General features: G+C 47.6%; 108 protein-coding genes and 1 pseudogene. 69 read left to right on the top strand and 40 right to left on the bottom strand.

Annotated features, from left to right (window positions below; translation table 11 throughout):
• Nucleotides 1–93: 93 nt before the first annotated feature.
• Both ACAN56_RS27590 and ACAN56_RS27585 read left to right on the top strand, forming a co-directional pair.
• Nucleotides 94–2,196, top strand: a complete 2,103-nt coding sequence (locus tag ACAN56_RS27590; protein WP_379146836.1) for a GLUG motif-containing protein — start codon at nt 94–96, stop codon at nt 2,194–2,196.
• Complete coding sequence (locus tag ACAN56_RS27585; protein WP_379146833.1) at nt 2,193–6,653, top strand: S-layer homology domain-containing protein; 4,461 nt, start codon at nt 2,193–2,195, stop codon at nt 6,651–6,653. The genes ACAN56_RS27590 and ACAN56_RS27585 overlap by 4 nt, the downstream gene beginning before the upstream one ends.
• 166 nt (nt 6,654–6,819) lie before the next feature.
• Here the strand turns inward: ACAN56_RS27585 and ACAN56_RS27580 are convergent, their stop codons facing one another.
• The 3 genes from ACAN56_RS27580 to ACAN56_RS27570 form a co-directional block, all read right to left on the bottom strand.
• Nucleotides 6,820–7,578 (bottom strand): MBL fold metallo-hydrolase, encoded by a 759-nt coding sequence (locus ACAN56_RS27580; RefSeq protein ID WP_379146832.1) that lies wholly within the window; start codon nt 7,576–7,578, stop codon nt 6,820–6,822.
• Between the two features lie 54 nt (nt 7,579–7,632).
• Complete coding sequence (locus tag ACAN56_RS27575; RefSeq protein ID WP_038598038.1) at nt 7,633–9,474, bottom strand: alpha/beta fold hydrolase; 1,842 nt, start codon at nt 9,472–9,474, stop codon at nt 7,633–7,635.
• Nucleotides 9,475–9,535: 61 nt separating this feature from the next.
• The gene (locus ACAN56_RS27570; RefSeq protein ID WP_038598037.1) at nt 9,536–10,102 is read right to left on the bottom strand and encodes a TetR/AcrR family transcriptional regulator; all 567 of its coding nucleotides are present in this window, start codon (nt 10,100–10,102) and stop codon (nt 9,536–9,538) included.
• A gap of 88 nt (nt 10,103–10,190) precedes the next feature.
• On the opposite strand from ACAN56_RS27570, the gene ACAN56_RS27565 reads away from it, so the two are divergent.
• The 8 genes from ACAN56_RS27565 (at nt 10,191) to ACAN56_RS27530 (ending at nt 20,914) form a co-directional block, all read left to right on the top strand.
• The gene (locus tag ACAN56_RS27565; protein WP_038598035.1) at nt 10,191–11,138 is read left to right on the top strand and encodes a helix-turn-helix transcriptional regulator; all 948 of its coding nucleotides are present in this window, start codon (nt 10,191–10,193) and stop codon (nt 11,136–11,138) included.
• Nucleotides 11,139–11,203: 65 nt separating this feature from the next.
• Nucleotides 11,204–11,749, top strand: a complete 546-nt coding sequence (locus tag ACAN56_RS27560; protein WP_379146909.1) for a DinB family protein — start codon at nt 11,204–11,206, stop codon at nt 11,747–11,749.
• 280 nt (nt 11,750–12,029) lie between these two features.
• Entirely contained in the window at nt 12,030–13,763 is a 1,734-nt protein-coding gene (locus ACAN56_RS27555) for a cache domain-containing sensor histidine kinase (protein ID WP_379146828.1), read from the top strand.
• A gap of 12 nt (nt 13,764–13,775) precedes the next feature.
• On the top strand, nt 13,776–15,350 hold the full coding sequence (locus ACAN56_RS27550; RefSeq protein WP_379146825.1) for a response regulator: 1,575 nt from the start codon (nt 13,776–13,778) through the stop codon (nt 15,348–15,350).
• 149 nt (nt 15,351–15,499) lie between these two features.
• Nucleotides 15,500–16,420, top strand: a complete 921-nt coding sequence (locus tag ACAN56_RS27545) for an ABC transporter permease (protein ID WP_038598029.1) — start codon at nt 15,500–15,502, stop codon at nt 16,418–16,420.
• 40 nt (nt 16,421–16,460) lie between these two features.
• Nucleotides 16,461–17,342 carry a carbohydrate ABC transporter permease gene (locus ACAN56_RS27540; RefSeq protein WP_342437708.1) on the top strand — a complete coding sequence of 294 codons (882 nt, stop codon included), beginning with the start codon at nt 16,461–16,463 and terminating at the stop codon, nt 17,340–17,342.
• Between the two features lie 48 nt (nt 17,343–17,390).
• Entirely contained in the window at nt 17,391–18,980 is a 1,590-nt protein-coding gene (locus ACAN56_RS27535; protein WP_379146821.1) for an ABC transporter substrate-binding protein, read from the top strand.
• A gap of 419 nt (nt 18,981–19,399) precedes the next feature.
• Nucleotides 19,400–20,914 (top strand): hypothetical protein, encoded by a 1,515-nt coding sequence (locus ACAN56_RS27530; protein WP_379146819.1) that lies wholly within the window; start codon nt 19,400–19,402, stop codon nt 20,912–20,914.
• A gap of 178 nt (nt 20,915–21,092) precedes the next feature.
• Here the strand turns inward: ACAN56_RS27530 and ACAN56_RS27525 are convergent, their stop codons facing one another.
• Together ACAN56_RS27525 and ACAN56_RS27520 are read right to left on the bottom strand one after the other, a co-directional pair.
• Complete coding sequence (locus ACAN56_RS27525; protein WP_081966061.1) at nt 21,093–23,336, bottom strand: M56 family metallopeptidase; 2,244 nt, start codon at nt 23,334–23,336, stop codon at nt 21,093–21,095.
• Nucleotides 23,333–23,710 (bottom strand): BlaI/MecI/CopY family transcriptional regulator, encoded by a 378-nt coding sequence (locus tag ACAN56_RS27520; RefSeq protein ID WP_038598023.1) that lies wholly within the window; start codon nt 23,708–23,710, stop codon nt 23,333–23,335. The genes ACAN56_RS27525 and ACAN56_RS27520 overlap by 4 nt, the downstream gene beginning before the upstream one ends.
• A 308-nt stretch (nt 23,711–24,018) precedes the next feature.
• Between ACAN56_RS27520 and ACAN56_RS27515 the strand changes: the two genes are divergently transcribed.
• Nucleotides 24,019–25,521 (top strand): malate:quinone oxidoreductase, encoded by a 1,503-nt coding sequence (locus ACAN56_RS27515; protein WP_038598021.1) that lies wholly within the window; start codon nt 24,019–24,021, stop codon nt 25,519–25,521.
• Nucleotides 25,522–25,602: 81 nt separating this feature from the next.
• Here the strand turns inward: ACAN56_RS27515 and ACAN56_RS27510 are convergent, their stop codons facing one another.
• Complete coding sequence (locus ACAN56_RS27510) at nt 25,603–27,261, bottom strand: histidine kinase N-terminal 7TM domain-containing diguanylate cyclase (protein WP_379146814.1); 1,659 nt, start codon at nt 27,259–27,261, stop codon at nt 25,603–25,605.
• 212 nt (nt 27,262–27,473) lie between these two features.
• On the opposite strand from ACAN56_RS27510, the gene hprK reads away from it, so the two are divergent.
• Nucleotides 27,474–28,391 carry an HPr(Ser) kinase/phosphatase gene (gene hprK, locus ACAN56_RS27505; protein ID WP_038598019.1) on the top strand — a complete coding sequence of 306 codons (918 nt, stop codon included), beginning with the start codon at nt 27,474–27,476 and terminating at the stop codon, nt 28,389–28,391.
• 79 nt (nt 28,392–28,470) lie between these two features.
• Here hprK and ACAN56_RS27500 read toward each other — a convergent pair whose 3' ends face one another.
• Complete coding sequence (locus tag ACAN56_RS27500; RefSeq protein WP_379146813.1) at nt 28,471–29,091, bottom strand: flavin reductase family protein; 621 nt, start codon at nt 29,089–29,091, stop codon at nt 28,471–28,473.
• Nucleotides 29,092–29,189: 98 nt separating this feature from the next.
• Between ACAN56_RS27500 and ACAN56_RS27495 the strand changes: the two genes are divergently transcribed.
• Together ACAN56_RS27495 and ACAN56_RS27490 are read left to right on the top strand one after the other, a co-directional pair.
• Nucleotides 29,190–29,891, top strand: a complete 702-nt coding sequence (locus ACAN56_RS27495; protein WP_038598016.1) for an ArsR/SmtB family transcription factor — start codon at nt 29,190–29,192, stop codon at nt 29,889–29,891.
• A gap of 53 nt (nt 29,892–29,944) precedes the next feature.
• A complete protein-coding gene (locus ACAN56_RS27490; RefSeq protein ID WP_038598014.1) occupies nt 29,945–30,229 on the top strand; it encodes an alpha/beta-type small acid-soluble spore protein in 285 nt (94 codons plus the stop codon).
• A gap of 170 nt (nt 30,230–30,399) precedes the next feature.
• Here the strand turns inward: ACAN56_RS27490 and ACAN56_RS27485 are convergent, their stop codons facing one another.
• The gene (locus tag ACAN56_RS27485; protein WP_038598012.1) at nt 30,400–30,933 is read right to left on the bottom strand and encodes a MerR family transcriptional regulator; all 534 of its coding nucleotides are present in this window, start codon (nt 30,931–30,933) and stop codon (nt 30,400–30,402) included.
• 305 nt (nt 30,934–31,238) lie between these two features.
• Here ACAN56_RS27485 and ACAN56_RS27480 point away from each other — a divergent pair, with 305 nt between their 5' ends.
• The 3 genes from ACAN56_RS27480 to ACAN56_RS27470 all read left to right on the top strand — a co-directional run bounded on the left by ACAN56_RS27480 (nt 31,239) and on the right by ACAN56_RS27470 (nt 34,121).
• Nucleotides 31,239–32,282 (top strand): sugar phosphate nucleotidyltransferase, encoded by a 1,044-nt coding sequence (locus ACAN56_RS27480; RefSeq protein WP_038598011.1) that lies wholly within the window; start codon nt 31,239–31,241, stop codon nt 32,280–32,282.
• Between the two features lie 120 nt (nt 32,283–32,402).
• Nucleotides 32,403–33,641: a glycosyltransferase family 8 protein gene (locus ACAN56_RS27475; RefSeq protein ID WP_379146808.1), complete on the top strand. Its 1,239-nt coding sequence runs from the start codon at nt 32,403–32,405 to the stop codon at nt 33,639–33,641.
• A 138-nt stretch (nt 33,642–33,779) separates the two neighbouring features.
• Nucleotides 33,780–34,121, top strand: a complete 342-nt coding sequence (locus tag ACAN56_RS27470; RefSeq protein WP_038601154.1) for a zinc ribbon domain-containing protein YjdM — start codon at nt 33,780–33,782, stop codon at nt 34,119–34,121.
• Nucleotides 34,122–34,180: 59 nt separating this feature from the next.
• On the opposite strand, the gene ACAN56_RS27465 is transcribed toward ACAN56_RS27470, so the two are convergent.
• Nucleotides 34,181–34,849, bottom strand: coding sequence for an HAD family hydrolase (locus ACAN56_RS27465; protein WP_379146804.1), 669 nt, complete (start codon nt 34,847–34,849; stop codon nt 34,181–34,183).
• Nucleotides 34,850–34,901: 52 nt separating this feature from the next.
• Entirely contained in the window at nt 34,902–35,117 is a 216-nt protein-coding gene (locus ACAN56_RS27460) for a hypothetical protein (protein ID WP_341380185.1), read from the bottom strand.
• A 193-nt stretch (nt 35,118–35,310) separates the two neighbouring features.
• Here ACAN56_RS27460 and ACAN56_RS27455 point away from each other — a divergent pair, with 193 nt between their 5' ends.
• The 3 genes from ACAN56_RS27455 to ACAN56_RS27445 all read left to right on the top strand — a co-directional run bounded on the left by ACAN56_RS27455 (nt 35,311) and on the right by ACAN56_RS27445 (nt 37,725).
• Nucleotides 35,311–36,141, top strand: a complete 831-nt coding sequence (locus ACAN56_RS27455) for a sugar phosphate isomerase/epimerase family protein (protein WP_379146802.1) — start codon at nt 35,311–35,313, stop codon at nt 36,139–36,141.
• A 206-nt stretch (nt 36,142–36,347) separates the two neighbouring features.
• Nucleotides 36,348–36,926 carry an RNA polymerase sigma factor gene (locus ACAN56_RS27450; protein WP_038598003.1) on the top strand — a complete coding sequence of 193 codons (579 nt, stop codon included), beginning with the start codon at nt 36,348–36,350 and terminating at the stop codon, nt 36,924–36,926.
• Nucleotides 36,919–37,725, top strand: coding sequence for an anti-sigma factor (locus ACAN56_RS27445; RefSeq protein WP_038598001.1), 807 nt, complete (start codon nt 36,919–36,921; stop codon nt 37,723–37,725). Before ACAN56_RS27450 ends, ACAN56_RS27445 begins: the two co-directional genes overlap by 8 nt.
• 91 nt (nt 37,726–37,816) lie before the next feature.
• Here the strand turns inward: ACAN56_RS27445 and ACAN56_RS27440 are convergent, their stop codons facing one another.
• On the bottom strand, nt 37,817–38,614 hold the full coding sequence (locus tag ACAN56_RS27440; protein ID WP_038597999.1) for an AIM24 family protein: 798 nt from the start codon (nt 38,612–38,614) through the stop codon (nt 37,817–37,819).
• 419 nt (nt 38,615–39,033) lie between these two features.
• Here ACAN56_RS27440 and ACAN56_RS27435 point away from each other — a divergent pair, with 419 nt between their 5' ends.
• A complete protein-coding gene (locus tag ACAN56_RS27435; RefSeq protein WP_379146798.1) occupies nt 39,034–40,740 on the top strand; it encodes an ABC transporter ATP-binding protein in 1,707 nt (568 codons plus the stop codon).
• A 95-nt stretch (nt 40,741–40,835) separates the two neighbouring features.
• On the opposite strand, the gene ACAN56_RS27430 is transcribed toward ACAN56_RS27435, so the two are convergent.
• Nucleotides 40,836–41,192: a DUF5823 family protein gene (locus ACAN56_RS27430; protein WP_379146796.1), complete on the bottom strand. Its 357-nt coding sequence runs from the start codon at nt 41,190–41,192 to the stop codon at nt 40,836–40,838.
• Nucleotides 41,182–42,069, bottom strand: coding sequence for a helix-turn-helix transcriptional regulator (locus ACAN56_RS27425; protein WP_231578355.1), 888 nt, complete (start codon nt 42,067–42,069; stop codon nt 41,182–41,184). Before ACAN56_RS27425 ends, ACAN56_RS27430 begins: the two co-directional genes overlap by 11 nt.
• Before the next feature lie 190 nt (nt 42,070–42,259).
• Between ACAN56_RS27425 and ACAN56_RS27420 the strand changes: the two genes are divergently transcribed.
• Together ACAN56_RS27420 and ACAN56_RS27415 are read left to right on the top strand one after the other, a co-directional pair.
• Nucleotides 42,260–43,129 (top strand): SMI1/KNR4 family protein, encoded by an 870-nt coding sequence (locus ACAN56_RS27420; protein WP_038597994.1) that lies wholly within the window; start codon nt 42,260–42,262, stop codon nt 43,127–43,129.
• 474 nt (nt 43,130–43,603) lie between these two features.
• Entirely contained in the window at nt 43,604–44,731 is a 1,128-nt protein-coding gene (locus ACAN56_RS27415; protein ID WP_379146791.1) for a kanamycin nucleotidyltransferase C-terminal domain-containing protein, read from the top strand.
• A 62-nt stretch (nt 44,732–44,793) separates the two neighbouring features.
• Here ACAN56_RS27415 and ACAN56_RS27410 read toward each other — a convergent pair whose 3' ends face one another.
• A complete protein-coding gene (locus tag ACAN56_RS27410; protein WP_379146907.1) occupies nt 44,794–45,984 on the bottom strand; it encodes an MFS transporter in 1,191 nt (396 codons plus the stop codon).
• A gap of 274 nt (nt 45,985–46,258) precedes the next feature.
• Between ACAN56_RS27410 and ACAN56_RS27405 the strand changes: the two genes are divergently transcribed.
• Together ACAN56_RS27405 and ACAN56_RS27400 are read left to right on the top strand one after the other, a co-directional pair.
• Complete coding sequence (locus ACAN56_RS27405; RefSeq protein ID WP_038597991.1) at nt 46,259–46,840, top strand: TetR/AcrR family transcriptional regulator; 582 nt, start codon at nt 46,259–46,261, stop codon at nt 46,838–46,840.
• Nucleotides 46,841–46,940: 100 nt separating this feature from the next.
• Nucleotides 46,941–47,651: a DUF421 domain-containing protein gene (locus ACAN56_RS27400; protein WP_038597989.1), complete on the top strand. Its 711-nt coding sequence runs from the start codon at nt 46,941–46,943 to the stop codon at nt 47,649–47,651.
• Between the two features lie 156 nt (nt 47,652–47,807).
• Here the strand turns inward: ACAN56_RS27400 and ACAN56_RS27395 are convergent, their stop codons facing one another.
• Complete coding sequence (locus ACAN56_RS27395; protein WP_379146787.1) at nt 47,808–48,155, bottom strand: helix-turn-helix domain-containing protein; 348 nt, start codon at nt 48,153–48,155, stop codon at nt 47,808–47,810.
• A gap of 153 nt (nt 48,156–48,308) precedes the next feature.
• Between ACAN56_RS27395 and ACAN56_RS27390 the strand changes: the two genes are divergently transcribed.
• Complete coding sequence (locus ACAN56_RS27390; protein WP_052092387.1) at nt 48,309–48,650, top strand: hypothetical protein; 342 nt, start codon at nt 48,309–48,311, stop codon at nt 48,648–48,650.
• Nucleotides 48,651–48,826: 176 nt separating this feature from the next.
• Nucleotides 48,827–49,582 (top strand): sugar phosphate nucleotidyltransferase, encoded by a 756-nt coding sequence (locus tag ACAN56_RS27385; protein ID WP_379146783.1) that lies wholly within the window; start codon nt 48,827–48,829, stop codon nt 49,580–49,582.
• 105 nt (nt 49,583–49,687) lie between these two features.
• On the opposite strand, the gene infC is transcribed toward ACAN56_RS27385, so the two are convergent.
• Entirely contained in the window at nt 49,688–50,203 is a 516-nt protein-coding gene (infC, locus tag ACAN56_RS27380) for a translation initiation factor IF-3 (RefSeq protein ID WP_379146781.1), read from the bottom strand.
• A gap of 139 nt (nt 50,204–50,342) precedes the next feature.
• Between infC and ACAN56_RS27375 the strand changes: the two genes are divergently transcribed.
• The 12 genes from ACAN56_RS27375 to ACAN56_RS27320 all read left to right on the top strand — a co-directional run bounded on the left by ACAN56_RS27375 (nt 50,343) and on the right by ACAN56_RS27320 (nt 64,152).
• Nucleotides 50,343–50,801, top strand: coding sequence for a RidA family protein (locus ACAN56_RS27375; RefSeq protein ID WP_038597981.1), 459 nt, complete (start codon nt 50,343–50,345; stop codon nt 50,799–50,801).
• A 16-nt stretch (nt 50,802–50,817) separates the two neighbouring features.
• The gene (locus ACAN56_RS27370; RefSeq protein ID WP_379146778.1) at nt 50,818–52,146 is read left to right on the top strand and encodes an Imm51 family immunity protein; all 1,329 of its coding nucleotides are present in this window, start codon (nt 50,818–50,820) and stop codon (nt 52,144–52,146) included.
• An 835-nt stretch (nt 52,147–52,981) separates the two neighbouring features.
• Nucleotides 52,982–55,438 carry a hypothetical protein gene (locus ACAN56_RS27365; RefSeq protein ID WP_379146775.1) on the top strand — a complete coding sequence of 819 codons (2,457 nt, stop codon included), beginning with the start codon at nt 52,982–52,984 and terminating at the stop codon, nt 55,436–55,438.
• Between the two features lie 137 nt (nt 55,439–55,575).
• Nucleotides 55,576–56,472, top strand: coding sequence for an ABC transporter ATP-binding protein (locus tag ACAN56_RS27360; protein ID WP_379146773.1), 897 nt, complete (start codon nt 55,576–55,578; stop codon nt 56,470–56,472).
• Nucleotides 56,469–57,704: an ABC transporter permease gene (locus ACAN56_RS27355; protein WP_052092386.1), complete on the top strand. Its 1,236-nt coding sequence runs from the start codon at nt 56,469–56,471 to the stop codon at nt 57,702–57,704. The genes ACAN56_RS27360 and ACAN56_RS27355 overlap by 4 nt, the downstream gene beginning before the upstream one ends.
• Nucleotides 57,705–57,717: 13 nt before the next feature.
• Nucleotides 57,718–58,560 carry an SDR family NAD(P)-dependent oxidoreductase gene (locus tag ACAN56_RS27350; protein WP_052092385.1) on the top strand — a complete coding sequence of 281 codons (843 nt, stop codon included), beginning with the start codon at nt 57,718–57,720 and terminating at the stop codon, nt 58,558–58,560.
• A 95-nt stretch (nt 58,561–58,655) separates the two neighbouring features.
• Entirely contained in the window at nt 58,656–59,393 is a 738-nt protein-coding gene (locus ACAN56_RS27345) for a nitroreductase family protein (protein WP_379146770.1), read from the top strand.
• Nucleotides 59,394–59,594 (top strand): DUF4177 domain-containing protein, encoded by a 201-nt coding sequence (locus ACAN56_RS27340; RefSeq protein ID WP_379146767.1) that lies wholly within the window; start codon nt 59,394–59,396, stop codon nt 59,592–59,594.
• A gap of 249 nt (nt 59,595–59,843) precedes the next feature.
• Entirely contained in the window at nt 59,844–60,761 is a 918-nt protein-coding gene (locus tag ACAN56_RS27335; RefSeq protein WP_340896000.1) for a polyprenyl synthetase family protein, read from the top strand.
• Nucleotides 60,762–60,939: 178 nt separating this feature from the next.
• Nucleotides 60,940–61,113, top strand: a complete 174-nt coding sequence (comX, locus tag ACAN56_RS27330; protein WP_379146764.1) for a competence pheromone ComX — start codon at nt 60,940–60,942, stop codon at nt 61,111–61,113.
• Between the two features lie 26 nt (nt 61,114–61,139).
• Nucleotides 61,140–63,515, top strand: a complete 2,376-nt coding sequence (locus ACAN56_RS27325; protein ID WP_379146761.1) for a sensor histidine kinase — start codon at nt 61,140–61,142, stop codon at nt 63,513–63,515.
• On the top strand, nt 63,493–64,152 hold the full coding sequence (locus tag ACAN56_RS27320) for a response regulator transcription factor (RefSeq protein WP_076113545.1): 660 nt from the start codon (nt 63,493–63,495) through the stop codon (nt 64,150–64,152). Before ACAN56_RS27325 ends, ACAN56_RS27320 begins: the two co-directional genes overlap by 23 nt.
• A gap of 5 nt (nt 64,153–64,157) precedes the next feature.
• Here ACAN56_RS27320 and ACAN56_RS27315 read toward each other — a convergent pair whose 3' ends face one another.
• Entirely contained in the window at nt 64,158–64,613 is a 456-nt protein-coding gene (locus ACAN56_RS27315; RefSeq protein ID WP_379146758.1) for a VOC family protein, read from the bottom strand.
• 158 nt (nt 64,614–64,771) lie between these two features.
• On the opposite strand from ACAN56_RS27315, the gene ACAN56_RS27310 reads away from it, so the two are divergent.
• Both ACAN56_RS27310 and ACAN56_RS27305 read left to right on the top strand, forming a co-directional pair.
• Entirely contained in the window at nt 64,772–65,206 is a 435-nt protein-coding gene (locus ACAN56_RS27310; RefSeq protein WP_342437676.1) for an Lrp/AsnC family transcriptional regulator, read from the top strand.
• Between the two features lie 721 nt (nt 65,207–65,927).
• Entirely contained in the window at nt 65,928–66,299 is a 372-nt protein-coding gene (locus ACAN56_RS27305) for a RidA family protein (RefSeq protein WP_340896005.1), read from the top strand.
• A 67-nt stretch (nt 66,300–66,366) separates the two neighbouring features.
• On the opposite strand, the gene tlp is transcribed toward ACAN56_RS27305, so the two are convergent.
• A complete protein-coding gene (gene tlp / locus ACAN56_RS27300; RefSeq protein ID WP_379146753.1) occupies nt 66,367–66,591 on the bottom strand; it encodes a small acid-soluble spore protein Tlp in 225 nt (74 codons plus the stop codon).
• A 265-nt stretch (nt 66,592–66,856) separates the two neighbouring features.
• Here tlp and ACAN56_RS27295 point away from each other — a divergent pair, with 265 nt between their 5' ends.
• From ACAN56_RS27295 to ACAN56_RS27280, 4 genes are all read left to right on the top strand, one after another.
• Nucleotides 66,857–67,603, top strand: coding sequence for an ABC transporter ATP-binding protein (locus tag ACAN56_RS27295; protein ID WP_038597957.1), 747 nt, complete (start codon nt 66,857–66,859; stop codon nt 67,601–67,603).
• A complete protein-coding gene (locus tag ACAN56_RS27290) occupies nt 67,600–69,564 on the top strand; it encodes an ABC transporter permease (RefSeq protein ID WP_038597955.1) in 1,965 nt (654 codons plus the stop codon). The genes ACAN56_RS27295 and ACAN56_RS27290 overlap by 4 nt, the downstream gene beginning before the upstream one ends.
• Nucleotides 69,565–69,703: 139 nt before the next feature.
• The gene (locus ACAN56_RS27285; RefSeq protein WP_379146749.1) at nt 69,704–71,155 is read left to right on the top strand and encodes a serine hydrolase domain-containing protein; all 1,452 of its coding nucleotides are present in this window, start codon (nt 69,704–69,706) and stop codon (nt 71,153–71,155) included.
• A 44-nt stretch (nt 71,156–71,199) separates the two neighbouring features.
• Nucleotides 71,200–71,562 carry a hypothetical protein gene (locus ACAN56_RS27280; protein ID WP_081966053.1) on the top strand — a complete coding sequence of 121 codons (363 nt, stop codon included), beginning with the start codon at nt 71,200–71,202 and terminating at the stop codon, nt 71,560–71,562.
• A 142-nt stretch (nt 71,563–71,704) separates the two neighbouring features.
• On the opposite strand, the gene ACAN56_RS27275 is transcribed toward ACAN56_RS27280, so the two are convergent.
• The 4 genes from ACAN56_RS27275 to ACAN56_RS27260 all read right to left on the bottom strand — a co-directional run bounded on the left by ACAN56_RS27275 (nt 71,705) and on the right by ACAN56_RS27260 (nt 75,392).
• On the bottom strand, nt 71,705–72,688 hold the full coding sequence (locus tag ACAN56_RS27275) for a sensor histidine kinase (protein WP_038597949.1): 984 nt from the start codon (nt 72,686–72,688) through the stop codon (nt 71,705–71,707).
• Nucleotides 72,685–73,356, bottom strand: coding sequence for a response regulator transcription factor (locus tag ACAN56_RS27270; protein WP_038597947.1), 672 nt, complete (start codon nt 73,354–73,356; stop codon nt 72,685–72,687). The genes ACAN56_RS27275 and ACAN56_RS27270 overlap by 4 nt, the downstream gene beginning before the upstream one ends.
• A gap of 69 nt (nt 73,357–73,425) precedes the next feature.
• Nucleotides 73,426–74,715 (bottom strand): sensor histidine kinase, encoded by a 1,290-nt coding sequence (locus ACAN56_RS27265; RefSeq protein WP_379146746.1) that lies wholly within the window; start codon nt 74,713–74,715, stop codon nt 73,426–73,428.
• Complete coding sequence (locus ACAN56_RS27260; RefSeq protein ID WP_379146743.1) at nt 74,715–75,392, bottom strand: response regulator transcription factor; 678 nt, start codon at nt 75,390–75,392, stop codon at nt 74,715–74,717. Before ACAN56_RS27260 ends, ACAN56_RS27265 begins: the two co-directional genes overlap by 1 nt.
• 245 nt (nt 75,393–75,637) lie before the next feature.
• Here ACAN56_RS27260 and ACAN56_RS27255 point away from each other — a divergent pair, with 245 nt between their 5' ends.
• Genes ACAN56_RS27255 through ACAN56_RS27245 form a run of 3 tightly spaced genes read left to right on the top strand, consistent with a single transcriptional unit; the run spans nt 75,638 to nt 79,236 of the window.
• Nucleotides 75,638–76,381 carry a polyphosphate polymerase domain-containing protein gene (locus ACAN56_RS27255; protein WP_379146740.1) on the top strand — a complete coding sequence of 248 codons (744 nt, stop codon included), beginning with the start codon at nt 75,638–75,640 and terminating at the stop codon, nt 76,379–76,381.
• Entirely contained in the window at nt 76,374–77,057 is a 684-nt protein-coding gene (locus tag ACAN56_RS27250; RefSeq protein ID WP_038597940.1) for a DUF4956 domain-containing protein, read from the top strand. The genes ACAN56_RS27255 and ACAN56_RS27250 overlap by 8 nt, the downstream gene beginning before the upstream one ends.
• Before the next feature lie 22 nt (nt 77,058–77,079).
• Complete coding sequence (locus tag ACAN56_RS27245) at nt 77,080–79,236, top strand: carbohydrate-binding domain-containing protein (protein ID WP_379146737.1); 2,157 nt, start codon at nt 77,080–77,082, stop codon at nt 79,234–79,236.
• Between the two features lie 68 nt (nt 79,237–79,304).
• Here the strand turns inward: ACAN56_RS27245 and ACAN56_RS27240 are convergent, their stop codons facing one another.
• A complete protein-coding gene (locus ACAN56_RS27240) occupies nt 79,305–80,219 on the bottom strand; it encodes a phosphatidate cytidylyltransferase (RefSeq protein ID WP_379146903.1) in 915 nt (304 codons plus the stop codon).
• 96 nt (nt 80,220–80,315) lie between these two features.
• On the opposite strand from ACAN56_RS27240, the gene ACAN56_RS27235 reads away from it, so the two are divergent.
• Nucleotides 80,316–80,858, top strand: a complete 543-nt coding sequence (locus tag ACAN56_RS27235) for a hypothetical protein (protein WP_379146734.1) — start codon at nt 80,316–80,318, stop codon at nt 80,856–80,858.
• A 33-nt stretch (nt 80,859–80,891) separates the two neighbouring features.
• On the opposite strand, the gene ACAN56_RS27230 is transcribed toward ACAN56_RS27235, so the two are convergent.
• Together ACAN56_RS27230 and ACAN56_RS27225 are read right to left on the bottom strand one after the other, a co-directional pair.
• Entirely contained in the window at nt 80,892–81,788 is an 897-nt protein-coding gene (locus ACAN56_RS27230; protein WP_038597938.1) for a diacylglycerol/lipid kinase family protein, read from the bottom strand.
• A gap of 101 nt (nt 81,789–81,889) precedes the next feature.
• On the bottom strand, nt 81,890–82,747 hold the full coding sequence (locus ACAN56_RS27225; protein WP_379146731.1) for an alpha/beta fold hydrolase: 858 nt from the start codon (nt 82,745–82,747) through the stop codon (nt 81,890–81,892).
• Nucleotides 82,748–82,972: 225 nt separating this feature from the next.
• Between ACAN56_RS27225 and ACAN56_RS27220 the strand changes: the two genes are divergently transcribed.
• Nucleotides 82,973–83,731, top strand: a complete 759-nt coding sequence (locus ACAN56_RS27220; protein WP_038597935.1) for a MerR family transcriptional regulator — start codon at nt 82,973–82,975, stop codon at nt 83,729–83,731.
• Between the two features lie 78 nt (nt 83,732–83,809).
• Here the strand turns inward: ACAN56_RS27220 and ACAN56_RS27215 are convergent, their stop codons facing one another.
• Nucleotides 83,810–83,974: a hypothetical protein gene (locus tag ACAN56_RS27215; protein ID WP_379146728.1), complete on the bottom strand. Its 165-nt coding sequence runs from the start codon at nt 83,972–83,974 to the stop codon at nt 83,810–83,812.
• 254 nt (nt 83,975–84,228) lie between these two features.
• On the opposite strand from ACAN56_RS27215, the gene ACAN56_RS27210 reads away from it, so the two are divergent.
• Complete coding sequence (locus ACAN56_RS27210; protein ID WP_379146725.1) at nt 84,229–85,047, top strand: methyl-accepting chemotaxis protein; 819 nt, start codon at nt 84,229–84,231, stop codon at nt 85,045–85,047.
• A gap of 19 nt (nt 85,048–85,066) precedes the next feature.
• Here the strand turns inward: ACAN56_RS27210 and nudK are convergent, their stop codons facing one another.
• Both nudK and ACAN56_RS27200 read right to left on the bottom strand, forming a co-directional pair.
• Nucleotides 85,067–86,029 carry a GDP-mannose pyrophosphatase NudK gene (gene nudK, locus ACAN56_RS27205; protein ID WP_038597931.1) on the bottom strand — a complete coding sequence of 321 codons (963 nt, stop codon included), beginning with the start codon at nt 86,027–86,029 and terminating at the stop codon, nt 85,067–85,069.
• A gap of 39 nt (nt 86,030–86,068) precedes the next feature.
• Complete coding sequence (locus ACAN56_RS27200; protein WP_379146722.1) at nt 86,069–87,277, bottom strand: MerR family transcriptional regulator; 1,209 nt, start codon at nt 87,275–87,277, stop codon at nt 86,069–86,071.
• A 446-nt stretch (nt 87,278–87,723) separates the two neighbouring features.
• Here ACAN56_RS27200 and ACAN56_RS27195 point away from each other — a divergent pair, with 446 nt between their 5' ends.
• Nucleotides 87,724–87,873, top strand: coding sequence for a hypothetical protein (locus ACAN56_RS27195; RefSeq protein WP_342437660.1), 150 nt, complete (start codon nt 87,724–87,726; stop codon nt 87,871–87,873).
• A 149-nt stretch (nt 87,874–88,022) separates the two neighbouring features.
• Here the strand turns inward: ACAN56_RS27195 and ACAN56_RS27190 are convergent, their stop codons facing one another.
• Nucleotides 88,023–89,069 carry a stalk domain-containing protein gene (locus ACAN56_RS27190; protein ID WP_379146720.1) on the bottom strand — a complete coding sequence of 349 codons (1,047 nt, stop codon included), beginning with the start codon at nt 89,067–89,069 and terminating at the stop codon, nt 88,023–88,025.
• Nucleotides 89,070–89,164: 95 nt separating this feature from the next.
• Nucleotides 89,165–89,593 carry a MarR family winged helix-turn-helix transcriptional regulator gene (locus ACAN56_RS27185; protein WP_038597925.1) on the bottom strand — a complete coding sequence of 143 codons (429 nt, stop codon included), beginning with the start codon at nt 89,591–89,593 and terminating at the stop codon, nt 89,165–89,167.
• Between the two features lie 120 nt (nt 89,594–89,713).
• Here ACAN56_RS27185 and ACAN56_RS27180 point away from each other — a divergent pair, with 120 nt between their 5' ends.
• Nucleotides 89,714–90,301: an NAD(P)H-dependent oxidoreductase gene (locus ACAN56_RS27180; RefSeq protein WP_038597923.1), complete on the top strand. Its 588-nt coding sequence runs from the start codon at nt 89,714–89,716 to the stop codon at nt 90,299–90,301.
• Nucleotides 90,302–90,370: 69 nt separating this feature from the next.
• Here the strand turns inward: ACAN56_RS27180 and ACAN56_RS27175 are convergent, their stop codons facing one another.
• Nucleotides 90,371–90,919, bottom strand: a complete 549-nt coding sequence (locus ACAN56_RS27175) for a hypothetical protein (protein ID WP_379146717.1) — start codon at nt 90,917–90,919, stop codon at nt 90,371–90,373.
• 270 nt (nt 90,920–91,189) lie between these two features.
• Between ACAN56_RS27175 and ACAN56_RS27170 the strand changes: the two genes are divergently transcribed.
• Entirely contained in the window at nt 91,190–92,056 is an 867-nt protein-coding gene (locus ACAN56_RS27170; RefSeq protein ID WP_038597919.1) for an SDR family oxidoreductase, read from the top strand.
• A 102-nt stretch (nt 92,057–92,158) separates the two neighbouring features.
• Here the strand turns inward: ACAN56_RS27170 and ACAN56_RS27165 are convergent, their stop codons facing one another.
• Both ACAN56_RS27165 and ACAN56_RS27160 read right to left on the bottom strand, forming a co-directional pair.
• Nucleotides 92,159–92,986: a sensor histidine kinase gene (locus ACAN56_RS27165; protein ID WP_197073637.1), complete on the bottom strand. Its 828-nt coding sequence runs from the start codon at nt 92,984–92,986 to the stop codon at nt 92,159–92,161.
• Between the two features lie 445 nt (nt 92,987–93,431).
• Nucleotides 93,432–94,184 (bottom strand): LytR/AlgR family response regulator transcription factor, encoded by a 753-nt coding sequence (locus ACAN56_RS27160; protein ID WP_038597916.1) that lies wholly within the window; start codon nt 94,182–94,184, stop codon nt 93,432–93,434.
• A gap of 274 nt (nt 94,185–94,458) precedes the next feature.
• Here ACAN56_RS27160 and ACAN56_RS27155 point away from each other — a divergent pair, with 274 nt between their 5' ends.
• The 7 genes from ACAN56_RS27155 to ACAN56_RS27125 all read left to right on the top strand — a co-directional run bounded on the left by ACAN56_RS27155 (nt 94,459) and on the right by ACAN56_RS27125 (nt 100,320).
• The gene (locus tag ACAN56_RS27155) at nt 94,459–94,656 is read left to right on the top strand and encodes a hypothetical protein (RefSeq protein WP_038597914.1); all 198 of its coding nucleotides are present in this window, start codon (nt 94,459–94,461) and stop codon (nt 94,654–94,656) included.
• A gap of 131 nt (nt 94,657–94,787) precedes the next feature.
• Nucleotides 94,788–96,209: a radical SAM protein gene (locus ACAN56_RS27150; protein ID WP_379146713.1), complete on the top strand. Its 1,422-nt coding sequence runs from the start codon at nt 94,788–94,790 to the stop codon at nt 96,207–96,209.
• Nucleotides 96,199–97,293, top strand: a complete 1,095-nt coding sequence (locus ACAN56_RS27145) for a radical SAM protein (protein WP_379146711.1) — start codon at nt 96,199–96,201, stop codon at nt 97,291–97,293. Before ACAN56_RS27150 ends, ACAN56_RS27145 begins: the two co-directional genes overlap by 11 nt.
• On the top strand, nt 97,278–98,192 hold the full coding sequence (locus ACAN56_RS27140; protein ID WP_379146709.1) for an ABC transporter ATP-binding protein: 915 nt from the start codon (nt 97,278–97,280) through the stop codon (nt 98,190–98,192). The genes ACAN56_RS27145 and ACAN56_RS27140 overlap by 16 nt, the downstream gene beginning before the upstream one ends.
• Nucleotides 98,193–98,207: 15 nt before the next feature.
• On the top strand, nt 98,208–98,813 hold the full coding sequence (locus ACAN56_RS27135; protein WP_038597907.1) for a hypothetical protein: 606 nt from the start codon (nt 98,208–98,210) through the stop codon (nt 98,811–98,813).
• A gap of 1 nt (nt 98,814) precedes the next feature.
• Nucleotides 98,815–99,504: a hypothetical protein gene (locus ACAN56_RS27130; protein WP_379146707.1), complete on the top strand. Its 690-nt coding sequence runs from the start codon at nt 98,815–98,817 to the stop codon at nt 99,502–99,504.
• Between the two features lie 3 nt (nt 99,505–99,507).
• Nucleotides 99,508–100,320 carry a S41 family peptidase gene (locus tag ACAN56_RS27125; RefSeq protein WP_379146705.1) on the top strand — a complete coding sequence of 271 codons (813 nt, stop codon included), beginning with the start codon at nt 99,508–99,510 and terminating at the stop codon, nt 100,318–100,320.
• A gap of 188 nt (nt 100,321–100,508) precedes the next feature.
• Here ACAN56_RS27125 and ACAN56_RS27120 read toward each other — a convergent pair whose 3' ends face one another.
• The 4 genes from ACAN56_RS27120 to ACAN56_RS27105 form a co-directional block, all read right to left on the bottom strand.
• Nucleotides 100,509–100,913, bottom strand: a complete 405-nt coding sequence (locus ACAN56_RS27120; RefSeq protein ID WP_379146703.1) for a hypothetical protein — start codon at nt 100,911–100,913, stop codon at nt 100,509–100,511.
• A gap of 34 nt (nt 100,914–100,947) precedes the next feature.
• Nucleotides 100,948–101,619, bottom strand: a complete 672-nt coding sequence (locus tag ACAN56_RS27115; protein ID WP_038597900.1) for a hypothetical protein — start codon at nt 101,617–101,619, stop codon at nt 100,948–100,950.
• A gap of 91 nt (nt 101,620–101,710) precedes the next feature.
• The gene (locus ACAN56_RS27110) at nt 101,711–102,301 is read right to left on the bottom strand and encodes a hypothetical protein (RefSeq protein WP_379146701.1); all 591 of its coding nucleotides are present in this window, start codon (nt 102,299–102,301) and stop codon (nt 101,711–101,713) included.
• A gap of 94 nt (nt 102,302–102,395) precedes the next feature.
• Nucleotides 102,396–103,484 carry a UvrB/UvrC motif-containing protein gene (locus ACAN56_RS27105; RefSeq protein WP_038597896.1) on the bottom strand — a complete coding sequence of 363 codons (1,089 nt, stop codon included), beginning with the start codon at nt 103,482–103,484 and terminating at the stop codon, nt 102,396–102,398.
• 204 nt (nt 103,485–103,688) lie between these two features.
• Between ACAN56_RS27105 and ACAN56_RS27100 the strand changes: the two genes are divergently transcribed.
• From ACAN56_RS27100 to ACAN56_RS27075, 6 genes are all read left to right on the top strand, one after another.
• Nucleotides 103,689–104,495: a MerR family transcriptional regulator gene (locus ACAN56_RS27100; protein ID WP_379146698.1), complete on the top strand. Its 807-nt coding sequence runs from the start codon at nt 103,689–103,691 to the stop codon at nt 104,493–104,495.
• Nucleotides 104,496–104,696: 201 nt separating this feature from the next.
• Entirely contained in the window at nt 104,697–106,685 is a 1,989-nt protein-coding gene (locus ACAN56_RS27095) for an FAD-binding protein (protein WP_379146695.1), read from the top strand.
• A 198-nt stretch (nt 106,686–106,883) separates the two neighbouring features.
• On the top strand, nt 106,884–107,579 hold the full coding sequence (locus ACAN56_RS27090; RefSeq protein WP_379146694.1) for a DUF6033 family protein: 696 nt from the start codon (nt 106,884–106,886) through the stop codon (nt 107,577–107,579).
• Nucleotides 107,580–107,650: 71 nt separating this feature from the next.
• Nucleotides 107,651–109,063, top strand: coding sequence for a hypothetical protein (locus ACAN56_RS27085; RefSeq protein WP_038601125.1), 1,413 nt, complete (start codon nt 107,651–107,653; stop codon nt 109,061–109,063).
• A gap of 79 nt (nt 109,064–109,142) precedes the next feature.
• Nucleotides 109,143–109,424, top strand: a complete 282-nt coding sequence (locus ACAN56_RS27080; RefSeq protein WP_379146693.1) for a hypothetical protein — start codon at nt 109,143–109,145, stop codon at nt 109,422–109,424.
• A gap of 374 nt (nt 109,425–109,798) precedes the next feature.
• Entirely contained in the window at nt 109,799–110,635 is an 837-nt protein-coding gene (locus ACAN56_RS27075; protein ID WP_379146691.1) for an EcsC family protein, read from the top strand.
• Between the two features lie 123 nt (nt 110,636–110,758).
• On the opposite strand, the gene ACAN56_RS27070 is transcribed toward ACAN56_RS27075, so the two are convergent.
• Together ACAN56_RS27070 and ACAN56_RS27065 are read right to left on the bottom strand one after the other, a co-directional pair.
• Nucleotides 110,759–111,070, bottom strand: a complete 312-nt coding sequence (locus tag ACAN56_RS27070; RefSeq protein ID WP_038597884.1) for a putative quinol monooxygenase — start codon at nt 111,068–111,070, stop codon at nt 110,759–110,761.
• Between the two features lie 62 nt (nt 111,071–111,132).
• On the bottom strand, nt 111,133–111,375 hold the full coding sequence (locus tag ACAN56_RS27065; protein ID WP_379146689.1) for a SunI/YnzG family protein: 243 nt from the start codon (nt 111,373–111,375) through the stop codon (nt 111,133–111,135).
• Between the two features lie 301 nt (nt 111,376–111,676).
• Between ACAN56_RS27065 and ACAN56_RS27060 the strand changes: the two are divergent.
• Nucleotides 111,677–112,789 (top strand): annotated as a pseudogene (locus tag ACAN56_RS27060) (nitric oxide synthase oxygenase); the annotation flags it as partial.
• 966 nt (nt 112,790–113,755) lie between these two features.
• Nucleotides 113,756–114,304, top strand: coding sequence for a TetR/AcrR family transcriptional regulator (locus tag ACAN56_RS27055; protein ID WP_038601120.1), 549 nt, complete (start codon nt 113,756–113,758; stop codon nt 114,302–114,304).
• Between the two features lie 155 nt (nt 114,305–114,459).
• Here ACAN56_RS27055 and ACAN56_RS27050 read toward each other — a convergent pair whose 3' ends face one another.
• Nucleotides 114,460–114,675: a hypothetical protein gene (locus tag ACAN56_RS27050; RefSeq protein ID WP_156130974.1), complete on the bottom strand. Its 216-nt coding sequence runs from the start codon at nt 114,673–114,675 to the stop codon at nt 114,460–114,462.
• Nucleotides 114,676–115,343 lie beyond the last annotated feature (668 nt).

Genomic DNA, 115,343 nt, shown 5'->3' with positions numbered 1-115,343 from the left:
AATCCTTTTTTTGTTGTCGAATAATGTCTGTTAGTGTTTTGTGAGAATGGATTGTTACAATTTTTTTTACAACAAGGAGGGGATCATTGGAAGATGAATGAAAAAATAATGAAAAAACTATCCGTTGTTATCGCTGTTATATTTGTTACGGTGACAATACTGTCTTCTCTGGCATGGTTGCCAAGCGCAGTCAAAGCAGCGGGTGCAGGTACGGGGACAGCGGCTGATCCGTATATCATTACGACGGCGACACAGCTTAACAATGTACGTAACGGCTTGAGTTCTTATTATAAGCTTGGTAGTGATATCAATCTAAGCAGTTATGGAAACTGGATACCGATCGGGAATAACAACAGCAACTTCAGAGGCGGCTTTGACGGGAACGGCTATACGATTACAGGTTTAACTATTATTAGGCCTGCTGAATCCTACATCGGATTATTCGGTTATGTAAGTACAGTCGGGCAGATTCGCAATGTTCATTTGTCAGGCGTAAATATAATCGGGTATGACTATACCGGAAGTTTAGTGGGATATATCAATTATGGCAAGGTGGAGAATAGCAGCGCTAGCGGTACGATGACGGGCTATCGTCATGTCGGCGGTCTGGTAGGGAAATCTGAAAATTCAGCTGTCGTGAACGGAAGCTCTGCAAATGTAACGGTCCAAGGATATGCCAACCTGGGCGGTCTGATTGGACAGTACGCCAGTTGGGCGCCTATGACTGACAACGCTGCCAGTGGTAACGTGACAGGAACCGGAGCTAATATTGGCGGTTTGATCGGGTACCTTGACTGGGGAGGCAACGTCACGAACAGCCACGCCAGCGGCGATGTAAGGGGAACAAACAACAATAGTTTTTATCTTGGCGGCCTAATTGGCAGCAGTAACTCAAACCTTATTGAATACAGTTATGCAACAGGCGATGTATTCTCTAAGGACGGTACTCACGTTGGCGGCCTGCTAGGGGCTGGGGGAGGAATTATTGAGAAGAGTTATGCCAGCGGCCATATCACCGTTGAAGGAGGCAGTTTTCCGTATGCCGGCGGTTTGGTAGGCAGATTTGACTCTGGAAAAATTATCAATAGTTATGCAAATGTTCAGATCACAGGGAACGCTACCAGCACGCTTTTTGGCGGCCTGGTAGGGAGTAATTCAGGCGAAATTAAAAACAGCTACGCGGCCGGACAAGTATCAGGGAACGGAAACGGCAGCAATGGCCCTCTGGTGGGTATGGACGGCTGGAAAAAGGTCACCGGCAGTTACTATAACTCGGACATCGCCGGACAAATCGACAATGGAATGGGTGAGCCGAAGACAACGGCTGAACTGATGAGTGCTGCTACTTTTAGCGGATGGGATTTTAATTCTGTCTGGTTAATCAATGAGGGTATGGAATACCCGAAACTCCGTCCGTATGTACGGTCCTATACCGTCACGTATGAGGGTAATGGAAGTACGACAGGGGGAGTACCTACAGACAGCAGCCGTTATCTGGACAACAGTATAGTTACGGTATTGGGCAATGATGGAGGTCTTGTGAGGGATGGGTATACCTTTGCGGGGTGGAGTATGGACGCTGCTGGGAATGGGGCGGTTTATAAAGCCAGTGATACCTTCAATATAGGGACGGCTAATGCCAAGCTCTATGCAAAGTGGACCGCACTGACGTATACAATCGGCACACTGGGGAATCAGACGTTGGCGGGGTTAACGGCAGGCTATGCACCGGGAACCCAGGAAACAGGGGCCATAACCGTTACCAGAACAGGTACAGGGGATTTGACGAATTTGGCTGCGAGCTTGAGCGGAGCCGATGCAGGCAACTTTGAGATTGCCGGACCGGCGGCAACTACATTGAACGACGGAACGCCTGCAACTACGTTTACCGTTAAGGCGATTGATGGTTTGCCTTTGGGAACCTACAACGCAACAGTTACCGTAACGGCGGATCATATGGCGGGTAAGACCTTCACTGTTAAGCAGGTGGTTGCTAAAGTGATCATCAAGGGCGATGCCAATGGGGATGGACTGATTACTCCCGCAGATGCCCTGATGATTACGCAATATCTGACAGGCAAGATCACGCTGACACCCGAGCAATTTAATGCCCTGGATATGAATAACGATGGGGTTCTCAACAACACTGATGTACAAAAGATTATGGCGATTTACCTGGGAGGAGCGAAATCATGATAAACCGCATCAATGGCACGGCAAGCTATATCAGACAAACCTTTTCACTATTCCTGGTCTTATGCTTGCTGCTGGTTCCCTTCGGTTCCATCGTTCAAGCGACTCCTGCTACTCCGGTCTCGGCCAAGGTTTCCAGTGTCTCCGGGGCTCCGGGGGATACGGTGGATGTGGCGGTTACAGTGGATCCGGGAGACTATTCAGTATTGCAGTATATGATGCAATTATCTTATGATCCGAATGTCCTTGAACCGGTATTTGCAAATCCGGTGACAGATAAAGCAGCCTCTATGTTTTTTAATGCTGACGCAAATATTAGCGGGACGATTAATGTATATGCCGGATATTTCGGGGGATCGTTTTTTCTTTCGGTAAAGCAAGAGGTCTTCGTCATGCATTTCAAAATCAAAGAGACGGCAGGCACTATAAACTCAGATGTAAAAATTGTCTCCGGCACTTATACGGAAGATGATGATTTGTGGAGCAATATTACGAGCGTGACACCTGGTACAGTGAGTGTGGCTCCTATTTCGGAAACCATAAAAGTTGGAATTGGAACTGCATCCGGAATTCCAGGAGAAACGGTAGATGTACCGGTGACCGTTCTGGAATCCTCGGGGTCTGCTGGAGCTTACGGGTTACAGCTTGATTATGATTCGGCTGCGCTTGAAGTAGAGAACATTGTTGGAACATCCGGCGATTTTTTCATGTATACCCAAAATGACGAAGAAGGCTGGCTAAAAGCAGCATGGGCAGATATCAGCGGCGGCGATAATGCGGTTAAAGCTGGTGATAGTTTGTTTATTGTTTCTTTCAAAATTAAGGAGAATGCGTCAATAGGCGACAAGACTGTCACCGTGAGCAATCCAAATGATCTGCAGCATTTCACCTTTGTAGATACACGTATAGTTGAAATGGAGAAAACCTTTGTTCCCGGCAAGGTAACCGTCAATGAGCCAACGAATGCAGAAGCCCCGGCGATCTCCGGGCAGCCGGGAGACCGGACGGTGGACTTAGGCGGCATAGCCGACCTAAGCGTTACGGCAACAGCTGGTGGCACGCTGAGCTACCAGTGGTACAGCAATACGGAGAACAGCACGGCAGACGGCACGCCACTGGCGGGCGAAACGCACGCGTCGTTCTCTGCGCCGACGCACATGGTCGGCACAGCCTATTACTATGTTGTGGTGAAGAACACGGATAATAGCAAGACAGGTGTGAAGACGGCGTCGACTACAAGTTCCGTAGCCAAGGTGACCGTTAACTCCCTGACGAATGCAGAAGCCCCGGCGATCTCCGGGCAGCCGGGAGACCGGACGGTGGACTTAGGCGGCATAGCCGACCTAAGCGTTACGGCAACAGCTGGTGGCACGCTGAGCTACCAGTGGTACAGCAATACGGAGAACAGCACGGCAGACGGCACGCCACTGGCGGGCGAAACGCACGCGTCGTTCTCTGCGCCGACGCACATGGTCGGCACAGCCTATTACTATGTTGTGGTGAAGAACACGGATAATAGCAAGACAGGTGTGAAGACGGCGTCGACTACAAGTTCCGTAGCCAAGGTGACCGTTAACTCCCTGACGAATGCAGAAGCCCCGGCGATCTCCGGGCAGCCGGGAGACCGGACGGTGGACTTAGGCGGCATAGCCGACCTAAGCGTTACGGCAACAGCTGGTGGCACGCTGAGCTACCAGTGGTACAGCAATACTGAGAACAGCACGGCAGACGGCACGCCGCTGGCGGGCGAAACGCATGCGTCGTTCTCTGCGCCGACGAACATGGTCGGCAATTTGTACTACTACGTTGTAGTGACCAACACAGACAACAGCAAGACAGGTGTGAAGACGGCTTTGACTACGAGTTCCGTAGCCAAGGTGACCGTTAACTCCCTGACGAACGCGGAAGCACCGTCAATCTCTGGACAGCCGGAAGACCGGACGGTGAGCGTGGGCGGCACAGCCGATTTAAGCGTTACGGCAACGGCAAACGGTACTTTGAGTTACCAATGGTACAGCAATACCGAGAACAGCACGGCAGACGGCACGCCGCTGGCGGGTGAAACGCACGCGTCGTTCTCTGCGCCGACGAACATGGTCGGCAATTTGTACTACTACGTTGTAGTGACCAACACAGACAACAGCAAGACAGGTGTGAAGACGGCATCGACTACGAGTTCCGTAGCGAAGGTGACTATCAACTCCCTGACAAACGCAGAAGCCCCGGCGATCTCCGGACAGCCGGAAGACCGGATGGTGAGCGTGGGCGGCACAGCCGATCTAAGCGTTACGGCAACAGCTGGTGGCACGCTGAGCTACCAATGGTACAGCAATACGGAGAACAGCATGACAGGCGGCACGCCGCTGGCGGGCGAAACGCACGCGTCGTTCTCTGCACCGACGAACATGGTAGGCACAACCTATTACTATGTCGTGGTAAAGAACACGGATAACAGTAAGACAGGTGTGAAGACGGCTTTGACTACGAGTTCCGTAGCGAAGGTGACCGTCAACTCCCTGACGAACGCCGAAACCCCGGTGATTTCGGCCCAACTGGATGACCGGACGGTAAGTGTGGGTGAGGCCGTTTATCTGAATGTTACGGCAACAGCCAGCGGCACGCTGAGCTATCAATGGTACAGCAATACGGAGAACAGCACGACAGGCGGCACGTCGCTTACTGACGAGACGCACGCGACATTCTCCGCGCCAACGAATGTTGAAGGCACAACCTATTACTACGTCGTAGTGACTAATACAGACAACAGCAAGACTGGCGAGAGAACGGCGTCGGCAACGAGCAACGTGGCTAAAGTGGCTGTCAACTCTCTGACGAACGCCGAAGCTCCGGCGATTTCGGCCCAACTAGAAGACCGGACAGTGAGCGTAGGCGGCATAGCCGATCTAAGCGTTACGGCGATAGCGGACGGCACGCTGAGCTATCAATGGTACAGCAATACGGAGAACAGCACGACAGGCGGCACGCCGCTGACGGGCGAAACGAGCGCGGCGTTCACCGCGCCAACGAGTGCTGTAGGCACAACCTACTACTACGTTGTGGTGACCAACACAGATAACAGCAAGTCAGGCGAGAAAACGGCATCGGTAACGAGCTCCACCGCTAAAGTGACCGTTGTAGAGCCAGCTCCATCAACGTCTGCACCAACTGAAACAGCACCGTCTGTACCTACTGCCACTTCTGCCCCAAATACGGGTGTTGACGTGTTGGTTAACGGTGTTGCTGAGCGGGCGGGCATCGCAGTGACAAGTCAGATCGGCGATTTGAAAGTGATTACCGTGACGATCGACCAGAAAAAACTGGAGGATAAACTGGCGGCGGAAGGCAGGGGCGCGACCGTAATCGTTCCGGTCAATGCGGAAGCCAACATTGTGATCGGTGAGCTGAATGGCCAAATGATCAAAAACATGGAGAACCAGCAGGCGAAGCTCGTCATCCAGACGAAAAACGCTTCTTACACTCTACCGGCCATTCAAATCAACATCGATGCTGTATCTCAACTGATTGGCAGCGAGGTTTCTCTGCAGGATATTAAGGTGCAGGTCAAAATTGCTACACCTGCCGCAGAGATGGCTAAGCTTGTGCAGTCAGAGTCGGAGAAAGGGGCATTTGAACTGGTTGCTCCTCCAATTGATTTTACCGTCACGGCCACATATGGCGGAGAGACGGTGGATGTCGCCAAGTTCAATGCTTATGTGGAACGGACCATAGCCATTCCTGAAGGGGTGGATCCTAACCGAGTGACTACAGCCATTGTCATTGACCCGGATGGAACGGTTCGCCATGTGCCTACACAAGTCATTCTCAATGGCGGGACGTATTACGCGAAGATCAACAGCTTAACGAACAGTACGTATTCTGTTATCTGGCACCCTATTTCCTATAAGGACGTTGAGCACCACTGGGCGAAAGAGGCCGTCAATGATATGGGATCCCGGATGATCATTAACGGGATTGGGAATGGAGATTTTGATCCCGACCAAGACATTACTCGCGCAGAATTTGCAGCGATTATCGTTCGCGGACTGGGATTGAAGACGGATAATAGTATGATTCCATTCTCGGATGTGAAGTCGGCCGATTGGTATAGCAGCTTTATTAGTACAGCGCATTCGTATAATCTGATTAACGGCTTTGAGGACGGAACCTTCCGTCCGTTGGAGAAGATAACGCGGGAGCAAGCGATGGTTATTTTGGCCAAAGCGATAAAAATTACAGGACTGAAGTCAAATCTTCAGACTAATAACGGGGAAGAACTGCTGAGTTCTTTCGTGGATTCAAGTCATGTATCAGCCTGGGCAGCGACAAGCATTACCGACATTTTGCAGGCGGGAATTGTGTTGGGACGAAGCGATCACCGGCTCGAACCTGAAGCGCCTATATCAAGGGCAGAGGTTGCAGTCACGGTGAAGCGGCTGCTGCAAAAATCCGGTCTGATATAAGAGGCGGGATTCTTATCAGAGGTATCCATGGGGCTATGTTACATAGCCCCATGGATACCTTTTTAATTGGTATTATTACATCTACATGATCCTTATACATATCGCTGACCTTCTCGCCCTCGCGGCGTATACACTCATTCTTAATTTTGCCAAAGGGAAAGGAGAGTCAAAAAGAAACGACCTCTCCATCTTCAGGAACCCAAACGGAATCCTCCAGATGTTGTTCCTTCAGGAACTTGGTAAGCTGATTTCGGCTCAATTTACAGTGATTGATGGTATTCAGATGTACGGCAAGGAGCTTGGTCCTCGGTGACAATCGGGCTATGCGAGCGATATCTTCACGTGTCATGGTGATCACGGTTCCCCATATCATCTCCGCCTCCCCTGTATTCAAAATTGCAATATCCGGACTGTACTTACGAAAAGCCGCTTCAATAGCAGGTGTATAAATACAGTCACCAACGATATAAATAGAGCCTTCTTTCATTATATTCAAGATAAAACCGGAAACCGGCCCGAGTAACTTGCCAGAAAGCCCTAGAGCATGTTGCCCCGCAATTCGTTTCATCTGAATACCTTCCCACTCAAAAGAATTATTGACTGGTGTTGCTCTCAAGAACCCAGCAGATCGCACGGAAGCTTGGTCTTTAGGCTGACAAAACACAGGTATATTTTTATTGAGAATGGAAATGGCCTTTTTATCCCAATGATCAAAGTGACGATGTGTTAACAGAATGGCATCCACATCCTCAAAAAGGTGGAGTGGAACAGGCAATGGGGTTAATGGGTTTCTTCGATAATTTCGAGTTAAAGGCACAGGCGAAAGTTCGCCGACCTCACTCAACATCGGATCAACCAGTATACGTTTACTGTTTATGGTTAAAATTGATGTAGCGTGCCGAATATGTTGAACTGAAATGAGCATACTAGACAACTCCTCTAATTTAAATGCCGACAGGTCCATTTTGAAAATATCATATTAATTTCGTAGTATGAAGGAAGCCGTCTCCCTCGGATGGCTAAGAGGAAAATGATGACCATATGGAACAACATCAACCTTACCAAGATGTAATGGAGCAGAATAGCTTCTATCATGATCTCCCCAAATAATATGAAGATCATACCTTGGTACTTTGGTGAAATCACCCTGATAGTCTTTCGATAGAAAACGGTTTAGCTGAAGAGTTGTATTTAAAATTCTAGGCGAAGTAAAGCTGCTGCTTACTTTTGCAATATAATGTTTCGGAATGTTCACCCTATTTTCAAACAGACCATTACCAATTAAATAACGTTCTATTGAATTAGCGGTTGCTAACTTCAATGCCCATTTGTTCATAAATTGAGGAGCATTAAACGATTTGGAATTTCTTTTCGCAACAGGGGGCTGAAGTAAAGTAATAGTATTTCTCGTATCTATGTACTCTCGCACTAATGCTTCCAGCAGAATAACCGCTCCGAAAGAATGGCCAATCCAATGTGCACCATTAGTAGCTTTTCCCAATAACTCTTTCACTAAATTTAAATAGAGATCCAGAAGATTTTTCTCTCGTTTAAAAGGGGAACGTCCTAAACCTGGAAGATCTGGAATCCATACTGGTTGCCCAGTTTTTTCATGAAGCTCTAGTCCTAGAGGAAATAAATCCTCTCCATCACTCATTAAACCGTGTAATAAAATAAATGGCTTACCCTCTCCTTGTATTTGATAAATCACAGTGTTTCCGATTAAGGTTCGTTCAAATGCATGATTATCCTGGTCATTTTGATTCATCAAGCGGTAATCCAAATCCGCTACTACGACTGGGAAAAAATTCATTACACTCGTCTTATTAAACCAATCTTCTCCCATGATTTTTTTCGATGAATCATTTGAAAACTTTCTATTTGTTATAAAGTTCAGTCCATCAGATGGAATTTGTGTTATTTTACTTATTCCACTTTTCATAAGGGCCTTCATGAAATGAATGGGCACAGAGATTTTAGGTGCTGCCATATTCATACTTTCTGACATAACGTCTAATAATTCAGATATATCCGGATCAAGCTGTTTGTCTTGAACAAGTGTATATGTTTGAATAGACGATTGCTCCTGCTTAAAAACCTGAACAATAAACTTCGCTAGCTCATCGTTTGAAATCAGTGGTAATTTATACCCCTTGCCTCCAGGAATAACTGGCATCAGCCCTCTTCGCATACTCGTCACAAGCAAGCCTAAGCCTGCTGTTTGCTCTGTACTCCCTGTTTTACTACTGCCCACTACAGTTGGTGGATTAATCACAGAAAGCGGATATCCTATTGCGGATGCCTGCTGTCGAATATAAAGATCTGCCAAAAATTTTGTTCTTTCATAAGAGTTTTTTATTTTCAAATAGTCGTGACCTTCTTTAAACACATCAATCGCAACCTTGCTATTATTATCATCAAAGGGGCTCATATATCCTACTACATGAATAAATTGCTGCAAGCCTTTCAATTGATGGATACTTTTAGCGAATTCACTGATATACTTGGCCCCGTTTAAAAATACAGATGTTGCCTCTTGCTTTGTCGCTTGAATATCCATTTGTCCACCTGCATGAATAATAACATCCGTGTCCAATACTCTATCCTTATCTTCATCACTTAAACCTAAATCTGTTTTCGTCAAATCACCTTCAATAAAGTGCAGGGCTGCCTTGTTTAAAATATCTTTTTCTTGAAAAGTACGTGTTGCTTTACTTTTCGACCTCACTAAAAGAAAAATCATAACATCCTCTTTAAGAAGTTCCTTCACTAATTGCCTCCCAATAAAGCCTGTTCCACCTGTTAAAAATATTGTCTTCACATCTTCCACTCTCCAGTTTAGTACTATTCAGTACTAATTTAGTGTAAAAAAAATGCTTCTCTTATCGAAGCAAGTTAAAAAATTGGTTGGCTGTTTTCGTGATAACAGTTGCATCCTTCAATGTTTCTGAAATAAACAGCGCTCCTTCAAGATTCGTTATAAACAGTGCCGCTACCTCGTCAATATGAATCGTACTTCTAAACTCTCCTTTTTCTACTCCTTGTTTTAGTAATAGAGATACTTTTATTTGTAATTCTGCAAAAAAGAGACCTATTTTTTCTTTTATGTGCGTAGCTTGTGTAGGACTTTGAATATAAAGAGTAATAAATGGACAACTACCCTTATACTTTCTTGACTGAACTCCCTGTGATAAATGCTCTAAAAACATCTGGACACGATCTTCAACTGATAATTGGTTCTGAGAAAGTATTTGATCAATGGCACGCTGATACGTTTCAATCCAATAATCAACGACCCCTTCTAACAATTTTTCCTTATCAGAAAAGTGATAATACACATTAGATTTTGATACTTTGCTTACACGCACTAATTCATCCATACTTGTATAAGCAAATCCTTTTTCTAAAAATAATGTTGCTGCGACCTCAATCACACGTTTTTGATTCATTAATTTCACCTTTGTCATAACTAGAACTATACAGTACTAATTTGAATATTGCAAATAATCATAAACAGCAGGGGGAGGGTGCAGCCGCATGAATAAGACGGATCGTTTGTTAGCCATAGTGCTTGAGCTGCAGCGTAATAAGGTGCTGCGGGCCGAGGATTTGGCCGCTACCTTTGAAACAAGCGTGAGAACCATTTATAGGGATATTCAAGCTTTAAGTGAAGCTGGTGTATCCGTGATAGGGGCGCCAGGACAGGGATACTCCTTAATGGAGGGGTATTTCCTGCCGCCAGTCAGCTTTACGGTAGAAGAAGCTGTGACGTTACTTATCGGGACGGATTTTATCGAGCAGTGGTTTGATGTCCACTATGGCCGTAAGTCTCGTACTTCCAGAGGAAAGATTGAAGCCATCCTCCCGGAACCGGTCCGCAGTGAGGCTGCCCGGATACGTAAGAGCATTCGGTTGCGTACGTCCGCTGAAGATGTATCACGAATACAAGAGAAGGCATACCTGGAAGCGATTCGTCAGGCGATCCTGGAGGAACGAAAAATAAGCTTTCACTATTCCAAAAAAATTGCCGAAGCCGATGGAAACCGCCAAAGCGTTCGTACGGTTGCTCCTTATGGGCTTGTGCTCCTTCATGGGGCATGGGTACTCATCGCGTGGTGTGAATTGCGTCAAGACATCCGTCATTTCCGGTTGTCCCGGATGACGGAGCTTATTGAACTGGAAGCTGGATTCAAGCTTCCAGCAGATTTTAATTTGGAGGCATACCGGCCTCCAGACGACCGCAACATCCGTGTGCGCATCCGGGTCCAGCCTGACATTGCCGATAAGGTAAGGGAGTCGAACAACTTCTATATAGATACGATAGAGGATCAACCGGAAGGCTTGCTGGTAACCTTTCGTGTTAGGCAGGCGGAGGAACTGCTGCAATCCGTGCTCGGCTGGGGAGCCGGAGTGGTTGTACTGGAGCCGGAATCCTTCCGGAATCGGGTTAGAGACGAACTGGAGAACATGTTGAAACGCTACTGACATAAGGGTGTCAGTAGCGTTTTAGTATACTTAGAACAAAAGATGATTAAAGGAGCTAATACATGATGGTTACAACTAAGGAAGCCTTACAACGTTTTGAGGAAACTGTGGCACATTATATTGATGAACTGGATCCATTCAGTATGGAGCAGCTGAAGCAAAAGCCAAGCGACAACGAGTGGTCTATCGGACAGATGGTTCAACATCTTATTAACTCGGCGCTGTATATGCAGCTTCGCAATGTAGATCAATGCCTGGTGCCAAGCGAAGATTCCCTGGTATCTCAAGCGGGAAAAACCGAAGCAGGTGCGGCTATATTCGCTCAAGGAAGTTTCCCGCCCGTTCGTGTTCAGGTTCCGCCTTCTCCCCAATATACGCCGCAGCAGCCGGAAAGCAAAGAGCAGCTAATTCAAGGGCTGCACATGGTCAACCAGAGAATGAAGGAGATTGAACCTACCCTTGAACAAGCGTCCAAACAAAATACAGTGCCTCATCCGCGATTCGGTGGACTGTGCGCAGAGGAATGGTTTCTGCTTGTTGAAATGCATTACCGTCATCATCTTCTGCAGCTGGACCGCTTAAAACAAGGTTTGGTTCATGTTCATGAATGAACAAGCCAACGTTGCCTCTTCTGAATAGGTAGAAAGGTATGGAGTTGAAGCTCGCACAGCCTGTTTTTCATCATTCCGGCTATGGTAGAAATACACACCATGGAGAGGGTGCTGATTACAGCTGCTGCGAGCTTTTATTGTTCGGGGGGTCTTAAATGCAGGCCTTTTTGTCATTAAAAGTCGAATTTCCAAATGCATTCTATAGTAACCGCTTTCATTTCATTGTAGAATAGATAAAAATGAAGGTATTCCATTGACACGGTTACAAGGGAGCATGCCCATGGAGAGGTTCTGGTTCAGGAAAAAGTATATTCCGTTCACCTACAAGATGATGATTCCGTATCTCATTCTTGTATTGCTGACAGATGTACTGGTCGGCTATATCGCATATACGATGCTCATTCAATCCAGGACAGAGATGGCGGAAACGAATATCAGGACCGCTTTGAAGCAGACAAGGAACAACATCGAATACCAGACGGATGAAATCAAACGAATGAGTAATTCGCTGTTTCTCAATTCGAACTTTCAGAATGCCCTTCAGTTTAGGGGGGAGCCTTTGGATAACATGCTTAAGATGAGAGACGATATCGTTCCTTATATGAAGGCCCCTCTGCAATTGTACGGGAACAAGCTGAGACTTACGCTCTATACCGTGAATGAGACGATGCTTGAAATTACCGGTGACGAGATGTCGATGCCGATCGGTAGAAGCGATTATTATGTTCTTCCTTACCGGACGATCGAAAATGCGGAGTGGTTTCAGTCGATCGTCACGGATAGCAAAGACAGCCTGTGGCTTCAGGCAGACACCGATCGCGAGCTGGGCAACATTTCGTATGTCCGTAAGCTCGTTTCATCAAATGGTCCGGCCATTATCGGTTATATTCGTGTCACGGCGAGAATTGACGAGCTTTTTGGCAATTTCGATACCTTTCCGATTGAACAGGGGCTTGACCTTCGTTTGATTGACAGGATGCAAGGATCGACTATATATGAACAGGGTATTGTAGATGAACATGCGAAGCAAGATTCTTATTTGATTATTAGCGAAGATGTTCCGATACCGGGATATGCCATCGAGGCAAGGGTACCGCACACTTATTTGAACAAAGACGCGAGCAGAATGCAGAAGGTGATTGGCACCGTCTGTTCCATCAGCTTTTTGGTTATGGCTGTTATCGGTTTCCTGGTTGCCCGAATCTCCGGCAAAAAAATTAAACGGATCGTATATTTGGTCCAGTCGTTTCAGGAAGGGAATTTTTACAAAAGAATCGGGTTTTCAGGAAACGATGAATTTGTCTACATTGCCAATAGCTTTAATCAAATGGCCACGAGCATCCAGGAACTGATCCGCGACGTCTACGAGCAGGGCATCCAGAAAAAACAAGCTGAGCTGGATGTGCTGCAAGCCCAAATCAGTCCGCATTTCTTGTACAATACACTGTCGACGATTGGCAGTTTGGCCAATTTGGGGGAAGTTGAGAAGGTTACGAGGATGGTACAAGGCCTTTCCAAATTTTATCGGCTCACCTTAAACGAAGGGCATGTGTATATCTCTCTGGAAAAAGAGTTGGAGCAGGTAAGGACCTATCTTGAAATCCAGAGAGTAAAGTATGCGGATGCCTTCAAGGTTTATTATGATATCGATCCGGAGATTTTACAGATTCCCATTATTAAGCTGATTTTGCAGCCGTTTGTCGAGAACATATTCAAGCACGCCTGGTTCGGTGAGACGATTGCGATCCGTATTACCGGAAAGCGGCTTGGCGACCGGATTGAACTTAAGGTCATTGATAACGGGATCGGTATGCGGCCGGATACCCTTAGAACAATGCGGTCGAACCCGCTTCATTCTGACAGCTATGGTCTGAGAAACGTGGAAGAACGAATCAAACTGAGATACGGTAATGATTTCGGCATTCAGATTGGCAGCCATTTTGGGGCGGGAACGACAGTTCAAATTATTTTACCGGTCGATAATGCGGAAATCCGGGAAGATTTGGGGGAGTAGGGGGATATGGCGATGGAGATTAACGTTCTGCTGGTGGATGACGAAGTGGTCGATTTGGAATGGCTCAGACGGCGTGTGGTGGGCAATGAGCATTTGCCTTTGCATAATGTTAGAACGGCCGCGAGCGGGTTTGCCGCTCTCAAAATGATGGAGCAGTATCCTGTTGACATCATTCTCTCCGATATCCGTATGCCCATCATGTCAGGAATGGAATTTGCGCGGAAAGCGAAGGAGATCAACCCCGAGGTCCATATTGTTTTTATTAGCGGACATCAGGATTTCAGCTATGCCAAAGAAGCGATTCAATTGAGCGCATCCGGTTATTTGCTTAAGCCCGTCGATGACGACGAGCTAAACCATATGCTGAGCGGACTCTGCGCCAAGATTGAGAAAGAGCGGAAGCAGCATATTTCCTTGTCGGAGACACTGACGCTTGTGAATCAGGAACTGTTGCTGCGCTGGTTTAACGAGGCCACTCCGGGTCAGGTCGAGACGCATATTCAGAGTTTCCTAGTGCCCTATTTACAAGATGCGTCCGCGGTAGCCATCGTTGAGATCGACGACATGGCGTGGAAAATAGAGTCATGGACTGAAGAGAAGCGGAGTGTATGGAGCAGCAGCGCCAATCATTTCATCCGGAAGTTCGCTCACGATCAAAATTTAGGCATGGTCATCACCACCTATGACTATCACTTTGTGATCTTGGCTGCAGTTCAGGAACAATATTTCACCGCTTTGATGGAAGAGCTGATTCGGGCGTTCTATCAGGAATTTTCCTTTTCCATTACCATCGGCCGGGGGATGTACACAACCAAACTCGACAAGCTGCATAAGTCCTACCGGCAGGCTCAGGCCGCTTTAAGCATCAAATGGATTGTCGGCAAAAACAGGCTCATCCAAGACGCCTCCGAGTGGCACCCAAAGGAAAAGATCGCTGCGGATGTAGAGGTTATTGTTGACCGGATGCTTAAAGCTATGCTCGACTACGACCTTACAACCATTGACGATTGCTTGCTGCAGCTGTTTGCCGGAGACAGCCCGATCTCCCAGAAAAACGATATTTACGACATCATCATTCGGATTACCTCCAAGCTTCATGCCGATCTGCGGCAAATGGATGAGCATTTGTACGAGATTTTGAATTGGGATTCCCATCATCCTTTTGTGCTCTTTCAGTTCGAAACGGTGCATGATATCCTTTCGTGGCTGAGAAGAAGGTTCTTTGAACTGTCGGAGCTGCTGTATTTGAAGCGGCAAAGACAAAAGCGGAAGCTAATTGATGAAATCACGGAATATGTGAAAGGAAGATTGGAGCAAAAAGTAACGCTGAACGAAGTTGCCGCTCATTTCGATTTTACGCCCAACTATCTGGGTCATCTGTTTAAAGTCGAAACCAACAGTCTATTCAGCGATTTCCTGAGTGAATTGCGAATGAAGCGGGTATGCGAGCTGCTCGGAGATCCGACGAAGAAAATATATGAAATTGCAGAACAGGCCGGATATAAAAATATTATTTATTTCAATAGGCAGTTCAAGCAGTACATGGGCATGTCCCCCGGCGAGTACCGGAAGAGAAACAAAATTTGAATCTATTCGTGAGGCTCTTGTTCCGGACGGGACAGGGCTTATTTTTTGTCGAATCGTTGAATTAGTATTAAGTTTAGTTGTTTCGCTGAATTATGTCACCGCACCCGCCCTATTATAATCAGAGATATAGAGAAGAGAGGGGTGCAAAGATGAAAGGGCATACATTTTGGAGCGATTTGAAAAACTATAGGGTTCTCTTATTGATGCTGGCACCAGCGGTTGCATTTTTCCTCCTGTTTGCCTATATCCCGATGGCAGGCATCATTATTGCCTTCAAGCATTATGATTACGCCGGAGGTATTTTTGGGAGTGCCTGGAACGGACTCGACAACTTCCGCTTTTTCTTTGAATCGGGAGATGCCTGGCGGGTCACACGAAATACAGCATTGTACAACATTGCGTTTATTATCGTGAACAACTCGTTGCAAATATTTGCAGCAATCATGTTGTTTGAGGTCGGCGGCAAATGGTTCCGGAAAATTACACAATCGGCGCTGTTTCTTCCTTACTTTATCTCATGGGTCGTTGTCGGGGCGATTGCCTATAACCTGCTCAACTATGATATCGGCACTGTGAATGCTCTGCTTAGAGGCTTAGGACTGGAGCCTGTCGATATTTACAATACACCTTCCTATTGGCCGTATATCCTGGTTCTCGTTTCCGCCTGGAAAGGTCTTGGATACGGAACGGTGATGTACCTGGCCGCGATTACGGGCATAGATACCGAGATGTACGAAGCGGCTGAAATCGATGGTGCCAATATTTTTCAGCGGATCATGAAAGTGACGATTCCCAATCTTTATCCGACGATTATTATTCTGGTGCTGCTGGCGGTCGGGAATATCTTCCGCGGTGACTTCGGGATGTTCTATAACATGATCGGCAACAACGGTTTGTTGTTCTCTTCGACAGATGTTATCGACACTTTCGTTTTCAGATCGCTGATTACTTCGAATGACATCGGCATGTCGGCTGCGGCTGGCGTTTTCCAATCCGTTCTTGGATTCGTGACGATCATGACTGTGAACTTTGCTGTCCGTAAATACGACAAAGACCGCGCCCTGTTCTAAGCGCATAAGGAGTTTAGTTTTTCAAAATGGAGGTAACGATATGAAGCAGCTCGATCGTAAAATATTCTCAGGTATTGGTTATGTATCCCTGATTTTTCTCGCGATTTTATGTATTTTTCCCTTTGTGCTTGTCGTATCGTCATCCTTTACGGAAGAAAATAAAATCATAACGGAAGGCTATCAATTTATACCGACTGCATTTTCTACGGAAGCCTACAGTATTTTGTTTAAGTATCCCGAGCAAATGATTCAGGCCTACTTGGTGACAATAGCTGTTACGATAATTGGCACGCTGGTGGGCTTATTTCTGACCTCGATGACCGCTTACGCGCTGTCCAGAAAAGATTTTAAGTGGCGCAACAAGTTTTCCTTCTTCTTCTTCTTTACGACTTTGTTTAGTGGCGGGCTGGTCCCGTGGTATCTGCTTATGGTCAACTACCTGGATATGAAGGATACTCTGGCGGCCTTAGTGATTCCAATGATGCTCAACGTCTTCTATATCATTGTCATGAAGTCCTTTATGGGCAGCATTCCGGAAGCGATTGTAGAATCGGCCAAAATTGACGGCGCAGGCGACTTCAAGATCTATGCTCGTCTAATCCTGCCGCTCTCTAAACCGGCGCTTGCCACAATCGGATTGTTCCTTGCACTTGCCTATTGGAACGACTGGTACAACGCGCTGCTATTTATATCCAATGAAAACCTGATGCCGCTCCAATATTATTTATATAAAATGCTTGGCAATATGGATGGCATGCGAAAAGCTATGATGGGTGCGGGAGCCGTCGTAACTACTTCGATTCCGACCGAAAGCTTGAAGATGGCGATGACGGTTGTAGCAACCGGTCCAATTCTGCTAGCTTATCCATTCGTACAGAAGTACTTCGTCCAAGGCTTGACGATTGGCGCTGTGAAAGGGTGAACCCGGGGAAACCCGGTTAATCAATATATTTAAGGGGGAAGGTTTGAAATGCTGAAGAAAAATAGATTGATCATGTTGGCGCTCGTTTTAACCTTCGTAATGATTTTGAGTGCATGCGGCGGCGGAAAGAACAATGCCAATGCACCTGCTCAGGCTACTAACAATGCATCAGAGTCAGCAGAGCCAGGCAGCGATACGACAGGCGGCTCAGACACCTCAGGCGCCATTGATACCTCCAAAGAAGTGAAGCTGAAAATGATTTTTGTGGGTCCCAAACCTGTAGACTATGATATCGTTTTTGCTGAAATTAATAAAAAGCTGAAAGAAAAAATTAATGCCACGGTCGAAGGTGAATTCCTGGACTGGTCTGACTGGGCGCAAAAGTATCCACTGAAGCTGGCGGCAGATGAAGATTTTGACCTCATCTATTCAGCAAACTGGGCCGGCTACAATGATCAGGCGCTGAAAGGCGGCTTCCTGGAATTGACCGATGAGCTGCTGACCAAATATATGCCGCAAACGATGGCTGCCATGTCTGATGTGAGCTGGGATCAGGCGAAAGTAAACGGAAAACTGTACATGGTTCCGCAAAACAGAGGGGAGTCGGTCGAAAAGCTGATTCTGTATCGTGAAGATTTGCGTAAGAAACACAATCTGCCAGAAATCAACAGCCCGGAAACCTATGCTACTTATTTGAAAGCGATAGCACAAAACGAGAAGGGCGTATCGCCTTTCACTCCGGAAACAGGGGACTGGAAATTTCATAATTTGGACCGCGTCTTGCTGAAGCAGCAAAATGAATGGAATATGTTTGATCTCGACCTTCCGTTTGCCTTTAAATTGACGGATGAAAAAGGGCAAATCTTTAACGTATATGAAACGCAAGAGTTCAAAGATCTGCTCGTGTATTACAAGGACCTTGCCGATAACAATGCATGGTCGAAGAACGTTCTGAACAGCAAAAACGATCATCAGGCGGATTTTAAAGCAGGCAAAACGGCATCGATTACGCACAACAACGGAACGCTTGGAGCCCTCATGGCTTTAATGCGCCAAGAAAATTCTCCTTATGAAGTAGCACTGGCCGACATCAACCAAGGCAAGAAAAAATCGGTAGCTATTTCTACACAAAACGGTACGTCGGTCCATGCAACTTCCGAGAATCCGGAACGTTCCCTGATGTTAATCGATCTGATGCAAAATGATAAAGAACTGCATGATCTGATGATGTACGGCGTAAGCGGTGTACACTATGAAGCGGTGGGCGACGACAAATATAAAGCAACCGCTAAAAATGCCAACTTTACCGGCTTCTCGAACTGGAGCTTCAACTCGCCGCTCAACCGTGACAATGAAGCCTTCCCGCAAGAAATTTCCGATCTGGTGAATGGCTGGGAAGCAAAAGAAGTCTACCATTATCCGCTTGAAACGTTTGTATTCGACAACAGCAAAGTGAAAACGCAAATCGCCAACATAGGCAATGTGATGCTCCGCTATGCGGTTCCGCTTGAGTACGGCGTAATTGATGATATCGACAAAGGCCTTGCAGAGCTGAACAAGCAACTGAAATCGGCTGGCATTGATAAAATCCAAGCTGAACTGCAAGCTCAAATTGATGCTTTCTTGGCAAACAAGTAAACAGCTCTAATGAGCAAAACCTCCGCCCAAAGGGGAGACCACTGAAAAAATCCATTTAGATTTCAAAAAGACATTCTCCTCATTTTTCTGAGGAGAATGTCTTTTTTTTTTCGGTATAATTAAAGTATCAAACCAAAGGCTGGTGGTCTCCATGCTCCCTGAGCAGCCTGATCATTAAAATAGCGATTTCACTTAATCCCTTCATTCGCAGCAGCTTTTTACTAGTATTATATTCCCATAAGGTCATATAAATGGTATGCTATTGTAATGTTGTGCAAACGATTTCCTAAATTGAATAGGAGGAACTGTATGATGAAGATTTAGATATTATAATCTTTGAAACCGTTGAAGATTTGTGTAACTGTGTTTTTAATTAACAGAAGTGGCTCATTATTCTAATCAGATTGGAGATTATGAGTATGACTTTAATTTTACCTTTTATTCGTCCAAACAAAGATAATTATTTACTTGATCAGGTGAATTGTCTAGAAAAAACGTTATTAATTGTTGCAGAGGGGAAAAGGAGTTACTTTTCAAACTATTATCTAATTCTTCAGAAGTGTTTTGAGTTATATCATAGTTCGAATTTAAAAATTGATTTTAACCAGTTTTGTAAGAACACTGAAGAAGTTATGAGTCTTTTAGGTCTAAAGGTACATTATTTCCCCCTGTGCAGAGATATACATACGATTATTAGGGAACAAATAGATCTCCAAAGACCAGTTCTAGTCTTCGGCAACTTGAAAACGCTTTATTACAGTCATCATTATAATGTATCTGATTGGATGCATTTATTTTTAATTAAAGGGTACAATGCCACAACAGGGGTTTATTATATTATGGACAGTGCACAAAAGAAAAATGAAGGTTATAAATATGATGAATTTGTTATCACTACGGAAATGTTAGAAAGTTTGGCGACATCCTCTCATGAAACATATAATACAGAATGCTTTTTTTCAATTGAAAGCTTACATTTAGAACCCCTAGAATCAGAATTACTTATTACCTGTATAAACGAGATCCTAAATGCACCGATAAATAATGAGATTATAGCAATGGAACAGCACCAAGAGAACAACAGTGGAATAACTACTGAATACATTGGCACCAAGTTATTAGGAATGGTTAAATCAAAGGAAGTCCTTAACGCAGAATTAGTGATACAATTTAAGCGTTTTTCAGTAAATAGTACCTTAATAGAAAAAATAGAGGAGACATCTGCGCAACTTATTAAAGAATGGAAAACAGTTATTTCAGTTTATTTAAAAAGCTTAATTACAGAAAACCGATCATTTAGTGTACAAGTGAACTCAGAAAAAGCAATAAAACTAGAGAATTCTTTAAAAACTTATTTAAAAGAAGTTTTAATTATGCTTTATTCATTACGGGAAATACAACAGAAAGAAATGCCTGAAATGAAATGGAACGCAGAAAATAATGAAGAAGGTATTATACAGTCTGACGAAGATATTATTAAGTTTTGCATTCAAACTGATAAAGAATATGATTACAATAATTCTCCTAAATTTATGTATCATATAAAGCCTAATCAAAATTTTATATATAATGTACAGATTTCTATTGCACAAGAACCTAAAGTGTCTGCATATCAAGCGGGTATTATCTTTAGAACAAAACTTGGTGAGACATATATTTGGGGGATCTTTAACAATGAAAAAGTTGTTTTATCCAAATCTATTGATCCGATATTTAGTTATAATGTAGTTCGGAATGTTGAGATATTACAAGTGAGACTTGAGAATAATGGAGATTATGTATTTTCTGTTGCTGATCAAGATACATCTATTGTAGAAGTTTACAGAACAAATATGCTTTCCGATTTAACTGCGATTGGAATTGGATTCAGGAATTGGTATTCTGTAAATTCGTTACAACTAGACTTGAAATCACATATTGAATTAATAGAGTAACTGATTGTCAAATATCGCTAACGGATTTTGAAGCTCATGAGCTTCTAAAGCTCCCCCAGAGCAGTGGAACCTCCTAAAAGACGACATTCATTCGCCAAGCTGCGGATGAATGTCGTCTTTTTCTGCTTTTCTTACTTTCCGCCAATCTGATATAACAACAAGGAGAAGCTACTCAGACCTATTGAACAGGAGCGAGAACTAAAGCCTTCAGGTTTAGTTCCTGGTCTTTATCCATACCCAGGAAGTTGGCAGCATAGTACAGACCGTTCTGCTCCCAGAAGTAATAAGTTTGAGTTTTTATCTTTGTTTTGTCTGAGCCGCTGCCAGCATAGAAAGGTCCAGAGTATACATGAGCGTTATCAGCATAAGCTGAAATTTCGATGCCGTTAATCTCCAGTTTCCGAATGAACGAGAGCTTGGACGCATTGAACAGTGGAGCTTTGCTCTGATAAAGCGAAAGTACATCGTTCATATCATAGATTTTGGAATCGTAAGGTGCCCGATAGTCATTCCACAGGGCATCCGAGGTCTGTCTGAACGAGAACCCTGTGTTCTGGTCTCCGGCTTTCAGCAATACCGAGTCGGCCAGCGTAAGCTGGGTGTCGGGCAAGTCAAACGGGAACTTCACGTTAAAGCCGAGAATATTCTTCGCTTCGAGCAAATCTTTTTCGTCGTATAGAGGAAAAGAATTTCCCTCCCCATCGTAGCGGACATGCTGAACCTGCTGCGGAGAAACAAAGGATTGCGCGACTTTCGATAGCTCCTCTTGTGTGAACAGGCTATCGAAATTGACCGCATATGCTATATCCTTGTCTTGCCAGATGTAGCTTATGCCCGTCCCCGGCTTACGCCCGTTGACTTGTTTTGCCGTGAATAGAGTGCCTTGGATATTGCCCATCGCAACCACCTCCTGCCGGTAAGAAGGAGAGGCTGTGTCCTCTTGGGAATATGGAGCGCCCCACAATAACTTGTGCTCCAGCATATTACCCTTGCCTTTGGAGGCGAGCATCTCGAATCTTTTCTCATCTTCTTGTCCGAAATGGGACACATAAGTAATGGTTACTGTATCAATGAGGTCAACTTGGTTCGCTTTGGAGAATAGCTCACTCAATGTCACATTCTCAAGCTGGTAACCTTCGGGCAGATAGTCAGGTACATTAAAGTCGAATTTGGAAAAAACAATCGCCCGGTCTAGACGGTTAAACCATTTGAACGAGTCAATCGGTCTGACGATCCTGAATGAAGAAACAGTTTGCTTCTGGGAGTCTGTTGCATGGATATTAACATCCGGTTGCGTGCCATTTGCATCTTGTGCTCCATTGGTGAGCAAGACGATGCTCAAGGCAAGCACCAAGAGAATAGCGGCGGCGGATAGCTTGTACGAACCTTTTTTGAACTTGGCGATCATCGTCACTCTCCGTTTCGTTTCATTCTGGTGCTCAAAGAAATGCGAAAGATTGACCCGCGGGGCAGAGGTTCTGGAAAATAAGCGCGACAGCATAAGAAGTGTCATACCGTACGACGCAGCTTCTTTTTCACCCAGCACCTCAAGCACGCCTGCGTCGCAGGCGACCTCCCGATCGGCATTCATTTTTTTCATGGCCAGCCAAACCAGCGGATTGTACCAATGGAGCCAGACCGCTAACGTCCACAGGGAGTTGAACCATAAGTCTTTGCGTTGATAGTGGGTCAGCTCATGCAGCAGAATATGTGTGAGCTGCCTTGTATCGGCAATTGCGACGATATCTTCGGGCAAATAAATTCTCGGCTTCATTAAGCCATAGAGACACGGGCTGCGAAGACTGCTCGTTTCATAGACGGGAATGGTTTGGCGAATGCCTAATTTCTCTAGGCACGCCGCGAGAACGGAGAGCACCTCCGGGTTGTCTGACTTGCGGGAGGTTCCGGCCCTGCTTCTGAATTTGAGCGTGAAGAACAGGGAGTATGAACCGAAAAAAAGGAGTCCTGCAAGCCAAACAAGCGTGCTTACTGCTAACCCGCTCAGCCCATCGCGAACTTTCTCATAGATGTTCTCTTGAGGAGACTGCTGTGCAATAGACGAACCTTGTTCTCCCGAACGGATCGGGACAGTGTCTGGACGCAAGGTTTTTTCTCCACTATCCGTTACTGTCACCTTCGTACTGGAGTCGGATTCGGAAGAAAGCATCGGGAGGGTATTCTTTTGCTCCAGACTCCATTCCACAGGCAACGCTTGCGGTATTAGATTGAATAGGCTGACAGGGCTTTGCGGAGCGAAGGGAACCAGCAGCTTAATCAAAACGATAAACCACAATGCATGCAGGATTCTAGGGCTAAGACGCTTGAGGAACAGCTTCCGGGCCAAGAGCAACAATAGCAGGATGACCGTTGAAGCCAGGGACGCGGCCAGGAAGAGGAGGAAAAAGGTGTCGATAGATTTCATGAGTTCTTCTTTTTCTCCAAAAGTTGTTGAAGCTCCTCAATTTCTTTCTCCGAGAGGTTCTCTTCTTCGAGAAATTTCGCGCACAACATACCGACGGCCCCTTTATAAACCCTGTCCAGGAAAGAACGATTTTCAGTTTTTAAGTATTCATCGTGTGAAACCAGCGGATAGTAGAGATAGTTCCGGCCAGACTTCTCGAATGCAATCGCCTTTTTCTTATGCAGCCGGTTCAGAAAGGTTTTAATCGTCTGATCCGACCACTGCATCTGCTGCGTCAGCTTAGAAATAATCTCATTTGCGGACAAAGGCTCTTTTTGCCAGAGGAGCTTCATCACTTCGCTTTCGGCCTCGGTAATGCGTGGGGACTCCTGCATTGTCTTCACCTTTTTTCAATGATTTTTGTTTACGTCTGTAAACGATAGTTATAGTTTACAAGTGTAAACGTAACGGGTCAAGCCGAAAGCGAATAATCCGGTATTCCCATATCAAACATCTGCATATAAATGTCATACGGATTGTGCAAACTTTTGATTTTTTATTTGCTTCAAATTGTATATAATTATCTGATAACAGCCGATAACGTTTTTAATAGTATTCCTGAGTGGAGCCTTGCCTCTTACAGTCCCTAAGCAGCCGGTCTGGCTCTTTTTTGCAAATATAAAAGAGATAAGGAAGGTTTTTTATGAGCAGCGAACAGAAAAAAACAGACATTATCTTAATTGGTGCCGGAGTCATGAGCGCGACTTTGGGAGCTTTGCTGAAAGAGTTAGCACCGGAATGGGAAATTAAAGTGTTTGAGAAGCTTGCAGGCGCGGGAGAAGAAAGCTCTAACGAATGGAACAATGCAGGTACGGGCCATGCGGCACTGTGTGAGCTCAACTATACTTCCGAAAAGTACGACGGATCCATAGATATCAGCAAAGCTGTAAAAATCAATGAACAGTTCCAGCTTTCCAGACAGTTCTGGTCTTATCTGGTGGAACGCAACTTGATTCGTCATCCGCAGGACTTCATTATGCCGCTTCCGCACATGAGTTGGGTGCAAGGGGAAAAGGACGTCTCTTATTTGAACAGGAGATTTAAAGCGCTATCAAAAAATCCTCTGTTTCAGGGGATGGAGTATTCCGATGACCCTGCGAAGCTGAAGGAATGGATTCCGCTGATGATGGAAGGCCGTACATCGAATGAACCGGTAGCTGCAACCAAGATCGACTCGGGAACAGATGTCAACTTTGGCGCCTTGACGCGCCTGTTGTTTGATCATCTAAAAAGCCAAAACGTCGAAATCAACTATAAGCATGGGATCAAGGATATTAAACGGACCAGCGACGGCATGTGGAAGGTTAAAGTGCATAATCTGGATAACGGTAAAATTGAGTACCATACCGCCAAATTCGTCTTTATCGGGGCTGGAGGCGGCAGCTTATCCTTACTGCAAAAAACCGGCATTCCAGAGTCCAAACATATTGGCGGATTTCCGGTAAGCGGATTATTTATGGTCTGCCACAATCCGGAGGTGGTCGCACAGCATCATGCAAAAGTATACGGTAAAGCCAAGCTTGGGGCTCCGCCAATGTCTGTCCCGCATCTGGATACCCGTTATATCGGCAACAAAAAAGCACTGCTGTTCGGACCGTTTGCCGGCTTCTCGCCAAAGTTCCTGAAAACGGGTTCGAATTTGGATTTGATCGGTTCGGTAAAACCGAATAATCTCCTCACCATGCTGGCGGCAGGTGTAAAAGAAATGTCCTTGACCAAATACCTGATCCAGCAGCTAATGTTATCGAATGAACAACGTATGGATGAAATACGCGAGTTTATTCCGAACGCCAAAAGTGCAGACTGGAGTATGGTGGCAGCAGGCCAACGTGTACAGGTGATCAAAGATACGGAGGGTGGTAAAGGAACGCTCCAATTTGGTACCGAAGTAGTGAGTGCCGCCGATGGGTCGGTAGCTGCGCTGCTGGGCGCTTCTCCAGGTGCTTCTACTGCCGTTCACGTGATGCTGGAAGTACTGGAGAAATGTTTCCCGCAGCATATCAAGCAATGGGAGCCGAAAATAAAAGAAATGATTCCTTCTTACGGCGTTTCACTGGAGGACAACCCGGAATTGCTCCAGGAGATTCTGGCTTCCCTAACGCAGACACTTGGTCTAAGTGAAAAAGAACCGCAAACGACCCCATAAACTATCCTTGAGTTGAACCGTTTCGTACGGTTCAACTTTTTGTATACAGTAGGATAAAGGCTCTATCCCGGATATAAGTCCTTATCCTCGAATGGAAACAATCCGGTTGCGGCCTTGATCTTTAGCTTCGTATAAGGCTTCGTCCACCGATTTGAACAAATCACTTAAGTAGGCAGCCGCGTCCCTTGGCTGCCGGGCTGTGAAATCACTGATACTTAGAAGACCCATACTAATGGTGACCGACACTGGCTGATCCACATTTTCGATACTCATCTTATTGAATTCTATGTTCGCTTTGAGCTGTTCAGCCAGGAGCAGTGCCTGTGACTCATCCGTATCCGGTAAATAAATAATGAATTCCTCTCCGCCATAACGGGCTAAGATGTCATCTTGCCGAAGCGTTTGCTGCAGGATCTCTACCGTACCGCAAATCACCGCATCTCCGGCCAAATGACCGTAACGATCATTGACTGCTTTAAAGAAATCGATATCTATCAGGATAAGTGTCGAAGGGGCTCGGTATTCCTGGTTCTTGGTCACTTCACTCTCCAGCTGTTGGGTCAAATAGTGACGATTATAGCATCCTGTCAAGCTGTCGGTGATCGCCATCTTCGTAAGCTTGCGGTTGGTCTGAAACAACTCCTCCTGGACCTTGATTAAAGATTCGTTTCTTTCCTGCAGAATGCTGTTCTGATGATTAGTCTCCTCAATGAGACGGCGAAGTTCGCTCATATCCTGGAACGTGATGATCCGCCCCACCCTGACAGCATTAACCATAATGGGCGCGGCATGAATGTGGATGTATAGCTGGACCTCAGGCTGCCAGAGCTCAATCTCAGCTACCTCATCGGGACATTCCCGGTAACGAAGCAGGAAGTTTGCATTCTCTACGGTGCTGCCGGGCAAGATGCCGGACATGTCGAACAGGTCACCGGCCTCCATTAGCAGGAGGGGGCGCAGAGCCTGATTGATTTCCACCACCTTTTCATGATCATCAAGCACTAGAATCCCATACTCCAACGTATCTATAATATCCTGGTGGGCGATGGTCACAATATCAAACACTTTATCCTGATGGATTGTAATCACAAAGAAAATAGCTGAGATCACAATACCCAAAGAGGTGAACCCCGGGATGACGGGCAAATAATCATCTAGTACAACATTCAGGAAGATATCGAGCATAAGAAATACGGTCACTGCCAGTATCCCTTTCAGCATGTACATGACCTGGTTTTTAATCCGCGGCGCCTGATCGGAGACCAGGGCTACATAAATGATATATAAGGATACGATGGCATGGATAACGAGGATTGAAATATTGATCCAAAAAATAGGACCATAGATTCTTTCGACATATCCGCCGTTTACCGGGAGAACAAACCAGCCATTGGGATTCAGCACCACACCGAGCGATGAGATAATTGCCGGGATGAACAGGAGCATTAATATTTTCCGCTTGAGAAATTGCGATTGGCCCGAGATAAGAATGGTGAAGAAGATCCAGCCGGCAGTCAGCAGAGAAGCATCCACAAAGGCAAGCTTCACATAAAACAATTGGTAAATGGGGTCCTGGGCGGATCTGATGGCGAACTGGCAGTAAGGCCATATCATCATGAAAAAATGAAATGCCAAATATACTTTATGCAGATTTGTAATCGTGACCGAAGCAAATATGTATACGAACAAAAGAAATAAAATGAAGCAAAGTATCAAATCAATCCACGACTCCAAAGCCAATAGGTGCACCCTCTTGCTATTATTAGTAATTTGAATCTATGTGGGTCTAGAGTCTTATATATTGATTTTAATATATAATCAGCATGGAAAGATTACAAGATATTAAGGGGATTAATACAGGAAAGTACCATTCGGCTGTTGAATATATCCGAAACCGTACTATTGAATAGTAGGCGTATCCAGATACGCCCTAGCCGCAGGAGGAGAACAATATGAAGTCGATCACCGTTCAAAGCCTTACGGAAAAGTTTCATTTGGAGGTGCTTGCGGGTTCCAGCCGTATGGACCGTTTAATTACCCGTCCGCGGACGCATAGACCGGGGCTTGAGTTTGTGGGATATTTTGATTTCTTTCCCATGGAGCGGGTGCAAGTGCTCGGGCGCAAGGAAATTAATTATTTATTGACGCTAAGCGTAGAAGAACGCAGGCTGCATATCGGGAATATCGTCAAATATCATCCGCCGTGTTTCATTGTGACGACAGGCCAGCAGGAGATCCCTTATCTGACCCTGTTCTGCGATCAGGAGGGCATTCCCCTGCTACGGACAGCAGATACGACAACCGAGTTCATAGCCAAGCTGGACAGCTATCTGGTGAAGACACTGGCGCCCGAGCTGTCGATCCATGGCGTATGCGTCAACGTATCGGGCATAGGCATTCTGCTCAGGGGCAAGTCCGGGATCGGCAAAAGCGAAACCGCACACACGCTTATTAGAAGAGGCCACCGGTTCGTGGCGGACGATATAGTGGTGCTTAAGAAGCTGGGGCCGGCTACGCTGCTCGGGACGCATAATGAGACAACACGCGAGTTCCTGGCGCTGCGGAGCATCGGGCTGATTAATGTCGTACGCCAATACGGGCGCAGGGCTTTTCAGGACGAGACACGAATCGTACTCGACATTGAGCTGTCCCCATGGCGGGAAAATTCTCTGAATAATGAGCTGGAGCTGGTTCCTCAGTTCACCGAATATCTTGGTGTCCAAATTCCGCATATCGAGGTCCAGCTTCAGCCGGGTCGTGATGTCGCCGGTCTGATCGAGGCAGCCGCTAACAATTGGTACCTGAAGCAGCTCGGCTACAGCGCCGTTGAAGATTTCATGAAGCGGATCGAAGACGGGATGCAGCCGTGAGCATAGGAGATAAGGTAGAAAGACAGACTGCGAAGGATACCCTTGGCAGTCTGTCTTCTTGTTACGGAATGTCTTGGATTTATGTTTCTGACCGGAAGGTTTTACCGAGCTGATGACCTAGCCCGAAATAATGACGGAAGTTATAGATTAACGGACTCCATTTTTGCGGATCGATATGATCTCCTTCAAGGATAATTTCTTTATGCGCATGTACATGCACAGCTTGGGTCTCAATAATAGCAAAGTCCGGAGAATGCTCAGGAATTCGAATGTTTTTTACGCGAGCTTCAATTTGTAGCGGGCATTCCATAATTCGTGCAGGTTGTACCGCTATAGACTGGGCAGGAGTCAATCCACTTATAGCATATTTATCTTTTTGATAGGAAAATCCATATTTCTGTTTATGTTCTGGAACGGGATTTTTGCCGGTATAAGGCGCTAATTGTTCTACATTCTCCCAAAGGGAAGGGCTCGGAATATTAATTACACACTCAGGAAGCCGCTCTAAATTTTCAAGCGCTTTCCCCTCCAGTCCAATCCCTAGTACAATACAATCTCCCAATGCCCATGATGAAGAAATAGGACTAATATTTACTGTTCCATCTTCATTTAATGTATTTAGCAAAATGACCGGAGTTCCATAATAGAGAATTTTAGGTGTAATCACTTCTGTCTGTGGCAGCTGGTTCGTATTGTTCATTAGTTGTTCTCCTCCTATTTGTATACATCCTCCCTAATTGTATAATATAAATAGTTCAATCATCATCGAAGTGTGGAATGCAAAAATGGAGGGCGAAAATGAAAGCAAATTCGAATGTAGCTGTGATTGCTTCTCTGGTGAGCGAAACTTCCCGTGCAGCAATATTAACTGTTTTACTGGATGGAAGGTTTCATGCAGCAAGTGAGTTAGCCTATATGGCAGGCATCCAGCCTCAAACAGCAAGTTTCCATTTAGCAAAAATGGTCAATGCTAACGTAGTTGCCGTTGAGAAACAAGGGAGACACCGGTACTATGGGATTCGTAATCAAGAAGTAGCCCAGGTGATGGAATCCTTGTTATCACTCGCTTCACCCGTCCAAATTAAGTCTTTAAAACAAGCTTCAGAGGATAAAGCATTGCGTTACGCAAGAACTTGTTATGATCATCTCGCCGGGAGTATAGGGGTTCAATTAACCAATGCCCTCCTTAGGGCAGGTATTCTGCGTGAAGATAAGGAAGGGTTTGCTGTAACTGAAGACGGGGAGGATTTTTTTGTAAGCTTTCAAATTAACCTTGAACAGGTTAAGAAAAAACGCCGCTCATTTTCACACAAATGTCTGGATTGGAGTGAAAGACGGCACCACCTTGCCGGAGCATTAGGGAATGCTCTTCTGGAGAAGCTGTTAGAGGTGAATTGGGTGCAGCGTCTGCCTAACACACGAGCCATAAAGATTACTTCTGAGGGCAAAATGGGCTTCAAGGAAGTCTTTTCATTGGATGTTGAGGATGAACAGGGATAACTCTCAAGCCTTCAGGGTATGTTAGGGTAAAGACATCAAGGGAGTGCATGAGGATGGCCAGAAGAAATAGAAGATATGCCGTGCCAGGGGCTGCACAGGGGATGCAGACGTTCAAAGCAGATGTGATGAAGAGTGAAGGTTATGCCGTTGATCCCAACCACCCGGACGATGTAAAATACGAAGTGGCCAAGGAGCTGGGTATCCCTCTGCAGCCAGGCAACAATGGCGGTCTGACTACGGAATCAGCCGGGCATATTGGCGGAAAAATCGGCGGCGCGATGGTCCGGGAAATGGTCCGTCTTGCCCAGGAGCAGCTTGCGAACAAAGACCAACCCTAAGCCATGAAGCTGCGGCAGCAGCTATACAGGCTTGCGGGTTTGCCGTGAATAGCAGTGAAATCAAGACATCATTCTTAATATAGCTAACTCCGTCCCTGAGGGGACGGTTTTTTTGCGTTCACAAGCAGCAGCCCGAGTGCTGATTCATCAGGACTCAGGCTGCATGTACCTTACAGTGAGAATAAAGTGCGCAAAAGGCCGCGCTTTCTGGGTGGGGCCTGAAGCTTGGCAATAGGGCGCATTTCTTCAGAGGACGATGCCTTGCTGTTTGGTTTCTGGATCGTTTCTATGGATACAGCCAATTGCTGGATCATCTGGCGCAGGTCCTCGAGTTCTTCACGCTGCCGGAGCAGTTGAACCGAGACCACTTCGTCGGCTTTCTGGTCAAGGGAGTGTTCAATATGAACGATGCGGGATAACAGCTCTTCCATAGGCTTATCCGGTGTGTGCAGTGGGCGCATATCTTGCAGCGGCTCTGCCGGCGCAGGTTGTTTGTTACCCCCCAGATCAATACTATCCAAGGTCTCCCCATGCTCGATTCGCTCTTTAATAGATTTTAGCAGGCCGATTTCCTGCCCGGTGAAGATGTAGTGCCCAAATCGGTCCTTTGGAAAGAAATTAGGGAACATGGCGGCCCAACGTTTGATTGTCGTCTGGCTAACGGACAGCAGTTCTGCGGCTTCCTTTGTTTTTAACATTTCCATTTCGATTCCTCCGCTTCGGGGTGTTTGCTATAACCAATTCGTTGTCCTTAAGCGACTCCCTGCAAGGGTGACAAAGGAGGTGTCTATTCGCTAAACAAAGTGCTATTACGAGCAAACCTACGGTTAGATGAAGGATACTGTTCTACAAAAAAGGCCATTTCGTGCAGTCAAAGTCGATGATAGATTAATAGGTTATTGCTGCTTATTATATACCCAAGCCCCTTCACAGCTTGTGCATAAAATATAAAGAGACTCCATTCACCGAGTTTCAAAGATTGCAGATTTTAAGAGTGAGGAGGATGGTTATGAAAGGATTAATCTTATGTGCCGGCAAGGGAACGAGACTTCGGCCTTCGACTTATACCAAACCCAAATGCTTGTTGCCTGTTAATGGGGAGTATATTCTTATCTCCATCATTAAGAAGCTTGTTGCGGCCGGTATTACCGATATTGGAATCGTAGTGAACGCTACACAAGGGGAGATCCGGGAAACGATCGGGGATGGGGAGCGGTGGAACGCCTCTTTAACCTTTCTGCTGCAAGATGAAGCTAAGGGTCTGGCGGATGCGGTCAAAAGTGCAAAGTCTTTTATGGCGGATTCTCCTTTTGTATTGATGCTTGGCGATAATTTATATGAGGGGGATATAGAGCCCTTGATCCGATCACTGGACGCGGATCATTCTGAGGCTTCGATATTGCTTCAGCGGGTCGAGGACCCCAGTCAATTTGGTGTTGCTGTGATTGAGGATCAGCAAATTGTCAGTCTGGAAGAGAAGCCGAAATCTCCGAAATCAAACTTGGCTATTGTCGGCGTCTATGCTTTAACTGCGGCAATCTGGCCGGTCATTGAGAGACTTACACCTTCTCCCCGCGGAGAATATGAGTTGACCGATGCCATTCAAATGATCATCTCACAAGGCGGGCATGTGGCGTACAGTGTGACGGAAGCACCATTTTTTGATATCGGTACCCATGAACGCTGGCTTGAGGCGAATCGCTACAAGATGGATCATGATCCAAAGAACTTTGCAGACCGCTCTGATCCGGACAGTAAGGTTCAGTGGATTCCTCCCGTCATTGTTGATCCAACCGCCCTCGTAATGAACAGTGTGATTGGACCCCATGTGTATATTGGGCCGAATTGTGTCGTCGAAGATTGCATTCTGACCAATAGTATTTTGACGGATGAGGTGCGGTTGTCCCATGTCCATGCGGCGGGAAGTGTGTTTGGATCACATGTTCATCTGGCCGAACAGGAAATTCAGGAGCAGCCGGCGCGTCATATTCTGGGTGATCGTTCAACGGTCACAAGACTCCATTCTGACCCGCAGAACGACGATTCAAAATAAATTAGATACGTACTGGGGAATAGTCCAATCCAGACACAGGGATAAACATACACTTAAAGTAGTCTAATGCATCAGACAAATGTGCAGAAGTATACTTTTAAGGGCAGGTGATCCTTGAGAATGATTGAGCTGGTTTTGACAATCAATGACAAAGATGGGAGCTATACCGAACATGCGGGTGTTGTACTTGCATCAATCTTTTCCAATACCCAGCAACCGATCAATGTGCACATTGTGCACGATGATACCTTAAGCGAAGAAAACAAGTGGAAGCTTACCCAGCTGGTGGAAACATTCTATCACAACATTTATTTTTATCATGTTACTGTTCCTGAGGACTTGAAAGAGGTTGCGTCCGGTGTGCAAAAAATCGACTATTGGACGATAGCCAGTATGTACCGTTTGTTGTTTCCGCTAATTCTTCAGGTTGACAGGGTTATTTATCTGGACTGCGACATTTTGGTCAATATGGATATTAACGAATTGTGGAGCGTCGATCTGGGAGAACGCTATTTGGGCGCAGTACTGGATCAGGGCCAAAATATGCTGGAGTACTTTATTTCACTTGGATTAAATGCGGAGGTGTATTTCAACTCGGGAGTCATTCTGTTCCAACTGGACAATATCCGCAAGCATCCGAACTGGTATGGAGAAATGGTTCATTTCTTGCGCTATTATCCAACGATGACCATGCCTGATCAGGATGTTCTGAATGCCGTGTACAGCTCCAACTTTTTGCAAATGGATCTGCGGTTTAATACGTTCGCCAATGATGAGCTGGATTTAGATAATAAAATTGTTCATTTCGCCGGAGACACCAAATGGTGGGAGCCGGAGTCTCCCGCATCACCGCTGTACAATAGGTTCCTTTCCATGACTCCATGGTCTAAAGAATTCACACCAGAGCCAGTTTATGAACCGGAGCCAGTCTACATCGCCCCTGAGCCACCCGCTCAGGAAATCCATCATGTAGAAGAAATCCATCATGTAGAAGAGGTACAGCATGTGGAAGAGGTGCATCAGCCTGCAGAAATACTGCTTCCGCCACCACCACCGCCGCCGCCACCACCGCCGCCACCACCACCACCACCACCACCCCTAGTCCCTGAGGTGGCCCCACCGGCTCCCGTAAAGCGGCACAGACTGAAACGCCGTAGAGTGTTACGGTTAAAGTTAAGACTGAGAAGAAAAAGATTGATCCGTCTCAAATTCCGCTCTCTCAAGCGGGTAAGGCTGATTAAAGGGCATCGTGCAAAGAAGAGAAAGGCACGCAAATTGGCAATGAGAAGACAACGTTTGGCCAGAAAAAAGAGAATTCATGTGTTAAGAAGAAAACGTGCGTTAAAGCGTACCTCATAAGGACCTGTGCCAAGGATCTGTCCAGTGATCCGGTATCTAAAGAAACCACTCCGCTCAGGAGTGGTTTCTTTAAGGATTGCCAACAGGGAAGGATTATGGGACTATATAGAAAAACAGCAAATGGGGAACAATAATACTATGTCGTATTTACCAAAATGTCCAAAATGTAATTCGGAATACACTTACGAGGATGGCAGCTTGCTCGTATGCCCGGAATGTGCCCATGAATGGAGTCTGGAAGCAGAGACCGGGGACAGCGAAGATCAAAAGATTGTTAAAGACTCCAATGGAAATGTCCTGAACGATGGCGACACGATAACAGTGATTAAAGACCTGAAAGTTAAAGGGACGTCTTTGGTCGTGAAAATAGGCACAAAAGTAAAAAATATTCGTCTGATTGACGGAGATCATGATATTGACTGCAAAATTGACGGGTTCGGGGCCATGAAATTAAAATCGGAGTTTGTGAAAAAGGTATAAAAGACAAAAGCGGCTTCAGCGATAACATTCGCTGGCCGCTTTTGTGCATCTTCCAACCCTTAATTATCTTGAATGCGGATCTCTTTAGCAAGAAGTTCACGGAATTCGTCCACATTGCTGAAAATGCCATCCGGCGAAACATCGTAGACCAGGCTCTGGAAAGTGGATAACCAGCGGACGCCGTAAGTGCGCAGTCCGGCAGCCTTGCCTGCGAGGATGTCTGCATTGCTGTCACCTACGAATACAGCATCTGCCGGATCAAGGCCCAGTATGTTCAAAGCTTTATGTATACCTTCGGGGTCTGGCTTGGGTCTATCCACGTCATCCCCTGTAATCGTGATATCAAAAAAGTCCGTCATGTTCAAAGCCCCGGTTGATATCTCAAACGCGCGTCTGCTTTTCCCCGTGATTACAGCAAGCTTCACACCTTGTCCCTTCAATAAATGAAGCAGATCCATAATTCCCTGATCGTGTTGGAAATCTTCTTCAAAATGCCCCTTCTCATATAACGAGTAATAATCGTGAATACCTTGCAGAACGGATGCTTTATCTTTGAAGTTGCCGCCAATGATGTCTTCCTCTGTCGGGCCAAACATGGCAACCAGTTCGTCGTTCGTGACCTCTCGATTGTCGTATTGCTTAAACACGGCTTTAAAGGCACTGAAGGATACCGGCAAAGTATCGGCAAGCGTCCCGTCAAAATCAAATAACACGGCTTGAATTGACATATGAAGAGCACCCCATAAATTAGTATAGGAAATAAAATACATTATATCAGAATCAATCGCTCCGTTGGATATACTCCAGAAATTCAAGGATGATTTCAGAAACAGCATCTTCTTTGGGCATGTGAATGAATTTGCTTATGTTTACAATATCTTCTTTATAGAGCTGAATAAGCTGCAGCATCGCCTCCGGGTCCTTTTGCCTGACAGCCTGCATCAATTCCAGGATCTGGCGGTCCGTGATCATTTCTGCATCATCTTTGTTTTCCATAGTGAATTTCCCCTCTAGTTGAGCTATTGAATAGGAACTTGTGTTCGCATATTAACATAATTTAAATCATTATTCAATATTTTGGGTGGGCGCGAACCGCTTTACCCTATTCCTCAACCCATGTGATTTAGGGTGATTTAAAGTGATATAATAGTGCCAGCTTCTAGCCGAATGACATGAAAGGAGATTTCTTGTGCACCTATCTGTGTTTTACAATCATATTGTGAGGGCAAGCGAGCAAACCGGGCTGACATTGGAGGAAGTACTGAATAGAGTATATGAGTTTGGCATCAGTGCGGTAGAGCTGGATCTTGAAGAGGCCTTAGGCTGCGGCAAGGAGGTCATGAAGAAACGGCTGGAAAAAGCGGGTATTTCGGTCGCGTCGATGTATGGCTTTTTTGATTTTGGAAATGACCCCGATACCAAGCCAGGGTTTGAATTTATCGATACGGCGGAATATTTGGGAGCGGGGAAAGTGCTCATTATCCCCGGATTCGTGGATGAAACAGCAAGTGCCGAGGAGCGCAATGCGGCGCTGCAGAAGATGGCCGGGACCTTGAACAGTATTTGCGGTTATGCTGAACGTAAGCGCATTCTTGTGACGATGGAGGACTTCGATGACATTCGCGCGCCGTTCTCCGGCTCGGATGAACTGCTCTGGTTCCTGGAGCAGGTGCCCAAGCTGCACATCACTTTTGATACAGGGAATTTCATTTACCGTGGCGAGGATGAACTGGAAGCCTATGAGAAGCTTAAGCACAGAATCGTCCATGTCCACTGCAAAGACCGCTCACTGGATGAACAGAATGGGGGCATGCCGAAGCTGGCCATGAGTGGAGCCCGGCTGTTCCCATCGCCCGCCGGGTCCGGCTTCATCCCGATTGAAGCGATTCTGACCCGGCTGAAGGCAGGCGGTTACGATGATACGCTGGCTATTGAGCATTTTGATGCAGTGGACCATTTGGGCTACATGGAACAATCGGCGGAGTGGCTTCGTTCCAGCTGGGTTAAGAAGCCGGTCTAAAAACTCAAACACAACATAAGAATGGCCATTTTACTTTGTAATCTTTTCATCTTCTCACTCCTTCAATCAAAGTTGAGCCGCTTATCAAAAGCGGTTATACTCAGTGAAACGCAGGATATGAGAGTTGGATCACAGGGTGAGAAAACTTTTTGCGAAAAATTGAATGAATGAGTGTAGAGGAACGCTGGGAAAAAGGAGGACTGGAATTGTTTGATACAGCTGACGATGGGCAATTGATTGAGCGCATAATGCAAAAAGACCCGGATGCCCTCGAAAGGCTTTACGACCGATATGAACAGGTGATCTATAGCTTTGCCTACCGGATAGTAAAGGACTCGATGGCGGCCGAGGAAGTGATGCAGGAGCTGTTCCTGCGTATTTGGAAGAATGCGGAGCACTTTGATGCGGCCAAGGGGAAGCTCACCACCTGGATGTTCACGGTGACCCGCAATATTGCCATAGACCATCTTCGCAAGCGGAGCACAAGGGTTCCGCAGCAATCCGGATCAGAGAGTCTGGAGCTGATCCTGGATCAGGCGACGATGACCGAGGAAACAGTCGAGCTGCTGATGGCCGGGGAGCAGGTAAGGGCAGCACTGAGAGAGCTGAGCAGGGATCAGCAGCAGGTTCTGGATATGATCTATTATCAGGGCTTAACCCAGCAGGAGGCAGCAGACCTTGCATCCATTCCGCTGGGCACGGTCAAGAGCAGGGTAAGATTGGCAATGAAACAGCTCCAGAAGCGATTGAGTCATTGGGGAAGGAGGGAGCATGTTCATGACTGAAGAGACGAACGATAGATGTGAACTGGTTGAATTGTATGTTCTGGAAGCCTTGCCTGAAGATGAAATGCAGAAATTTGAAGCTCATTTAATGGAGTGCGCAGATTGTAGCAAGCGGGTGAAGGAATATCGCAGCGTGATGGACCTGCTTCCTCTTGCCTCCGAGCCTGTTCAGCCGCCCTCGGGAATGAAGTCACGGATAATGTCCCGGGTACTGGTAGCGGATGCTCCGGCACAGGTTAAACGTTCAATTGAAGAGGAGCCGGTCCAGGCACTTCCTGTAGAACGGGAAGTGAAGATAGTGCCCCCGGCAGCGCCCGCCAAAAAAATCCCGTTCTGGCGGTACGTAAGCCTGGGTCTTGCCGTAGCGGTGCTGATTATGATGATCTATGCGGGACAGCTGCGTCAGGATGTGGACCAGCTCCAGCAGCAGCTTGCCGGCGGCACAAAGCCGGCACAGGAGCTTAAGGTTGATGAGTCGGTCACGCTGAGTCCGGCGGCCAAGGATATTGTGGCCAGCGGTTTGGCGACGATCGCCGTTGACAGCAGCGGCACCCATCTTGTCGTTCAAGCGGAGAATCTGCCGGAGCTGACAGGAACGGAAGTGTATCAGGTATGGCTGATCAAGGGAGATGCCCCGCAGAATGCGGGAACCTTTGTATCCAGTGAGGGGAATGGCGCGCTCTATTATTCATTCAAACCGCAGGAATACGATACAGTGGCGATCACCCTTGAGCCAGATGCCGGTGGAGAAACACCACGGGGGCAGATGGTCCTTACCGCACCGATAAAAAAAGGGTAACAGGGCAGGGAATTAAATCCCCCGATACCGAAGAAGACAAAGGGCCATCCAAGCGGATGGCCCTTGTTCAAAATATAAGTTAGTTTACGGATCAAGACGTGGGATTCGCTTGGAACAGACTGTTTTTGTACTGAATCAGCGGTGCCAGCCACACCATACCCGTGCCCCGGTATACATTGACCAGTCCCTCGCCGGAGGCCGCAGAGCCCATCCGGGTTTTGCCGGATTTCTCAACGGTGAAGTCCAGGGAATTGGACCACATTAACGCAAAGTTCCCATCCACCTTCAGTACATCATTCTGCAATTCGATGACGACGGCTTCTTCGGAAGGAATCGGTGCTTCCAGTGCCAGGATGCCTTTTCCTTTGGCGCTTAGATTAAACAGTCCTTCTCCTCCGAGTACGGCAGAGGATGCGTTCTTACGCGCAGTGACAGCAACGTCCAGTGTCGACTCGCAAGCCAGGAACATGCCATCATCAATGACGATATGGTCGTTGTCGACATCAATCAGCCACAAATATTTATAGGTGGTCTCCAGCAGAATCGTTCCCGTACCTTTGTAAAGCGGTTTGATTGCCGTGGTGCCGGTCACCGCACTGGAGACGATGTTTCTCATGAGCCCTCCAACACCCTTAACCCCGGAGGTCATTTCAATATTGCCAATCATATATTGCATCGCCCCTGCGCTCAGCATAACCTCACTGTTGCTCAGTTCAATCATAAGCTGCTTGTTGCGCATATTGCTTTTGCTCATGAAGAAGTTGTTTTGGGCTTCCAGCAGTGTGGTGCTGCTCAGATCCTCTTTATATTCGATGACCGTAAATCCGCCAAGCTGCTCCTTAATCACCACATTGCTGTTATCTTTCAGATTATTAATCGTGTAAGCCATAATATACACTCCTTCACCCTCGCAGATATTGTGACAATACGCAGTTGCCTTCAAGGCATAGGTATTCGACAAGAAAGGGCAGTATCCTTGCTTTTCACTCTTGAATAATAACAATATGAAATATATAATATGGAGAATCTGACAAATGAGGTGAATGGATGTCTTTCCGTATCGTTCCGAGGAACTAGTAATCGGGCTGGGTAACACGCGTACCAGCTATCAAGGGGGCAGTCTGTCTCTTTGATCGACTATTACTAGCATTCGGAATGGTGTCGGGCAGTCATTTTACGGAGCCGGGACACTAAGCGGTTTAACTTTGGGCCACACATTTTTGAATTGTGGGGGTTCTCTGGAGTTGAACGGCGAAGGAAGTCCCGGCTTTTTTATATACTTCATTTGAAAGATTGGGGATATCTGTGATGTTGAGAAAATGTCTTGTCCATCTGAAAGGGTGGATTGTGCTGTATATCAGTTTAGGTTTTGCCATCCAATTCTTAAGCAGTCTGGGGATTGTGGTCTTTCAGAAGATCCTGGATAGGGCTGTGGAAGGAACATCTTTAGGAGAAATTTCGGGCTTTATTGTGAGCTATGGGGTACTGCTGGGCCTGGTGGTCGTCCTTAACTATGTGGATGAATATCCAAGCGCCCATCTGTCGAACAGCATCACGGAGCGATTGAAGATCCTGGCGCTGTCCAAAATATCCAAAATCGATTATCTGGCCTATCAGGAGATGGGTACAGGTCAAATGATCAAAGTGATTGAGAACGGTGCAGCGGCCGGCAACAGCATTATATACTCCTTTTTCCTCAAAACCCTGCATGAGCTGCTGCCCACGATAATCTTCAGCCTGATCTTCATCAGCTTCTACGATATGCGGATCATGCTGGTGATTGCTGCCGGCTATGTTGTGATCTTCCTGATCACAAACATATTGCTCAAAGGTTTGTACCGGATCAAGTCGACCATACTTCAAGAGCAAGAAGCGATGTCCAGATATTCCATTCGTGGATTTATGGAGCTGGTCGTCTTCCGGACGAACAGAAAGTATGAGCAGGAGATCCGCAAAATAAGTGATACCGCAAGAAATATCATTCATAAAAGCGCTCAGCTGCAAATGATTCATGAGTCCTTTTTTGCAATCTTCGAACTGTTTATTACCGTCATCAAAGTGATTGTGCTGATCTACGGGGTGAGAAACGTGGTATCAGGTCAGGCCTCCCTTGGGGTGATGGTCGCATTGTTTATGTTTATTGATAAAATTTATACGCCGATTGCCATTTTCAATGTGCTGTTCGTGAATTATCGGCTGAATAAGGTAACCTACCAGCGGTTTGAGCAGTTCATCAACGCGCCGGAGGACCGGAATCTGGAGGCCGGAACAGCAGTTACGGAGCTGCGGGGTGCTTTTGATTTCAGAGCTGTGTCTTTTGGATATGGAGAGGTTCCGGTTCTGCGGCAATTATCCTTTTCGATTGCGCCCGGAACATCGGTTGCTCTGGTGGGACTGAGCGGAAGCGGAAAATCGACGATCATCAAATTAATGGCCGGACTGTTAAAAAAGAGCGGAGGCCAGCTGCTGCTCGACGGCATGGAGTTGGATCAGATTTGCCTGAACAGCTATTACGAACATATCTCCTATCTCTCCCAGGACAGTCCGATTTTTGACGATTCGATCCGGGGGAATATGGTGTTCGAGCAGAGCCTTCCGGATGAAGAGCTGTATGCTGTGCTGGACAAGGTTCATTTGAAGGAGAAGGTGCTGCAGCTGCCGGAGCAGCTGGATACCCTGGTAGGGGAGAAAGGCCTCAAATTATCGGGAGGCGAAAGACAGCGTTTGGCCTTTGCCCGGGCTATTTTGCAGAAGAGAAATGTTGTCATTCTGGATGAACCGGTATCAGCCCTCGATAATATTACGGAGAAAAGCATCATGGAAACGGTCTTCCGCGAATTTCAGCACAAAACGGTGATCATTATAGCCCATAGGCTGAATTTTATTAAAGAGGTCGACAAGATTCTTGTGATGGAGAACGGCTGTCTTGCGGGCGAAGGAGATTTCGGGTCCTTAATGGAACAGTGCGCTCCCTTCAGGGCCTTGTGGAATAATGGCAGGGGAATTGTGGAGTAAAAGGATCGAAGAAACGGCTACCGTTCTTATTAGAACAGTAGCCGTTTCTCTCTAATAACACTGGATTCTTCCGCCAGCATGATGCTGCCGGGTATCTAACCAAACTCTTCCCTTTGCGAGATTTTGAACAGTGCAGCAAAAATGGCGGTGACAATGGATAAGGTGATCAGATAGGGCTGCGACATCGTCAACTCCGCAAACCAATACTCCCTTTTTATGTTCAATTTCTGGGTAATCAGTGACAAAACTACGGACAGATCATACGTGATCACCATAAGCATGCCGGCAGTATAGTAGGTGCGGTCCTCCATCGGAGCAACCCCTTGGTCGATAATACCTGCAAAAAACTTTGCGATAAGCATGGCCACGATCCAGGCGATCAGATGGGAAGCTGTCTCTATAAGAACATTTTTTGAATAACTTCCTGCAGTGACTAAAAAACTATTGGTCAAATTTCAGATTTTGCGGTTCCGGCGGAAAGACTTCTGCATCCACCAGACCATCCGTTACCGGGATATCCTTGCCTACTTCTTCAAATTCACAATCTCCCAGCCATACCTTCCCGGGGCCTGTCAACAGGATTCCGATATTGATACATACGGCTTCGGGAGGTACATCCAGCACACAAGCGTAATGGTTCCATTCCGTGGTCCCCCGAATGCTTCTGTGCTGCATGTTGTCGAAGGCTAACAGGTTCTGCAGCTTATCATCAATCCGCATCCATAAACCGCACCAGTCGGTGACATTCTCCGTACTGACAAAGCCGGAAAACCGCATCCGCTTTCCCGCATACGGCTGGGCTTGGAATTGCTGCATCACCGTACCGAAATCATTGAACTCAAATGTTTCTCCGGCCGTAGACTGCAGACAGACAGAGGGGGTGGTCTTATAGCGGATTCGGGTATCCAGCGTCACCTTATACTTCTCCGGAGTCGTTCCGGTAACTTTCCAGCCTTTAATTTCTGACATTGTGTAGACCTCTCTTTCCTGAATCAGCAGTTTCATCTGCGCTCTGTATTGGGCAGGCGGTAAAGCATAGATTTCCTTAAAAGCTCTGGTAAAGGCTTCCTGGCTCTCAAAGCCATATTGCAGTGCGATGTCAAGAATACGTTCCTCCGAATAAAGCAGGAGATTTGCCGCACAGCTTAGCCTGCGGGTGCGGATATGCTCATACACACTTTTGCCGACATATTTACGAAAAATCCGGTGGAAGTGATACTTGGAGAACCCCGCTTCTTGTGCAATCCGTTCCAGACTGAGCTCCTCTTCGAGATGCTGTTCAATATACTCAATGCTCGTATGGATCAAATGGTAGTACAGTGTGTTCACCCCTTCCGGCAAGTAATACTATATAACATACATCTGAACCGATTTTGATAAATCTTGCTATGATTTAAACATCATCTAGTGTGTCTTCCGGTGCAGCATAAAGTTCCACTTCGTCCTTGGTTGGCTGGAATCAGGCTGGAAATGGTATAATTCCTATAGGTAGTAGTTATCGAACTGGGAGGCATAAATAATGAGTGAAAATCTGTTGGAACAACTGGAATTATGGCATGAAGAAGATGAGATTCAGGAGATCGTCGATGCGATTGAGGAGATTGATCCAGAGGAACGGGATTATGTGCTGAATAGCCACTTGGGCAGAGCGTTGAATAATCTTGGACGTTATGAAGAGGCACTGGAGCTTTTTGAGGAAATCGCCGAAGAGGGCGAAGAGGATCCGCTGTGGCATTTCCGCGTAGGCTTCTGCCATTACTATCTGAAGCAATATGATGAAGCCATCAGAGAGTTTGAAATCGCTGACAAGCTGGACCCTGAAGATGAAGATACCCTGGAGTTTCTGGCACTCAGCCGCCGTAAAGCCGCTAAGAAGAAGTCCACTGTCAAGAAGCCTGTACAAAAATTCGACTTCTCGAACTTTTGGGATGACAGCGAGTATGCACTCGATACCTACGTATCAGAGCCGCCTTCGGATGAGCTGATTGCTTCCGTAGAGGAAGAATTGGTCTTCAAACTGCCGGCGTTCTATACTTCCATGATGAAATTACATAACGGGGGGATTCCGCACAACACGCGTATTCCTTTAGAACAAGAGGATCTCGAAATTTCCGGGTTTCTGGGCATTGGACGGGATAAGAGTCAATCGCTGTGCGGAGCTGCGGGCAGCCGGGTTAGGATTGAAGAGGGCGGATACCCTGAGATTGGCGTAGTCATTTGCGACACCCCTGCCGCAGAGCATGAAGTAGTAATGCTGGATTACCGCTCATCCGGCAATGACGGCGAACCGGAGGTTGTTCATGTGGACAAGGACAATAACTACAAGATCACGAAGCTGGCCAATAACTTTGAGGCCTTTATTCGCGGACTGGTGAGTGCGGAGAACTGAGTTGCCGCGGATAGAATCGTGCAGTTCAGTGTAATGACGTCATGCTGAATAGTTTCAATGCAAAGGCTCTCTATAAGGAGGGCCTTTTTGCAACTGATAAGAAGGGACATATATAGATTGAACTTGGAAAATAAAAAAAGGTGGAAGTGACGGAGGGGAAGTTTGGAACTGTAGGAGCGATAGCGTCCGCCTGAAAGCTTTCCGTAGGAAAGCTCTCTTCGAAAGCATAGGCAGTCTGTGGATTTCAACCGCTTAGAGCGGAATAAAACCAAGAAATCTGCAGACAACAGCGGCCGGAAGTCCAAACATTCACCGCAGTTACGATAATAACCCAAAATAAAAGATCTAAAGTTCAAACTATATAGCCGGTTCTTCTGGACAGTAGACAAAAATTATAGCCGAACTCTGCCTAAACGGGTGGATTAAACTTTGATATGATGACGGGGCAAGGCTTACACAACGGGAGGAAATAAAATGTTGAATGTGTTTGATGTTGCCAAGACGCTTGTACATCAAATTGAAAAAGTTTATTCCGAAGATATCGCGCTGGTTGCTTATTACGGGTCATATGCTCAAGGGACGGCTACTAAACGCTCGGACCTGGACTTCTTTTTCATTCCGGCTACGCCTGAAGGTTACGGGGCAAGCATTCAGTTTATTATTGATGACATCAGTTTCGACTTTTGGCCAATCAGTTGGGAACGTGCGGCAAGCATGGCCTCATTTGAGGAATTCAAAACTTCGATTATCGCTGACTGCAAGCTGCTGTATGTGCGCTCAGAGGAAGACCGGGAAAGATTCATGAAGCTGCGTGAACCTATTTCCAGCATGCAATCCCCGGAAAATAGACGCAACAGGGTCGGAAAAGCAGAAGCCGAGTTCTGCAATGTATACACACATTTGTATAAACTTTGCCGTGCCGGTGCATCTGAGAATATAGCGTATTACAGAACAGAAGCGTACGGCTTATTAACGAGGGGGCTGCAAAGCCTGGCGTTGCTGAATGGAACATATTATAAAAGCGGCTTCGGTAAGAACCGGGAGCAAGTTCTCAGTCTTCCGTTACAACCGCCCCGCCTGGAGCCGCTGATGGAAACCATTATGCGCAGCAGCGTAACAAGCGAGATTGTAGAAGCGTGTGAGGAACTGGTAGCGGGTATATTTGCTATTCTGTCAGCGGAGCAGGAAATGGGTTATGACGCACCTTCTTACCCCGACCGCATGAAGGGTTGTTATGAAGAGGTGAAGGGCGTTCTGGACAAAATCATTACCGCTTGTGAAAGGAATGAGTATGATACGGCATTCTTTTCCGCCATACAGGCACAGGAGGAGATCGCCAGCTTTTTATTTCTTGCCGAGACGGGAATCTGGCCCAGCGATTTGATGCTTCATTCGGCTTATGAGAACGTATACCGGCGGTTGGGATTCCCGGAGCTGGCTGGATTGCTGAACCCGGATGACCTATCACCGTTACAAACCGCTGTGGAACGGTTAAACGCTGATTTGGAAGGGCTTTTCCGCTCCAAGGGAGTGGAGATCAACCGCTTCGCGGATATTGAAGAATTTGAAGCATTTCTAAAGGGGAAATACGCAACAGCATAATTTATTCTGCGGGAGCAAAGCACTCATCCTTAAAGGGATGGGTGCTTTTTGTGATGTTGGAATCAGTACAATCGGCGTGTCAATGCCCAGAAGAGCAGGGCCAATGCACTGACAACTGCGCCCAGCAAGCATACTCCGTTCCAGCCCATGTGCTCATAGATCGTGGTCGATGCAATGGACCCGGTGGCGCTGCCGATGGAATAAAAAATCATGTAACCAGCGGTAAGCCGGCTTCGCGCTTCAGGCCGCACAGAGAGAATCATGCTCTGGTTGGTGACATGTACCGCTTGGACTGCCAGGTCAAGCAGGAGGATACCAGCGATTAAAGCCCAAAGCGAATGTTCGGTATAACTGATAGGCAGCCATGACACAAGCAGCAGAATCAGTGCCGCGCCGGTGGTCCGCTGTCCTAATCCCCGATCCGCAAGACGCCCTGCCCGCGCTGCCGCTAACGCCCCGGCGGCTCCAGCAAGGCCAAACGCTCCAATCGCAGTGTGTGACAGAGAAAGCGGCGGAGCACTAAGCGGCAGCACAAGCGAGGTCCATAGGATACTGAAAGCAGTGAAAATCATCAGGGCGAGGGCAGCACGAATGCGCAGGACTCGTTCCTGCAAGAACAAGGTGAGTGTAGAGCGCAGCAGCTGCAAATAGGATAATGACTCTCTTTCGTGCTCATCATGAGGCAGTACCCGGAACAATACGCCAGCCATAAGCAGCGATAATCCAGCAGAGACTACGTAAACAGAGCGCCAGCCGGCTAAATCCGTCAATAGGCCGGCAAACGTCCGTGCAAGCAGAATCCCGATGACGATTCCACTGGTTACGAGACCGACGACACGTCCGCGTTCGGCTGGCGCCGCAAGGGTTGCCGCGAACGCAACGAGCGTCTGCGTCACTACGGCGAGCAGGCCAACAATGGCCATACCTATAAACAATACGATGCTGGAAGAGGCAGTTCCCACCACAACTAAAGCCAGGACGGATAAAAGCATCTGTCCGGCGATTAGCGAGCGCCGGTTCAGAAGATCACCGAGCGGAACCAGCAGCAGCAGTCCCAGGGCGTAACATACTTGTGTGATTGTAATAACGATTCCGGCGGATGAATGAGGGATGCGGAACTCATCCGCAATAGCGTCAAGCAAAGGCTGTGCGTAATAAATATTGGCGACAGCGAGTCCACAGGCGATGGCAAACAAGAGCGGCACATAACCGGGGATTGCAGAGCGGGGTGCTTCTGCTTGAGCTGGCTCCAATCCGGTGCCTGTATCCTCTACTGCAATGAACTTCGTTTCTGCATCAAGCTTCTTCAAAGCTAATACCTCCATGAATTTAGTATTGAGTAATTTAATAATAACATACTGATCAGTACATAATTAGTCTTAGAAAATATACTGCTATAAAATGCTGATTGTCAAGTATTTAAACCGAAATTATACGAGGATTGAGCTAAAAAATGTGGATTATTGATAAGTAATCTATGGTATTATAGATGAATAACATACCGTTCGATACGTAAAGGGGTGCATTATGGCTAGGCTTCGCGAATTTAATGAGGAAAAGGCACTGGATGCAGCTATGCAGCTATTTTGGGAAAAGGGGTTCGAAGCGACCTCATTAAGCGATTTAACATCTGCTATGGGCATTCAGCGGCCAAGCATCTATTCGGCTTTTGGAGATAAAAAAGGACTATTTGAGGCAGCTTTGCGGAAATACACAAGTGCCCACGCTTCTGATGTTCGTACCAGCCTTCAAAAGAATGTAACGGTTAGAGAGGCATTCCGTGATTTTTTTGATGCTCTGGTGGCAAAAGAATATGGAAACGGCGCGAATTGGGGATGCTTCTGTATCAATTCAATGGTGGAGCTTGCACCTCATGATGAGAAGTTTGAAATCCTGACGAGGGAGCACCAGATGTATCTTTCGGTAATATTTCAGGAAACGATTGAACGAGGGGTGCGTTCAGGCGAGCTGGATGCCTCTATTAACGCCAAAAGTTTGGCACAGACACTGGTCGTGTCACTGATAGGACTCACGGTAATGCTGAAATCCCGTCCTGAACGGTCATTCGTCGATAATTTTGTGAAAGAGATCCTTACATTGCTTAAATAATCAACCAGGTCCCGCAGCGCATCCCTACAGGTGAGGATTCTCAAGCCCTGCTGTTTCTTTTGAACCCGTTTGGAAATAATGGGGGGGAGGAGGCTTGAAGATGAACTATGTAGAAATTCTTATGCGGACCATTCTCGCAGTGGGACTGCTGCTGCTCATTCCCCGAATCTTAGGCAAGCAGACCCTTTCGAGCATGACATCGAACGATTTCGTGACCAGCATTACGCTGGGCTCCCTGGCGGCCAACCTGGCCTTTAATATTAGCCTAAAATCCTCATATCTTGTCCTGTCTCTGGTTGTGATTACAGCCATCTCGTTCCTGCTCTCCTTCATTGCGCTCAAAAGCCGCAGCCTGCGCAGCTGGATCTCCGGCTCCCCCACCGTGCTGATCGAGGACGGCAAAATTATGGAGGCCAACATGCGTAAGATCCACTATACGCTGGATTCGCTGGACCAGGCGCTGAGAGAGAAGGATATTTTTAATATTGAAGAGGTCGAATATGCTGTACTTGAGGATAACGGACAGGTCTCTGTTCTGAAGAAGGAAGCGTATCAGTTCGTCACGAAGCAGGATCTGGGGCTGGCGCTGCAATCGCAGGTTTTTCCCGTGGAGCTGATCATGGATGGCGTGGTGGTGGAGGACAATCTGAAGCGGAACGGGCTGACCCGGGAGTGGCTGGAGAATGAGCTGAGGCAGAAGCAGAAAGGGAAGTCACTGGCTGATGTGTTCTATGCAGTAAGAGGCACGCGGCAGCAGGTGGTGTTCGATTTCTATGAGGACGGGATACAGCAGCCGCTGGATCAGGAGTAGGGTCACACAATTAGAAAGTTATAACCTTGAGGTTCTTTGGAAACTGGTAATACTCGGGTGACCGAGACACATATATTTTTTTCATGTAAGACCTCGAGTGCAAAGAGACCCTAACCGCCAAGTAAGGGTCTTTTTACTGTGCATGAGTCTTTTTTATTAGGCCTCAAAAGCTCCCTTAACCTCTCTAACTATCCTTTTCATCGTATCAATCTGCCTAACACTCAACTCACTAACAGTAGCCGCATATTCATCAATTGCTCTACGCTGTGCGGCCTCTATCTCACTCAAATCATCATGATTTTGAAATAACTCTGTAGGTTGAATTTTTAGTGCTGTAACTATCTTCTCCAATGTATCAATTGAAAAATTCCGTTCGCCACGCTCTACTGCCCCTATGTATGCATCATCCAGGTTGGATAGTTCCGCTAACTGTTGTTGTGTTAATCCCTTTGCTTTTCTTATAGCCCGAATTCTGTCTCCAACTGTATTCCGTAAGTCTGTCATGGTAATCACCTCTCCTAAAGGTTAGGAGAGTATGGGCACAAATAGCAGGGTTATAAAGGCGGTAAAATATATTGATAATACTACTTTATAGTAGTATATTTGATTTATTGTACTACTTCTTGGCTAATATATAAAGAAAAAAGAAGGCATACCGTGTACCCATCCATTCTGAAATCACTGAAGCCGGATATTATTGTTGAGATGCTGGAAATGGCTTATCGCTTCGAGGATTGGGACAAGATGCTGAATACGGCGGGTATTCTGTACAGCTATGCACAGTGTATCTATAAGGAGCGGCAGTATTGCAAGGCTAAGAAGCTTCCGGTACAGATTCTGGATACGGAGCGCCCTCTGGTATATTATTTCGGGTTCAGTCATCTGATGCGGGGCATCGTGTGTCAGAAGCAGGGGAAGTATGAGGAGGCTAGAGATCCATATACTGTTATGCCGAGCTTGGCTGGATGGAGGACCTTGGTGAGGACGGAGTTGAAATAGCCGAGGAGTTCAGATACCTAGCCCGTGCCAACCTGTATATAGAGGATAGACTCTGGTTCAATGAGGTGGCGGGCTTAGACTATAAATGAATCCATTTCTACTAGGTTCGCTTGGCTGTCCGTCGCCGGTGGTATATAGTAGAGGGACATTTTCCAAGGTAGAGGAGCGAACAGGGAATGATTGCATTAATCTTGGCTGCGGGGTATGCGACCCGTCTCTATCCGTTAACCAGGGATACGCCGAAGCCGCTGCTTCCGGTACAAGGAAACCGTACGATTCTGGATCTGCTGGTTGACCGTCTGGAGGTACTGGAGGAGATTACGGAGATTCTGATTGTGACGAATGACCGCTTCTTTCATGCTTTTGAGCAGTGGCATCAGCAGTACAGGGGGACGAAGCCGATTCGTATTCTGAATGACGGTACCTCTTCCCCAGAGGGGCGGTTAGGAGCGATTGGCGATATCCAGTTTGTCATCGGGCGGGAACAGCTGCAGGAGGATTTGCTGGTGCTGGCGGGCGACAACGTGCTCGGCTTTGGCCTTGAGGGGTATCTGAATTATTTTCATAAAGTGGATACAGACTGCATTCTGGTCCGGACAGTGGACGATATTGAGGAACTGCAGAGTGTTGGCGTGGCGGAGCTGGATGCACAAAGGCGTGTCCTTTCTTTAGAAGAAAAGCCGCAGTCACCCAAGACGAACATTGGCGTATTTGCACTCTATATCTACAAGCGCTCTACATTGCCGTTATTCTCCCGTTATCTTGCCGAAGGCGGCAACCCGGATGCGCCGAGTTATTTTCCCGAGTGGCTGCATTCCCGCCAAGAGATGCGGGCCTACTATACGGAGGGTACGATTGATGATGTGGGCACCCCGGAAGCTTATGCCCAGATGCGGGCTAGACTGGGGAACGCCCAAGAGGAGCAAGGTTAATCTTCAAGCTGTAAGCAGTTCATCCTGTAGGGGATGGACTGCTTTTTTTGTACGACCAGCATGGGCGTCAGCTCTTGGGGGGAGTCCCGAACGGGGACTTACCGCTTATCGCGGATTTACTTTTACCTGCGAGCCTTTGCCGCTGGTTTGGATGCCGCTTTCCTTCAATCCGGCTTCCTTCAAATCGCCCAGCAGCCGCTCCAGCACTGCCTTGGCTGCTGCCGCCTCCTTCGCTCCGTTCGCCTTCACGACCAGCTGCACCGGCTTGCCGGAGCGCAGATGCTTGTCTGCCTGGCGCAGCTTGGTATCGTAATCATGCTCTTCGATGTGAGCGGTGAAACGAAGCTCCTTGACCTTCCCGCTGCCGCTCTGGCTTCCGGCATGTCCAGCGCCCGCTTTGCGGGACGCGGCTTCCTTCTGCGCGGCCGCTTTTCCCTTGCCCTTAGCGATCAGGCTGCAGGGAGGGGGGCTGCTCATCAGCGAGGTGCAGACGAGGTCTGCACCGGCAGAGCGGGCCATCGCCAGCGCTTCCGCTCGCGATAACGTGCCGAGCTTCTCCCCCTTGAGGCCGGTCAGCACCACCTCGGATGCTTTGATTTGCTCGTTGATGAATACGGCCATGGAAATGGGCCCTCCTTTGTAAACAATGTTAAACCTATTTTATACGAAATGAGGCTGCGGTTCACCTATACGCTAAGGTTGATTTTATTATCTAAACGGTTAGAGTAGAATTAAACACTTCTATGCGGGAGGAACAGCCATGTCTGAACAAACTGTAGCCCAGAGATTAGAGTTATTGGGGATCGTGTTGCCTAATGTCAGTGAGCCGGCCGCTAAATACGCAAACTATGTCAAAGTGAATAATCTGTTGTTTGTGTCAGGGAAGGGCCCTGCCGGGAACCCCAAGGGTAAACTTGGCGATACCTTTACTACTGCGGAAGGCTATCAATTCGCCAGACAGGCCGGGCTTGAGGTTCTGGCCGTGCTGTCGTCGGCTTTGGAATCTCTGGAGCTTGTGCGAAGAGTGGTCAAGATTCAAGGGTTCGTTAATGCCACACCGGAGTTCGAAGAGCATCATAAGGTTCTGAATGGCTGCTCTGATTTAATGCTTGAGGTCTTCGGTGACCGGGGAATGCATGCGCGATCAGTATTTGGTGCGGTATCCGTGAGAGAAAATCTACCGATTATCATCGATTCCATTTTTGAAATAGCAGAATAATCCGGGAGGGTGAACTATGGACAATCATTGGATGAACCAACTAACGCTTTGGCATGAAGCCGATGAATATCAACAAATCGTCGACAGCATTATGGAGGTTCCTGCACAAGAGAGAGATTATGCGGTCATCGGCCAATTGGCGAGAGCGCTGAATAATCTGGAGCGATACGAAGAGGCGCTGGAACAGCTTTTGGCTATTGCCGGGCAGGGAGCGAATGATCCGTTGTGGCATTTTCGTGCGGGATATTCCTACTACTATTTGAAACAATATGAGGAAGCTGCCAGAGCTTTTAAAAAGGCCGACGAACTGGATCCCGGAGACCAGGATACGCTAATGCTATTAAATTGGAGTGTGCGCGGTGCCGAGAAGCAGAAAAGGGAGCAGAAGCGTTTTGCGGCTGCACAAATGGCCAAGGAACAGAGCGGTGATAGCAGCTCTTTTGAGCCAGCGGATTTCTCGGACTTTTGGGAGAACAGCGATTATGCTTTAAAAGAATATGTATCCGAGCCGCCGACGGAGGAGATGATTGCCTCAGTGGAGCAGGAGCTGGGTTACAAGCTGCCGGCCTCCTATATCGAACTGATGAAGCTGCAGAATGGGGGGATCCCGCAAAACACCTGTTTTCCTACCGGGGAAGCGACGTCATGGGCGGAAGACCATATTGCCATTTCAAGTATTATGGGAATCGGGCGTGAGAAAAGCTATTCACTGTGCGGAGATTTGGGCAGCCGCTTTATGATTGAAGAGTGGGGGTATCCGGATATTGGGGTGGTGATTTGCGACTGCCCATCTGCAGGCCATGATGTAGTGATGCTGGATTACCGTTTATGCGGCAGAGAAGGCGAACCTGCGGTTATTCATGTCGATCAGGAAGGCGATTATGAAATTACGTTTCTGGCCGGCAGCTTTGAAGCCTTTATCCGCGGATTGGTGAATGATGAGGAATATGATTATGATGTGTCTGAGGATGACGGGGATGAGGGGCTTACTCAGGAGGCAATTGAAGAAGGAGACCAGTTGAAACCCTTTATTCTGGTAGAGCAGGACAACGGCGGCATGTCAGTCATCTTAAACGCAGGCTCTTATAAAGCAGAGCTATTTCAGACACGGGAAGACGAGGGCTTCGAAGGGAGCGGTTATGACTGGGCTTCCCTGGCCTCTGTCTTTCTGGAAGAGAAGATGCCCGAGCTCGCGGACAGCATCCATTTTGACCCCGAAGCGGATATGTTCTGCGCGTATTCCAGCAATAGAGAGGCTGTGCAGAGCTTTGCGGCGGGCTTCAAAGCAGCTTGTGAGGAAGAAGCTCTTATCCGTGACTTATTCTCCCGTGCAGAACTCGATTAGCTAAACTACTATTAAGAAGGAATGAGAGCCGCTGCCAAGCGGCTTTTTTATTTATATCAGTTGAACTAGAGCGTGTCTTCAAACTGGAAGAACTCTGGAGAAGCAGGGATTTAGTATTGAAAGCAGGGTCCCTAAAAGCCTGCAGCGGGTTCGTTTACTCGGACTCAGGAGACGCTATGGGGAGTAAAACCCCTGTTTATTCTCTTTTGCGGACCCAGGCGACCTTATCTGCTCTGCATTCTATCTAAAAACGGCCATCAGAGAGAAATAACTGCGCTGGAGTCCGTTTTCCTCCTGTAACAGGCTAAAATCCCCAAATAAGTGCAACTCGGTCCGTTCATGCTCAGAGCCAGGAATACACTTTCCGGACGCATACACGCCTTCGGAAGAAGAGCGAAGTCTCTAAAACACCGAGACGTAAACCTCCACCGAAAAAACTACCTAGTGGTGAAATGCCTTTCTCCGCATGTGATCAGAAAATGCTACTGTACCTATCATTCCTTAGGGCATACAGCAGCAGGTTTTGGCGGGTGAAGCGGTTTGAAGACACGCCCTAAAGAACTACCTATGTAGATTCAACTTAAAAAATTGAGATAAGGAAAGGGAGGAACGGAGGGGGGGAACTGTAGGAGCGATAAGTTCAACTTATCTAGTTAAGAATTCTATACCTGCTTAGTTTTGCCAGCTGTTGCGCTTTTTGCTGCTGCATTCCGCAAGATGTTTGTGGGATGACGAAGGGTGCTTTTCGGTGTAAAACCTAAAAATATGAATTATGATTAGTCCATAAGAAAAATAATACGGCCCAAAAGTTACATAAGACGGCGAGGAGAGATGAATGGTGCTTGGACTATCCTTCGGGAACGGGATCACGCTGATACACTTCGAACAGCAGAAACCCAGGTTGTTCACTGCCGGTGATCATCTGGATTGCAGGTATATCAGAGCCTTCTTCAAAAGACAAGGGATGACGGCGACTCAATATATCGAACCTAATCTATCTAACATATATGATACAACTGCAGATATTGCTGCAATGGGGAATGAAATTATTGCGCTTCATGTAACACCGTCAAACTACCGGTTATGTAAGCGGTTGACCTCCACCCTTAAGGAGCAGGAGGGGCGGAACCGGGTCATCTGGTTTGGTAATCTGGCAGCGGTTATCGGTGAGGAAGTGTTCGGGGAAACAGAAGTGGACGGTTTGGTAAGGTGGAGTCCTGAACGGACGCTCTCCCGGCTGGTGAATACAGAGGTAGAGGGCTGGTCTGCTGTGAATGGATTTACATCCCGGACCATGGTTGGCAGAAAGCCTGGTGGAGATTCGCAGGCCCTTCCCGCGGAGGAGGAAGCCGCGGCTGCAGCAGGCGTCATGGAGCTGGATGAGCTGACCGGGGTATGGGAGGACACGTCAGACCGGAGGCGGGTGGCGATGCTGTCAGTAAAATGTGCGGATCAGCTCGGCAATCCTCATCATGTTGCCCAAGGGATACGGAGGCATTCTCCGGAGCGGCTGCAGCGTGATCTGGAGCTTGCGGTTCGGACATCCAGACAGACGGCACCCGTCATTACTATTGAGGGATTCTACCTGATCCGGGATGAGGTGCAGAGAGAGCAGATTCTGGAGGTTCTGGAAGAAGCGGTGTTCAAGGCTGGTTATAAGCTGACTGTTCCGCTGGAAGCCTGCACATATTCAATGCTGGAGCGATTTAAACAGTGTGGGGTAGAACAACTCCAGATCAAGGTTCCGCTGGGCATCACGCCGGATGCCTTCCCGAAAGATGAAGCAGTGAAATATATGATACGGCAAAGGCAAACCGGTCAGCCGATGACCTTCTCCGTTACGCTTACCGATGACGGAAACCGGGAAGCAGACCCCAGCCTTACGGCGGAGCTGCTGCACAGATGGATCACTGAAGGAGTGATTGAGGCGATATCTGTACGGGCAGAACCGATGGACCGGGCCAAAGCCATTCAACCTGTCATTCTCCCGGAAGCTTTAGCCGCTGTAATGCTTGAGCATCTGACCACAGAGCAGCCTCCGGTCTTATTAAACGAGTATACGGCCTATATGACCGGATACTATCCGCAGCAGGCGATCGGCGGTGGGGTCAAGCATATCGGGCTCACAGAACCGCTAGAGGAAGAAGTGCCCAGTAATTATTTTGGGGAGTACACAGCCCTCAATAGCGCACTTATATACGAATATAACCAAGTATACAGAGGAGAAAACCCAAGTTATATCTATTATGATTCCGATGGGGTATGGAAGCGCAGCAACCGGAGATTTGAGGAATTGTCGGAGGCTGCTGACAAAGAAGAATACTATTTATCCAATGCTCACCAAGTGGTGCAGACGGAAGGAACTGAATATATTCTGCAGCTGAATGACTTTCTCCAGGTGGAGCCGATCCGCATCCGGCAAATGGGCTATTCAGAAGCGGCAACCAGGGAACAGGATAAGAACAACGTGGAGTTCCAGATGCTAAGGATAACATCCACAGAAGATCTGGAGGCCTATCTGGAGGATGTGGACCATTTCAGCCGAACAGGGACCTTCCGGCACGGATATGAAATCCAGTCGTATCTGGTGGATAGCTGCCGCTGGTCAGGAGCCCAGACTTGCACAGTGAAGCAGCTTCCGCGGCTGTTCGTAGACGGCAATCAGGCGGTATCCGGGTGCAGAGGCTGCGGCGCTATCGGCACTCTGGATGATTCTATGGATAGGTTGCTGCTGCAGACTGCGGTGGTCTCGGATCGGGAGCAGCTAGTAAGAGGCTGCGCGACTTGTGAAATCAGTGATTCCTGCACCAAATGCAGTTTCCTGCCCGCCTACATGAACCGCCAGCAATATTGTAATATCCGCAAAAAACATAACACAATGCACTTATATATGCAGACCATTGAACTGCTCAAAGGGCTTAACAAATATTCGCAGGCTTTAGACGGTCTTAGTGTGGACAACTTCCGGATGTCGCTGCCAACCTGCACACACAAATACCCCTATGAGCGAAGAGGAAATGTCCGCTCGGCAGTCGCAGACACCGTATTTCTGTTCTTCATCGGGGAAACTCCGACGGTCTACCAGACTACCAGCCAGAAATTACTGAAGCTGAGCGAGCCCATGGCACTGCTGCTGGAAGGAATGATGGCGGGTGCCAATCGCTTTGAATTGAAGCAGGCCCTTAGGGACCGCTACCAAGTCGAAGAAGAACAAGCTGACCAAATCATATCCCAGGCTACAGATTTATTTATGCAGGAGGGATGCCTGAAACATCCTGTCGCAGTTTTGTGAACGTAGCTTGCCACCTCACAAGCCTACAGCCCTATGGCTGTAGGCTTTCATAAATCCGAAAATAACAGTTTCTTAGTTATACATATATGGACCAGCAAATCTAACCCGAATTAAATTGATGTAATGGAGGAAACAGCATGGGACTACAGATTAATGGATTAATGAAGCAATATGGGAACAATCGGGTTATTCACGATATCACCATTGAGGCGCCTACCGGCAAGGCTTTTGGACTTCTGGGAGGAAACGGGGCAGGTAAAACAACGACCATCCGTTCCATCCTCGGATTAGTGGATTATGATGCGGGAAGCATTCTGTGGGAAGGAAAACCGATCCTCGGCAACCGTCCGAGCATTGGGTATTTGCCGGAGGAACGGGGCCTCTATCCTAAGGAAAAGGTTAGTGAACAGCTGGTTTATTTCGCCAGACTGGAGGGCATGTCACGGCAGGCGGCTATAAAGGCCATGAAGCATTGGCTGGAGCGGCTCGGAGTCGCAGAGCATGAACATAGACGCGTAGAGCAGCTGTCCAAAGGGAACCAGCAGAAGGTGCAGATTATCTCTGCCCTGCTGCATGATCCTGAGCTGATCATTCTCGATGAGCCATTCAGCGGCCTCGATCCCATTAACTCGGATATGCTTGCGATGATCGTGAAAGAGCAGTTGTCCCTGGGAAAGACCATGATTTTCTCCAGCCATCAGATGGGGCATGTAGAACAGTTCTGCGAGGATATATGCATTCTTAAGCGTGGAAGAATGATAGTATCGGGCAGCATAGCAGACATTAAACGCTCCTATGAGCGCTGCAACGTGCTGCTGCGAAGTGATGAAGATCTCAGCCGGCATCTGGTGGCAACACATCTTCAGCCGCTTACCGCAGATGCAAAGGAATGGCAGATGAAGGTGCGGGATGAGGATGAGGCCAATGAGTTATTGCTGCGCTTAACCCAGATGGGCATCCGGCTGCTGAAATTCGAGATTAAAGAGCCAACACTGCATGAGATATTTGTGGAAAAGGTAGGTGAAGTGTCATGAGGAATTTTGGTCTGGTATTTGCTTACTCCTTCAAGGAACGCTTGCGATCCAAAGCTTTTACCTATTTGACACTGATTATGATTGTGGTTGTGGCTGCACTTGTACTAGTTCCAAAATTAACTCAGAATGACGGGGATTCCGCGAAGGGCGAAATTGATGTGCTGGATAGGACAGGAGCCATTCCGAACGCAGACAATTTCAAGGAGAATGTATCAGCTTCCTATGACTGGCGGATGATTACCGAGAATGAAAGGGCTAGTGAGCTGAAGCGTCTGGCAGAGAAGGAAGCACTTCTTGGGATTGTTCAGATTGAGAATCAAGGCAGCCAGCCGGTTCTTTCCTTAACCGTAAACAAGGCGGATGATGCTCCTTATATCCGTGAACTGAATAGCTACGTTCAGAATCAGTATACGATATTTCAAATTCACCAACTGGGCCTGGGACAGGAGCAGCAGAAGCAGCTGACCTCAGCAGTTCAAATGCAAATACAGGAGATGGAAGCCGGAAGCAAATCCTTAACTTCCACGTATTGGCCGGTCTATATGGTGACTTTCATGCTGTATCTTTTAATCTACATGTTCGGAAGCAATGTAGCAGTATCTGTATCCGTAGAGAAAGGCTCCCGGGTCAAGGAGATCCTGATTACGAAGGTTAAGCCGGTACAGCTTCTTTTCGGCAAGGTGTTTGGCGTTGGTCTGGCGGGCATTCTGCAATTTGCCATTATTGTTGGCGCGGTTTACCTCATCCTGACGGTGTCGGGTACGGGCGGGGTGCTGGAGCTGTTCGGCATGCCGGTGGATTTCTCCATTCTGGGCGGAACCACAATTATGCTGTTAACTCTCTTTTTCATTCTCGGTTATTTCTTCTTTGCTGCCTTGTTCGCGGCAACTGGATCGATGGTTAGCCGCAGCGAGGAAATCAACCAGGTGACGCTGCCTATCTCGATTTTGCTTATGGCAGGACTCATTGTTGCTATGTTAGCTATGCTGAACCCTGACGGCACACTGGCAGTGGTAGGCTCATACATTCCTTTCTTTACCCCGTTCGTTATGTTCGCAAGAATTGGCGCCTCAGATCTGACAGCCTTGGAGATTGTAATTCCGACGCTGATTCTGTTCGTATCTACCCTGGCTGCTTGCTGGCTGTCGGCGAAGATTTATCAGGTGGGTGTCCTCCTGTATGGACAGAAGCTGAATCCTAAACTGCTCTACAAAGCTATAAAGGCCTTATAGAGGGGGGGATGAGATGATGGGAAATGCAATGAAACCGGAGAAGCTGAAACCGGGCAAGGCACAGTGGAAAGAGCGCCCGATCCGTGCCGTTGAAGGCAAGAAGCTGCTTGGGCAATGGGTAATGGTGACCGGTGCCGGAAGCGGGATAGGGGCGGAAATTGCTGAGCATTTTGCAGAGTCCGGCGCTTCTATAGTGCTTACGGAGCTGCCCGAATTTTTGGAGAATGCCGAGAATGAGGCTGAACGGCTTCAGCGCTTATACGGTGTTGAGGTACTGTGCAAGCCCCTTGACCTGCGCAGCGTGGAGGACATCGAGCGCTGTGTGCGTTCTATCGAAGAACAGGTGGAGAGCATCGATATTCTGATCAACAATGCAGGCGTGAATCTGCCGTCGCCTGCACTGAGTCTGAGCGAGGAGCAATGGGATTTCGTCGTAGATATTAATCTCAAGGGCACGTTCTTCCTGACCAGAGAGGTCGCGAAGACGATGGTCCGCCATAAGCGGGGCTCCATCATCATGATTGCTTCCCATGACGGTGTGGTAGGCAGTGAGAACCATGCGCCCTACAGCGTTAGCAAGGCAGGACTGATTCATCTAACACGGTCCCTGGCTGCTGAATGGGCGAAACACGGGATTAGAGTCAATGCGGTGTCCCCAACCTTTGTCATTACCGATGCCAATGAGCAGGTGATGGATGATCCTCAGTTCCGGCGTACGAACCTGCCGCGTATTCCGCTCCGCAAGTTTGCGGTACCGGAGGATATTGCGAATTCGGTACTGTTTCTCGCCACAGATTCCGCAAGCATGATCACCGGGCATAATCTGGTGGTCGATGGCGGTTGGACTGTAGTTTAACCTGTGGTTATCCTGGACGCTCTCAGCGCCTGATCTCTCCCCCATCCTTTTCAATCAGATTCCAGGACCAAATCTATTACGAGGATGTGTTAAGAATGCAGGTTAAATCTATGGATTGGCGGTCGGAGCATGAACTTGAGGAAGAGCAGATGGCGCTGAAGTATCATTCCAATTCCAATGTGAATCCGCAGCTTGAGGTGTTGACCCGCTCGCGGATGAAAATGCTGAATCAACTGTTTGCCCAGAGGAATGTTGAGGTGAAGCCCGCAAAATGTTATTTCTCTTCCCCTTCCTTCGGACTGCGGAAGAGTGAGCTGGCAGAGCATCCGTTCATGATGAAGTTGCTTGTCCATCTGCAGGAGCTTCAGGTCCAGTCCAGACCGTTTCTGGATTATGAACCCTTAAGGGAGCTGGGCGGGGCCAAGCTGGACGGTCCGGAGCTGTATATCTTTTCGAGAAGCCCGGTATCCGGCAGGCATGAGCTGTTCTACTGCAATCCGGCAAAAATGGTGGTTCAGCGAGTGAAGGAGACAGACCCCGGCATTTGGAACCGGCTGTTCCATTCCGATCTGATCCAGGGAACGGCGGAGGCAGCCGTATTTGTAACGGCCAACATCCAAAGCTCTATGAAGTTGTTCGGAGAACGGGGGTACCGGCTCAGCTTGCTGGAAGGCGGGCGGCTAACAGAGCGTTTATCACAGTGCACCCATAAATTCGGATGGAAGTTCCAGCCGGTTGCCACTTTTTATGACCGGGCCGTTCAGGAGCTGCTGGAAATAGACGGGCATTCTGAAGTGGTGCTTTCCTGTATGATTCTAGAGGAGGTGCAATAGATGTACCAATACAAATTTGTCAAAGTCGATTTAAAGGGAATCCTGCAAAGCAAGCCTGAGGAGGATTATCACGAACTTATTCATGAGCATGCCCGTGAGGGGTGGAGGCTGTTTCAAATTTTTGCTCCGAACACCTATGGCTTTGGAACTGCCGCCTTTTTGGAATTAATTTTTGAACGTCCGATCACTGACTATCACTGAAGCTTTGAGGCATATTCCTGAACCGGTAACCCGGTTTACGGGCTCGGCCGCATAATGGCCGGGTCCTTATTGTGTGACAGTGGAAGCAGGGCGATTTTGATAATAATATCCCATGTTATACCCCAGAAGAAGGAAATACTAAGGGAATATAGAATACCCTTCTATTAGAGGAATCTGCTTGACGCGCAGCAACTTTGACGTACCCCGTGATGCGTTTAGGAGACCGAAATTGATTGGGGGCTTCTGAGGATGGATGGCTGTGCAGAAATGATAGAGCTGGAAATCAGAGCGGGATTGCGGTCGTTTTTTACCGTGCCGCATTTATTGGAGCAAGGAACAGCCTGTGTGGAAGAGAAACTGCGGGAATCACTGCTGTTCAGCAGAATGACAGTGCTTCATTACCGGGCGTTTGGCGGAAGCGGTAAGGCGATTTACCGGGCCGCCGCCGCTGTGGAGCTGATGATCCTGAGTCTGGATATCATTGATGATCTGCAGGACAAGGATAACAAAGAAACGGTATGGAGCCGGATGAGTCCGGAAATTGCCCTGAATATTGCCCTTGGGCTGTTGACGCTTTCCCAGCAGATGCTGTTGACCAGCGATTTCCCGGAGGAGCGGGCAAGCGGTGCCGCGCGGCTGATGAATGAGCAGGTGCTCTCTGCCATTAATGGCCAAACAACAGATCTGCTGAACGATATTGAGAGCGAAGAGGAATACATAGAGATGGTAAGGCAGAAATCTGCCGGTCTGCTTGTGGCCGCCTGTATGATTGGAACACTGCTGGCAACCGGCGAAATCCATGAAGAGGTAAGGAAGTATGCGGAGGAGCTCGGAATAGCAGCTCAAATGAAAAATGATATCCGTGACCTGCTGAACTGGGACAACAAAAATGATTTCTGGAACCGCAAAAAAACACTGCCGACACTGTATCTGCTTCAGTCCATCCCGGAGGGAGAGGGCTGGATCACCGATTATTTTGAGGCACGCCTGGAATTGGAGGAGGTGGCCCACCGCAAAGAAGAGATTGAGCGTATTATCGAGCAATCGGGAACGTTCCTGTATTCTTCTATCCGAATGAGAACTCACTATTATAATTATCTGGATTTAGTAGGCAAGCTTGGGCTTGCCCCCGTCTGGCAGGAACAGATGCTTGCGATGGCAGACTGAGCCAGAGGGTCCCGTAAAGCCCGCTACAAACCGCCACAAACCACCGCAAAAGCCCGCAATCACCCCGCAATTACATTTGCGGAAAGTACTAGTATGGTTGTCGTTTCCAGTTGGGACAACACCTGATATATTGAATTCAAGAGGAAGATCTCTTATAAACCGATTGGGGGAATGTTAAATGTTGAAGGAAATGGTTCAAAAGTTGATGGCAGATCCAAGTGCGTGGACTCGTGTACAGACTGGACAACTTCAATTGGCGGGAATGAGTGAAACTGAACATAGAGCATTAATTGACGTGCTGGGCAGCAGAGAGGGCAAAACTGAACCCCGTATGGCGCTATATTGGTGCTAATCTAGCTTTATTTGGAGGAAACCGGATTGTCGAGAAGAATGAACGTTGCCGCTTTCTCAGTCATTGTCATCATCCTTGCCGTCTATCTATCCCAGAGCATATTGCAGCAGAGAATGATTGGGACTGACCTCGAAAAGGATGACCAGGGACGTTACGTGGTAGCAGATACTACTGCTGGCTACTGGGGATATGGGAAGATTCTTTCGGGCGATATTATAGAAGAAATTGATGGAAGCTCCGCCTCTTCATTTCATTCGGTTAAGCGATTTGATGTAATAGAAGGGGCTTCCACTATCACTCTGGTCCGGAATCAGCCTGATGGCGGACAGGAGAGAATCAAGCTTGTTGTAGCGAAAGGAATTGGATCTGAGAATCTGCTGCTGGAATTTATTTTGCCGGTATCCTCCTTACTGTTATTCGCCGGATTCTCATTGTTTGTTTACAAGCGCAAGAAAGAAGACAAGGCGGCTATATATCTGATCCTGTTTTTCTTATCAACGGGGTTTGCCTATTTCAGCGCGGCTTCTTCGGGAAGAGCGGATATTTTAGGCTACCTAATCTTTTTTGCCACCTTCTCGTTGGTCCCGGTATTTTTTCTGCAATTTCTCAACCAGTATTTGAAACAGTATCAAGAGCCTTTGGTTCCCAAAAGCGTATTTATTGGCTTTTATTGTATTACAGGTGCGATTATCATTGTGCAGATCATCACAATATTAACGGGTTATAACTTGCTTTTCTTCTTAGAAGCACGGCCTTCGTTACCTTTTTTTATCTTTACAAATCTCTACACTATTTATAAATTGATTCAGAAATTTGTGGTACACCGCCGGGATTCACTGCGAAATTTATTTAAGCTGACCTTGCTGGGTCATTTGCTTGGATTTATGCCGTTTATCCTGTTATTTGGCGTGCCGAGATTATTTGGTATAACCCTGCTTACTCCGCAGGTGGCCTCGATTTTTCTATTGGCAATTCCCGTAGTGTACCTGTATATGTTCACTACAAGACAGCTGTTTGATATTGATTTTGTTCTGAGCCGTTTTCTTTACCATATTATTATTGCGTTTATCCCAACTTCGCTAATTACCACCTTCGGGATTCTGATTACCCAGCAGCACAATTATACGTGGATTCGATGGGTACAGTTATTTCTGATGGTGTATTTTATTGTTACGATTCTGTTATTCAGCAAGGAGTATGCCGATTTTCGATTCAGACCAAGTTTTAACAAGAACCTGTACAGCTTCCAGGGAAGCCTGGACCGGTTCTCTACCCGTATCTCACGGGTGATGAAGCGGGCCGACCTGGAGCGGTTGCTGGTACAGGAGGTCCTCTCCATATTACTGGTCAAGAAAGTGGCCTTTCTGGAGGTGAACCGAGAATCGGGTCCCCGGGGAAGCTCGAAGCCAGATTCCGGTGAGGTGCCTATCTCCGTAATATCTGCCCTGCGGGATGCTGCTCATAAACTGGCCGTTGGAGAGACTGTGGCCGTTCCTTCAGGATTATGCGTTGTTATGGGGCAGAAAGGCTCTACCTTTCACGTCCTCTGGCTGGCGGATAAGGAGAACCGCACCAAGTTTAATCTGGATGAATTGAGCTGGCTGAAAACCTTGGCTAATTACAGTGCCATCGTGTACGAGAATCTATATCTGATCGAAAATTTGATTGAAGATCTTGAACTGGAATTTCAGAAGCAAAAGGGAGCTTCACCGTGGGTGATGCGTCTGATCTTTAATCTCTCGGAGACGGAACGGCGCCGGCTGGCTGCCGACCTGCATGATTCGGCGCTGCAGGATCAGCTGATCTGGTACCGCAAGCTGGAAACGGTCATGCTCGACCATCAGATGCCGGAGGATATCTATCACGAGCTTGAGACTGTACGGGAAGGCCTGCTGGATGTTATCCACCAGATTCGCGAGACCTGCAATGAGATGAGACCGCCGCTGCTTAAGGAAATGGGCATTGTCGAAGCACTTGGGCAATTGTTCGAGCAGGCTCAGATCCGTTCAAATTATGTGATCAATTTCCAGGTGACGGATCATATCACAGAATTAAGTGATGAACAGACATTGGCGCTGTTCCGCATCGTTCAGGAACTGCTGCGCAACGCCAATAAGCATGCCAAAGCTACAGTGGTTGAGATTGGACTTGAGCAACGGGAGTCGATCCGGCTGATGTATAAAGATAACGGGGTTGGGATGGAATTGGGTGAATTGAATGATTCCTACCAGCACATGGGTCTGTCAGGCATTAAGGAGAGAGTGCGCAGTCTGGAGGGCGAAATCTTCTTCCAATCGGTAGTCGGTGAAGGACTTGAGGTCTGCATCACGCTGCCGCTGGAGTCAGCAAGTATGACAAGAGAGGGTGGGGACGATTTAGATGATAAAAATCTTGCTGGTTGATGACCATCCTTCCGTGGGTGAAGGAACCAAAAATATGATTGAGCAGGATCCGGAGATGAAAGTCACGGTGATTCTCTCAGCGATGGAGGCACTGGAGCTGGTCAAGTCGGAGAGCTTCGATGTCATGCTGTTTGATCTGAATATGCCGGTGATCAGCGGTCTTGAGCTGACCAAGCGGATGATGAGCGTCCAGCCCGAGAGCCGGGTGTTAATCTATACAGGGTATGAGATCAGCCCCAACTTCAACTTGCTGATTGACTCCGGCGTATCCGGCTTCGTGAGCAAGACGGTTACCCGCGAACAGCTTCTTAACGCGATCCGCTGCGTTCTCCGGGATGAAGCAATCATCCCGGTCTCCCTGCTGCGGCAGCTGCGGCGCAGGGATATCCGTCTCAATGAGTCCAAGGAAGAGAAAATGCTGGAGGAAGTATCCATTAACGAACGGGAGCAGGAGATACTGCAGGAAGTGTCCAACGGGAACAGCAACAAGGATATAGCTTCCAAGATGCTGATGAGCCAGCGGACGGTAGAATATAACCTGACGCGTATCTTTGAGAAGCTGGGCGTCCGTTCCCGCGCCGAGGCGGTTGTGGAAGCCCGGCGGCTGAAGCTGATCAATTTCAATGATTTTATGTAAGGGGATCATCCCTCAGCGGAGCGAGTCCAATCCACCTCTTCAATGAATTCGATGATCTCCCCGTTCGGGCTGTGAACGAGCGCATTTCGCACAATGAGCGCGGGTTCACCGAGCGACAATTCGTCGGGCTCTATACAGGCCTTTGCTCCATGAGCAAGGGCTTTTTGATATGTTTCCCGGGCATTGTCGACATAGAAGGCCAGATGCAGCAGCGCACCGTGAGCAACATCCTCTTCGCGCTTCGCTTTTTTCCCTTGAGCCGCAATCACCGCTTCATCGTCAAAAAGCTCAATGCAGGTTCTTTGATCCGGTGAGATCAGCATGCAAGCCTCGTTGATCTTGAAAGCAGGCAGACTCCAATGATGCGCCACCTTGAACTCTAACACTTCTGTATAAAAAGCAAGTGTTGCCTGATAATCCTTCGCTTGGATTGCCACATGGGCAAGGCCTTTAATACTCACGTCTAATCTCCCCCTAACTAAGATGCAATTAATTATAGGGAAAAGAAACATTGAATTACATACGAATAATAAGGGTTTTATAGTAAAATGATTATTTATTATAAGGTTTTTCAGCTGGAAAGCGTTATTTTGTTAAAACTTGCTCAGGAGGTGCCTAAATGGAGTATCCAATGGATGAAACTGATAAACAGATTATGCAGTTGCTGCAGCACAACGCGCGGATGCCCGTGTCCCAGATCAGTAAAGAAATTTCCATGTCCCAACCCTCCGTAAAGGAGAGGATCATCAAGCTGGAAGAGCGGAACATCATTTCCGGGTATACTGCGGCATTAAATTTAAATAAGCTGAACCGGGGCACGACTACGTTCATCCTGCTCAAAACAGAATATTGCCAGGAACTCGTTGATTTCTGCGAACAAGCCTGGGAGGTGACGGACTTGTTCCGCATCAGCGGAGAATACAACTACCTTATCAAAGTGCAGACGGCATCCATCGGCGAAGTGGCGGAATTCCAGGACTCCCTGATGAAGCTCGGACCCTCCAAGTCGCATATCAGCCTGAAAAATATTTTGGAAAACCGGATTCTGCTCTAGAGCATGTTTTCAAACTGGAAGAGCTCTGGGGAAGCAGGAATTTAGTATTGAAAGTAGGGTCCCTAAAAGCCCGCAGCGGGTTTGTTTACTCGTAACGGATTCAGGAGGCGCTATAGAGAGTAAAACACCTGTTTATTCTCTTATGCGGACCCAGGTGACCTTATCTGCTCTGCATTCTATCTAAAAACGGCCAGCAGGGAGAAATAACTGCGCTGGAGTCCGGTGTTGTACTGTAACGGGCTAAAATCCCCAAATAAGTGCAACTCGGTCCGTTCGTGCTCAGAGCCAGGAATACACTTTCCGGACGCACACACGCCTTCGGAAAAAGAGCGAAGTCTTTATAACACCGAGACGTAAGCCTCCACCGAAAAAACTACCTAGTGGCGAGACGCCCTAGATCAGCCTCTGAGTAAATATTTCTTTGCTATACAGAATGAACTTGGAAAATAAAAAAAAGGGTGGAAGTGACGGAGGGGAAGTTTGGAACTGGAGGAGCGATAGCGTCCGCCTTTGTCTGTGGATTTCAACCGCAAACAGCGGAATAAAATCAAGAAATCTGCAGACAACAGCGGCCGGAAGTCTAAACATTCTCCGCAGTTACGACAATAACCCAAACCAGAAAGATCTTAAGTTCAAACTATATAGTTGCGATCTGCGACATTCTGTTGTCCGATATCACCCTATATAATCGGTGTATCTTGTATAGGGAGATGACAATTAGATGAGCGAAATCGTTAGACTTGATGTAAATGAAGAGTATGCCTATTCGGGCATTGTTGAGGCGGGGGATTTTATCTTTCTCAGCTTCTGTGTCGGCAATGTGGGCGGTTCGCCAGCGGAGCAGGTTGAAGGGGCACTGAATGATATGAGCCGGAGATTGCAGCAGGTGAATTTGCAGCTGGATGCTGTCGTAAAGGTGGATATCCTGCTTAGAGATGTATGGGATATTCCGGTCATGGAAGAGGTGTTCAAACGCAGGTTCAAAGGTAAATACCCGGCCAGAAAAACCATTTCCACCGAGTTTGCCCATGTGGGGGGTCCGGATGGACTCAAGGTCCAGATAGACGCAGTGGCCTATAATCCCCGCAAGTAGTGAAGTATCAACGTACAAACGGCGGTCCAGCCCGGGATAAGCCGGGTGGGCCGCCGTTTGCGGTCAACTACTCCTGGGAATGAGCTGCTTCGTCCTTAACTTCCTCACGGAAGCCCTGAATGCTTTCCTCGCGCCGTTCATTTTTGGCTTCGATCTGGCTGCGTTCCTCGCTGCTGATCTCTGAGGAAAATTCGTTAAGGTAGTCTTCCGCTTCCCTCAAATTCCGCTCTGTATGCTGAATGCTTTGTTGTAAATGCTCTACATTGTCTGCACGGTTATCCGGTTTTGCCATAGGTTGATCGCCTCCTGTGATTAACGCGTCCAATATGGGCGCTAACCAGTAGGTTGATCGAAAATGGATGATTGTATGCATCATTCTGCCTTATCACAGGCAGGAGAAATCTTCTTAATAAATACCCGCGCCTACCGCATGGTTAATGACATTTAATCATATCCGGTCTGTGAGTGACAAAAATGTCACTCAGATTCATTCTGCTTCTATGGTTGCAAGTCCACATCACGGCTAAGATAAAAAACAGGAAAGGGAGGAGAATGAAATACAAACTGTCATTCAGACCAAAAATCTATCGAAAAATTATGGAACGGCAGCAGTACTTAAGAATATTGATTTGATCATTGAGTCCGGAGAGCTTACAGCGATCATGGGGCCTTCAGGCTCAGGGAAATCGACGCTGATGAATGTATTGTCTACGATTGACCGGTTCACGGGTGGCGAAGTGTGGCTGGAGGGGCAATCCCTGCTGAATCTCAAGAAAAAGTCGCTGAGGCAATTCCGGCAGGAGCGCATGGGATTTATTTTTCAGGATTATAATCTTCTGGATACATTGACGGCCAAAGAAAATATTCTGCTGCCGCTCTCTTTGCGCAAAGTGAAAGTGGAAGAGATGGAACGGCTGCTGCAGCCGATTGTGCAGGCGCTTAATATTGAAGGAGTCCTTCATAAATATCCGAGCGAGATATCAGGCGGACAGAAGCAGCGGGTAGCTTCAGCGCGGGCCATCATTACTAAACCGTCCATTGTTTTTGCAGATGAGCCAACGGGAGCGCTGGATTCACGGTCCGCAACACAACTGCTGGAGCAGCTCGTGGGGCTGAATGAGACGTTCGGCACAACGATTATGATGGTGACTCATGATCCCTATGCGGCCAGCTACTGTAAAAGGGTGATTTTTCTGCGAGACGGGGGAATTGTCAACGAGCTCTACACAGGTGAACAGACGCAAAAAGCATTCTATGACCGGATTCTGGAGACCCAAAGCTTGATGGGGGGCAAGCTGCGATGAGCCTGCTCGATCTTACTGTCCGAAACGTTAAATGCAACTTCCGTCTATATACAATCTATCTGTTCTCAATGATTACCGGCGTTATTATTCAATTCACCTTCTCATCCCTGATGTACAACGAAGATATTATGGATGCGCTGCAGAACCGGGCCAACTTCCAGACGGGTGTGGGCATCGCTTCGCTCGTTGTGTTTTTATTTATCATATTTTTTATTCTTTATGCCAATTCCTTCTTCATGAAGCAGCGCAAAAAAGAGTTCGGCATGTATCTGCTATACGGCCTGAACGAACGGCAAATCACACGGATGGTATTTTATGAAACACTGTTCATGAGCGCGATCTCACTGGTCACAGGGATATTGGCCGGCGGCTTGCTGTCCAAGCTGTTTGGGATGCTGCTGATGAATTTAATGCATTACGATCAAGTGATCTCACTGACATTCCCCATCCAGTCGATTGCCTCTACTGCCGGTGTTTTCTTATTGCTTGCTGTAATTATTAGCATTCAGAGCCACATGATGCTGAGCCGGGTGCAGCTTACGGAATTGTTCCATGCAGTGAAAAAGATGGAGAAGCCCGTGCGCATTTCCACTGCAATGGCTATGATTTCTGTACTTCTGCTGGGCATGGCCTTTGCTCTGATCAGTAGCGGGAAAGGTTCGGTGTTCTGGCAGGACTACGCGACCGTAAGTATGATTGCCGTGGCCATTGGCATTATCGCGGGCACCTTCCTGTTCTTTCGTCAATTTGCCGGCTGGCTGCTACAGGCGGTAAGCCGCCGCAGAAAATATTACGAAGGCAACACGATGCTATGGACCTCTTCCCTGCGCTTTCAGATTAGAGGCAATACGCTGAACTTAACCTTTATTTCCTTGTTCAGTGCGGCGATTATGCTGATGTTGAGCTTCATGACCATTAACTATAAGGTGCAGTTCGAAGCTGCGGGGATAAACCTGCCTAATGATATAGCGTTTGAATCGCTGGCCTCTGAAAAAAACAACCAGATCGACAGCCTGATTCGAAGCTCCGGCCACGAGGTCCGGTACCACCTGACGCAAGAGGCCATAGTGGCTGATCCGGTATCGGACATGGGTTCAGCCTTTGAGAAGCCCGAGTACTATACTCCATCCCTGCTGCTTGTATCCGAGCAAACCTATAACGGGCTGATGAAGAAACGGGACCCCAAGCAGATCCTAGATCTGCAAGGCGATGAAGCGGTAACCCTTGCCCGTGGGTCGGACTTCTCGCAATTCTATGCCGCAAACAAGGAGCCGGAATTTACGGTGAAGACGAATGTGGAAACGACCTTTCGGATTATAGAGAAGAAGGACTATGCCTATCTTGGCTGGTCGTCAGATCCGGTGAAATCCATGCTGATCATACCTGCGGTGCTCGTGATTTCTGACGAGGCCTATCAGAACCTGCGGGAGCATGCGGATAAGAAGTCTTTTGAAATCTACGATATTGCTGCTGCTGACCGGGCTGAAGAACTGTCGAAGCAGGTGCATGCGATCGTCACGGAGACGCCAGGCGCTTATTACTCCGCGTTCGCAGACGTGTACTCCAAGCAAATTGAAGGCTCATCGCTCATGCTGTTCGCCAGTGGCTTTTTGGCCTTGATTGCGATCTTCGCGCTTGCCAGTGTGATTTATTTCAAGCAATTGCGCGAAGCCACGGACGAGCGGCTGCAATATACGATTCTGCGAAAAATGGGCGTGGATGACCGGCAAATGAAAAGCGTGATCCGCAAGCAACTGCTGTTTGTCTTTTTGCCGCCGCTCGCGCTCGGAGTGCTGCATAGCTGGTTTATTATCAAATATTACATCCTGGATTCCGTACAGGCCTTTACTGGACATACGGCAATCGTGTGGGGCATTATGGGCGTATATTTCCTTATTTACGTACTGTTCTACGCTTCTTCCACGAATGTCTATTATAAAACTGTCAACGAAAACCCGTAACTCCTCCAGGGCAATCGCTTACGGACTTAGATTGAATTTGAAATTTGGAGAAGGAAGAGGTATAGCAATTATGAAACAGAACGTATTCATAAAATTTCAAGTTATAATGTTCATACTGGTCCTGGTTGGAGGAACTGTGATGATGACAGTTCGGCCATCGGATAAAGCGTATGCAGATCCGGCACTTACTGCCCCGGATACTGCGAAGATCGATGCGTTTGTAAAATCAATGATGGACAGACTGGACATTCCCGGGGTGGCTGTCGGCATCGTCAAAGGAGATCAGCCTGTCTACATGCAAGGATACGGAGTAGCGGGTTCCGACCAGCGTCCGGTAACTCCGCAGACGCCTTTTATTCTGGGATCGATCTCGAAATCCTTTACTGCTCTGGCCATCATGCAACTGGTCCAACAAGGGAAAATTGAACTGGATGATCCGGTGCGGCGGTATTTGCCGCAATTTGAGCTGGCCGACAAGGAAGCCTCCGGCCAAATCACGGTCAGACAACTGCTGAATCAGACGAGCGGTCTCTCTACTCATGATGGGCGGCGTGCGTTTGCCAATAATACTCCGACGATCGACCGGCTCATTGAAGACCTCAAAAACATATCGCTGACCGAACCCGTTGGCTCCAAATTTCAATACTCCAACTTTAACTACGACATATTAGGCGGAATTATTAAGGCTGTCACTGGCATGTCCTATGCCGACTATATTCAGAAACATGTTTATGACCCACTGGAGATGAAGAACAGCTTCACCTCTAAGACGGAGGCGAAGAAAAAGGGGATGGCATCAGGACATCAGTCTGTGTTTGGTTTTATGATGCCGACAGAACTGCCGTATAATCCGTCCATGCTTGCTTCCGGCTTTCTGATCTCCACCGCTGAGGATATGTCCAATTACTTAATCGCGCAAATCAATAAAGGCCGCTTCGAGGGTAGCGTAGTAGCAAGCGCTGACAGCATCGCCCAAATGCATAAGCCCGCCGTCCCTGACCCTTCGGGCGGGTACTATGGAATGGGGTGGCAGATATCCGATGGCGCTGTCTGGCATAACGGGGCTGTCCAAAATTTCGCTTCCGATATGCTGTTGGATGGAGACACAGGAATTGTGGTGTTGATCAATGCCCATGATTATTTTGTGCGTGGTTCAAAGTTTGGCATGATTGTATCGGGTATCCGCGACATTCTGCATCATAAGGAACCTTCGCTGGAGGGAGCGGACGGCGTCATCAGAACCAACATGATCATTGACCTTGCCGGCGTGGCGGCCATTATTTTACTGGGCTTGTCGGTATACAACCTATTCCGGTGGAATAAAAGATTCCGGCTCAGCCCGCTACGCATCACTCTTTTCATCTTGTGCCTGCTTATTTTTAATCTGGCGGTGCCTGCTGCCGTCTTATATGTCCTGATCCGATCTGCTGCAACTTGGAGTGTCGCCTTTTCGTTTCTGCCGGGGATTGGACATTTGGCCTTTGTACTGAGTATTCTGTCGCTATGCATCGGTGCGGTCAAAATGTTGTTGTTCGTACGCAGCATAGGTTTAAATCGGAAGGGAAGAACCGCCGGCAAAATTCATGGATAACCGGTCTGACGTGTAACTCCTCTATTCAAGTTGTTTTTTTTAGAATGAGACAGCAGCGATTCTTTGGTTATTGGAGGATCGCTGCTCGGCGTTGTTTAAGTAAGTTGTTGCTTATTCAATTAGCAATTCCTCAAGGTTATGAACTTGATTATTCAATCATCGGCTATGCTCCACCAGATTTTTGGTTAAAACAAATACAAAAAACAAAAAGTGTTCTGAACCCGCGGGCGCTGCTTGGAGAGACTGCGGAATCAAAAGATAAAAAGCGGGATCGGGCGTGGAAGTTGCAGAAAAATGAAGTGGCATTCACCCGAAAAAGTGGAATCAGTGAGAGCAGATATCCTATTTCCAACTATCGCTTGCTGGGAAACGGGAAGGGGGGATTTAAGTTCACTGTTTCCACTTGAGTTTGTTATGATTCAAGCACCAAATTAAAAAAATCCTGCACATTGTACAACAAATGCTGACGTTGTTAGCTCCAACCCTCATTTGTTCACTCCAAGACAAGCTGTCTTCTATGCCAGAAAATATACTTATAGTAGAGATCACTTATTGCAGTATTTTCAAATAAGGATCATGGTTCTTCGGGAAGTGGATGGTGAATTCGGTGAAGCTTCCTGCCTCGGATTCGCAGGAAATGTAGTGCCCCAGTTTTTTGGATAGCTCCTGGGCCAAATACAACCCCATTCCTGTTGATTTCGTATACGCGCGTCCATTGGTGCCAGTGAATCCGCGGTTGAACACCCGCGGCAGATCCTTGCGGTCAATCCCGATGCCATTATCACGTACAATAAGCAGTTTCTCATGCTGGGTAACCCGGGTAGCGAAGGATATTTCTCCTTGATCCCTGGTATATTTCAGGCTGTTCGTGATCAGCTGGTTGATAATGAAGGACAGCCATTTGGAGTCGCTTTGCACCATCGTGGATTGTACATCGAGCCGGATTTTGATTTTTTTGAAGATGAACGTCTTGGAGTGGGCTTTGACAGCTTCCTTGATTAGCAGCTCCAAATTGCAGTTCACGATTTCATAGTCCTGGTTGAAGGTGTCGAGCCTGGAATAATATAACGCCTGGTCGACGTAGTGCTCAATCCGTGATAACTCTTCTTCCAGACTGTTGTGATCGATCTCCGTCTGCTGCATCAACCGGAGCACGGCGATGGGCGTCTTCACCTCGTGAAACCAGGTAACGATAAAATCATAATGCTCCTTCTGCTGCATCTGCACTTCGTTCATGGCGCGGATATGCTGAATTTGCAGCTGTTCCATAGCTTCCCGGCAAACCTCGGCCTCCAGTGACAGCGGCTCCGTATCTTCATCGGCTATCCGGCGGAGGGTCTGCACATTCTTCATATAACGGTGAAGCAAAAAAACAGCAAGGCATAAAAGGACCAGCGCGAGCGCATAGAAGAAGGTTTTCCAGCGCCAGGGAATTTGCGGATCGGCAGCAAACACGGTAACCGTCAGAAGAAATGCGGCGCCGTACAGGAAAATATACGGTCTCTCATATTTCAGGAATCGCCAGAAGCTCATTCGATGATATACCCCATTCCCTTGCGGGTGACGATGAAATCCTCCAGCCCCAGCAACGCGATTTTGCGGCGCAGGCGATTTACGTTAACGGTTAGCGTATTGTCGTCAATGAATTGCTCATCGCTCCAAAGCACCTGCATCAAGCTGTCCCGGGATACGATTTTGCCGATATTTCTCATCATGGTCTGCAGAATAATGAATTCATTCCGCGACAGCTCTGCGGTCTGTCCCCCGTACTCGATGGAGGAGTTGGACAGATGAAAAATAAGCTGACGGTGAGCCATCTGCAGGCTCTCATCCTGGTAGGTGTAATTGCGTCGCAATAGCGCACTCACCTTCGCCACAAGCACGCCAAGGTCGAACGGCTTCTGCACAAAGTCATCCGCCCCCATATTAATGGCCATGATGACATCCATATTCTGATTGCGTGAGGACAGGAAAATAATCGGCACCTTGGAGACAGAACGTATTTGCTGGCACCAGTAAAACCCGTCGTACACCGGCAGGTTTACGTCGAGCAGCACCAGGTGAGGCTGACCTGCTGTGAACTCGTCCAATACCTGTTCAAAGGATGATATCTCGATGACCTCATATTTCCATTTGCGAAGTGTGTCGGCTACAATTCTTCTGATCTTCTCGTCGTCTTCCACAAGCATGATTCGAAACAATGTGATTCCTCCAGCTCAAAACATTTAATGCTGGTATTATATCATTTGTTTACACTCCTTGTGTGTCTTTCAGGGCAGCTGCACATAGAACGTAGCCGACTCCCCGACAACACTTTTGGCGTAGATTTTCCCTTTGTGCTGATCCACGATCGACTTCGCGATCGCAAGACCAAGCCCGTAGCCGCCTTGCTTGCGCGCCCGGGAAGCATCGGTGCGGTAGAACCGGTCGAAGATCCGCGGGAGATGCTCCGGGGCGATGCCCTCGCCGGTATTGGTAACGGTCAGCACCACATCGTTATGCTGTTTGCGCAAGGATAGGCTCACCTCACCTTTCGGGCCGGTATATTTCACAGCGTTGTCCAGCAGAATCATGACCACCTGCTTGATCTGCTCACTGTTGCCCTGAACGGTCAGATGAGGCTCAATATCATACTCCAGAGCAACGTTCTTCTCGAAGATTACAGCTTCCATCGTCAGAATGATATTCTCGACCGCTTCGCTGATGTCAAAAGGGGTATGGATCATGCCCGTCCGCGAATCATCTATCTCTGTTAAATAGAGCAAGTCATTCGTCAGCTTGGCCATCCGCTCTGTTTCCGACTTGATATAGTGCAGCCACTTCGACTGCTGGTCAATCGTGTCCTCCCCATTGGAGAGCAGCACATCGGTATTGGTACTAATGATGGCGAGCGGTGTCTTCAGCTCATGGGAGGCATCGGCGATGAACTGTTTCTGCTTATCAAAGGCTTCTTTGACCGGCTGGATTGAGCGGTTGGCAAAATACCGGCTGGTGAAATAGAGAATAATCAGCATGACCACGCCTACGATAGTAAAAGTATAGTTGAGATTGGTCAGAATCTCCTGCCGGGCGGTGATGTCGAGGAAGACCAGCATATGTCCGTCAGTGGTTGGCTGTATCTCAAAGGTCCAGTCGCTGCCGTCGAGGGTGAAGCGCCCGGTATTTTTGCCTGCGGATACCGCTTCCTGCAGCGCCTGCTGATAGAACTCGTCTTCCATGGTGAATTGTGATTTTGGCGTCCCTGTTTGGTTCCACTGATCATCCGTTTCAATCATGAAGGACACGGAACGTTCCGGCGGGGGATTTCCGCCGCCCATGCTGCCCATGTCCCCGCCATCCGGCAGCGGCATTCCGGTGACAGTGCCGTTATCCCGCGGCCCGTCAGAATTATTGCCCTTCCGTTTCTGGTACAACTCTACACTCCGGTGCAGCTCCATTTCATTCTTAGCCTGCACATCCAGGTAGGAAATGATGTAGATGGCGGCGAAGGCAGCAAGCATCATCACGGAGATAGTGACCAGATTGACGATCAGGAACCGGTTTCTGAGCTTTTTGAACATCAGGTATTCACCTCTAATACATAGCCGACGTTCCGGATTGTGCTGATGCGTATAGCCGAACCCAGGAACGTGAGCTTTTTGCGCAGAAAAGAGATATAGACCTCCACATTGTTATGCTCTGCCTCGGAATCGAATCCCCACAGCTTCTCAATAATCTGCTCCTTGGAGGTTACGGATTGTTTCCGTATGATCAGCAGCTCCAGCAGCTCACTTTCCTTGAGGTTCAGCTTCATTTCCTTGCCGTTCACCGTAAGCCGCAAATTGGTCGTATTCAGCTCCAAATCCCCGAACTTCAGCGCATCATCCGGCAGAACCTCGCCTTTGCGCCGCAGCACCGCCCGTATCCGGGCCAGCAATTCCTCTGATGAAAAAGGTTTGGCGATGTAGTCATCAGCCCCATAATCGAGCCCAGTTACCATATCCGTAATTTCGCCTTTGGCGGTCAGAAAAATGACAGGTGTAGCCACTTCCTTATTCCGGAGCGCCCTCAGCAAGCTGATTCCATCCATCTCCGGCATCATGATGTCGAGCAGCAGCAAATCATAGATCCCGCTTAATGCATAATCAAGTCCCGATCTGCCGTCATGCACGGCGTCTACCGAATAATTATGTTTCTTCAAGATTTGCGTGACGGCCTCCGCCAGATGCACCTCGTCTTCTACTATTAATATTCTCATAGGGTTAAACATCCTCTGCATAAATTATGTGCTTGCTGCTTACGCAATTATAACAAGATTACCTTTAGCGAACCTTAATGTTCTTCATATATAGCAAACGCCGCTATGTCCCCTTTTGTTAAGCCTGTGTAAAAAATTAAACCTGTGTAAAACCATTTAAGCTTCACTAAAGGTTCGGGGACTAAGATACATTCATAAGCAAGCGGGACACACGAAATATTCGAATAAGAAAGGATCTGAACCCCATGGCGATCGAAGTTTTCAACCGATATGAGAACAAGTATTTGTTCGACAATGAGGCCTACCACCACCTTTACAATGAATTGCTTCAATATATGGAGCCTGACGATTACAACAAGCAGCATGAATATTACTCCATCACCAATCTGTATTATGACACGGCGCACCATACGCTGATCCGCAACAGCCTGGCTAAACCGAAATACAAGGAAAAGCTTAGGTTAAGAGCTTACGGGATACCAAGTGGAGAGACGAAGGTGTATCTGGAGATTAAGAAAAAGGTGTTCGGCCTGGTCAACAAAAGAAGAACTTCGCTGACACTGCACGAGGCATATGATTTTGTCCGCACAGGAGTTGAACCGGAATACAAGGATTATATGAACAAGCAGGTTATTGAGGAAATCAAATACTTCCTGACACGATATGATCTGCAGCCTATGGTGTATCTGTCCTATGACCGCAAAGCGATGTTCTGCAAAAATAACCGCGATCTCCGCATCACGTTCGACACGAATATCCGCAGCCGGCGGTACGATCTCAAGATGGAGCATGGCACTAACGGCGAACCGCTGATGGAACCGGGCCAATGGCTGATGGAAGTGAAGGCGGAAAAAACGATCCCGGTATGGCTCTCTAAAATGCTCTCCGAGCACCAAATGTACCGCACGAGCTTCTCCAAATACGGCAATGAATATAAAAAAATGCTAAGAAACAGTAAAACAGAAAGTGAGAGTGTCCTGTATGCTTGATAACCTCTTTTCGGCGGCTCTGACGAGTACAGAATTAACGTTCACAAACGCCATTTTAACCATCCTGACCGCTATCGCCCTGGGCGCGATTATTAGTCTGACCTATATGAAAACAAGCCCGACGGGATATTCGCAAAGCTTCACGCTCACGATGGTGCTGTTGCCGGTCATTGTGGCTATCATCATCCTGCTGATCGGCAGCAATGTCGCCAGAGCCTTCAGCTTGGCCGGGGCGTTCTCGATCATCCGCTTCCGAAGTGCACCGGGTGATCCTAAGGATATCACCTTTGTCCTGTTCACCATGGCCTCCGGCCTTGCCTGCGGCGTAGGCGCATTCGGTTACGCTGCACTATTTACCATTATTCTCTGCATTATTATGTTTATCCTGAACCGCACAGGTTTTGGTGTGAGAAAAACAATGCAAAAAACGCTGAAAGTGACCATTCCCGAGAACCTGGGTTACGAGGAGGCTTTCGCAGAGGTTTTTGCCAAATTCAATGTCGCTTATGAACTGAAAAAGATCCGCACCACTGAGCTTGGCAGCTTATATGAACTGGTCTATGCCGTGACGATTGATGAACACACGAGCCAGAAGGAACTGCTGGATGCGATCCGCTGCCGCAACGGCAACCTGGATCTGTCACTGACGATGAGCCCGACTCTCACAGAATACTAGAAGAATGAAGGGATTGATTGATATGAATAAATTTATCATGGGAAGTAAAGTAGGACTGGTGCTGTTGCTCGCTGCTGTAATGTCAGCTTGCGGCGCAGCCAGTTCCGCAACACAATCGGCCTCGCCCCCTGCAACAACAGCAGCCGTAACGACGGCATCCGCGCAGAGCACAACGGCTTCCAGTGTACAGCTGGCAAGTGTCAAGGCAGCGGATCTGGTTACCTTTGACGAAGAAGATACCGCTACAGCATGGAACGCGGACAGCTCCACCGCGATAGTGCTGAATGGAACGGGCGCAACCGTTAGCGGTTCAGGCGCAGCAGCCTCCGGGGGAATAGTGACCATTACAGCGGCAGGTACTTATGTAGTCAGCGGAACGCTGAATGAAGGACAGATTATTATTGATGTTCAGGATAAAGGAAGTGTTCATCTCGTGCTGAACGGCGCTACGCTTCATAACAGCAGCAGCGCACCGGTCTACATTAAGGAAGCAGGCAAGGTCATTATGACCCTGCAGGAAGGCACGGACAACAAGATTACCGACGGAACCACCTATATCTTGGCTGATGACACTACCGATGAGCCAAGTGCGGCTATCTTCAGCAAGGCAGACCTGACGATTAACGGAACAGGCAAGCTGTCGGTTACCGCCAGCTACAAGGACGGAATCACCAGCAAGGATGACCTGAAGATTGTATCGGGCACGATTGAAGTGCAGGCAGCCGATGACGGGATTGTCGGCAAAGATCAGATCGCCATTCAAGACGGCACAATGACTATCAATGCCGAGGGAGACGGGATCAAATCCACTAACGATGAGGATGCCGACAAAGGATTCATTGCCATTACGGCCGGAACGTTTGATATTGTGGCCGGCAACGACGGAATCCAGGCCGAGACAACGCTGGTTGCTGATGGAGGGACATTTAACCTTCTGACGGGCGGCGGCAATGCTAACGCCGAAGTGAAGACAGGCGACCAAGGAGGAGGCATGGGAATGGGCGGCGGCCGGGGTATGAGAGGTACTCAGGCTCCCGCAGCCGGTACGGGTTCGGGCCAGGCACCGGCAGATCAGGCAGCCGAACCTGCCGCAACCGCTGGAACCGCTGCGACGACTGCAACGAGTGACACGACAGCGGCATCCGCTGATACGGCAACTGCAACAGAAACCGAATCCACGAGCGCTAAAGGGCTGAAAGCCGGAGGAGATCTTACGGTGAACGGCGGAAGCTTCACGATTGATTCCGCCGATGATGCGGTGCACAGCAACAGTAATGTCTCCATATCGGGCGGAGAACTCCAGATTGCTGCAGGAGATGACGGTATTCATGCGGATAGCCTGACAAGCCTGTCGGGTGGAACGGTTAATATTACAAAGAGCTATGAAGGAATTGAAGGTGCGAATATCACCATTTCAGGCGGTGAGATTGATGTGACTGCGTCCGATGACGGTGTGAATGTTGCCGGAGGCAATGACGATAATTCTGCGGAAGGAACACAGAGACAGGATCAGTTCACCAGCTCCGGCAACAACCTGCTCACGATTAGCGGAGGCACACTAACCGTTGATGCTGCAGGGGACGGATTGGATTCGAACGGATCGGTCGTGATGACAGGCGGTACTGTGATCACCAATGGACCAACTGCTGATGGCAATGGCTCTTTGGATTATGACGGAACCTTCGAGATCACCGGCGGTTATCTGGTAGTAGCGGGAAGTGCGGGTATGCTTCAGGCTCCAAGTGATGCATCCAGCCAATACTCGATCGCCATGACGTTCACGGATTCGCAGGAGGCTGGCCAACTGGTCCATCTGCAGGACAGCGACGGCAATACGATTGCTACGTTCGCTCCATCGAAGAGCTACAGATCAGTAGTCATCAGCTCGCCGGATCTTAAAGAAGGCGGGTCGTACACCCTCTCCACCGGCGGAAGCTCGACAGGTACGGCAGTGGATGGCCTGTACAACGACGGCGCTTATAGCGGCGGTACCGAAGCGGTATCCTTCGACATCTCCAGCAGCGTAACCTGGTTGAATGAATCCGGAGTAACCACTGCCACGAGCGGTATGGGCGGCGGCATGGGTGGCGGCCGAGGCGGCGGCGGAACGAGACCTGAAGGCGGATTTGGCGGCGGAGGTACTCCACCGACCGGAGCTGAGGGCGAAGTTCAGCAGTAAAAGAAGGTAGTACAATGCAGCAAGCAGCACGTCTCCGGTCAGCGGAGGCGTGCTGCTTGCTGTTTCTCCTACATGAAATCGAAGAAATAACGGATGACATGGAAGAAGACCGGCGAGGTGTAAGTCAGGCTGTCGACCCGGCTTAAATAGCTTTTTTTGAGCGCGTCGAACTTGTCATCATCTCCGATCAGCAAATCCCGTTTCAGCACGGAAACCGTTAAGCTGCCGAAGTAACCGCTGAGACTGATCAGCATGCCGGACAAAAGTCCGAAGGTCGGGTTAAGCGGCGTCAGGTAGGGATAGATCAGATAGGATCCCCCTGTTGTGACCACAAATGCGCAGATGAACCCTTCCCAGGTCAGGTTGGGGTTGGCGGTCGGAACCACCTTGTGTTTGCCGAAATAGATCGAGGCCAGATAATGAATGACATCATTGAGCTGGGTTAATACGACCAGGAACAGGACGAGTCCGGCTCCGTATTCCGGGGTGGCAAATTGAAAGTAGGCCAGATGGCTAAGCCCGAACACCATCAGCATAAGTCCCCATTGGGTGGAGCTGACGCTGCGCAGAAAGCCGAGCGTGCCTTTGTTGATCAGCCGCGGGAGCGGCAGGAGCAGAAATACATACACGGGAATGAAGACGATAAACATCCCGTACCACTCAATATAAATCCAATAGAACTGCAAAGGAATCGCCAGATACGCCCAGAGGAACAGCCGGCGGTCGGCTTTTCGGGTCCGGATCATCGAGAAATATTCCTTTAGGGCGAAGAAAGTGAGCGCCATCAGCGACAGCAGCGAGACGACCGGATTGAACAAGGTGGCCAGACAGAAGATAAGGAGCATGCCCCACCAGGTTTTGATGCGGAAGCCGATGCCGGTATAGTCCTTGTTCTTTTGGAGTCTGCTCACTACAACATAAATTAAATGGATGGCCGAAAGGGCAGCGAAAATAAGCACTAATGTTAATAAGGAGCGGTCTATAGCTATCACCAACTTGTCGCAGGGTAGGATTCCATTAAAGGAATCATATGTTATTATGAAGGAAACTTCCAAACTTGATAAGGGGAAATTTTGTAAATGACAGGTAATCAATCGGTCTTTATCCTGCTTACGAATACCGGCACGTTATTTACGAAGCTCATTCAAGGCTACACGAAAGCGCCGTATAATCACGCCTCGGTCGCTTTTGACCGCGGGCTTTCGGAAATGTACAGCTTCGGGAGAAAACATCCAAGCAATCCCCTGAACGGCGGATTTGTGAAGGAGGATGTTCAGACAGGCACATTCAGCAAATATCCGAATACAACATGCGTCATCTACGAGCTTCAGGTCACGGACCGTGAGGTGGAGAAAATGAAACGTGTGCTGCACATCTTTATCCGCAGCCAGCAGAAGTATCTATATAACATCCTCGGTGTTATCGGTATCGCACTGAAGGAGCCGGTCGAATTCAGCAACTCTTACTTTTGCTCACAATTTGTTGCGGAAATTCTGGACCGTTCCGGCATCAAGCTATGGAACAAGCTTCCAGCGCTCGTTACGCCCGATGATTTTCGGCAGAGCGACCGGCTGCAGTTGATTTACGAAGGGAAATTAAATCAGTATAAGCCTGGAGTATGAGGAGGGGATAGGGTATTCCCCTGGGAGTGCCCGCTACTCCTCTTCAGGCACGATTACCTGAACATAACGGGGAAGGGTGCTTAACCGGATCGGCAGAGCCGGGCCCTCTTCGCCATCCACATTGGTCCGGACGGGGGCGGGTGAGCTTACGGTGACATGGCTGGCCGTGAAATAAATGACATCCTTATGATCCTTCAGGTTGCCCAGCAGCAAAGAGATGCTGACTGTAAGCGTATTGAAGATATTGAGGTCTTTGATGATAAAGCAGTGAAGCAGGCCATCGTCAACTTGCGCACCCGGCGCCAGCTTTTCGAATCCGCCTACAGAGTTGGTAAGAGCGGCAACGAATAACGGAGATTCACCTTCCCATATCCCGCCATCATACTGGATGGTCAAGGAATGAGCCGGGTTGCCGCTTCCGGCAAGCTCTTTGAAGCCTTCCTTGAAATAGGCAAAGGCTCCCAGCCTTGATTTGTCATCTGACGATACGCCTGACAGTGTTTCGGCGAGTGAACCGGCGGCGACGACGTTTCCGAATAACCGGTCATTTAGGCGGCCGGCATCGACTGGTTGAATCCTGGAGGATGTGAGTGCAGCGATGGCCTGTCCGGGATCCAGGGGAACCTGCAAAGCGCGGGCAAAATCATTGACCGTTCCAAGCGGAACTATACCCAGCCGCGGGCGGTGCTCCTGATCAATCAGCCCGTTAATGACTTCATGGAGCGTGCCGTCGCCGCCGATGGAAACGACCAGCTCATAACCTTCCCGGCATGCAGTAATGCAGAAGCGGGTGGCGTCGCCTTCTTTTGCCGTCTCATTGACCGTAACCATGTATCCGTTATTCTGTAGAATCTCTTCTGCCTGACTAATATATTCGAGCGCGTCCTCCTTGCCGGAGGAGGGATTAATGATAATCATAGCCTGCTGCATGCACAACATCCTTTCTGTCCAGCTGATATAGGATTCGTTGCATACCTTTACCCGAAAATACCGGCTTTGATCCTACGCTCAAATCATTTATTTCCGCATGGCTACAGCAGCTTGGAGTTAAGCCAGGGAATCAGGATGGGCAGGACGTGTGACGCCTGCATGGCCCCGGTATGGTCGAGCTCTGGCAGCACCGAGACCTTCCAGCCCAGCGCTTCGAGCTCTTCGCGCTGCCGGAGAAAAGGCCCGGCGATGTCGACCCTCACACCTCCCCAGCGTTCATCATAATCAATAGTATCGGCAGCCCCGGCAAAACACATCCGGGGACAGCTGAGCGCGGTTTGCGCAGCATGGTCATCGAATGGCTGCAGCGCCTCATACAACGTGACGAACTGCCGCGTCTGGGCTTCGTTCAGGGTGACTTCCACTGTGGACCAGTCGAAGTCGTCCCAGGTTTCGCTCTGGCTCTCCGGCGAAGGGGCCGGATGCTGATGTGAGGCTTGAGACAGCTCATGCGCAGCCATCGTTACCCGGAGCATCTCCTTGTAGGGTCCGCCGATGGGAGGGAATCCTCCCATGACAAGCGCGGTAATGCGGTCTGTACGAAGAGCCAGCTGCAGTCCGCTAAGCGCCAGCCAAGAGTAGCCGTAATAGGCGAATTGGGGCGCTTGCGCAGCATCGGCAATGGACAGAAATTCCTTGGCAATGTTGGCGGGTGTCAGCGTATCCGGCTTCGGCTTGCTCTGGACATGCCCTTCATAGTCAAAGGCAATAACCCGGTATTTACCGCTGAGCGCGTCGATCAGTGAACGTCCCAGTGCCGGATCAGCCCCCCATTTGAGCATTTCCGCTGCCTGGGGACCTATAACAGGATACGGATTAACCGGCAGTAGCAGGTTCGGTCCGTCACCCGTAATTACGACCTCGATTTTACTTCCATCATGCAATTTTGCTGTAAGCATGATCAGCCCTCCATTTCAGCTATTTGTTACTGCATAATCTATTACACCAACCAATATACAACATTGATGCAAGAGAGAAGCTTTAGCAGAAGGCCCCTTGCCCCCAGAGGTTAAATTATTCCCGAAGGCTATCACAGCACTTTAAGGTTATGATTGAAGGTTTGCCATCACGGGGCAGTTTTGCTACTGTTACAATCATCAGGTATGCAAAGAGGTGAACGGCAGATGGTTATATACAAACCGGCTGAAATCGCCAAGGCGCTTGGCATCAGCACCAGTGCATTAAGACATTACGAGGCTTGGGGCGTGGTTCCGCCACCGGAACGGGCTCCGAACGGCTATCGGTTGTACACCGGGCTGCATATGGCGTATTTCCGTTGTCTTCGGTCCATGGTTCCCGGCTTTGGCTACCCGCTGACCTATGAGGTGCTTCGGCATATTCAGAAAGGGGAGCTGGACACTGCCTTATGGCTGGTAAGCGCCGAGCAGGCCCGTTTGCAGGAAGAGAAAGTCACCGCGGGCAGAACGCTTGCTTTGCTGCAGGACCCCGGACTCCATCCGGTTATGGGTAAAGGAATGAAGCATAAGATGAGCATCGGAGAAGTGGCGGCTATCACGAATGTGCAGACCTCCGCCATCCGGCACTGGGAGAAGGAAGGGCTGCTGTCCCCGGAGAGAAATCCGGAGAACGGCTACCGCCTGTACACTCCGGTACACGCAAGGCAAATCATGCTGATTCGAACGCTTAGAACCACGGTGTATTATTTGGATAAGATGAAAGAGCTGGTGCAAGCCCTGGAGCAGAACAGTGTGGAGAAGCTGAAGGAGGTTACAGTGGAAGCAATGGTCAAAATTGACCGGCGCAACCGTCAGCAATTTAACGGAGTGCATAAACTGGTGGAGTTATGTGTAGAGGCCGGATTCATGGACGGGAGCGAGGTTTCGCTTACACTGAACAGGCCAACTTACACTAAAGATCATTAAGGAATAATAAATAGAAGCGCCGAAGCCCCAAAGGGTGTCTCTGACGCTTCTTTGTGCTTTGTTGTGGAGGGCACAGATTTATAATTCCCTGCTGCGTCTCTGATGGGAATCAGCATAGGCGGTGCGGCGGTAACCTGGATGGACGCCGGACAGATCCTCGATGGCATCTACCGCTTGCGCAGCAAGGCCGGACGGGTGTAACTCCTTATCAGGAAGAGCACCTGATGAATTCGTCTCTTTCATGTTCGTAGTCCCTCCTCGTTTCATTTCACGGTCTAATCAGCCCCTCAATTATTACCACATTATTTTTTTTCTTAAACCCGGAGCAGCTTATCAAGCATGATGTCTTTCATTCTTTTACACATGACTGGGATCGGTAGAGCTGAATAATTAAAAAAAAACTAATGAAAATTCGATATATTAAAAGTAAGGATGAATAAAGCTTGGGAGCAGTATTTGTATTGAGTCCGGGTCTAGCAATTAGGGGGATATAGAAAATGAATAAGGTGGATTCACTTGAGAATATTGTAGCGTTAATTCCGGTGCTCAAAGCAGCCGTTCCGGCGGACCTGTCTATCGCAATATGCGATCTGGAGAAATTTATTGCTTATTGGCCGGGGGAGGATATTAATCTGAATATTAAAGTGGGGCAATCTTTGCATCCGGAAGAGCCGCTGACTGGGGTTATTCAGAGCAATATCCCGCTGAGAGCCGAGGTGCCTGCGGAGTTTTACGGGTTTGAGTTCACGGGGACGGCTACGCCGCTTCATGACCGGGAGGGACAGGTCATCGGGGGGATAGCAGTGCAGCTGAGGCGTCAGAGTGAGCTGAGAAAGATATCGGATCAAATCTCAAGCTCGCTCACCCAGGCCGCCGCAAGGCTTGGTGAGGTAGCTGAAGGTTCCAATGAGCTGGCGGGTTTCACCCAAAAGCTGCTGGGGCTTGCACTACGCACCGGGGAGCAGGTGAACGAAACTGATCAGGTGGTCTCCATTATCAAGAATGTTGCCAGCCAGACGAACCTGCTCGGCATTAATGCGGCTATCGAAGCCGCCCATGCCGGAGATAAAGGCAGAGGATTCGGTGTTGTCGCGGGTGAAATCCGCAAGCTGTCGAATGAAACCGTGAATTCTACCAAACGGATTCAAGACACATTGCTGTCGTTCAAAGAGGCAACATCGCAAATGGGAACTTCCATTGAACGCATTGCCTCAATTATTCAGGAGCAGGCGGAGTCCTCCGAGCAGATGTCCGCGTTTATTGATGAGATTCAGGGAATGTCTGAGAAGCTGAATGAGTTTGCCAAGAAACTGTAGGCTTTAGGGGGACAGCATCTTACATATGGCATAAGGAAGTGTTCGCATTCTCTAACCCATACAGGATTCTTTTCCCGCTCTCCTTGGCAATCCGCACCATTTCATCAGCGCCTTGAGAAGGCCCGCCGATCCGCAGGACGGCATCGCAATGGCTGAGCAGCCGCACGGAGGAAGGGTGGAACATTTCATTGAACACCTCGTCGCCGATGGCTGTTGAGCCTGCCGCCTCCATCAGCGGCAATGCGTACCACTCGCCCAGCACCGGCAGATGGCCGAGCCTGTACACCAGCAAGGCAGCTTCATTCATGGCTTGCAGATTAGCTGCAATTAATGCCGGATCGTCTCCGGTACCTGAGCGGTAGGGACCGGCAATGAGGATGTGCAGAGGTTTCGGCTCCTCCGGTTCGACCAGCCGGTGAAGCTTCGCATGCTGCAGCAAAAGAATGGTCTTGGCATCCCTGATTTCACCGCTCTCCACCAGCTCCATCGCTTTGTCAAACGGAAGCTCCAGCACTTCGATGTTCTCCTGTTCCTCATCCAGTCCGCCGCCCCGCCCTGTCTTCATCTCGTCGGAATATTCCGCGACGAATAAATGCAGCATCTCCGTTACCGAGCCCGGCGACATATACACTCCGCCGATACTGTGCACCTCCGACAGGCGGTAGCCGGTCTCCTCCTCGGCTTCGCGCTGGATGCATTCTTCCGGGCTGTCCTGATCCAGCAGTCCGGCGCAGGCTTCGATCAGCATGCCGGATGTATTACCGTTAATATAGGTAGGCAGACGGAATTGCCGGGTCAGGACAACCGTCTGCTTCTTGCGGTTGTAGAGCAGAATGGCTGCGCCGTTGCCACGGTCATAAGCCTCGCGCTGCTGCTCTTCCCAGGTCCCGTCGCCGCTCCGATAATCCAGGGTGTATTTCTTCAATGTATACCAGTTGTCAGATAGCAGGTCAATTTGCTTGATTCGCACGTTAGGGTTCATAGGTAAAGCCTCCTTTTTTTGTTGGATCCAGCCGCTACGTCATAGTTTGCGGCATGTAAACACGCCCATATCCTTGGTAATCACCAGGCTTCCCTGGTCCGCCATCTTACGCTCTACAAAAGCCATAAATTGTTCCAGTGTCTCACCCTTCAGCACCTTGCCCGCATTCATGGGTGTAGAGGTCATATAGCTGATCAGCGGACCGGTTTCCGTCACAACAAGAGAATCAGGATAACGTTCAACCCGTGCAGCCGGGAACCAGGGCTGCAATAGCTCTGCGCCATTATCCAGGTTGAATTGTTCCAGTGTGTCATCCAGTACCCGGAGGGCTGGATCGAATTCGCGGGCGAGTTCTTCCATCTCCCGCAAGTGCCGGCTGCTCATCGTAGAGGCGAAGAAGCTTCCCCGGGGGCTAAGCACTCTGGAAATTTCCGTGAATGCCGGCGTCAATTGCTCCACATGGTACAGCATGTGATTGGCAATCACGATCTGAAATTCGTTATCCGCAAAAGGCATGGCCATAACATCGGCCTGGCGGAACTGAAATCTTCCAGCCGCCGCCCCAAGTGCGCTGCGCGCAGCTTCCAGCATCCCCGGGGAGGCATCAGCAAGCGTGATCTCCAAGCGGGGCGGAATCCCCTCCCGGTTTCGAACCCAAAGAGCCGCATCGCCGCAGCCGATATCCAGCACCTGCAAAGGAAGGGTAGAGGATGAACGCAGTTCCTGCGTTGCCTCCAGCATGTATTCAAAGAACCAGCTGTGCCACCCTTGCGGATTCGTACTGAACTGATCATACAGCCGGGTTCGCGCCTGCAGCCGGGCGGCATTCTGATACTGCCGGCCCCAATCCCTTTCCGTGCGGATCATGTGGATGATCCGGGCCAGCTCTTCCCAGTCCGCTACCTGCTCCTGTTGCTCCATATAGTCCATGGAGGCGTCGATGGCCTGGACCACACTCTCCATATGATGTATTTTCTGGCGGATAAGCTGCTTCTGGAGCTGTAGAGCGCTGCGCAGATCACTCCCGCTGCCGATCTCCATCACGGTGCCCATTTCTTCCAGGGAAAGCCCAATGAATTTAAGCACCGAGAGCTTCTGGAGTCTGGCGATATCCTCCTCGTTATACAGGCGGGTGTCTCCTTCGAAATGGGAGGGCTTCAGCAGTCCGATCCGGTCATAATACCGCAGCGCCCTGACGGTCACCCCGGTTATCCGGGAGATTTGTCCGGTGGTTAAACCTTTGTGCATCCTGTCCATCACCTCAACTTTGCGGCAGAATAACAATCATTACTTCAAGTATAACGGGTGACGCAACGTCACCTGCAAGAGATAAATTCATTTGGAATGAAGAAAATGGCTGGAATGGTGCCACCCACAGTCTTGATTTAGCAGCTGTAAAGCTTCTGTAAAGGCGCTTTTTGTTGTATAAATTGTGCAATCTGAAAGGTTGTAAATACGCTTGGTGATACGTAGGCGCGTTGTCTTTCTGCTCGCGTTATGGTGAACACTGTGAGGAATACTGCACGAAAAGTAACCTTACATCCGCTACAAGTTGCTAAAGCGGAATGAAGGGTAAAGATGCACTTGAATTGGCCGTATGCGGGCCAGAGGATTAAATAATAATAGAGGTCCCGTTGCCGTTATCTCTCAAGTGAACCAGCTTGTTCACCCCTTATATAGAATGAACTTGAAACTTGAAGAAAGAGAGCGGAGCGACGGAGGGGGATTTTGGAACTGTAGGAGCGATAGCGACCGCCTTTGTCTTCGGATTTCAACCGCAAACAGCGGTCATAATCAAGGAATCGGAAGACAACAGCGGCCGGAAGTCCAAATATTCACCGTAGTTGCGACTAACCCTTTACTCTAAACTTTTCAGTTCAATCTATATAGGGTGATCTTGTTCGCTTAGTGCTGCCAACGGCGAAAAGACAACACCCCCTCAAAGGGCGCAGTAAGGATCTAATTCATGCGCCTTGGAGGGGGGGGAATTGTTCTATAGAATTCTGCGGGCAGTCACAAACCGTTTTCTCCACTGGCCGTCAAAGGCTTCAACGTGAACATTCAGGTCTTTGGAATAGGTATGCAAAATCTGATTGTTTCCGGCATAGATGGCCACATGGCCGATATCGAGGCCGCGTGCGCTGAAGAACAGCAAATCACCTTTGCGCAAGGAGTCGATGCCGACTTTCTTGCCCTCTTTGGCCTGGTCGTAGGATACGCGCGGAAGCTCAATGGACAGGGTGTCTCCGAATAATCGCTTCACAAACGAAGAGCAGTCAAAGGTTTTCGTCTGATCCGGAGAAGCACCGAATTCATACGGGGTGCCTAGATAGGTCTTTCCGTAAGATATCAGCGCATCGGCCTGCTTATCCAGCAGAGAAGCACTGGTATAATCGCTGTATTTCGGTTTCGCCGATATGTACCCTCTTTGGTTGTCTTCGGTCTGCACTTCCAGCCATAAAGCGTTAACCTCACGGATCACATGAACCTTCGCACCGCTAGGCAGCATTTCTGACTGGACGGAGCCGCTTTGGGCATCCGGGGCACTCCGCAAGTTGACACCCCAGAGGATGGAGGTTTCATAGGTTATTGGAGAAAAGATCCGCACTGACTGGGTAACCGGCTCCCATGTTACGCTGCTTCCGAGTGCTTCGCTGACGAAGCGCAGTGGAATCAAAGTGTAGCCATCTGTAATTTGACCGGGAACATCCAGCTGGAGCGATTGCCCATTCAACTGGGCGGTGGTATCCCCGATGCGGTAGGTTAGCTTCTTGTCACCCTTGGTGGCAGTAACGATCTTTGCCGTGTTATTCCAATTGAGCTTGGCCCCTTGCTCTTCGAACAGTCCGCGCATTGGAACCAGTACAGCACCGCGTAGGCTGACCGGCGGAACCTCGGCTTGGAGCTGCCTGTCGTCCAAATAGATGGAGATCTTCTTCGGCGTGATTTGCGTCTGGGTCACTGTGTCTGCATGAGCAGAAGCCGAGTAGAAGAGGGACAGGCCCAATAAAGAGAATAGTACAGTTTTGCTTTTCGTCATGTATTCATCACCTTACTGATAGATTTGATTCTATACAGTTGGACGATGACAAGCCGAAATGGTTTTGTGTTAAATGTTGGTAACGGAACTTCCGCTCAATAAAATACTTTCTCCTGCAGCAGATCGAGCGCGTGCTCGATCTCTTTGCGTTCCTCTGCTGTAACATGTGCGAGGCGGTCAGCAAACCGGACGGCGATGTGCTGGAAGGCCTCGTTCATCATGGTTTCGCCTTCAGGAGAGAGGGTGATGCCTTGCTTGCGCCGGTCGGCGGGATCGGTGATTTTGTGACATAGATGTTTTTCGCTTAATTTCTTCAGCTCACGGCTCGTGTTGGGCATGGACATATGCATGCATTCGCTGATTTCGCTGAGCGTGACGGGCTGGCTGACGGCAATGTATTCAAGAATTTTATACTGAACAGGCGTTAGCGCCTCGGATTTCACGTCTTTGGAAATATCGCTTGTTATTTGATGGACAGCGGTGGTGAAAGTCACGAATTTCTGGAATAAATTATTCTGGTCCATAGGATCACCTCTACATGACACCATAGCAAAATAATTATCAAAAAACAATTATCATTTGACAACTAAATTCGGGATATGTTACTCTTTTGTTATCAAATGATAAGTAAAGGGGCAGCGCATATGAACACACTGGTTATTTATACACATCCGAATCACAAGAGTCTCAGTTATGCTTTTTTGCAGGAAGTGATCCGCGGGAGCAAGGAGAATGGCAAGATCAAGGAAATTAAGGTGCTGGATTTATATGAGGAGGGTTTTGACCCGGTGCTGGTCTTTAATGAGCACAAACGCAGGAGGGATATGCATAGTGATCCGGCATTGGCGAAGTACAGGGAACAGCTGATCTGGGCGGACCAAATCGTGCTGGTCTACCCGATCTGGTGGGGACGGCCTCCGGCAATGCTCATGGGCTATATTGATCAGATGTTTGCTTCGGGATTTGCGTACAAGGATAAGGGCGGGCTTCTGCCGGAAGGGCTGCTGAAGGGAAAATCGGTGGTATGTGTATCCAGCATGAAAGGTCCGGCGCATTATCCGCTGCTGTGGCTGAATAATTCGCACAAAGCCCTGATGCGTAAAGCGCTGTTTAACTACGTGGGTATCCGCAAGGTGAAATTCTTCGAGTTCGGCAGCATGGAGAGCCCGCGGGGCAAGCACGCGAAGAAGCTTCAGCAGGTGTACCGCTATTTCAAAACGGTCAGTGCATAAGCGGCTCTCCGTTCTGAAAGATCACTCCCCGTGCCCGCCGGTCATTTGGCGGGCGCGGGAGCCGGGCGGTTAATCAATCGCCCGCAAACTCCAGTGATTGTCTGCGTCCTTCATGAAGTAGTAGAACGAATTAGGCTCTTTTATTTCACCGCTGTCTTTGACTTTTCCTCTAATTTCTACGATTACTCTTCCTTCTTTATCTTGTTCAACGGTACCTATAGTATCAAAATAATAATCTCTCCCGAACAAATACATAAATGCATCCGCGGACTGACTGTCCTTGAACACGCTGCGGAAGGACTCCTCCTTTTTATTAGCCAAGGCCTCCAATGTTATATTCAATAGATTCTTAATCTCCTCGTTAAATAAGGGATCTTCGATCGAATCTAAATCTAGAAACACACCTGTAGTAAAATTCCCCTGACTGGGCTGAGGGGTAATTGCAGGTTGATCAGTCGCTTGTGCGGTTGGTTGAGCCGTTGCCTGAGGGGATGCCGAAATCTCAGTTTCAGCGTTCACCGCTTGCAATGCAGCATTTGTGCCGGATTTATCACTACAAGATACCATAATTCCAATTGTTAAGATTCCAGCCAACGAATAAACAATCAGCTTGTTCATGGATAACCTCCTAAAAGTTTTGTGAGCATAACATCCTTGAATCGACTTTGTACAAAACTCACTTCGGAAGCATGAGCTTCAGTATTTATTTATACAGACGCTGTAAAAGCGGAGTAGTTCGCTTTTTTTTGAAAATAATAAAGGCGGGAAACAATATATTTGACATTTCGTCTACATGTAACTACAATAGTTACAGGATCAACGAAACCTCAACACAGCATGAAATACAATACGGCATTCAAATAAATATATCCAAATGGAGGAATTGACATGACAATCGCATTAACAGGAGCAACAGGACAATTTGGTTCTATCGTAGCAGAAACCTTGCTGAAATCCGTACCGGCTGAGAAGCTTGTAGCCAGTGTAAGAAACCCGGAGAAGGCTGAGAGCCTGCGGGCCCGTGGAGTCGACGTCCGTCATGGTGATTTCGATCAGCCGGAGACACTGGATGCGGCGTTTGCCGGTGTGGACCGTCTGCTGATCGTATCAGCAGACGGAGATAATGATACCCGGATCCGCCAGCACAAGGCAGCAGTTGATGCCGCTGTGCGGGCAGGTGTAGGCTACATCGTGTACACCAGCGTTGGCCATGCCGACAACAGTACCCTGTTCCTTGCTCCGGTGCACCGTGCAACGGAACAATTCATTATTGAGTCAGGCATTCCTTATGCCTTCCTGCGCAACAACTGGTATCTGGAGAATGAGATCGGCTCCATTCAGGCCGTTCAAGCCGGAGCCCCTTGGCTGACTTCGGCTGGCGAAGGCAAGGTTGGCTGGGCTACCCGCCGCGACTATGCAGAGGCAGCAGCCGTCGTTCTGGCTGGCGAAGGTACAGAGAACGCCGTGTACGAATTGTCCGGCAAGCCGGCAACCCAGGCAGAGCTGGCTGCAACAGTCGGCAGCGTGCTGGGCAAGGACGTTGCTGTGCAGCAGGTGGATGATGCCACCTACTCCAGCGTTATGGCCGGAGCGGGCGTGCCGGAAGCAGCGCTCCCGATTGTGGTCGCGATTCAAGCCGCGATCCGCGAAGGTGCTTTGGACATCGAGAGTGATGATTTCGGGAAGCTGCTGCAGCGTCCGCTCACGACGCTTAGCGAAGGCGTAAGTGAAATGTTGAACGGTGCGAAGGCGTAAGACCATTTAAGGGTTCAGAACGCCAGGGTAGTTTCTTGCCCGCCGTTCTAGAAAGTAAAGGCCAAGAGAGAAGAGAGTTTTTATTAAGAGCTCTTTTCTCTTTTATATTCTTTTTGAAAAAGGCAAAACAGCAATGATATCGAAGGTTGATTCATTTTTTAATATGCTCATGCTTCCTCCGTATTTATCGGCAACACTTCTAATGTTATCCAAACCGTATCCGTGTGTTTTGCAATCGTGCCTACAGGATTTGGATTCAACATGAGAAATTTCATAGGGATTGATCACTTGTACAATTAGAAAATTTTTTTTAGAGTGAATATTGATCTTAATCCACTTCGTTCTCTGTCTAACTCCCTCCACAGCTTCTATTGCGTTGTCTAGAATATTCCCCATGAGAATACACAGATCATACCGTTCAATGCTGATGTTATTCGGGACTGCATGAATTTGATGGGTGACATCAATTTTTCTATGTTTAGCGGTATTTAGGGTATAGCCAACAAGCGCATCAATGATTAAATTCCCAGTATTTATAAGGTGATATGAATTATGAACTGTTTGAAGAGTTTGGTTGATATGTATAACAGCATCTTGTGATGAGTTTTCAACAATGCATTTTTCGATGTATATTAATTGCTTGTTGACATCGTGAATTACGCTCTGGATATTCTTAAATGTATTCGTCATATGTTTTAAATTGTTATCTTGAGCTAGAAATTGTTCATTTAGCCGGTTGTTTATTTTAGACAGCTTAGTTGCTTTGGCAGCTAACTCAGAATAGTAAATGATAAATAAGCTAGTGGATGATATTGCTATCGTAGCGAAAAGATAGAGTGTGTTGTGTTTGTTGTTGATTAAAAGATAAGCTGCGACAAATGTATTATTGAGAAGGATCAGAATAAAGACGAAGTATTGTAATCTAGGCAACCCCTGCTTAGATTTTTTTTTGATTGTTGAGCTAAAAGTTATGAGGAGAAATAAAAATATCAATGACAGTGTGATAACTATTAAATGGGATTCATTCTCTGATAAATACAGATGTGAAAATTTCAAGAATAGAAAAAAAAGGCAACTTGATACAATATATGTTACGGCTATTAGAGATAGATACTTGAATGAATAGTATAGAGTCCTGAAAGTTTCTTCTCTATAAATAAAAGCAAATAGTAGGGTCCCGGAAACCGTCAAACAGGCGTGAAAAGTAATGGGGAGAATGAGTGAATTTGATATTGTATATAGAATGCTTCCTACAGATAGGCAAAATAATCGTATGCTCGTGTTATTCCGAAGCGTCTGGAAATGTGTTGAAAAGTAACGTTTGGCTATAAAAATGGAAAATAAAGAAGCCCCCATATACCATATCGAAAGTTCTTTATACATTGTCTTTAAGACCCATAACCAAATTTCGTGCTAATGCTTCCTTGACGAGCTTGGATTTAGAACGGCTGAGAGGGAATTCAGAATCATTGATCATGATAACCGATGATGCTGTCAACTTACGGAGATGATCCAGATTAATAAGTACTGAACGGTGAACTTGCAGAAACGGAAATTCTAGCTTTGATTGGATCTCCGACAATATTCCTTTTGTGGTGTAATAATCTTTTGCCGTAGTAATGATCTCCATATAGTCTCGCCCAATTACCTTCTTACTTTTCTGTATTGCAATAATCTCTGAATATCTAAAAAAAAAGTCTTCCCCTTCAATTTTAATAGTTAAATACTTTTTGGATTGCGAATACAGGTAATTTAACAGTTTGAACATTTTGGATTCAAAAAACTCATAGAGAACTGGCTTTATTAAATATTGGAAGGGCTGGGTGTCAAGGCTGTCGAGTATATAAGCCGGATAACTTGTCAGGAAGATGATCTGCACATCAAAATCCGGGGAATTCCGTATTTCTTGGGCCAACTCAATGCCATTAATATCAGGCATTTCTATATCAAGGCATAAAACCTGAAATGTTGAGGGGGTATGTTCTTTGTATTTTCGAAGCAGTTCTTTGCCTGACGTGAAGTAATGTATTTGTATGTCAAATGAAGAGCAGACAGCAAGTCTTGCAAACATCTTTTGTAAACGGGCAATTTCACTAATATCATCATCACATACTGCAATGTTAATCAATTTATTATCCCTCCCTGCAAATGAATACGCAAAAATAAGGCAAGAAATAGTATACAATAATATTCTATTATTTTACATAAAATTTATTATAGAATTAAAGATTTTACATTCATTCCATTAAACGTTAACGCTTAAAAAATTTTAGCTAATATGCCACTCGGACTCTAATTATTGCAATTGGGACACTAAGTGATTTATTAACAAGTATTGGAAGTATAATTGAGCTGCTCATTGAAACAAGAGCTAATCGCAATAGGGAAAGGAGGCGAAAAGGATGCGGGAGATTGGAACGGAAGAAAGTATGGCTGGTTGCATAGCTTGTTATGCTTGTGTCGCTTGTATAGCTTGTTTGGCTTGCTTGGCTTGTATTATTCCTGTTCTGGGACAAGCTGCTACAGCTGCAGCCACATTGGAAATTGCCGGTTCAACTACAAGTGCCGGGGCAGTCGGTATCAATGTAGCAAACAGCTAGGACATACTTAAACGTAATTTTTATATCCATAATAGACGGTAGCTGACGAGGGAAGTAATTTGTTTACTTCCCTTAGTGCAAATTTTCACAAACGTTAAATTTCATATCTTGTTTCACGGGGAGTGTAGTTAATGAAAGGTTTGTTTTTAGAAAGTAAAGCAGGGAACAGGTATTTTTATGACGACACAACAGGCATTATTAATCCGATTACAGGTGACTCATGGACAAAAGAAGAGCATTTCAGTAAATATCAATCAATAATACCTGTTCAGCAGAATCTAAGATCATACCCTGTAGATACCCGACAAGTGAAAGACTATTTATTTCGGCAAGCCAATGGTTTCAGACAATTGATACTAGAAAGCACCTCCAGTTGTAATCTGAGATGTAAATATTGCATATACTCAGACCACTATCAATACACTAAAGGGTATGAGAACACCCAGCTAACCTTTGAGGTTGGCAAAAAAGCAATAGATTTTTACTTTGAAAATTTCAAAACAATTCAGTATAGAAATCCAAACAGGAAACCTGTTATAGGGTTTTACGGCGGGGAACCCTTAATTAATATTAAAACAATTAGGGAAATTGTTGAATATACAAAGTCTACTTACACGCAATATGGAGAAATACTATTTAATGTAACGACGAATGGAGTGCTCTTTAATAAGGAAGTACAAAAATTTTTAGTCGAAAACGGATTTTCCATCATCGTAAGTTTAGATGGCAATAAGGAAAACCACGACAGAAATAGAGTGAAGCTTAACGGTAAAGGCAGTTTTGATGAAGTAATTACGAACATCCGTGAATTTAAAAAGGATTATAAGGATTATTCGAAATTTGGGATAAGCGCCTGTTATGACTTGAAGAGCAATCTCTTTGACTATGAGCAGTTTCTGGATGAGGAAGATCTGTTCATGGTTAAGCTTGCTCGGGTTGAAGCGGTTAATTCTACATACTATCAGCAGTTTTCCTCCTGTGATTTGAATGATTTCGATGATATGATGGCAGGCTTGCAGAACAAATTCTATAACTTGGCCAGCGAAAATAAGATTAAAAAGGACTCATTTTTGTATGCTCTAATCGGAATTAATTATTCTGAACTGGCATTTCATTCAGTTATTAATGAAAGACGTACAGAGTGCCTTCCATTTACATCAACTTGTGTTCCCGGGGAAAAAATATATGTGACTGCAGACGGGAAAATACACATGTGCGAAAAAATTAATGAGAAGCATTGGATTGGTAATGTTGATGACGGCTTGGACTATGGGAAAATCACTTCCATCATCAATGAATACAACAAGAACATTTGTGATCATTGTGAGGATTGCAATTTTACCCGGTTCTGCAGCATGTGCTTTGTACAGTGTGCAACGGATACAGCTTTTGTGAAATCCCCATCCTTATGTACTAACATTGAAAGATCTGTCCGGGAAAGGCTGACCCATTTTTTAAACATTCTGGAAGAGAGACCGGATATTTTTGAAGATATAACTGTTGACTATTTCAATACAATCTATGAGAAGGGAGGAGAACGAATTGAACTATAAATATTTTAATTTGTACCCTGAATGTTACTTGGAAGTAGGGGAGAAGAACTCAGTCATTCACAATCTATTGCAAGAAAGAATGGTAGTGCTGGATGAAGAGAGTACCCAGCTACTGTTGAAATGTGAAAAAAATGAATTGGTTAGCACCGATGAGAAACTGGTTAAGGAATTAAGCAATATGGGCTGGGGGTTTTTCTCAGATACCAAAATCTTTATAGATAAATTGAGAACGGTTAATGTTTTTAATCAAAAGAAGTTTTGGAAGGACACTCCGGTAATCAGCTCTGCAGTATTACAACTGACTAATCAGTGTAATCTTGACTGCAGTTTTTGTAGTAGCGCTTTTTGTCCAATGTGTATAAAATTAGAAAATAATACCAACGACATGAGGGTTGAGGATTGGTATAAACTCATTGACGAGCTTAACTTTTTTGGAGTGACGAATTTAGTGTTAACAGGGGGAGAACCGGCTATTTTTCCTCAGGTGGTTGACATTGTTAATTACGGATTGAATAAACAGATCAATATCACCATAAGTACCAATGGCCTGATTAAAATTAATGAACTGCCACTGGAGACCCATTTATATATTAATCTGTTTGATTCAGCAGACCTTGGGCAAGTCATGACTAATTACGATTCATATGACAACGTCACTATTGCATTAATAGATATAGATTTTTTGCCGGTGGCCATCAAACAATCGTGGAGGAGTGTGAGAACTTCCGTACAAAATCCGGTGATTAAAGAGAGCTCCATTATTAAAACGGGCATGAATAAATTTTTCATAAAGAAAATGAATGACTGGTGCTTAAGCGGCAGAGTAACCATTTGTCATAATGGGGATGTCATAAGCTGTTTAGGCAAACAAGATGAGGTGGTTGGAAATGTAAATAAAATGGGCATATCAAGCATATTAAAGATACTCGTAGAAGAATACTGGAATAAGCCGGTTTATACCAAGGATACATCTGGCAAGTGCATTCGATGTGAGTTTAAATACGCATGCAATGCATGCAATAAAGTAAATATCGAAAAAAGCTGCGAGTACAATTTGGAGGCTGGACTATGGAAGTCAAATTAATAGATGTTACAAAAAGGATAGGCGAACAAGAGATTATTAGCAAAATTAATCTTAACATTCATAAGGGGTCCGTATTCTCTATTGTAGGGCCAAATGGCGCCGGGAAAACAACGATTATTAGAATGATTTTGAATTTGTACAACACAACCGAGGGTAAAGTGCTGGTTAATAATGTTGATGTTTCTTCTAAGGAATATACTTCAGTCAGAAAAAAAATAGGTTTCCTGCTGGACAATATCGGCCTGTTTAAAGATCTGAGTTGTTGGGATAATCTGGAGTTCTTTGATCGCATTTACTACCCTTCGGCAAAATATCCGGAAAGATCAGAAAGAATAGGACGGCTGCTGAAAAAGGTTGACTTGTATGATAAAAGATCTGATAAGATTTCATTTTTCTCCAGGGGTATGAAACAAAGACTGGCTATTGCCCGTGCACTCATTAATGAACCGGAATTATTGATTTTAGACGAACCTAGTAGAGGGCTTGATGTAGAAGGCAGAATGCTCCTTAAGGAGTTTATCCAAGAGCTTACAGGCAAAGGATGTACCATTATTTTTAATTCACATGATCTTAACGAATTGCAGGAGGTATGCTCGCATGTGGCATTTCTCAAAAAGGGGAACATTCTTCATGTGAATACATACAACGAACTTGAGAAAGCATACTCAGACAACACATATGTTCTAAAATCAGAAGATAATAATCAACTGATAAACAAACTAAAGAGCCAGCCTTTTGTTCTATCCTGCAAATTGATAGAGGATGGGGTATTTGTTCAACTAAAGGATGAAGCAAATTATTTATCCCGATGGATTGTGAGTGATAATGTAGAAATTCTGGAAATGAAGAGAGTGAATAATGATCTGAAGCACTTGTACAATAAAATTATTAATGAGTAATTTGTATGGAGGCCTATGAGCATATATAAAACTATATTATGGCGAGAACTGAAAAAAGATAAATTAAGGATTAAGGCAAATTTGCTTTCTATATTCTTCATTATTCTTGGAAACTACGTTTTAATCAGATATAAAAGTGCTTTTCAAAATTATGATGTTTATTTGCTGCTGGCAATTTATTTTGTCTTTCAGATGGAAATGATCATTTCAGATATAAACCAAAGTATAGAGTCCTTGCTGGCATTGCCCATAAATGTTGAAGATGTGTGGCTTGGAAAAACAATATATTTAATTTGCAAGTGTATTGTAGTTTCAGTTGTTAATATTATGATTCTATTTGCAGCAGATGTATCTTTCAACATGAATTTCCTTGAGGTTGCGTGCTTATTAACCTGGGTTACTGCATATCATTTAATGTTATATAAATTGATATGGCATTTTGGGAAAAAATATAAATTTGCTGTGTTGTTGCTTGATTACCTTGTCTACTACATGATCTTAAGCCTTAATAAACAAGATTTTATTATTGCAGTGCTCGTCAGTTTTCTATTGATTATAGTAATGAACGGTGTTCTCAGAAGGAAAATAAGGAAAGAAAGAATCGTGAGAAGGAGCCTGTAATATGAGAGCGTTAATGTGGAAGAAATATAGCGAATTCCAAAGAAGCAAAGTCAGAGTGCTTGTATTTTTTATCCTACCAGTAGCTTACTTGTTTCTATTATTAATATTGAATATAAAAACAGAAAATGTAGTTGCATTTTATTCTCTGAGCGTAATTCTACTGCAAACCTTTGTATTTTTCTCAATTGAAGAACTTGTATCCACTGAAGTTATATTGGCGACTAACACCTCGATAAAAAAAATATGGTTGGTAAACCTTGTATGCACTACAGTAATTGGATTCATATATTCCAACATTATCTTATGGATAGCTGTTCTTAGCGGTCCTTTCCTATTCGATATAGACTTCAATATAACCAGTCAGGCGATACTGCAAAATGTTCTGAATATTGTAGTTGGAGCTTCTATAATAGGATTTTCAACAATTCATTTTGCGGATTACTCCAAACTTAAGCAAGTCTTAGCATCTGCAGCAGGTTTGTTGATTTATGCCAATCCTTTTCTGTTTTTATTCTATTATGGTAAAGGGATAGAGGTGTCTCTGCAAATTACAGGTGTATCATTTGTCTTGTCCCTATTCATTTTACTGATTTCTTATTGGATCGTTAATAACCCGAATAAAGAGAAATTAATTATCAATACACAGAAGCTACTTAAGACATTTGAGGATAGCAACACAATAGAGGAATAAAAAATGCTCAAACTCAGATCGCATCGCTATATTCCAAAGCGCCTGGTGGAGATGCTTGTCGAGGTATATGAAGAAAAGGAATTAAATTTGGTAATGGAGGATAGTTATAAAGAGAAAAAGCAGGCTCTATTGAACAGACGGAAGATCTCCCATCTGGATTTTCAGCAATTTGTGAATAGTACAACGGATTCGATATATACTCAATTTAATTACTTTTACCCAGTGAAATCATTCGCAAAGCGGAAAAGAATGAATGAGATAAAATATGATATCAAGCTGCATGATATTTTGTACATTGCGTTTACTAGTTTTAATGATGAGTCAGCAGCGGAGATTGGCAGCCTGCTTGGAAAGTACGCTAAAATGAGTTATTTGATCCTGGATCTCAGAAATAACAGCGGCGGTAAATTAGGCGCTTGTCTAAAAATCGCCAGGCAGCTTCTTCCCAGATGTAGTATGTTGATCTTGAATTACAAGGAGAAGCAAGTAATACACCAAAAAATCAATAATGAATTTTATGATTTTAAAAAAATATTCATACTTGTAAACCCTCATACAGCAAGCTGTAGTGAAATATTGGCGTTGATGCTTGTCCAAAAACTGCACAACGTGCATTTAATTGGAGAGGGTACAGTGAAAAAGACAGTAACCCTGCATGCTGTAACCAATCTCAAGTATCACTATCATTTCTCGATAACGGATGCAAGATGGTATGTAGATCACTGTGATGTACACGACCTGCAGAGCAATATCATCCCTGTAGAAACGGACGGGTATATGAATCAGATATTGAAAATTATACAAGGAGATGATTGAAATGATTTATATGTGCCGGAATTGCGGCGTCAAGCTAACAAGATGTACAGCGACAAATACGGTTGGACAATTTTCTGCTATCAAAAAGCAGGATAGAGCATTTACAACTAAAAAAACCAGTGAACTTGTTCCCTATGTCTGTTCAACCTGTGGTTTGACGGAGTGGTATGTTAAGGAGCCATCTATCTTTAAAGAGTAGACAACCCGATGCATAGGTCCAGAGAATGGTCGAGACAGAGCGTCCGTTTGGCATGCGGACTGCTGCAGAGGATCTTCTGGCAGTCCTTGATGCCTTGCACCGCCCGTTCCAACGTGTTTCTGCTGGTAAAGGGATCAAAATGGAGGCACGGAGGTGCTTGACCGGGAGCCAGCGGCCTATTGGCAAAGCGGTCAGTACGCTGAGCAAGGGCAGGGCCCATTAGAAGAAGGTTCACCGATAAGAGAGGCTTCGCTTGCTTCTCCTGACATAGCTCATGATAAAGCGGTTCTTCGGGACGGCTTTTTTTGATATCCGGCCACAAGAAAACCGCCCCAGTAGGAGCGGTCATAACCGGAGGGCAGACTCTTTTTTGAATACAGGGCAGCAATGCCATGCCGCATACCTGCATAGTTAGTTAACTCAACAGTTCATCGAAATCTGGCTAAATAAGCTACCCTTCTTTTAGCAGGCTTGATTTGGATAATATGTGGCGGATTTGCAATTCTGCGAATGACGATTACAAGTGCAATGAACAAGGCAATCCCGGTAAAAACCATTACCCAGACGGGGTTAATCAGGCCCAGTAAATAATAAAGAACACGAACCCTAGCTTTCAAAATGCGACCTTCCTCAATAGGTTCAGTTTGAGCATTGATTGAAAGTTGAGTCATAACAGCCCCTACCCCCAGAATTATTAGCACATAAAATAAGGGCTTTAAGGAAGCTGTGACGCTTGTTAGCTGCTTTTTATTAAATTTATATTCACTACCCATATGTATGTGTAATAACCTGATGAAATCTTCGCGAATGTCGGGATCCGTAATTACGATAAAGTCAGTCTCTGTTTTTCCGAAACTAGATCTAGTTACAATATTCGTAAACATTCCCTTTTTGTTCGAGGATACGGATTCAATATCCCCGATTGAAAATATTTTTCCATGACGGACTTCTGCCGGAAAATCCTCTCCTCTCGCAAGTGCTTGGACGACAAGTGCTTCATTCTCTTTTCCAATCTCTGAATAGATGTACTCCGGTGTCAAAATATGAAATTCTTCCGCATTGCTCTCGAACAGCTTAAAATCCTGGAAAAAATCGCTCATACCAACCTCCTAAATAATGTAATACATTATTTAATCGGAAGTTATTATAATAATTGTTAGTTTCTGTATCTGTGTATTCCTTCTCAAGGAACTATTTCATAGTAGTGGCTGCCTGCATATCCATCAGTATGATTATCGTGGCCTTTCCTTCCTCATCATAGACTGTTGAAACCATATGTATGCCTCTGAGCGCTTCCCCCGTGAGCGAATTCAACTCCTGTACAGAACTTTTCACAAGTTGACGTGTTTCTGTATCGTAGTAATAATCCATATAATTCTCAGCATTCTCTATCGCGTATTTCTCTCCATATAACTCTTTAATACCCGCATGGCTCATGCCGGCTTCAGCTCCCCGGGCAGTTCTATATACCCCTTGAGATTCTTTCCGCAGCGCTATGGATACGACCTTATCATCCCTGTAGATCACGCTCACTCCAGGTTCATATGTATACGAATTCGGAATCCCTTTATTTCCGGTCCCCAGCACCTTCTCCGCATTCTTGCGGCTCATGCCGTAGCTGACGCGTTCCTTGCTGTTAACCGCCTTGTAGATGGCCATATCCTGCTTGGAGAAAGTATCCGGCTCCATGTTAACGGCCTCGGCATTGCCGCTGCTGCATCCTGCCAGTACAAGAAGTAGAAGAGCTGCTGTTAATAAGGTATAAGTTCTTTTGAGATTCAATTATTTTCCTCCTAGAATTTACTATTCTATAAAATATAGCAGAAATCGTACGAATCTCGATATGCACTCCAACGATTACATTCAGCCGTTTTTGTTACAGCCCGAAATAATTCTCCAGCAGTTCACGCACTGCCCCGCGAAGAGACGATTGATGCTCTGGATGAAGCAGCTCCTGGGGAACAAGGATATAGCTGCCGGAATTGCTTTTTAAATAGCTGTAGATGATTTGAGCTTCGTCAATTTTATGGCGGTTGACCGCTTCCGGCGGTTCCGGTGTCAATTGGGTGAAGGTCTCAGCAATAGCGGATTGGATGCCGGCCTGCAGCTGCGCCATATCCGGATGTCCGGTTTCCAGCTTGGCCCGGAAGAGAATGCGGCTGCCTTTAATCAGAATAAGCTTTAGAAGTTGTTCGTTCACCGGTTCCAGGACGACGATGTTCTGGTTCTCTGACGTGAAGCGGGTAACCTTCTCCTTCTGCAGCAGGGACTGGACAGCTCCGACATAGTCGCGATATTTGGCCGCCGCTTCGAAATCATATCTCTCCGCCGCCTCATCCATTCGCCGCTCCAGATCCTCAAGGATACCCGTGTCCTCTCCATTCAGCAGGGCGATGATCCGGTCGATAATGCCATTGTATTTCTCCAGCGCTTCTCCGCCTCCACACATCCCGATGCATAGGCCCAGAGAATGGTTGAGACAGAGCGTCCGTTGGGCATGCGGACTGCTGCAGAGGATCTTCTGACATTCCTTAATGCCTTGCACCGCCCGTTCCACCGTGCTTCTGCTGGTAAAGGGACCAAAGGATAGGCTGTTCTCAGCCTGTCCTGGATCATAGCCCACTTCGAGCTGCCGGTAGGCGGTATCATTGCGAATGGTGATATAGGTGTAGGCGAGCGGATTTTTCATTTTTTTATTGTACATCGGCTTAATTTCCTTAATGAGCTGGCACTCCAGCATAAAGGCTTCAAATTCCGTATCGGTCACCCTATATTCAAGATCCCTGATGTTGCTGACCAGCCGGTTTACCTTGGGCGAATGCCCCTTGGAATTGTAGAAGTAGGACTGCACCCTTTTCCTCAACTGCTTGGCTTTGCCGACATAGATGATATGGCCGAGGCTGTCCTTCATCAGATAGACTCCGGGCGATAAAGGGAGGGCTGCCACCTTTTCTGTTAGATTCATAGGCATGAAATCTCCTCCGCTGATTGCGTTCTCTAGTAGATTCTAGTATAAACGATGCTATTGGCGGCGGCGACTGGAAAAGTCCGATGTTCCGCTCTGCGTGTGAGAAATATGGCGATGTGATATAACCCACAAAGGCTCCCGTCAAAACCCCTTATCATTAAGGATATAAAATATAAATTTCGACAAAACTGGGGGGATTTCATGAAATATTCAATCGGGGAGTTCGCATCCATTCTGGGGATAACGGCTGATACGCTGCGGCTGTATGAGAAGCATGATATTGTCAGACCAATGAAGGATCATCATAACAACTACCGTTATTTTGATGATTTGGATGCCCGGAATCTGTTGTCCAGCCGGTGGTACCGCAGTATGCAGATTCCGCTTCAGGATGTCGCCGAGCTGATTAATGATGCGCCTTCGGAGCAGGTAGTGGAGTCGATCGCCGCCGCGCAGCTGCAATTGGAAGCGGAAATCAGGCGCAGCACGATGCTGCTGAACAAGATCAATGAGATCCATAAGGAGCTGAAGGTGATCAGCCATTCTTTCTATAAGTGCCGGATCAAGCAGCTGCCGGGAATATACAGAATCCAACAGACGAACAAAAATCATTTGCTGCAGAAGGATTGCCTGAAAAGAACGGTCCAAGCCTGGATGGAGCTGTTGCCCTTTACGTTCTATTCCTTCCGGATTGAAAATACGGAAAGTATCTACGGGAGCGTGGAGCTGGATTATAGCTGGGGTTTGGCTTTGCTGGAGGAGGATCAGGAGAAGCTTGAGGTGGGCCTGAATGAAAGTGTTGAATATCTTCAGCCGGCGACCTGCATATCTTCGGTGATTGCTACCTCTTGTGAAGAGTACATCGAGCGGAGTGCTTTTCAATTCATGCTGGATTATGCCGAAGAGCACCGCTATGCCATCACGGGTGATATTATCGGAAAAATTCTGTTCACGGAACGAAGGAGCGGAACTAACAAAACCTATCTGGAGATTAATATCCCTATCTAAACCTGCCTATTGGATGACAACCTGACTGCTGCGTCAAAAAGCAGAGGGTTGCCCGTTCTATCCCCCACTTTGAGAAAAGTTTCACATATAATTCATTGACCTTGGTGCTGCACCAAGGTTTACACTCTGGACATACGCATGGGCGGTCCGAGAAGAGAGAAATAAGGACGGCCACTAAACTATACTGGGGGCAAATAAGCAATGCGCAAGTTATCCATCACCAAAATGTTCATGTTATCGCTGTGCCTGGTTATGATCCTGTCGATCATCGGAGGCTGCAGCGGCAATTCGAGTGAACCGGCCGCTTCGGAGCAGCCGTCTGCATCGCCTGAAGCGACGCAGCCAACAGCCGATTCGGGTGAAATCCCGGCTTCTTTCAAAGCGGGAACGTACAAGGCAGAAGCTGATGGCAAAGACGGCAAGGTTCAGGTGGAAGTTACACTGGACGCAGCCCAGAAGATTACGGACATTCAAGTCGTAAGCCAGAATGAGACGGCAGGCATCGGCGTTGAAGCTATCAATAAAGTGAAGGAAGAAATCATAGCCGGCCAAACCTTGGCCATCGATGCAGTGAGCGGAGCTTCCGAATCCAGCACAGCGATCCTGACCGCTGTTGAAGATGCACTGAAGCAGGCAGGCGGCAATGTGGAAGCCTTCAAATCCAGAACTGTGGCCAAAGCCGGCGAAGGCAAGACAGAACAGCTGGCCGCCGATGTTGTCGTTGTGGGTGCGGGAGCCTCTGGCGTGTCTGCGGCGGTATCCGCAGCGGATAAAGGCGCAAAGGTCATTATTATCGAGAAGACGGCAACGATCGGGGGAGCGAGCAATTTATCCTGGGCGGGTAAATTCTACAATTCCTCTGCTGCCGTCAGCAGCGGGCTTAAGATCAGTGTGGAGAAAGAAATTTCCGACTGGATCGTCAATAACCATTGGCGTGTGGACGCGGCGGCCATCCGCCAGTATGTGACGAAGTCCGGGGATACCTATGATTGGCTGAATCAAAAAGGCTACAAAACCACCTTTATCAATTTCGCAGGTGAACAGCTGCATATGCTTCCGGCCTACGAGACCCGCCAGGACCTGCTCCGGGCCATGCTGGCAGAATCGGTGGAGAAAAAAGGCGGACAGGTCATCACAGAAACTACGGTCAAGAAGCTGATTACAGGCAGTAATGGAGAAGTGACCGGTGTAGTAGCCGAGAAGGCAGACGGTACAACGCTGGAGATTACCGGAAAAAGCATCGTGATGGCCACCGGCGGTTATGCCGCCAACAAGGAAATGGTTAAGGAAGCCTTCGGGTTTGAGGGCGTAAACGGCGGACTTGGCCAGAATATCGGCGAAGGCCTGAAAATGTCCTGGGCTGCCGGGGCCAAGGTTCCTGATAACTTCGGCGGACAAATGCTGCACCAGACGCTGGCCAGAGCAACAGAGAAGCTGAAGACACAATATGAGCCGTTTGAGGCCAGCTACCCGCTGATGCTCTCCTACCTGCCGAACTTCATGAATGTAGGTTCGTCCGGGGCGAGATTCAGAGACGAAGCGGCTACGCTTACTGCAGTAGCAGCTGCTAATACTAGTGCATTTAACGGTGCCTATCATTATGTGATTGTCTCCAAGTCACAGATCGACGCTTTGAAGGCTAAAGGGATGAACGGTGTACAAGCACCTAGTCTGCCGGGAATGCCGCCGGAATTCTATGCAACATTTGCGAAGCAGTTCACGCTGGAGAACCCTTGGAAGGATGCGGACAAAGTCTTTGACTCCATGGTAGAGAATGGAGATGGCTATAAAGGCAGCACCATTGAAGAGTTGGCTAAAAATGCCGGAATGGACGCGGCTGTATTCGCAGAGGCCTTCAGCAAATACCAGGAAGCGACCAAGACAGGCGTGGATACTGAATTCGGCAAAGCGAAGGACTATCTGCTTCCTATGGGAGAAAGCGGTCCGTACTATGCGATTATTGCCGAGATCAACAACTTGGGCTCTGTCGGCGGATTGCTCGTCAATACCCAGTTCCAGGTGTTGAACGACAAACGTGTGCCTGTTAAAGGTCTGTACGCTGTCGGACTGGAGTCGGAAGGCGTGTTGTTCAACGATACCTATGTGGGTAACGGTGTCGGCATCGGCTATTCATTCACTTCCGGCCGTCTTGGCGGTGAAGATGCTGCCAGCAGCGCCTTGGGGAAATGAGTTTCCCCAATATTTTTCTGAATGAACCATTTCGGCTAACCGCCGGGATGGTTTTTTTTGCGGATTCAGCGCAGTTACGACTGGACTGTTGGGGATTCTTTTAGATTTTGCGTGGAGCTTGCACGGTTTAATAACTCTTTCTTATGCGCCGATAAATAGGGTATAGTGCATTGTTTATGCAGGAAGGAGGAATGCTGAATGAACATTTCAATATCCAGAGTTCAGCGAAGCTCAATAAAAAGACCGCCGCAGTCCAAGATCAGGGATACCGCAGCAGCGCCCTCCCTTGGCTTCTCTGAAACCTTGGCTTCAGTTACGGCTATGACTGAGGAACAGGCGCAGAAGATTAGGGATATTTACGACTTTACAGTCAGTATCGAAACCATCCCGGCAGATGATAAGGACATTACCAAGCGAGGTACAAGCGGCAGCCTGCAGGAAGTGGTGGTGGCACCGAACATTCTGCATCTAATGAGCAAGGACCCTTCCATAAAGAAGAAGGTTTACGGTTATATTGATAGCTATATCCATGAAGATTTGAAGAGTCTGGCCCAGATGGAAGAGCTGCATGGGGTCACGGTGACAGGGCACAGTCTGATTATACACAAAGATGGTACATATACGGTTTGGTCTGCATCAGTAGCTTCTCCCGGGGAAGTGGAGAAAGGCAGACGAATCGAGGCAGATAAGCTGAAGGAAAAAGCGGAGCAGGCACATATTGCTGCAGTAGCGCGGAATGAAACCGAATTGGTCATGCCGGAGGGTTGCGGGAAGCAGCCTGTTACCCAGCCAGGGGAGCCGGCGCTTCCTGCAGCCATCAGAGCTTTGTCCTCCAGGGATTTGCTAAAGCTAAGTTTGCTGATCAGAAACAGCAAGTCAGACAAGAGGCAGTAGAACAATAGCCCAACCCTCCGCATAGCATATAGCACCATCTTGCTTGAGGAGGAAAGGGGGCGCCAAAGATGATGAGCATTCAGTTATCTGCGGTTCACTGGGTGTATCTGGTCTTTATTGTGTTTATTATGACGCTGCTGATCAGGCGGCGCGATACAACGATGATTTGTGTGACCGGGATTTTTGCCCTGGGGCTGCTTGCAACAAGTACACTCAGCGGTTCGGTGTCAGGAATCTTCAATTCATTTGTCTATGCGACCAAAGAGCTGATGAGCACAATTATGATCATCTCCATTATTGTGGCCATGAGCCGGATTCTGATGGTTACAGGCATTAATGAAACGATGGTGGCTCCGCTTACCCGGTTCCTGCGCACGCCGGCTATGGCCTACTGGGGGATCGGGCTGATTATGATGGTTACCTCGCTCTTCTTCTGGCCTTCACCTGCGGTGGCGCTGGTCGGGGCGGTACTGCTCCCGGTGGCTGTCCGGGTGGGTCTGCCCGCGCTTGGCGCAGCGATGGCGATGAATCTGTTCGGCCACGGGATTGCCTTATCCGGTGATTATATAATTCAGGGGGCACCAAAACTGACCGCAGATGCCGCAGGCCTTCCGGTGTCCAGTGTTATGGAGGCGAGCCTGCCGCTTGTTATAGTGATGGGACTGGTCACTACGGTCACCGCGTTCTGGATGATGCGCAGAGATCAGAGAAATGGAACCTGGAGAGACGGGCTGGTGTCGGTCAAAGGTTCTTCAGGTCCGTTGTCAGCAGGAGCGGAGGATACAGCTCCGGTATTGATGAGCCCCGGTCTGAAAAAAGGGCTGGCTATCGCCATCCCCCTGCTGTTCCTGCTCGATGTAGTCGCGATGTTTATCCTTGACTTGCAGGGTGGAGATGCTACGGCCCTGGTTGGCGGAACCGCCGTGTTGATCCTGATTACGATCACTTTGCTGGCCCATCATAACCAGGGGCTGGAGAAAATCACCTCTTACCTGATCGAGGGATTTGTCTTTGGTTTTAAAGTATTTGGCCCGGTCATCCCCATCGCGGCCTTCTTTTATCTCGGTGATTCGGCCTTCACCGAGCTGTTTGGGAACACGCTGCCCGGCGGCTCGCACGGCATCGTGAACGATCTTGGCGTCGCCCTTGCAGATCACGTTCCGCTGAATGGCGCGGTAGGAGCCGTAACATTAACGGTGATCGGCGCGATCACCGGCCTTGACGGCTCCGGCTTTTCCGGCATCTCGCTGGTCGGCCCGATTGCCCAGATGTTTGCCGCCGCGATCCATTCCGGCGCGGCGACCTTGACCGCCCTTGGACAGGTGGCCGCCATCTGGGTCGGCGGCGGCACGCTGATTCCGTGGGCACTCATTCCGGCAGCCGCCATCTGCGGCGTCAGCCCGTTCGAGCTGGCCCGGCGGAACCTGAAGCCGGTGCTGCTGGGCCTCTCGGCGACGACGATTGTCGCCATGTTCCTGATGTAGATATTGTGCATAAGAAAACATCCCCTTATCCATGCTAAAGAGGATCGGAAAGCGTGACAGAAGGGGGAGTATTCAACTTATGAGGCACTATGAATCCAGTTTGCGGACGAACAGCACGGTGGACCAGGCACAAGATTCTGTGACCAAGCTGCATAACTCAGTAACGCAGGCTTCAAGCCATCCGAATGAACAGACTCTTGCCCAGGCCGAGAATAGTCTGGAGCATGCCGAAAATGCAGTCCGGCATGCCCCGGAGGGCTCGGTGGGCGGCCATGGTGTTGATCTAACCGAGGAAAGACTAAAGGATGAGAAGGAAAGGCTAGCCGCTCTGGAAGAGCAGCAGAGCCGGATTAAGGATTAGGAGCCCAGCTCAATGATGGTGTTTCCCAGGCAGTATGTGCAGCTGCAGGCATTTCCGGTGACTCTCCGGAAATGCCTGTTTGGCATGACCCGGGAAACGAATAGTAGGATGAGGGCAATCAATAGCCGTAAATTCGGTTATAAAGTTAAGAGGCGGTCTGTCACACTCAGACTTGCTCGGTCCTATGCGAAACCGACAGCTCTCGTGGAGCGTAGAACTTCCAAAGTGATTAATTTTGAATTAAGGCGTAACTATACCCAATGCATAAACCAGTGAAGAAACGCTCACAAAACTAAGCGTATGCTTTCGAAGCAAGTTTTGTACGAAGTAAACTCAGTGAAGAAATGCTCACAAAACTTTTAGGAGGTTACCCTATGCCGGAAACTGCTGAAGGCTTGCCGCGCTTTGAAACGGCTGCGGAGCTGCAGGCCGCGCTTGCCGTAATTGTGAAATGGGAAAAAGAGCAGAACAAGCTGATGATTTGGGACCGGATCACCCGCTTGCCGTTCAAGCTATTGGACAAAATCACACCAAAGGTGATACACGAGAAGCTGGGCAAGCTGCTGGATGAACTGGGCAGTTATATCCAGAACGGGGGTAACTATCTGGTGGCTGGACGTAAGGTGGGCTCGCTCCTGGAGTCGTCCAGCCGTGCTGCCGGGGGAAGCGAGAAGGGACCGTTTCCGCTCGCTGTTATGGATGAAGCCGCGCTGAAGCTGAGTCAGAACAGCCGGAATGTAGCAACGGCGCAAGGGGCTACAACCGGGTTCGGGGGTTTCTTCACGCTTGCTGCCGATATTCCCGCTATCTTGGGCCTGTCGCTGAAGGTCATTCAGGAAATCGGTCTATGTTATGGCTATAATCCTACGGACAAGGCGGAACGGATTTTTACGGTGAAGGTGATGCAGTTCGCGTCTTCGGATATTGTGGGGAAACGGACGATTTTGCAGGAGCTGAATCTGCAGGCCGGAGGCAACGGCGATATCACTGCCGGAACGAATGCTGCCGTCTCCAAGATCCAGGGCTGGAAGGAGGTTATTACGGTATACCGCGATAACTGGGGCTGGAAAAAGATGCTGCAGGCCGTTCCCGTCGCCGGGATGTTTTTTGGCGCATATCTTAACCGGAAGGCGCTGGAGGATGTGGCTGAGGCCGCGCGGATGCTGTACCGCAAGCGTAGAATTATCGCCAGGCTGGCTGAAATGGAATAGATCAATGGCTATAGATATTTTTTGAATAGCTGAGTCGAGATAACGCTAAAAAGGCAATAAATGCAGCCGCTGCAGGCTGTGCTTATTGCCTTTTATATTCTTCACTAAAGGTTCGTCTCCGTTTTAATTAAACGACAGCCCTTTGCCGCCTACGGGCTTGAGCTTTGTGGACTCCACACCGGCAATCAGCGGCATGGCGCGCTGGATAGCCGCTTTGGTAGCTTCCAGGCTGAGCGAGGCCGCATGTGCCTCCGGATTGCTCCATACCTCGGTAACCCAGAGAATATCCGGTTCGGTCTCCGAGAAATTGATGATGTAAAGCTCACACTCCTCGACAGTCTCAGCAGCAGCCGCGCTTTCCAGCAAGATTTTTGCCAAAGCATCGCGTTTGCCGGGTTGTGCAGTAAATTTAGCGTACATCCCATATTTGCTCACATGTATCACTCCAGATTCCTATTTTAACAGAAGCGGTTAACTTTCAGAATTCCCTAGATCCTCTATTTTTTTATAATTGCCGCTGCATCCGAGGTGAATAAAATATAAATGTTGGACTGTGTTTTAATGACAACCCTGTCCGTTGTGCCGTAAGGAGTACCGATTCGAATGGCATTTTTTTCAGAACCGCCATAAGTATCGTCCTGTGTAACCTCCACAATCTCTGAAAGAGGTATTTCAAACTTTGACAGCTGCCACTTGATCACGAGGTTTTCATCCGATTGTGTAACATTAATTCCTAACATATAGCTTGCTCCCCTCTCCTGAAATCTACATAATGCCAACTGAAGGTTCCATACTATAATATACAAAATTAGGTTCTTTTTCAGTTTGTATTTTTATGAGCTGGCTGGTCTCCCGCATATAAGCATTCAAAGGATCGCCTGAGTCTCCTTGTCCACAGCTTGTCCGATTCTTGCTTATTCCCGCAGGAGTTACTATGATTATGCTATTAACTTCAGGGACACAGGAATACAAATTCATCCCGCTTTGAGAAAAATATCACGAACATCCGGCAGAACCGGATCAAGCAAGGGAGTGGACGGTATGGGGAATAATGACTGCGGAGTTTTGCGCGAAGACTTAATAGATCAGGCCGAATCGTTCATCCGGTTATGCTACGGGGAGCTGGAGAAATCCGAGCCTGAGATCCTTGAACGGATGTCGGCCATACGTGAAGAAGTGCTGCAAAGCGGTACCTATAGGCATACCGAAGAAGAGCTGACACATGGAGCAAGGATGGCGTGGCGGCATAACAGCCGCTGCATCGGGCGTCTGTTCTGGCATTCGCTCGAGGTGATTGACGCACGCGGGAAGGAAACCGCAGAGGAGGTAGCCGAAGCGCTGCTGGCCCACATGGAGCGGGCCAATAACGGAGGACGCATCCGTCCGGTGATGACCGTGTTCCGCAGCGGTGAAGATCCTGCGAAAGTGATCCGTATCTGGAATCATCAACTGATCCGTTATGCCGGGTATCCCGGGAATGGAGAAGATCCGCGCGCTGGCGACCCAGCGTCCGATGCTTTTACCTCGCTCTGCGGGAAGCTTGGCTGGCAAGGGAACGGCGGGGACTTCGATGTGCTGCCGCTCGTAATCAGTATCGGCGATGAACAGCCGTGCCTTTTCCCTATTCCTGAGGGAATCGTGCAGGAGGTTCCGCTAACCCATCCGGAAATCGAACGTTTCCCGGAGCTTGGGCTGCGCTGGTATTCGGTGCCGATCGTTTCGGACATGCAGCTGGAAATTGGCGGGATCCGGTATACGGCTGCTCCTTTTAACGGCTGGTATATGGAAACGGAGATTGGTTCCCGCAATCTTGGTGATACCGGTCGCTATAACCGGCTGCCGGCTGTAGCGGATCTGCTTGGACTGGACCGTTCGACCAATACGTCACTGTGGAAGGATAGGGCGCTGCTGGAGCTTAACCGTGCCGTATTGCATTCCTACAAGCTGGCCGGAGTAAGCATAGTGGATCATCATACCGCTGCCGATCAGTTCGTCCGCTTTCAGGAGCAGGAAAAGCAGCGGGGGCGGGAAGTATCCGGCAAATGGCATTGGCTGATCCCGCCGATGTCACCCTCGGCTACGCCAATCTGGAATGACAACAAGCTGAAAGAGCTTAACCTCAGTCCGCGCCTGGTCTACCAAAGTTCTGCTTATACAGGGTGGCTGGAGGAGGCGGATGGTATACAAAAAGGTGTGCTGGAAGATGTGCAGGAGGGCGCGCTGGAGGGTACGCGAGAAGGTGCGCAGGGAGTGGCGCTGGAGGGTACGCGAGAAGGTGCGCAGGGAGTGGCGCTGGAGGGTACGCGAGAAGGTATGCAGGAGGGTACGCAGGAGGGCGCGCAAGAAGGTACCCGAGGAGGTACGTATGAGGGGGCACTGAAAGGTGCGCGAGAAGGTGCTCAGGAAGGTAGGCGAGATGGCGCGGGGCATACCAGTTCTGCCGCTGCGGCGGGCTTGGACATCATGGAGCATCAGCGCGAAGAAACTCCTGCTGAACCTGGACATGCAGCTGCGGAGATAGCTTGCCCTTTTCACCACCAGCAATAGTTCCACCGGGCTTTCAGCTTCCCGTTTACTTTAACTGCATCTCATACACCTAAAAACCAGCATTTTGGAGCAGTATAGGAGATAGCTGTATTCTGTACAATTATTTAGGCGTGATTTGGGCAAAACGTTGCTTTCGCCAATTTTAGTTGTAAGAAATACATCTATCTCTAAAAAAGCTCTATTGTACCCCTGGATAGTTGCAGTAAATACATTTATTTTGAAGGGGGCACCATAAGCTGATTCAGCGTTCATTCGCAAGCGTGGTATCGGACAGAATGCTCAGGGGAAATCCCAAGCGTAACTATAATTCGAAGAAGACTTGCGGACTATTTCCTAAACGGCACTCTGGCTGCAAGTGATACGGACATTTCCATCCAGTCCTTCATCTCTGCTGAGGATGACAGCCACACGAATTGTAAAGGTGGAACAGTCGGCTAGGCGTTTAAAATACAGGCTTGATTATTTAAGAATTGGAGTATATACTTCTAACCAAGAAAGTGATTGATCAATAACCAACTATTGAGGCGTGAATTACTTTATCTACTTCATCAGAAAAGGAGGCATATGGCCATCATGAACAAACAATCCAGTACGGTCCGGTCTAAGACAGCTGAAGCGACCTCCGTTAACCGGCGGGAGCAGATTTTGGAGGCGGCGGTTGTGGTTTTTGCCGAACTTGGTTATTACCGGGCGACCACTGCACAGGTGGCGGAGAGAGTGGGTATCTCCCAGCCGTATATTTTCAAGCTGTTCAAGAACAAGGAGGAACTGTTTGTAGCCGCACTGGACCGTGCCTTTGAGCGGATTATCCGCACCTTTAAGAGTGTTGAGGCTCCTGCAGATCAGCTGCTTGAGGAAACAATCCGGGTATATGAGCAATTGATGGAGACCCATCCTAATGAGATTCTTCTGCAAGTGCAGGCATTGGGCATCCGCGATGAAATGATCCTCCATGCGATGCAGAAGGGAATGCTTGAGGTCACCAGTCTGGTTATGGGAAAATTTGTGGCTGCCGGAATGGAGCATCCGGAGGTTGAGGTCAGCACCTTTATGGCCAACGGCATGCTTTGCAATATCGCAATGGCGCTGGGAATGCCGGAATTAAAGCCAAAGCATCTGTAAGCACCAGCGAGTACTAGGGGGAGTTTGGCTAGTGAGCAGGATCTAAGGGCGGAGTCCCTTAGATATTAATGATTTTTAGTTAGTGATTAGCCAATAACAAAAGCGCCCTGTTAGTAACTAAAGTACTAAGGAGCAACGGTATCTTGAGCCGCTCATCAACTGGTTAAATAGTCAATCGCCAAGCAATAGTCTCCAACGGTATGCCGTATGGCAATATGGTTAAGTACCCGAATCGCCGTAACGCCAATTTGATAGCCTACTGCTAATCCGAATCGCCGTAACGCCAATCTAATACTATCGCTAATCCGAATCGCCGTAACGCCGATCTCATAGCCTATCGCTAATCCGAATCGCCGTAACGCCGATCTCATAGCCTATCGCTAATCCGAATCGCCGTAACGCCGATCTCATAGCCTATGGCTAATCCGAATCGCCGTAACGCCGATCTCATAGCCTATGGCTAATCCGAATCGCCGTAACGCCGATCTCATAGCCTATTGCTAAAGCCGATTCGCCGTAACGCCGATCTCATAGCCTATGGCTAATCCGAATCGCCGTAACGCCGATCTCATAGCCTATCGCTAATCCGAATCGCCGTAACGCCGATCTCATAGCCTATCGTTAAAGCCGATTCGCTATATCGCTAATCCATATCACTTTAAAGCCAATCCGGTTGTCTGATGGTTAATCCCTATCGCGTACCGGACACCAGAGCTCTTATTTCGGAGAAATTGCCTGTTTGCAGCAGTGATCGGACCTCAGTGCAGCTATTGTTCACAATCGCACTCAATTTGTTGATTTTCACACTCAATAAGTGCACCTGGGTCCGAATGGAAGTCAAATAGACTCCGATCAGCAAGATAACGTCTCTCCAGTCCGTGACAGTCAGAAATCACGAAAATGTTTAGTTAGTGATTAATCACTACTGTATTTGGCGAAGCCAAGAGCCAAGAGCCAAGAGCCAAGAGCCAAGAGCCAAGAGCCAAGAGCCAAGAGCCAAGAGCCAAGAGCCAAGAGCCAAGAGCCAAGAGCCAAGAGC

The sequence above is a fragment of the Paenibacillus paludis genome, from assembly GCF_042610515.1.
Taxonomy (GTDB): Bacteria; Bacillota; Bacilli; order Paenibacillales; family Paenibacillaceae; genus Paenibacillus_AQ.
The sequence above is the reverse complement of the archived record's forward strand: the minus strand, read 5'-3'. Positions and strand labels throughout refer to the sequence as shown.

What these genes read in the sequence shown, in the direction of transcription:
- ACAN56_RS27590 (WP_379146836.1), top strand. Translation starts at nt 94, where the DNA reads ATGAATGAAAAAATAATGAAAAAACTATCCGTTGTTATCGCTGTTATA.
- ACAN56_RS27585 (WP_379146833.1), top strand. Translation starts at nt 2,193, where the DNA reads ATGATAAACCGCATCAATGGCACGGCAAGCTATATCAGACAAACCTTT.
- ACAN56_RS27580 (WP_379146832.1), bottom strand. Translation starts at nt 7,578, where the DNA reads ATGCTCATTTCAGTTCAACATATTCGGCACGCTACATCAATTTTAACC.
- ACAN56_RS27570 (WP_038598037.1), bottom strand. Translation starts at nt 10,102, where the DNA reads ATGAATCAAAAACGTGTGATTGAGGTCGCAGCAACATTATTTTTAGAA.
- ACAN56_RS27565 (WP_038598035.1), top strand. Translation starts at nt 10,191, where the DNA reads ATGAATAAGACGGATCGTTTGTTAGCCATAGTGCTTGAGCTGCAGCGT.
- ACAN56_RS27560 (WP_379146909.1), top strand. Translation starts at nt 11,204, where the DNA reads ATGGTTACAACTAAGGAAGCCTTACAACGTTTTGAGGAAACTGTGGCA.
- ACAN56_RS27555 (WP_379146828.1), top strand. Translation starts at nt 12,030, where the DNA reads ATGGAGAGGTTCTGGTTCAGGAAAAAGTATATTCCGTTCACCTACAAG.
- ACAN56_RS27550 (WP_379146825.1), top strand. Translation starts at nt 13,776, where the DNA reads ATGGAGATTAACGTTCTGCTGGTGGATGACGAAGTGGTCGATTTGGAA.
- ACAN56_RS27545 (WP_038598029.1), top strand. Translation starts at nt 15,500, where the DNA reads ATGAAAGGGCATACATTTTGGAGCGATTTGAAAAACTATAGGGTTCTC.
- ACAN56_RS27540 (WP_342437708.1), top strand. Translation starts at nt 16,461, where the DNA reads ATGAAGCAGCTCGATCGTAAAATATTCTCAGGTATTGGTTATGTATCC.
- ACAN56_RS27535 (WP_379146821.1), top strand. Translation starts at nt 17,391, where the DNA reads ATGCTGAAGAAAAATAGATTGATCATGTTGGCGCTCGTTTTAACCTTC.
- ACAN56_RS27530 (WP_379146819.1), top strand. Translation starts at nt 19,400, where the DNA reads ATGACTTTAATTTTACCTTTTATTCGTCCAAACAAAGATAATTATTTA.
- ACAN56_RS27525 (WP_081966061.1), bottom strand. Translation starts at nt 23,336, where the DNA reads ATGAAATCTATCGACACCTTTTTCCTCCTCTTCCTGGCCGCGTCCCTG.
- ACAN56_RS27520 (WP_038598023.1), bottom strand. Translation starts at nt 23,710, where the DNA reads ATGCAGGAGTCCCCACGCATTACCGAGGCCGAAAGCGAAGTGATGAAG.
- ACAN56_RS27515 (WP_038598021.1), top strand. Translation starts at nt 24,019, where the DNA reads ATGAGCAGCGAACAGAAAAAAACAGACATTATCTTAATTGGTGCCGGA.
- hprK (WP_038598019.1), top strand. Translation starts at nt 27,474, where the DNA reads ATGAAGTCGATCACCGTTCAAAGCCTTACGGAAAAGTTTCATTTGGAG.
- ACAN56_RS27500 (WP_379146813.1), bottom strand. Translation starts at nt 29,091, where the DNA reads ATGAACAATACGAACCAGCTGCCACAGACAGAAGTGATTACACCTAAA.
- ACAN56_RS27495 (WP_038598016.1), top strand. Translation starts at nt 29,190, where the DNA reads ATGAAAGCAAATTCGAATGTAGCTGTGATTGCTTCTCTGGTGAGCGAA.
- ACAN56_RS27490 (WP_038598014.1), top strand. Translation starts at nt 29,945, where the DNA reads ATGGCCAGAAGAAATAGAAGATATGCCGTGCCAGGGGCTGCACAGGGG.
- ACAN56_RS27485 (WP_038598012.1), bottom strand. Translation starts at nt 30,933, where the DNA reads ATGGAAATGTTAAAAACAAAGGAAGCCGCAGAACTGCTGTCCGTTAGC.
- ACAN56_RS27480 (WP_038598011.1), top strand. Translation starts at nt 31,239, where the DNA reads ATGAAAGGATTAATCTTATGTGCCGGCAAGGGAACGAGACTTCGGCCT.
- ACAN56_RS27475 (WP_379146808.1), top strand. Translation starts at nt 32,403, where the DNA reads ATGATTGAGCTGGTTTTGACAATCAATGACAAAGATGGGAGCTATACC.
- ACAN56_RS27470 (WP_038601154.1), top strand. Translation starts at nt 33,780, where the DNA reads ATGTCGTATTTACCAAAATGTCCAAAATGTAATTCGGAATACACTTAC.
- ACAN56_RS27465 (WP_379146804.1), bottom strand. Translation starts at nt 34,849, where the DNA reads ATGTCAATTCAAGCCGTGTTATTTGATTTTGACGGGACGCTTGCCGAT.
- ACAN56_RS27460 (WP_341380185.1), bottom strand. Translation starts at nt 35,117, where the DNA reads ATGGAAAACAAAGATGATGCAGAAATGATCACGGACCGCCAGATCCTG.
- ACAN56_RS27445 (WP_038598001.1), top strand. Translation starts at nt 36,919, where the DNA reads ATGACTGAAGAGACGAACGATAGATGTGAACTGGTTGAATTGTATGTT.
- ACAN56_RS27440 (WP_038597999.1), bottom strand. Translation starts at nt 38,614, where the DNA reads ATGGCTTACACGATTAATAATCTGAAAGATAACAGCAATGTGGTGATT.
- ACAN56_RS27435 (WP_379146798.1), top strand. Translation starts at nt 39,034, where the DNA reads ATGTTGAGAAAATGTCTTGTCCATCTGAAAGGGTGGATTGTGCTGTAT.
- ACAN56_RS27420 (WP_038597994.1), top strand. Translation starts at nt 42,260, where the DNA reads ATGAGTGAAAATCTGTTGGAACAACTGGAATTATGGCATGAAGAAGAT.
- ACAN56_RS27415 (WP_379146791.1), top strand. Translation starts at nt 43,604, where the DNA reads ATGTTGAATGTGTTTGATGTTGCCAAGACGCTTGTACATCAAATTGAA.
- ACAN56_RS27405 (WP_038597991.1), top strand. Translation starts at nt 46,259, where the DNA reads ATGGCTAGGCTTCGCGAATTTAATGAGGAAAAGGCACTGGATGCAGCT.
- ACAN56_RS27400 (WP_038597989.1), top strand. Translation starts at nt 46,941, where the DNA reads ATGAACTATGTAGAAATTCTTATGCGGACCATTCTCGCAGTGGGACTG.
- ACAN56_RS27395 (WP_379146787.1), bottom strand. Translation starts at nt 48,155, where the DNA reads ATGACAGACTTACGGAATACAGTTGGAGACAGAATTCGGGCTATAAGA.
- ACAN56_RS27385 (WP_379146783.1), top strand. Translation starts at nt 48,827, where the DNA reads ATGATTGCATTAATCTTGGCTGCGGGGTATGCGACCCGTCTCTATCCG.
- infC (WP_379146781.1), bottom strand. Translation starts at nt 50,203, where the DNA reads ATGGCCGTATTCATCAACGAGCAAATCAAAGCATCCGAGGTGGTGCTG.
- ACAN56_RS27375 (WP_038597981.1), top strand. Translation starts at nt 50,343, where the DNA reads ATGTCTGAACAAACTGTAGCCCAGAGATTAGAGTTATTGGGGATCGTG.
- ACAN56_RS27370 (WP_379146778.1), top strand. Translation starts at nt 50,818, where the DNA reads ATGGACAATCATTGGATGAACCAACTAACGCTTTGGCATGAAGCCGAT.
- ACAN56_RS27365 (WP_379146775.1), top strand. Translation starts at nt 52,982, where the DNA reads ATGGTGCTTGGACTATCCTTCGGGAACGGGATCACGCTGATACACTTC.
- ACAN56_RS27360 (WP_379146773.1), top strand. Translation starts at nt 55,576, where the DNA reads ATGGGACTACAGATTAATGGATTAATGAAGCAATATGGGAACAATCGG.
- ACAN56_RS27355 (WP_052092386.1), top strand. Translation starts at nt 56,469, where the DNA reads ATGAGGAATTTTGGTCTGGTATTTGCTTACTCCTTCAAGGAACGCTTG.
- ACAN56_RS27350 (WP_052092385.1), top strand. Translation starts at nt 57,718, where the DNA reads ATGATGGGAAATGCAATGAAACCGGAGAAGCTGAAACCGGGCAAGGCA.
- ACAN56_RS27345 (WP_379146770.1), top strand. Translation starts at nt 58,656, where the DNA reads ATGCAGGTTAAATCTATGGATTGGCGGTCGGAGCATGAACTTGAGGAA.
- ACAN56_RS27340 (WP_379146767.1), top strand. Translation starts at nt 59,394, where the DNA reads ATGTACCAATACAAATTTGTCAAAGTCGATTTAAAGGGAATCCTGCAA.
- ACAN56_RS27335 (WP_340896000.1), top strand. Translation starts at nt 59,844, where the DNA reads ATGGATGGCTGTGCAGAAATGATAGAGCTGGAAATCAGAGCGGGATTG.
- comX (WP_379146764.1), top strand. Translation starts at nt 60,940, where the DNA reads ATGTTGAAGGAAATGGTTCAAAAGTTGATGGCAGATCCAAGTGCGTGG.
- ACAN56_RS27320 (WP_076113545.1), top strand. Translation starts at nt 63,493, where the DNA reads ATGATAAAAATCTTGCTGGTTGATGACCATCCTTCCGTGGGTGAAGGA.
- ACAN56_RS27310 (WP_342437676.1), top strand. Translation starts at nt 64,772, where the DNA reads ATGGAGTATCCAATGGATGAAACTGATAAACAGATTATGCAGTTGCTG.
- ACAN56_RS27305 (WP_340896005.1), top strand. Translation starts at nt 65,928, where the DNA reads ATGAGCGAAATCGTTAGACTTGATGTAAATGAAGAGTATGCCTATTCG.
- tlp (WP_379146753.1), bottom strand. Translation starts at nt 66,591, where the DNA reads ATGGCAAAACCGGATAACCGTGCAGACAATGTAGAGCATTTACAACAA.
- ACAN56_RS27290 (WP_038597955.1), top strand. Translation starts at nt 67,600, where the DNA reads ATGAGCCTGCTCGATCTTACTGTCCGAAACGTTAAATGCAACTTCCGT.
- ACAN56_RS27285 (WP_379146749.1), top strand. Translation starts at nt 69,704, where the DNA reads ATGATGACAGTTCGGCCATCGGATAAAGCGTATGCAGATCCGGCACTT.
- ACAN56_RS27280 (WP_081966053.1), top strand. Translation starts at nt 71,200, where the DNA reads ATGAGACAGCAGCGATTCTTTGGTTATTGGAGGATCGCTGCTCGGCGT.
- ACAN56_RS27275 (WP_038597949.1), bottom strand. Translation starts at nt 72,688, where the DNA reads ATGAGCTTCTGGCGATTCCTGAAATATGAGAGACCGTATATTTTCCTG.
- ACAN56_RS27265 (WP_379146746.1), bottom strand. Translation starts at nt 74,715, where the DNA reads ATGTTCAAAAAGCTCAGAAACCGGTTCCTGATCGTCAATCTGGTCACT.
- ACAN56_RS27260 (WP_379146743.1), bottom strand. Translation starts at nt 75,392, where the DNA reads ATGAGAATATTAATAGTAGAAGACGAGGTGCATCTGGCGGAGGCCGTC.
- ACAN56_RS27255 (WP_379146740.1), top strand. Translation starts at nt 75,638, where the DNA reads ATGGCGATCGAAGTTTTCAACCGATATGAGAACAAGTATTTGTTCGAC.
- ACAN56_RS27250 (WP_038597940.1), top strand. Translation starts at nt 76,374, where the DNA reads ATGCTTGATAACCTCTTTTCGGCGGCTCTGACGAGTACAGAATTAACG.
- ACAN56_RS27245 (WP_379146737.1), top strand. Translation starts at nt 77,080, where the DNA reads ATGAATAAATTTATCATGGGAAGTAAAGTAGGACTGGTGCTGTTGCTC.
- ACAN56_RS27235 (WP_379146734.1), top strand. Translation starts at nt 80,316, where the DNA reads ATGACAGGTAATCAATCGGTCTTTATCCTGCTTACGAATACCGGCACG.
- ACAN56_RS27230 (WP_038597938.1), bottom strand. Translation starts at nt 81,788, where the DNA reads ATGCAGCAGGCTATGATTATCATTAATCCCTCCTCCGGCAAGGAGGAC.
- ACAN56_RS27225 (WP_379146731.1), bottom strand. Translation starts at nt 82,747, where the DNA reads ATGCTTACAGCAAAATTGCATGATGGAAGTAAAATCGAGGTCGTAATT.
- ACAN56_RS27220 (WP_038597935.1), top strand. Translation starts at nt 82,973, where the DNA reads ATGGTTATATACAAACCGGCTGAAATCGCCAAGGCGCTTGGCATCAGC.
- ACAN56_RS27215 (WP_379146728.1), bottom strand. Translation starts at nt 83,974, where the DNA reads ATGAAAGAGACGAATTCATCAGGTGCTCTTCCTGATAAGGAGTTACAC.
- ACAN56_RS27210 (WP_379146725.1), top strand. Translation starts at nt 84,229, where the DNA reads ATGAATAAGGTGGATTCACTTGAGAATATTGTAGCGTTAATTCCGGTG.
- nudK (WP_038597931.1), bottom strand. Translation starts at nt 86,029, where the DNA reads ATGAACCCTAACGTGCGAATCAAGCAAATTGACCTGCTATCTGACAAC.
- ACAN56_RS27200 (WP_379146722.1), bottom strand. Translation starts at nt 87,277, where the DNA reads ATGCACAAAGGTTTAACCACCGGACAAATCTCCCGGATAACCGGGGTG.
- ACAN56_RS27190 (WP_379146720.1), bottom strand. Translation starts at nt 89,069, where the DNA reads ATGACGAAAAGCAAAACTGTACTATTCTCTTTATTGGGCCTGTCCCTC.
- ACAN56_RS27185 (WP_038597925.1), bottom strand. Translation starts at nt 89,593, where the DNA reads ATGGACCAGAATAATTTATTCCAGAAATTCGTGACTTTCACCACCGCT.
- ACAN56_RS27180 (WP_038597923.1), top strand. Translation starts at nt 89,714, where the DNA reads ATGAACACACTGGTTATTTATACACATCCGAATCACAAGAGTCTCAGT.
- ACAN56_RS27175 (WP_379146717.1), bottom strand. Translation starts at nt 90,919, where the DNA reads ATGAACAAGCTGATTGTTTATTCGTTGGCTGGAATCTTAACAATTGGA.
- ACAN56_RS27170 (WP_038597919.1), top strand. Translation starts at nt 91,190, where the DNA reads ATGACAATCGCATTAACAGGAGCAACAGGACAATTTGGTTCTATCGTA.
- ACAN56_RS27155 (WP_038597914.1), top strand. Translation starts at nt 94,459, where the DNA reads ATGCGGGAGATTGGAACGGAAGAAAGTATGGCTGGTTGCATAGCTTGT.
- ACAN56_RS27150 (WP_379146713.1), top strand. Translation starts at nt 94,788, where the DNA reads ATGAAAGGTTTGTTTTTAGAAAGTAAAGCAGGGAACAGGTATTTTTAT.
- ACAN56_RS27140 (WP_379146709.1), top strand. Translation starts at nt 97,278, where the DNA reads ATGGAAGTCAAATTAATAGATGTTACAAAAAGGATAGGCGAACAAGAG.
- ACAN56_RS27135 (WP_038597907.1), top strand. Translation starts at nt 98,208, where the DNA reads ATGAGCATATATAAAACTATATTATGGCGAGAACTGAAAAAAGATAAA.
- ACAN56_RS27130 (WP_379146707.1), top strand. Translation starts at nt 98,815, where the DNA reads ATGAGAGCGTTAATGTGGAAGAAATATAGCGAATTCCAAAGAAGCAAA.
- ACAN56_RS27125 (WP_379146705.1), top strand. Translation starts at nt 99,508, where the DNA reads ATGCTCAAACTCAGATCGCATCGCTATATTCCAAAGCGCCTGGTGGAG.
- ACAN56_RS27120 (WP_379146703.1), bottom strand. Translation starts at nt 100,913, where the DNA reads ATGGCATTGCTGCCCTGTATTCAAAAAAGAGTCTGCCCTCCGGTTATG.
- ACAN56_RS27115 (WP_038597900.1), bottom strand. Translation starts at nt 101,619, where the DNA reads ATGAGCGATTTTTTCCAGGATTTTAAGCTGTTCGAGAGCAATGCGGAA.
- ACAN56_RS27105 (WP_038597896.1), bottom strand. Translation starts at nt 103,484, where the DNA reads ATGAATCTAACAGAAAAGGTGGCAGCCCTCCCTTTATCGCCCGGAGTC.
- ACAN56_RS27100 (WP_379146698.1), top strand. Translation starts at nt 103,689, where the DNA reads ATGAAATATTCAATCGGGGAGTTCGCATCCATTCTGGGGATAACGGCT.
- ACAN56_RS27095 (WP_379146695.1), top strand. Translation starts at nt 104,697, where the DNA reads ATGCGCAAGTTATCCATCACCAAAATGTTCATGTTATCGCTGTGCCTG.
- ACAN56_RS27090 (WP_379146694.1), top strand. Translation starts at nt 106,884, where the DNA reads ATGAACATTTCAATATCCAGAGTTCAGCGAAGCTCAATAAAAAGACCG.
- ACAN56_RS27085 (WP_038601125.1), top strand. Translation starts at nt 107,651, where the DNA reads ATGAGCATTCAGTTATCTGCGGTTCACTGGGTGTATCTGGTCTTTATT.
- ACAN56_RS27080 (WP_379146693.1), top strand. Translation starts at nt 109,143, where the DNA reads ATGAGGCACTATGAATCCAGTTTGCGGACGAACAGCACGGTGGACCAG.
- ACAN56_RS27075 (WP_379146691.1), top strand. Translation starts at nt 109,799, where the DNA reads ATGCCGGAAACTGCTGAAGGCTTGCCGCGCTTTGAAACGGCTGCGGAG.
- ACAN56_RS27065 (WP_379146689.1), bottom strand. Translation starts at nt 111,375, where the DNA reads ATGTTAGGAATTAATGTTACACAATCGGATGAAAACCTCGTGATCAAG.
- ACAN56_RS27055 (WP_038601120.1), top strand. Translation starts at nt 113,756, where the DNA reads ATGAACAAACAATCCAGTACGGTCCGGTCTAAGACAGCTGAAGCGACC.
- ACAN56_RS27050 (WP_156130974.1), bottom strand. Translation starts at nt 114,675, where the DNA reads ATGAGATCGGCGTTACGGCGATTCGGATTAGCGATAGGCTATGAGATC.